96 protein-coding genes, 8 tRNA genes and 2 other RNA genes (1 of these 106 only partly in view) are annotated in these 115343 nt (G+C 47.4%); 60 read left to right on the top strand and 46 right to left on the bottom strand.

Annotation, left to right across the window (positions count from 1 at the left end; all coding sequences use genetic code 11):
• The first annotated feature begins 52 nt into the window (after nucleotides 1–52).
• From mdcC to mdcH, 6 genes are all read left to right on the top strand, one after another.
• Complete coding sequence (mdcC, locus tag CPY98_RS06160) at nucleotides 53–355, top strand: malonate decarboxylase acyl carrier protein (RefSeq protein ID WP_025800740.1); 303 nt, start codon at nucleotides 53–55, stop codon at nucleotides 353–355.
• The gene (locus CPY98_RS06165; RefSeq protein WP_043491941.1) at nucleotides 348–1214 is read left to right on the top strand and encodes a biotin-independent malonate decarboxylase subunit beta; all 867 of its coding nucleotides are present in this window, start codon (nucleotides 348–350) and stop codon (nucleotides 1212–1214) included. Before mdcC ends, CPY98_RS06165 begins: the two co-directional genes overlap by 8 nt.
• Nucleotides 1211–2026 (top strand): biotin-independent malonate decarboxylase subunit gamma, encoded by an 816-nt coding sequence (gene mdcE, locus CPY98_RS06170; protein WP_025800742.1) that lies wholly within the window; start codon nucleotides 1211–1213, stop codon nucleotides 2024–2026. Before CPY98_RS06165 ends, mdcE begins: the two co-directional genes overlap by 4 nt.
• A gap of 173 nt (nucleotides 2027–2199) precedes the next feature.
• A complete protein-coding gene (locus tag CPY98_RS06175; RefSeq protein ID WP_025800743.1) occupies nucleotides 2200–3159 on the top strand; it encodes an AEC family transporter in 960 nt (319 codons plus the stop codon).
• Between the two features lie 13 nt (nucleotides 3160–3172).
• A complete protein-coding gene (locus CPY98_RS06180; protein ID WP_061554100.1) occupies nucleotides 3173–3802 on the top strand; it encodes a malonate decarboxylase holo-ACP synthase in 630 nt (209 codons plus the stop codon).
• Nucleotides 3802–4734, top strand: coding sequence for a malonate decarboxylase subunit epsilon (gene mdcH, locus CPY98_RS06185; protein ID WP_096386789.1), 933 nt, complete (start codon nucleotides 3802–3804; stop codon nucleotides 4732–4734). The genes CPY98_RS06180 and mdcH overlap by 1 nt, the downstream gene beginning before the upstream one ends.
• Here mdcH and CPY98_RS06190 read toward each other — a convergent pair.
• Nucleotides 4731–5654 carry a LysR family transcriptional regulator gene (locus tag CPY98_RS06190; protein ID WP_096388722.1) on the bottom strand — a complete coding sequence of 308 codons (924 nt, stop codon included), beginning with the start codon at nucleotides 5652–5654 and terminating at the stop codon, nucleotides 4731–4733. The two genes, mdcH and CPY98_RS06190, sit on opposite strands and share 4 nt — an antisense overlap.
• Nucleotides 5655–5898: 244 nt before the next feature.
• Here CPY98_RS06190 and CPY98_RS06195 point away from each other — a divergent pair, with 244 nt between their 5' ends.
• On the top strand, nucleotides 5899–6489 hold the full coding sequence (locus CPY98_RS06195; RefSeq protein WP_043491956.1) for a Yip1 family protein: 591 nt from the start codon (nucleotides 5899–5901) through the stop codon (nucleotides 6487–6489).
• Nucleotides 6490–6645: 156 nt separating this feature from the next.
• On the opposite strand, the gene yajD is transcribed toward CPY98_RS06195, so the two are convergent.
• On the bottom strand, nucleotides 6646–6990 hold the full coding sequence (gene yajD, locus CPY98_RS06200; RefSeq protein ID WP_096386792.1) for an HNH nuclease YajD: 345 nt from the start codon (nucleotides 6988–6990) through the stop codon (nucleotides 6646–6648).
• 373 nt (nucleotides 6991–7363) lie between these two features.
• Between yajD and CPY98_RS06205 the strand changes: the two genes are divergently transcribed.
• From CPY98_RS06205 to CPY98_RS06230, 6 genes are all read left to right on the top strand, one after another.
• The gene (locus CPY98_RS06205) at nucleotides 7364–8449 is read left to right on the top strand and encodes a fatty acid desaturase (protein ID WP_043491959.1); all 1086 of its coding nucleotides are present in this window, start codon (nucleotides 7364–7366) and stop codon (nucleotides 8447–8449) included.
• A complete protein-coding gene (locus CPY98_RS06210) occupies nucleotides 8398–9330 on the top strand; it encodes an ABC transporter substrate-binding protein (protein ID WP_096386795.1) in 933 nt (310 codons plus the stop codon). Before CPY98_RS06205 ends, CPY98_RS06210 begins: the two co-directional genes overlap by 52 nt.
• A gap of 159 nt (nucleotides 9331–9489) precedes the next feature.
• Nucleotides 9490–10602 carry an ABC transporter permease gene (locus CPY98_RS06215; protein WP_096388723.1) on the top strand — a complete coding sequence of 371 codons (1113 nt, stop codon included), beginning with the start codon at nucleotides 9490–9492 and terminating at the stop codon, nucleotides 10600–10602.
• Nucleotides 10599–11534 (top strand): ABC transporter ATP-binding protein, encoded by a 936-nt coding sequence (locus CPY98_RS06220; RefSeq protein ID WP_043491964.1) that lies wholly within the window; start codon nucleotides 10599–10601, stop codon nucleotides 11532–11534. The genes CPY98_RS06215 and CPY98_RS06220 overlap by 4 nt, the downstream gene beginning before the upstream one ends.
• Nucleotides 11534–12313, top strand: a complete 780-nt coding sequence (locus tag CPY98_RS06225) for an ABC transporter permease (protein WP_043491967.1) — start codon at nucleotides 11534–11536, stop codon at nucleotides 12311–12313. Before CPY98_RS06220 ends, CPY98_RS06225 begins: the two co-directional genes overlap by 1 nt.
• A gap of 5 nt (nucleotides 12314–12318) precedes the next feature.
• Complete coding sequence (locus CPY98_RS06230; RefSeq protein ID WP_025800754.1) at nucleotides 12319–13110, top strand: phosphate/phosphite/phosphonate ABC transporter substrate-binding protein; 792 nt, start codon at nucleotides 12319–12321, stop codon at nucleotides 13108–13110.
• A 14-nt stretch (nucleotides 13111–13124) separates the two neighbouring features.
• Here CPY98_RS06230 and CPY98_RS06235 read toward each other — a convergent pair whose 3' ends face one another.
• The 5 genes from CPY98_RS06235 to CPY98_RS06255 all read right to left on the bottom strand — a co-directional run bounded on the left by CPY98_RS06235 (nucleotide 13125) and on the right by CPY98_RS06255 (nucleotide 16644).
• Nucleotides 13125–13580, bottom strand: coding sequence for a YaiI/YqxD family protein (locus CPY98_RS06235; protein ID WP_025800755.1), 456 nt, complete (start codon nucleotides 13578–13580; stop codon nucleotides 13125–13127).
• Complete coding sequence (gene hemF / locus CPY98_RS06240) at nucleotides 13580–14497, bottom strand: oxygen-dependent coproporphyrinogen oxidase (protein ID WP_043491970.1); 918 nt, start codon at nucleotides 14495–14497, stop codon at nucleotides 13580–13582. The genes CPY98_RS06235 and hemF overlap by 1 nt, the downstream gene beginning before the upstream one ends.
• 201 nt (nucleotides 14498–14698) lie before the next feature.
• A complete protein-coding gene (locus CPY98_RS06245; protein WP_157743839.1) occupies nucleotides 14699–15322 on the bottom strand; it encodes a helix-turn-helix transcriptional regulator in 624 nt (207 codons plus the stop codon).
• 129 nt (nucleotides 15323–15451) lie between these two features.
• A complete protein-coding gene (locus CPY98_RS20830) occupies nucleotides 15452–15928 on the bottom strand; it encodes a hypothetical protein (protein ID WP_147602427.1) in 477 nt (158 codons plus the stop codon).
• Nucleotides 15925–16644 (bottom strand): winged helix-turn-helix domain-containing protein, encoded by a 720-nt coding sequence (locus tag CPY98_RS06255; protein ID WP_231899439.1) that lies wholly within the window; start codon nucleotides 16642–16644, stop codon nucleotides 15925–15927. Before CPY98_RS06255 ends, CPY98_RS20830 begins: the two co-directional genes overlap by 4 nt.
• A 356-nt stretch (nucleotides 16645–17000) precedes the next feature.
• Between CPY98_RS06255 and CPY98_RS06260 the strand changes: the two genes are divergently transcribed.
• The 10 genes from CPY98_RS06260 (at nucleotide 17001) to CPY98_RS06305 (ending at nucleotide 30260) form a co-directional block, all read left to right on the top strand.
• A complete protein-coding gene (locus CPY98_RS06260) occupies nucleotides 17001–17669 on the top strand; it encodes a hypothetical protein (protein ID WP_096386807.1) in 669 nt (222 codons plus the stop codon).
• Between the two features lie 276 nt (nucleotides 17670–17945).
• Nucleotides 17946–18662 carry a hypothetical protein gene (locus CPY98_RS06265; RefSeq protein ID WP_096386810.1) on the top strand — a complete coding sequence of 239 codons (717 nt, stop codon included), beginning with the start codon at nucleotides 17946–17948 and terminating at the stop codon, nucleotides 18660–18662.
• A 97-nt stretch (nucleotides 18663–18759) separates the two neighbouring features.
• Nucleotides 18760–19482 (top strand): hypothetical protein, encoded by a 723-nt coding sequence (locus CPY98_RS06270; RefSeq protein ID WP_096386813.1) that lies wholly within the window; start codon nucleotides 18760–18762, stop codon nucleotides 19480–19482.
• Between the two features lie 78 nt (nucleotides 19483–19560).
• Nucleotides 19561–20346, top strand: a complete 786-nt coding sequence (locus tag CPY98_RS06275; RefSeq protein WP_096386816.1) for a molecular chaperone — start codon at nucleotides 19561–19563, stop codon at nucleotides 20344–20346.
• Nucleotides 20347–20378: 32 nt separating this feature from the next.
• Nucleotides 20379–21050, top strand: coding sequence for a hypothetical protein (locus tag CPY98_RS06280; RefSeq protein WP_096386819.1), 672 nt, complete (start codon nucleotides 20379–20381; stop codon nucleotides 21048–21050).
• Nucleotides 21050–21790 carry a molecular chaperone gene (locus CPY98_RS06285; protein WP_096386821.1) on the top strand — a complete coding sequence of 247 codons (741 nt, stop codon included), beginning with the start codon at nucleotides 21050–21052 and terminating at the stop codon, nucleotides 21788–21790. Before CPY98_RS06280 ends, CPY98_RS06285 begins: the two co-directional genes overlap by 1 nt.
• 86 nt (nucleotides 21791–21876) lie before the next feature.
• Nucleotides 21877–24492 (top strand): fimbria/pilus outer membrane usher protein, encoded by a 2616-nt coding sequence (locus CPY98_RS06290; RefSeq protein ID WP_096386824.1) that lies wholly within the window; start codon nucleotides 21877–21879, stop codon nucleotides 24490–24492.
• On the top strand, nucleotides 24482–25807 hold the full coding sequence (locus CPY98_RS06295; RefSeq protein ID WP_096386827.1) for a fimbrial protein: 1326 nt from the start codon (nucleotides 24482–24484) through the stop codon (nucleotides 25805–25807). Before CPY98_RS06290 ends, CPY98_RS06295 begins: the two co-directional genes overlap by 11 nt.
• Before the next feature lie 56 nt (nucleotides 25808–25863).
• Nucleotides 25864–29586 (top strand): autotransporter outer membrane beta-barrel domain-containing protein, encoded by a 3723-nt coding sequence (locus CPY98_RS06300; RefSeq protein ID WP_096386830.1) that lies wholly within the window; start codon nucleotides 25864–25866, stop codon nucleotides 29584–29586.
• On the top strand, nucleotides 29580–30260 hold the full coding sequence (locus CPY98_RS06305; protein ID WP_096386833.1) for a hypothetical protein: 681 nt from the start codon (nucleotides 29580–29582) through the stop codon (nucleotides 30258–30260). The genes CPY98_RS06300 and CPY98_RS06305 overlap by 7 nt, the downstream gene beginning before the upstream one ends.
• 99 nt (nucleotides 30261–30359) lie before the next feature.
• On the opposite strand, the gene CPY98_RS06310 is transcribed toward CPY98_RS06305, so the two are convergent.
• Nucleotides 30360–30833, bottom strand: coding sequence for a hypothetical protein (locus CPY98_RS06310; protein ID WP_096386836.1), 474 nt, complete (start codon nucleotides 30831–30833; stop codon nucleotides 30360–30362).
• A complete protein-coding gene (locus tag CPY98_RS06315) occupies nucleotides 30830–31600 on the bottom strand; it encodes a winged helix-turn-helix domain-containing protein (RefSeq protein WP_096386839.1) in 771 nt (256 codons plus the stop codon). The genes CPY98_RS06310 and CPY98_RS06315 overlap by 4 nt, the downstream gene beginning before the upstream one ends.
• A gap of 1062 nt (nucleotides 31601–32662) precedes the next feature.
• On the opposite strand from CPY98_RS06315, the gene CPY98_RS06320 reads away from it, so the two are divergent.
• Both CPY98_RS06320 and CPY98_RS06325 read left to right on the top strand, forming a co-directional pair.
• Complete coding sequence (locus CPY98_RS06320) at nucleotides 32663–40543, top strand: YadA-like family protein (RefSeq protein WP_172863836.1); 7881 nt, start codon at nucleotides 32663–32665, stop codon at nucleotides 40541–40543.
• Nucleotides 40544–40642: 99 nt separating this feature from the next.
• A complete protein-coding gene (locus tag CPY98_RS06325; RefSeq protein ID WP_111329204.1) occupies nucleotides 40643–41455 on the top strand; it encodes a hypothetical protein in 813 nt (270 codons plus the stop codon).
• A gap of 509 nt (nucleotides 41456–41964) precedes the next feature.
• On the opposite strand, the gene CPY98_RS06335 is transcribed toward CPY98_RS06325, so the two are convergent.
• Both CPY98_RS06335 and amiA read right to left on the bottom strand, forming a co-directional pair.
• Nucleotides 41965–43518 carry a diguanylate cyclase gene (locus CPY98_RS06335; RefSeq protein WP_332102706.1) on the bottom strand — a complete coding sequence of 518 codons (1554 nt, stop codon included), beginning with the start codon at nucleotides 43516–43518 and terminating at the stop codon, nucleotides 41965–41967.
• Nucleotides 43519–44145: 627 nt separating this feature from the next.
• Nucleotides 44146–45018: an N-acetylmuramoyl-L-alanine amidase AmiA gene (amiA, locus tag CPY98_RS06340; RefSeq protein ID WP_096386853.1), complete on the bottom strand. Its 873-nt coding sequence runs from the start codon at nucleotides 45016–45018 to the stop codon at nucleotides 44146–44148.
• Between the two features lie 203 nt (nucleotides 45019–45221).
• Between amiA and CPY98_RS06345 the strand changes: the two genes are divergently transcribed.
• The 10 genes from CPY98_RS06345 (at nucleotide 45222) to cysM (ending at nucleotide 56386) form a co-directional block, all read left to right on the top strand.
• Nucleotides 45222–48338 (top strand): beta-galactosidase, encoded by a 3117-nt coding sequence (locus CPY98_RS06345; protein ID WP_096386856.1) that lies wholly within the window; start codon nucleotides 45222–45224, stop codon nucleotides 48336–48338.
• Between the two features lie 91 nt (nucleotides 48339–48429).
• Nucleotides 48430–48855: a GNAT family acetyltransferase gene (locus CPY98_RS06350; protein ID WP_025800759.1), complete on the top strand. Its 426-nt coding sequence runs from the start codon at nucleotides 48430–48432 to the stop codon at nucleotides 48853–48855.
• An 80-nt stretch (nucleotides 48856–48935) separates the two neighbouring features.
• A complete protein-coding gene (locus CPY98_RS06355; RefSeq protein WP_046360548.1) occupies nucleotides 48936–49403 on the top strand; it encodes a DUF2919 domain-containing protein in 468 nt (155 codons plus the stop codon).
• 128 nt (nucleotides 49404–49531) lie between these two features.
• Nucleotides 49532–50116: an RpoE-regulated lipoprotein gene (locus CPY98_RS06360; RefSeq protein ID WP_096386859.1), complete on the top strand. Its 585-nt coding sequence runs from the start codon at nucleotides 49532–49534 to the stop codon at nucleotides 50114–50116.
• 338 nt (nucleotides 50117–50454) lie between these two features.
• Complete coding sequence (locus CPY98_RS06365) at nucleotides 50455–51354, top strand: Dyp-type peroxidase (RefSeq protein ID WP_043491980.1); 900 nt, start codon at nucleotides 50455–50457, stop codon at nucleotides 51352–51354.
• A gap of 220 nt (nucleotides 51355–51574) precedes the next feature.
• Nucleotides 51575–52579, top strand: coding sequence for a sulfate ABC transporter substrate-binding protein (locus CPY98_RS06370; RefSeq protein WP_046449814.1), 1005 nt, complete (start codon nucleotides 51575–51577; stop codon nucleotides 52577–52579).
• A complete protein-coding gene (cysT, locus tag CPY98_RS06375) occupies nucleotides 52579–53418 on the top strand; it encodes a sulfate/thiosulfate ABC transporter permease CysT (protein ID WP_369828294.1) in 840 nt (279 codons plus the stop codon). Before CPY98_RS06370 ends, cysT begins: the two co-directional genes overlap by 1 nt.
• Nucleotides 53418–54296, top strand: a complete 879-nt coding sequence (gene cysW / locus CPY98_RS06380; RefSeq protein WP_046449816.1) for a sulfate/thiosulfate ABC transporter permease CysW — start codon at nucleotides 53418–53420, stop codon at nucleotides 54294–54296. Before cysT ends, cysW begins: the two co-directional genes overlap by 1 nt.
• Complete coding sequence (cysA, locus tag CPY98_RS06385) at nucleotides 54293–55387, top strand: sulfate/thiosulfate ABC transporter ATP-binding protein CysA (RefSeq protein WP_025800766.1); 1095 nt, start codon at nucleotides 54293–54295, stop codon at nucleotides 55385–55387. Before cysW ends, cysA begins: the two co-directional genes overlap by 4 nt.
• 114 nt (nucleotides 55388–55501) lie before the next feature.
• A complete protein-coding gene (gene cysM, locus CPY98_RS06390; RefSeq protein WP_025800767.1) occupies nucleotides 55502–56386 on the top strand; it encodes a cysteine synthase CysM in 885 nt (294 codons plus the stop codon).
• A gap of 103 nt (nucleotides 56387–56489) precedes the next feature.
• On the opposite strand, the gene crr is transcribed toward cysM, so the two are convergent.
• The 5 genes from crr to cysZ all read right to left on the bottom strand — a co-directional run bounded on the left by crr (nucleotide 56490) and on the right by cysZ (nucleotide 61412).
• The gene (crr, locus tag CPY98_RS06395) at nucleotides 56490–56999 is read right to left on the bottom strand and encodes a PTS glucose transporter subunit IIA (protein WP_025800768.1); all 510 of its coding nucleotides are present in this window, start codon (nucleotides 56997–56999) and stop codon (nucleotides 56490–56492) included.
• 46 nt (nucleotides 57000–57045) lie between these two features.
• Nucleotides 57046–58773: a phosphoenolpyruvate-protein phosphotransferase PtsI gene (gene ptsI, locus CPY98_RS06400; RefSeq protein ID WP_025800769.1), complete on the bottom strand. Its 1728-nt coding sequence runs from the start codon at nucleotides 58771–58773 to the stop codon at nucleotides 57046–57048.
• A gap of 50 nt (nucleotides 58774–58823) precedes the next feature.
• Nucleotides 58824–59081 (bottom strand): phosphocarrier protein Hpr, encoded by a 258-nt coding sequence (gene ptsH, locus CPY98_RS06405; protein WP_002441228.1) that lies wholly within the window; start codon nucleotides 59079–59081, stop codon nucleotides 58824–58826.
• 386 nt (nucleotides 59082–59467) lie between these two features.
• Nucleotides 59468–60436 (bottom strand): cysteine synthase A, encoded by a 969-nt coding sequence (gene cysK / locus CPY98_RS06410; RefSeq protein ID WP_025800770.1) that lies wholly within the window; start codon nucleotides 60434–60436, stop codon nucleotides 59468–59470.
• 190 nt (nucleotides 60437–60626) lie between these two features.
• Nucleotides 60627–61412: a sulfate transporter CysZ gene (cysZ, locus tag CPY98_RS06415; protein ID WP_046449818.1), complete on the bottom strand. Its 786-nt coding sequence runs from the start codon at nucleotides 61410–61412 to the stop codon at nucleotides 60627–60629.
• 231 nt (nucleotides 61413–61643) lie between these two features.
• On the opposite strand from cysZ, the gene zipA reads away from it, so the two are divergent.
• The 3 genes from zipA to CPY98_RS06430 all read left to right on the top strand — a co-directional run bounded on the left by zipA (nucleotide 61644) and on the right by CPY98_RS06430 (nucleotide 65085).
• The gene (zipA, locus tag CPY98_RS06420; RefSeq protein ID WP_025800772.1) at nucleotides 61644–62663 is read left to right on the top strand and encodes a cell division protein ZipA; all 1020 of its coding nucleotides are present in this window, start codon (nucleotides 61644–61646) and stop codon (nucleotides 62661–62663) included.
• A 78-nt stretch (nucleotides 62664–62741) separates the two neighbouring features.
• A complete protein-coding gene (gene ligA / locus CPY98_RS06425) occupies nucleotides 62742–64778 on the top strand; it encodes an NAD-dependent DNA ligase LigA (RefSeq protein WP_096386862.1) in 2037 nt (678 codons plus the stop codon).
• An 85-nt stretch (nucleotides 64779–64863) separates the two neighbouring features.
• Nucleotides 64864–65085 carry a DUF3820 family protein gene (locus tag CPY98_RS06430; protein WP_096386865.1) on the top strand — a complete coding sequence of 74 codons (222 nt, stop codon included), beginning with the start codon at nucleotides 64864–64866 and terminating at the stop codon, nucleotides 65083–65085.
• Between the two features lie 44 nt (nucleotides 65086–65129).
• Here the strand turns inward: CPY98_RS06430 and CPY98_RS06435 are convergent, their stop codons facing one another.
• From CPY98_RS06435 to pgaA, 4 genes are read right to left on the bottom strand one after another with little or no spacing between them, the layout of a single operon-like run.
• On the bottom strand, nucleotides 65130–65534 hold the full coding sequence (locus CPY98_RS06435; protein ID WP_043491995.1) for a hypothetical protein: 405 nt from the start codon (nucleotides 65532–65534) through the stop codon (nucleotides 65130–65132).
• Nucleotides 65491–66792: a poly-beta-1,6-N-acetyl-D-glucosamine synthase gene (gene pgaC / locus CPY98_RS06440; protein ID WP_096386868.1), complete on the bottom strand. Its 1302-nt coding sequence runs from the start codon at nucleotides 66790–66792 to the stop codon at nucleotides 65491–65493. Before pgaC ends, CPY98_RS06435 begins: the two co-directional genes overlap by 44 nt.
• Entirely contained in the window at nucleotides 66789–68891 is a 2103-nt protein-coding gene (gene pgaB / locus CPY98_RS06445) for a poly-beta-1,6-N-acetyl-D-glucosamine N-deacetylase PgaB (protein ID WP_096386871.1), read from the bottom strand. Before pgaB ends, pgaC begins: the two co-directional genes overlap by 4 nt.
• Nucleotides 68888–70822 (bottom strand): poly-beta-1,6 N-acetyl-D-glucosamine export porin PgaA, encoded by a 1935-nt coding sequence (pgaA, locus tag CPY98_RS06450; protein ID WP_157743840.1) that lies wholly within the window; start codon nucleotides 70820–70822, stop codon nucleotides 68888–68890. Before pgaA ends, pgaB begins: the two co-directional genes overlap by 4 nt.
• A 466-nt stretch (nucleotides 70823–71288) precedes the next feature.
• On the opposite strand from pgaA, the gene CPY98_RS06455 reads away from it, so the two are divergent.
• Complete coding sequence (locus tag CPY98_RS06455; protein ID WP_025800779.1) at nucleotides 71289–72005, top strand: winged helix-turn-helix domain-containing protein; 717 nt, start codon at nucleotides 71289–71291, stop codon at nucleotides 72003–72005.
• Between the two features lie 265 nt (nucleotides 72006–72270).
• Nucleotides 72271–72936: a hypothetical protein gene (locus CPY98_RS06460; protein WP_043492008.1), complete on the top strand. Its 666-nt coding sequence runs from the start codon at nucleotides 72271–72273 to the stop codon at nucleotides 72934–72936.
• A 150-nt stretch (nucleotides 72937–73086) separates the two neighbouring features.
• Here CPY98_RS06460 and CPY98_RS06465 read toward each other — a convergent pair.
• The 8 genes from CPY98_RS06465 to CPY98_RS06500 all read right to left on the bottom strand — a co-directional run bounded on the left by CPY98_RS06465 (nucleotide 73087) and on the right by CPY98_RS06500 (nucleotide 74131).
• A non-coding RNA gene (locus tag CPY98_RS06465) (RtT sRNA) lies at nucleotides 73087–73210 on the bottom strand.
• Nucleotides 73211–73258: 48 nt separating this feature from the next.
• A non-coding RNA gene (locus CPY98_RS06470) (RtT sRNA) lies at nucleotides 73259–73382 on the bottom strand.
• 48 nt (nucleotides 73383–73430) lie between these two features.
• Nucleotides 73431–73506 (bottom strand) — tRNA-Lys (locus CPY98_RS06475).
• 7 nt (nucleotides 73507–73513) lie between these two features.
• Nucleotides 73514–73589: transfer RNA gene (locus tag CPY98_RS06480), tRNA-Val, on the bottom strand.
• 69 nt (nucleotides 73590–73658) lie between these two features.
• Nucleotides 73659–73734 (bottom strand) — tRNA-Val (locus CPY98_RS06485).
• A 47-nt stretch (nucleotides 73735–73781) separates the two neighbouring features.
• Nucleotides 73782–73857, bottom strand: a tRNA-Val gene (locus tag CPY98_RS06490).
• 67 nt (nucleotides 73858–73924) lie between these two features.
• A tRNA-Val gene (locus CPY98_RS06495) sits at nucleotides 73925–74000 on the bottom strand.
• Nucleotides 74001–74055: 55 nt separating this feature from the next.
• Nucleotides 74056–74131: transfer RNA gene (locus CPY98_RS06500), tRNA-Val, on the bottom strand.
• Between the two features lie 274 nt (nucleotides 74132–74405).
• On the opposite strand from CPY98_RS06500, the gene gltX reads away from it, so the two are divergent.
• The gene (gene gltX, locus CPY98_RS06505) at nucleotides 74406–75821 is read left to right on the top strand and encodes a glutamate--tRNA ligase (protein WP_025800781.1); all 1416 of its coding nucleotides are present in this window, start codon (nucleotides 74406–74408) and stop codon (nucleotides 75819–75821) included.
• A 141-nt stretch (nucleotides 75822–75962) separates the two neighbouring features.
• Here the strand turns inward: gltX and CPY98_RS06510 are convergent, their stop codons facing one another.
• Both CPY98_RS06510 and CPY98_RS06515 read right to left on the bottom strand, forming a co-directional pair.
• Nucleotides 75963–76151 (bottom strand): putative DNA-binding transcriptional regulator, encoded by a 189-nt coding sequence (locus tag CPY98_RS06510; RefSeq protein ID WP_025800782.1) that lies wholly within the window; start codon nucleotides 76149–76151, stop codon nucleotides 75963–75965.
• Between the two features lie 25 nt (nucleotides 76152–76176).
• Complete coding sequence (locus CPY98_RS06515) at nucleotides 76177–76575, bottom strand: DNA-binding protein (protein WP_231899442.1); 399 nt, start codon at nucleotides 76573–76575, stop codon at nucleotides 76177–76179.
• Nucleotides 76576–76839: 264 nt separating this feature from the next.
• Here CPY98_RS06515 and CPY98_RS06525 point away from each other — a divergent pair.
• Nucleotides 76840–76915 (top strand) — tRNA-Ala (locus CPY98_RS06525).
• 86 nt (nucleotides 76916–77001) lie between these two features.
• Nucleotides 77002–77077: transfer RNA gene (locus CPY98_RS06530), tRNA-Ala, on the top strand.
• Between the two features lie 236 nt (nucleotides 77078–77313).
• On the opposite strand, the gene CPY98_RS06535 is transcribed toward CPY98_RS06530, so the two are convergent.
• Nucleotides 77314–78516, bottom strand: a complete 1203-nt coding sequence (locus tag CPY98_RS06535; RefSeq protein WP_096386877.1) for a NupC/NupG family nucleoside CNT transporter — start codon at nucleotides 78514–78516, stop codon at nucleotides 77314–77316.
• Nucleotides 78517–78933: 417 nt separating this feature from the next.
• Here CPY98_RS06535 and CPY98_RS06540 point away from each other — a divergent pair, with 417 nt between their 5' ends.
• A complete protein-coding gene (locus CPY98_RS06540; protein ID WP_096386879.1) occupies nucleotides 78934–80169 on the top strand; it encodes an Nramp family divalent metal transporter in 1236 nt (411 codons plus the stop codon).
• Between the two features lie 77 nt (nucleotides 80170–80246).
• Here CPY98_RS06540 and CPY98_RS06545 read toward each other — a convergent pair whose 3' ends face one another.
• The gene (locus CPY98_RS06545) at nucleotides 80247–80663 is read right to left on the bottom strand and encodes a DUF2502 domain-containing protein (protein ID WP_096386882.1); all 417 of its coding nucleotides are present in this window, start codon (nucleotides 80661–80663) and stop codon (nucleotides 80247–80249) included.
• Between the two features lie 218 nt (nucleotides 80664–80881).
• Between CPY98_RS06545 and CPY98_RS06550 the strand changes: the two genes are divergently transcribed.
• Nucleotides 80882–81424 (top strand): sugar O-acetyltransferase, encoded by a 543-nt coding sequence (locus CPY98_RS06550; protein ID WP_197704307.1) that lies wholly within the window; start codon nucleotides 80882–80884, stop codon nucleotides 81422–81424.
• Here the strand turns inward: CPY98_RS06550 and mgrA are convergent.
• Nucleotides 81421–82410: an L-glyceraldehyde 3-phosphate reductase gene (mgrA, locus tag CPY98_RS06555; RefSeq protein ID WP_046449826.1), complete on the bottom strand. Its 990-nt coding sequence runs from the start codon at nucleotides 82408–82410 to the stop codon at nucleotides 81421–81423. The genes CPY98_RS06550 and mgrA overlap by 4 nt on opposite strands.
• Nucleotides 82411–82632: 222 nt before the next feature.
• Here mgrA and CPY98_RS06560 point away from each other — a divergent pair, with 222 nt between their 5' ends.
• Nucleotides 82633–84306: an alpha-keto acid decarboxylase family protein gene (locus tag CPY98_RS06560; RefSeq protein ID WP_096388725.1), complete on the top strand. Its 1674-nt coding sequence runs from the start codon at nucleotides 82633–82635 to the stop codon at nucleotides 84304–84306.
• A 15-nt stretch (nucleotides 84307–84321) separates the two neighbouring features.
• Here CPY98_RS06560 and CPY98_RS06565 read toward each other — a convergent pair whose 3' ends face one another.
• Nucleotides 84322–85191, bottom strand: coding sequence for a LysR family transcriptional regulator (locus CPY98_RS06565; RefSeq protein WP_025800791.1), 870 nt, complete (start codon nucleotides 85189–85191; stop codon nucleotides 84322–84324).
• A gap of 107 nt (nucleotides 85192–85298) precedes the next feature.
• Here CPY98_RS06565 and CPY98_RS06570 point away from each other — a divergent pair, with 107 nt between their 5' ends.
• From CPY98_RS06570 to glk, 3 genes are all read left to right on the top strand, one after another.
• Entirely contained in the window at nucleotides 85299–85751 is a 453-nt protein-coding gene (locus CPY98_RS06570) for a multidrug/biocide efflux PACE transporter (protein WP_025800792.1), read from the top strand.
• Nucleotides 85752–85823: 72 nt separating this feature from the next.
• Entirely contained in the window at nucleotides 85824–86528 is a 705-nt protein-coding gene (locus tag CPY98_RS06575; RefSeq protein WP_043492034.1) for an aspartate/glutamate racemase family protein, read from the top strand.
• 166 nt (nucleotides 86529–86694) lie between these two features.
• Entirely contained in the window at nucleotides 86695–87660 is a 966-nt protein-coding gene (gene glk, locus CPY98_RS06580) for a glucokinase (RefSeq protein WP_043492078.1), read from the top strand.
• Between the two features lie 86 nt (nucleotides 87661–87746).
• Here the strand turns inward: glk and CPY98_RS06585 are convergent, their stop codons facing one another.
• The 4 genes from CPY98_RS06585 to CPY98_RS06600 all read right to left on the bottom strand — a co-directional run bounded on the left by CPY98_RS06585 (nucleotide 87747) and on the right by CPY98_RS06600 (nucleotide 91474).
• Nucleotides 87747–88172: an HdeA/HdeB family chaperone gene (locus CPY98_RS06585; protein ID WP_230793668.1), complete on the bottom strand. Its 426-nt coding sequence runs from the start codon at nucleotides 88170–88172 to the stop codon at nucleotides 87747–87749.
• Nucleotides 88173–88457: 285 nt separating this feature from the next.
• Entirely contained in the window at nucleotides 88458–89192 is a 735-nt protein-coding gene (locus CPY98_RS06590) for a LytTR family DNA-binding domain-containing protein (RefSeq protein WP_043492037.1), read from the bottom strand.
• Nucleotides 89189–90880 carry a sensor histidine kinase gene (locus CPY98_RS06595; RefSeq protein WP_043492039.1) on the bottom strand — a complete coding sequence of 564 codons (1692 nt, stop codon included), beginning with the start codon at nucleotides 90878–90880 and terminating at the stop codon, nucleotides 89189–89191. Before CPY98_RS06595 ends, CPY98_RS06590 begins: the two co-directional genes overlap by 4 nt.
• A gap of 219 nt (nucleotides 90881–91099) precedes the next feature.
• On the bottom strand, nucleotides 91100–91474 hold the full coding sequence (locus CPY98_RS06600) for a MysB family protein (RefSeq protein ID WP_040045784.1): 375 nt from the start codon (nucleotides 91472–91474) through the stop codon (nucleotides 91100–91102).
• A gap of 191 nt (nucleotides 91475–91665) precedes the next feature.
• Here CPY98_RS06600 and CPY98_RS06605 point away from each other — a divergent pair, with 191 nt between their 5' ends.
• The 3 genes from CPY98_RS06605 (at nucleotide 91666) to mdoH (ending at nucleotide 96535) form a co-directional block, all read left to right on the top strand.
• On the top strand, nucleotides 91666–91998 hold the full coding sequence (locus CPY98_RS06605) for a DsrE family protein (RefSeq protein WP_226929994.1): 333 nt from the start codon (nucleotides 91666–91668) through the stop codon (nucleotides 91996–91998).
• A gap of 498 nt (nucleotides 91999–92496) precedes the next feature.
• Entirely contained in the window at nucleotides 92497–93993 is a 1497-nt protein-coding gene (locus CPY98_RS06610; RefSeq protein WP_038502720.1) for a glucan biosynthesis protein G, read from the top strand.
• A complete protein-coding gene (mdoH, locus tag CPY98_RS06615; protein ID WP_043492042.1) occupies nucleotides 93986–96535 on the top strand; it encodes a glucans biosynthesis glucosyltransferase MdoH in 2550 nt (849 codons plus the stop codon). The genes CPY98_RS06610 and mdoH overlap by 8 nt, the downstream gene beginning before the upstream one ends.
• Before the next feature lie 70 nt (nucleotides 96536–96605).
• On the opposite strand, the gene CPY98_RS06620 is transcribed toward mdoH, so the two are convergent.
• From CPY98_RS06620 to CPY98_RS06650, 7 genes are all read right to left on the bottom strand, one after another.
• Complete coding sequence (locus CPY98_RS06620; protein ID WP_052959258.1) at nucleotides 96606–97427, bottom strand: hypothetical protein; 822 nt, start codon at nucleotides 97425–97427, stop codon at nucleotides 96606–96608.
• A gap of 191 nt (nucleotides 97428–97618) precedes the next feature.
• On the bottom strand, nucleotides 97619–98005 hold the full coding sequence (locus tag CPY98_RS06625) for a VOC family protein (protein ID WP_096386888.1): 387 nt from the start codon (nucleotides 98003–98005) through the stop codon (nucleotides 97619–97621).
• Between the two features lie 137 nt (nucleotides 98006–98142).
• The gene (gene moeB / locus CPY98_RS06630; protein WP_096386891.1) at nucleotides 98143–98910 is read right to left on the bottom strand and encodes a molybdopterin-synthase adenylyltransferase MoeB; all 768 of its coding nucleotides are present in this window, start codon (nucleotides 98908–98910) and stop codon (nucleotides 98143–98145) included.
• 2 nt (nucleotides 98911–98912) lie between these two features.
• Nucleotides 98913–100151 carry a molybdopterin molybdotransferase MoeA gene (gene moeA, locus CPY98_RS06635; protein WP_096386894.1) on the bottom strand — a complete coding sequence of 413 codons (1239 nt, stop codon included), beginning with the start codon at nucleotides 100149–100151 and terminating at the stop codon, nucleotides 98913–98915.
• Between the two features lie 214 nt (nucleotides 100152–100365).
• Nucleotides 100366–101208 (bottom strand): S-formylglutathione hydrolase, encoded by an 843-nt coding sequence (gene fghA / locus CPY98_RS06640; protein WP_096386897.1) that lies wholly within the window; start codon nucleotides 101206–101208, stop codon nucleotides 100366–100368.
• A gap of 82 nt (nucleotides 101209–101290) precedes the next feature.
• Nucleotides 101291–102415: an S-(hydroxymethyl)glutathione dehydrogenase/class III alcohol dehydrogenase gene (locus tag CPY98_RS06645; RefSeq protein WP_046449830.1), complete on the bottom strand. Its 1125-nt coding sequence runs from the start codon at nucleotides 102413–102415 to the stop codon at nucleotides 101291–101293.
• On the bottom strand, nucleotides 102402–103370 hold the full coding sequence (locus CPY98_RS06650; protein WP_096386900.1) for a LysR family transcriptional regulator: 969 nt from the start codon (nucleotides 103368–103370) through the stop codon (nucleotides 102402–102404). Before CPY98_RS06650 ends, CPY98_RS06645 begins: the two co-directional genes overlap by 14 nt.
• Nucleotides 103371–103500: 130 nt before the next feature.
• Here CPY98_RS06650 and CPY98_RS06655 point away from each other — a divergent pair, with 130 nt between their 5' ends.
• The 8 genes from CPY98_RS06655 to CPY98_RS06690 all read left to right on the top strand — a co-directional run bounded on the left by CPY98_RS06655 (nucleotide 103501) and on the right by CPY98_RS06690 (nucleotide 114982).
• Nucleotides 103501–104661, top strand: coding sequence for a YbfB/YjiJ family MFS transporter (locus CPY98_RS06655; RefSeq protein ID WP_046449831.1), 1161 nt, complete (start codon nucleotides 103501–103503; stop codon nucleotides 104659–104661).
• A gap of 161 nt (nucleotides 104662–104822) precedes the next feature.
• Nucleotides 104823–105485: a GTP cyclohydrolase I FolE gene (gene folE, locus CPY98_RS06660; protein WP_025800810.1), complete on the top strand. Its 663-nt coding sequence runs from the start codon at nucleotides 104823–104825 to the stop codon at nucleotides 105483–105485.
• Nucleotides 105486–105709: 224 nt separating this feature from the next.
• Nucleotides 105710–106909, top strand: coding sequence for a DUF418 domain-containing protein YeiB (gene yeiB / locus CPY98_RS06665; RefSeq protein ID WP_096386904.1), 1200 nt, complete (start codon nucleotides 105710–105712; stop codon nucleotides 106907–106909).
• A gap of 258 nt (nucleotides 106910–107167) precedes the next feature.
• Entirely contained in the window at nucleotides 107168–108166 is a 999-nt protein-coding gene (gene galS / locus CPY98_RS06670) for an HTH-type transcriptional regulator GalS (protein ID WP_096386907.1), read from the top strand.
• 335 nt (nucleotides 108167–108501) lie between these two features.
• Nucleotides 108502–109500 carry a galactose/glucose ABC transporter substrate-binding protein MglB gene (mglB, locus tag CPY98_RS06675; RefSeq protein ID WP_043492057.1) on the top strand — a complete coding sequence of 333 codons (999 nt, stop codon included), beginning with the start codon at nucleotides 108502–108504 and terminating at the stop codon, nucleotides 109498–109500.
• A 112-nt stretch (nucleotides 109501–109612) separates the two neighbouring features.
• Complete coding sequence (gene mglA, locus CPY98_RS06680; RefSeq protein ID WP_025800812.1) at nucleotides 109613–111205, top strand: galactose/methyl galactoside ABC transporter ATP-binding protein MglA; 1593 nt, start codon at nucleotides 109613–109615, stop codon at nucleotides 111203–111205.
• Between the two features lie 46 nt (nucleotides 111206–111251).
• A complete protein-coding gene (mglC, locus tag CPY98_RS06685; protein ID WP_040045795.1) occupies nucleotides 111252–112262 on the top strand; it encodes a galactose/methyl galactoside ABC transporter permease MglC in 1011 nt (336 codons plus the stop codon).
• Between the two features lie 527 nt (nucleotides 112263–112789).
• Nucleotides 112790–114982: an EAL domain-containing protein gene (locus tag CPY98_RS06690; protein ID WP_096386910.1), complete on the top strand. Its 2193-nt coding sequence runs from the start codon at nucleotides 112790–112792 to the stop codon at nucleotides 114980–114982.
• Nucleotides 114983–114998: 16 nt separating this feature from the next.
• Here the strand turns inward: CPY98_RS06690 and sanA are convergent, their stop codons facing one another.
• On the bottom strand, nucleotides 114999–115343 hold the 3' portion of the coding sequence (gene sanA, locus CPY98_RS06695) for an outer membrane permeability protein SanA (RefSeq protein WP_025800815.1). It continues 405 nt past the right edge of the window; only the last 345 of its 750 coding nucleotides appear in the window; its start codon lies beyond the right edge, outside the window; it ends in the stop codon at nucleotides 114999–115001.

Genomic DNA, 115343 nt, shown 5'->3' on the forward strand with positions numbered 1-115343 from the left:
GTGGGGCGTCAAGATGCGCGTCGGCGGTTAGACAACGAATAAAGAGGACGTTATGGAACGTATTGAACTGAGCTATCCGGCAAGCGAAACGCTGCCGAACAAAGCATTAAGCGGCGTCGTCGGTTCCGGCGATATGGAAGTGCTGTTTGCGCCTGAACAGAGCGCAGGCACGCTGTCCGTGGTGATTAAAACATCGGTAGACGGCAGCGGTCTGCGTTGGCAACACCTGTTTGAGCGCTTAGCTAGCCTGCGTACTTTGCCTGCGGGGCGTTTAGAGATTAATGATTTCGGTGCAACGCCGGGTGTGGCTCGCCTACGTATCGAACAAGTCTTTGAGGAGGCAACTCATGCGTAACGATCTCAGTTTTATCGAACTCAGTGCTCGCGAACGTGCGCGTCGTTTACTGGATGCCGGTACTTTCCGTGAATTATTAGGCCCCTTCGAGCACATCACATCGCCGTGGTTAGAACCTCAGGGTATTGTGACGCAGGCCGACGATGGCATGGTAGTAGCTAAAGGCACCATCGAAGGGAAACCCGCGGTCGTGGTTGCGGTTGAAGGCGCTTTCCAAGGCGGCAGCATGGGCGAAGTGTCCGGCGCCAAAATGGCCTCAGCGTTAGAGCTGGCCGCAGAGGATAACCGCAACGGTATTCCAACGCAGGCTGTTTTGCTGTTAGAGACCGGCGGCGTGCGTTTGCAAGAGGCTAATCTCGGTTTGGCAGCCATTGCGGATATTCATGCGGCGATTGTCGATCTGCGTCGTTATACGCCGGTAGTGGGTATTGTTGCTGGTACCGTTGGCTGCTTCGGCGGTATGTCGATTGCGGCCGCGCTGTGCAGCTATTTGATCGTAACCCGTGAAGCGCGCTTAGGCCTTAACGGCCCGCAGGTGATTGAGCAAGAAGCGGGGATTGAAGAGTATGACTCGCGCGACCGTCCATTCATCTGGAGCATGACCGGTGGTGACGTTCGTTATCGCAATGGTTTTGTTGATGTCGAAGTCCCTGATGGTTTAAACGCGGTAAAACAGGCGATGAATCAGTGCATTGCCCGTGGCGTTCCGGAACAACATCGTTCAGATAAATTCGCCCAGTATCTGACCGCGCTGCAAGGGTTCGATACTCGCCAGCAGGCAACGGCTGAACTGGCCGCCGAACTTTTCTCTCAGAATCATCTCTCTGCTAAAGACCGTTCACAGGAGGATCGCGCATGAGCACCTCAACAGCACACACCGCCAGCCGTGGCCGCTACTGGTTTTCCTTACTGACTCAGGGCGCCACTCAGCGTCAGGGGCAATGCGAATCGGTGAAAGCCGCCGATGGTGAAATTGATGGCCAGGCCGCACGTTTTATCGCGGTGGTTCCAGACGCAAACAATCATTACCCGCGTGCGGTTAACGGCGAAGTCGGTCTGCTCGAAGGCTGGACGTTGGCACAGTTGGTGAGTGAAGTCGTTGAAGCTGACCAAGACAAGCCGCAGAAGCGCGCCATCGTGGCCGTGATTGATGTGCCAAGTCAGGCCTATGGCCGCCGCGAAGAGGCGTTTGGTATTCATCAGGCCTTAGCCGGTGCCGCAGGCGCTTACGCTAAAGCGCGTTTGGCGGGTCATCCGGTGATTGGCTTAATCGTCGGTAAAGCGATGTCCGGCGCTTTCTTAGCGCACGGCTATCAGGCTAACCGTCTGATTGCGTTCAATGACGCGGGCGTAATGATTCATGCGATGGGGAAAGAGTCTGCGGCGCGCATCACGCTGCGTTCCGTGGAATCGCTGGAGAAATTAGCCGCGACTATTCCGCCGATGGCCTATGACATTAAAAACTACAGCACGCTGGGCCTATTAGACCAGCTGCTGGACATCAACGATCCGCTTAATGCCAGCGCAGACGATCTGGCTCGCGTGAACAGCGTACTGAGTGAGGCCATTGCCGATGCTCGCCAACAGGGCGTTGATCTCAGCAACCGCTTAGGCGCCCACAATCGCCAAAGCTCTTCTCTGGTTCGCAGCCGTATGCGCGCCGAGTGGTAACGCGTTAAACACTCTAAGACCGACCGTTAGTTTTAATTATAACGCTGGGAACGATGCAAATGTATCGCACCCAGCGAGTCTTCACCTGCCCGCTAACGACTGTTTTATAAAAAGAAAATAACGTTTTAACTGAATTTTTCTGTAACGCTTTTTGTTTTTATACAAGGTGATTTATGACATACGTAATTATTCACGCCCTCGCCCCCATCTTCGTCATCATGCTGCTCGGCTTTTATGCCGGTAAAGCCAAGATGGTCGATAACAAAAATGTTTCTTTACTCAATATCTTCGTGATGGACTTTGCTTTGCCTGCGGCGCTGTTTAGCGCCACGGTGCAAACGCCGTGGAGCGGCATTGTTCAGCAGTCTCCGCTGATTGTCGTTCTGGTATTAGGCATGTGGATTACCTATGCCGCCATTTATTTTATCTGCACCAAAGTCTTTAAGAAAACCCCACAGGACGCAGCGGTTCTGACGCTAACCGTAGCGTTACCTAACTACGCCGCACTGGGCTTACCAATTTTAGGCAGCGTGCTGGGCGAAAGTTCTGCTACGTCGCTGTCGGTTGCGGTGGCTATCGCCTGTGGTTCTGTGCTGATGACGCCGTTCTGTCTGCTGATCCTCGAACGTGAAAAAGCACGTGAATCGGGTGCGATTCAGGGTTCAACGCTCACCATGCTGCCGGTTCTGATGTGGCGTTCAGTGAAAAAACCTATCGTGTGGGGGCCGTTGCTGGGGGTTGTGCTGTCAGCGATTGGTATTCATATGCCTGAAATGGTGCTGGCTTCAATTAAACCGTTGGGCCTGTCTGCCACGGCTTCGGCGCTGTTCCTGACCGGTGTGATCCTGTCTGCGCGTAAACTGCAAATCAACACCTGCGTGGTGCTGTCTAGCGTCACCAAGCTGCTGATTCAGCCCTTCATTGCGTGGGGAATCGTGTTGGCGATGGGCTTGCATGGCGATGTTGCCGTCACGGCCATTCTGATGATCGCGCTTTCTGCGGGCTTCTTCGGTATCGTATTCGGCAACCGTTTCGGTGTGCAGTCTCCTGATGCCGAAGCCACGCTGCTGATAAGCTCCGTGCTGTGTATCATCACACTGCCGCTGTTTATTACGCTGACCGCAGGAATTTAAATAAGGAATCCGTATGTTACGCCCGCATGACTTGATCTGGATTAACAACGCACAGTCACTGACCACGCAAGACACCATGCCGGAGTGGGTGACGCAGCAGTGGCGCACATCATTGCCATTGGTAGTGCGACGCGATGTTCAAGACGGCGGGCGTATTCCAGTCGGGATCCGTGGTATGAAGCGCAGCCAGCGTGCGGCGGGTTGGGTCGATGAGCAAAGCGTGGTGCGATGCGTCACGCCGGAGTCGTTAATCGCCGATCCTATCGCGTTACTGCAATCTTCTTTTGTATCCCTGCCTCCGGTTCAGGTGCTGATTATGTTGATGCAGACGCCGTGGCCGTGGGTATGGGGCGTGACAGGAAGCTGCGGTTACGCCTTAGCGACGGATATTCCGGTGATGCATACCGATAGCGATCTCGATTTAGTGGTGCGCTGTCCGCAAAAAATAACTGCGGAAGAATTGGCGCACTTTGCCGAACGCATTGCTCAGGTTCAGCTCCCGTGCCGAACCGACGTTCAAGTTGAAACCCCACTCGGGGCTTTTGCTCTGACAGAATGGCTACGCGATAAGCGCGTCATGCTGAAAACGTCAACCGGACCGGTGTTAACCCGCGATCCGTGGTTGCCGTCAGAGGAGGCATAATGAAGGTCTTATTTACTTTTCCCGGTCAAGGGCCACAGCGCCCTGCGATGCTGCATGACTTACCTGATAATGCTCTTTCACGCTCGCTCATTGAACAGGCTAATACCGCGTTAAACGAAGACGTGTTGGCGCTAGACAGCGCCTCTGCGCTGCAAAGAACGCGCGCAGTTCAGCTATGTTTACTGATCGCGGGCGTTGCCTATGCCAGAGAGCTTCAGACGGCAGGCGTTCAAGCTGATTTCGTTAGCGGCCTGTCTATTGGTGCTTTTCCCGCGGCGGTGATTGCGGGGGCGTTGGACTTTTCGGACGCCGTGCGTTTAGTCGCCCTACGCGGTGAGCTGATGGAGAAGGCCTATCCTACTGGTTTTGGCCTTTCTGCCATTGTTGGTCTGAATTTGAATCAGCTAGAACCGCTGATTGCTGAAGTGAACTCGGCGGATTTTCCGGTTTATTTAGCCAACATCAACGCGGAAGAACAGTTTGTGATTGCCGGTAGCGAAGCCGCTATGCAGCAGGTGATGACGCTGGCGCAGGCCAAAGGCGCGCATAAAACGCAGCGTCTGGCGGTTAGCGTTCCTTCGCACTGCGCGCTGTTGCTGGAGCCCGCACACCAGCTGGCGCAGGCGATGCAAAACGTGGTACTGCAACGACCGAACATAGCCTATCTCAGCGGCAGCACGGGGCGTGTGTTATGGCAACCCGAACGCATTGCCGACGATTTAGCATTCAATATGTCGCGCACCGTGCGTTGGCATGAAGCTATGGTTGCGGCCTATGAACGAGAAGTGCGTTTGGCGATTGAAATGCCGCCGGGAGCGGTACTCACAGGACTAACCCGAAAAGTGATGGAGCAGGGGGAAGCGCTTTCGCGCTGCCAGCTTGGTTTGAAATCGGTCACTGATATTGTGGCTCGCTATCAGAAACTAGCTTAATTGAGTGAAGGATGGGCGCGTGCGTACATGCGTCCTTCTGCGGTGAGTGCGAGTAGGTTAGGATCTTGTTCTCGGCTACGAGAAAATACCAACGCAATGGTCTGGCGCATTTGATATTCACTGCACAGCGGCAGCAGCTTCACGCTGCTTTCATACACGTTTTTCATTCGACCTGGGATTAGCGTATAGCCCACGCCAGCCTGAACCAGACTGAGCATCGAGAAAATATCGTTGACTCGGGTCACGATGTCCGGCTCGAAACCGGCTATTTGAAATGCCTCGCTAAAACCGTGATAGGTGGCAAATCCTTCCGCTAAGGCAACGAACTTCTCGCCTCGATAATCACGCAGATCCGCCAAACCGGGTTTCACTAGCGCTGATGAAGCCGGTGCCGCAAGAAAAATATCGTCTTGAAACAGCGGTACGGTTTCGAATAATTGTTCGTTCACTTGGCTGTCGGAAATAGAAATCAGAATGGCGTCGAGCTGCTGGTTTTCTAGCTGCTGTAATAAATCCTGATTCGAGCCCATGGTAAGGCTGATTTCCACTTCAGGGCGGCGCAGCTTAACGCCCATGATGAGCTTAGGTATGGTTTCCAGCGTTAGCGAATACATGGTGCCAATTTTCATCCGCTGCTGACCAAACCCAGCGGCAATCCGCGTTTCTTCAATGCCTTTCTGAGCAAGCTCCACCAGATCGCGAGCATATTCCGCCAGCGTATGTGCGGCTGGAAGCGGTAATAAATACCGCCCTTTATGCACAAATAGCGGGCAGCGAAAACCTTCTTCTAGCGTGTGCAACGCTCTATGCACGCTCACACTGCTTAACCCCAGAGATTCTGCCGCGCGGGTAATATTTTCTTTTTCCATGAAGGCTAAAAAGATTTCTAATTTTCGCAGAGTTATTTCGCTGTCGATCATGATGCCGCCGCATAAAATCATACCAATATTAGGGAATACTTTAGCAAAATAAGGAATTTATGTTTGGCAAAAAGACAGCTTCGAAAAATTAAAACAAATTCAGTCCAAACCCAATGAGGGCGCGGCTTATAGAGATAAAAAAATTCCTATTTTTTTCTGTACTTTTGTGGGGGCGTTCTATACTGAAAGTGAGGGGAAAATGTGAGTAAGCGTTATTCCCTCGATAGACGTCAGGGGGTGTGTCATGAGTAACCATGTTTGGGGACTGTTATCGCATCCGGCACAGGAGTTCCGGCAAATACGGCAGGAAAATGAGTCGGTATCGCATATCTATACTCACCATGTGCTGCTGATGGCTGCTATTCCTGTCATCTGCTCTTTTATCGGTACCACCCAGTTTGGCTGGGATTTCGGCGGAGACCGCGTTTTTAAAGTTATGCCGATGACGGCGTTAGCTATTGCAGTTGTGTTTTACGGCTTAATGCTCGCCGCGGTAGGTTTTGTTGGTATGGTCATTCGCTGGATGGCTCGGGAATATGAAAACTGCCCGAGTTTAAATCAATGTATTGTGTTTGCGGGCTACGTCGGTACGCCCATGTTTATTAGCAGTATCGTATCAATATATCCGATGGTATGGCTGTGCATGCTCGCTGTTATTGTTGGTGTATGTTATAGCGGGTATTTGTTGTATCGCGGTATTCCGAATTTCCTCGGTATCACTGAAGGTCAGGGGTTTATATTTTCAGGCTCCACCTTTGCAATAGGCGTTTTGGTACTCGAGCTGTTATTAGGGATAACCGTTATCATGTGGGGCTATGGTTCACATATTTTCTAGCCCTGCGGTGTTCAACGCGGTAGAAGTGAAAATCGTTTTGTTAATGTCCACCTAGCAGGCGCTGAAGTTTATCTTCAGCGCCTTTTCTTTTTCCTTTTCATATTTCAAGCCACAGAACGGCAATTTGAATTATTAAGGAAAATAGAGAGCGGTCGCTTATTTCTTATTCAGCATCGCTTTAAGATCGGCAAACGGATTATAGGTGGCTTCACCTACGTCTTTTTGCGCATCTTCACCCGCAATTATGGTTGAACCGTATTGGTCGGCTTCGGTGTATTTTGAGTGTTCATGATCGTGACAATATAAACACAGAAGCTCCCAGTTGCTGCCGTCTTCTGGGTTATTGGTGTGATCGTGATCGATATGATGCACGGTTAATTCACGCAGATTGGAGTACACAAATTCGCGCGAACAGCGACCGCACACCCAAGGATAGATTTTAAGCGCTTTTTCACGGTAGCCAGTTTCTAAACGGGCATAGTTTTTAGGGATAACTGCCATCAGGGACAAACCTTAACAAGACTGAGGGATATTTCCCTATAGTAGGCGAAGTCGCGGCTCAGGCCAATATTTAGCAGGAATTATGAGCGAACGTAGATAATAATTCCGGCCAGAATCACTCCGCCAACGCCGCCCAGTGTTAACAGTGCCATTCCGGCGATGATTGCTTTTTTCAGCATGATTATTCTCCTAAATACAATTGCGCTGATTATACCCCGCAGTAGGCTTTGCCTCTAACCATTTTGTAACATTCAAGTCACTTTTCTCATGAAACACATATTCATTATCGTAATAAAAACAAATTTTTTAGTATTTAGTGGAATTTAAGCTTTCAGGAATACTGAGCCACATCGGATGAGGGAGTGGCTTATTGATGACATCAGCAACCAGCAAAACGCGAACTTCGCACTATCTGCATGCCGAGCAGAAAAGCCGTATTCGTTTATGGCAACGTCAATGGCTGTGGCGCAGCGAGCTTCCAACGTGGTGTGTGCTGCTCGCCGTGTATGGCGGATGGGCGCTGGTGGTTTACCACTGGCAGACGCTTGGCAAAGCCGTTGGAACACCGTTGCTGATATTCATCGCTTGCTGGTATATGTCATTACAGCATGAGCTTATCCACGGGCATCCAACACGCTGGCCGCACGTGAACCAATTACTTGGCCTGCTGCCGCTGGCGGTTTGGTATCCCTATGGAATTTACCGAGACGCCCATTTAGCCCATCACAACGATGACTCTTTAACTCATCCGCTGGACGATCCTGAGTCCTACTATTTTTCCGAGTCACGCTGGCAGCATTCATCGGCGCTATGGCGCGGCGTCATTGCGTTTCGAAATACCTTTTTTGGTCGGATTTTGTTGGGTCCTGCGCTGGGCATTGGCGCACTGCTCAAAGATGAGCTACGAGAAATAATTCGCGGTAATGGCAAAAAAATTACCATGTGGTTGATTCATCTTTCATTGCTGGCGTTAGTGCTCTGGATCGCCCAACTCGCGGGGATGTCAGCGTGGTGGTACCTGCTGGCGGTGAGCTATCCGGCCTTAGGACTTGCCATGGTTCGCTCGTTTTACGAGCACCGCGCGGTGGACGAACCCTCAGCTCGTTCTATTATTAATGAAGCAGCATGGCCTTGGCGGCTGCTTTTTCTCAATTTGAACTATCACATTGTTCATCATGATTTGCCGGGATTGCCTTGGTATGGGTTACGTAAAGCCTATCTGGCAGACCGCATCGAGTATCAGCAGCGTAATCACGGGTTTGTGGTGCAGGGCTATTCGCAGTGGTGGCGAAATTATGCGTGGCGCGCTATTGAGGTGACTCAACATCCCTTAATGGGGCGAGAAGAAAAGGGCTTAATCGAGCTTTCTGATGCAAACAAACACAATAACAATGATGAGGAACCGTTATGGCAGGAAATATATTTATGGGACGTAAGATTCTGGCATCTTTGGCGTTAATGGGCGCGACGATGTGCACCGCACAGGCGGCCGATGCAGTAACGGTGGGCTCTAAAATTGATACCGAAGGTTCACTGTTGGGCAATCTCATTGTGCAAACTTTGGACGCAAACGGCATCAAAACGGTAAACAAAACCCAGCTTGGCACCACCAAAGTTTTACGGGGTGCGATCGCCGCGGGCGAAATTGATATTTACCCAGAATATACCGGCAATGGGGCTTTCTTCTTTGCCGACGAAAAAGATCCAGCATGGAAAAATGCTCAGAAAGGCTATGAAAAAGTGAAGCAGCTCGATTTGGCGAAGAACCAAATTGTCTGGTTGACGCCAGCACCGGCCAACAATACGTGGAGTATCGCGGTGCGCAACGACGTGGCGCAGCAAAACCATCTGGAATCGTTAGAAGATTTAGGTAAGTGGCTGAAGCAGGGCGGTAAATTTAAGCTGGCCGCGTCGGCTGAGTTTATCGAACGCCCTGATGCATTACCGGCGTTTGAAACGGCCTATGGTTTCAAACTGGATCAAGATCAGCTGTTGTCTCTGGCCGGTGGCGATACCGCAGTGACGATTAAAGCGGCCGCGGAGCAAACTTCAGGCGTTAACGGCGCGATGGCGTACGGCACCGATGGCCCCGTTGCCGCATTAGGTTTGAAAACGCTTAGCGATCCTAAAGGCGTGCAGCCAATCTACGCGCCAACGCCAATCGTGCGCGAGGCTACGCTGAAAGCACATCCCGAAATCGCGGCCGTGCTGAAACCGGTCTTTGAATCTCTTGATGGCCCAACGCTGCAAAAACTGAACGCTAAAATTGCCGTTGATGGGCAAGATGCGAAGAAAGTCGCAGCAAAATACCTGAAAGATAAGGGATTTGTTAAGTCTTAAGTTAATACCCCCTCCCAACCTCCCCCTTGACAGGGGGAGGAGCAGATCGTGTATCGCGCTGTTGCGGCCTCCGTTGATAAGAGGAGGATTTGGGTGGGGAAAACTATAGGGAATTCCGTTTTGGTAAAAAACAGAGTCGTTCTCACACTCTGGCTGCTGATGATGTTGGCGCTCTGGCAAATGCCGCTGCTGACTCAGGCGGCAAACCGCTTGGTGTCTGGTACTGGTATGCCGCTAAGGGACATTATTCATGGCTTTGCATGGATTCTGATCCTACCGTTTCCTGTCTTGCTCATCCTTTGCTTCTGCCCACAAAACAGCCTTGCGCTATGGCTGATTTATCTCGTCAGCGGCGCATTGTTTGCAGGTTTGCTGCTCTTGATTGCATGGCAAGCACACCTGTTAGCCGGTGATGAAGATAGCTTGGTGCGCGTTTCTTTAGGCGGCGGATTTTGGTTTATCGGTGCGTTAAGTTTGCTGAGCGGCGCCGACGCCGTTAGCCGTTTAACTCAAAGCAGCGGGATACGTATTTTGGCAGCGCTGCTGATTTTGGCTCCGATACCGATCTTATTACTCAGCGGTGCGCTGGATACGCTTTCGCTGATGAAAGAATACGCCAACCGTGACGATGTGTTTAATCAGGCGCTTGGGCAACATCTCACGTTGCTGTTTAGTACGCTCGCGGCGGCAGTGCTCATCGGTGTGCCGCTTGGCATTGTTGCTGCGCGCTGTGAAAAACTGCGTAAGCCGATGTTTTCGGTGCTCAATATTATTCAGACCATCCCCTCAATTGCGCTATTTGGCTTGTTGATTGCGCCGCTTGCGGGATTAGCTCAGGCATGGCCATGGTTGGGAACGCTGGGTATTAGCGGAATTGGCGTTGCACCGGCGCTGATCGCCTTGGTGCTGTATGCGCTGTTGCCGCTGGTACGTAGCGTGGTTGCGGGAATTGAACAGGTTCCGCAGCCGGTGATTGAAGCGGCGCGCGGCGTGGGTATGACGCAAAGCCAAATCCTACGTAAGGTTGAATTACCTTTGGCCCTGCCCGTTGTGCTCAGCGGTGTGCGAATTGTGGCGGTTCAAACCGTGGGGATGGCGGTTATCGCCGCGCTGATCGGCGCGGGAGGATTTGGTGCCATTGTCTTCCAAGGCTTACTCAGCAGCGCGTTGGATCTGGTGTTGCTGGGGGTTATTCCGGTGGTTGTGATGGCGGTGACCGTAGATACCTTATTTAAATTTTTAGTTTCTCGAATTGAAGCGACGCGACAATGATTCATTTCAAGCATGTTAATAAATACTTTGCCGGACGTCCGGCGGTAGAAGACCTCTCTTTGCATATTGCCGAGGGTGAATTTACCGTGCTGATCGGCACCTCTGGCTCGGGGAAATCGACCACGCTGAAAATGATCAATCGCTTAATCGATCATGACAGCGGTGAGCTAACCTTCGCCGGACAGGATATCAGTCATTTTAAGCCTGAGGCTTTGCGGCGGCGTATGGGATATGCCATTCAATCTATTGGATTATTTCCACATTGGACGGTTGAGCAAAATATTGCCACCGTGCCACAGCTGTTGAAGTGGCCCGCAGCCCGTATTCGCCAGCGCGTGACGGAGCTGATGAAAATGCTCAGTTTGGATGTGGCCGAGTTTCGCCATCGTTATCCGCATCAGCTTTCAGGGGGGCAGCAGCAGCGCGTGGGGGTGGCGAGAGCTTTGGCTGCCGATCCTGAAGTTTTACTGATGGATGAGCCTTTTGGCGCGCTCGATCCCGTTACTCGCACCACCTTGCAGCAGGAAATCGCCCGCATTCATACCTTGCTCGGCCGCACCATTGTTTTGGTGACTCACGATATTGATGAAGCGCTGAGTCTTGCCGACCGTATCGTGCTGATGGATGCCGGAAAAGTGGTTCAGCAGGGAACGCCGCAGGCGTTGCTGAATCAACCGATAAATGATTTTGTGCGCCAATTCTTTGGGCACAGCGACGTTGGGATCAAGCTGTTGGGATTAGACGTGGTGGCTTCCCGCGTGCGTCGCGGCGAACTTCTTCACGGTGAACCGATTCGCTGCGATCTTAATTTACGTGATGCGATGTCGGTCTTTATTTACCGTCAGGTTGACCGTTTACCCGTCATCGATGAAGCAGGGCAGCCGGTTGGCGTGCTCTATTTCGCCGACTTGGTGAAGAAAGCGGAGGCATGATGCAGGGGAAATATCATGCGATAACTCGACGCTGGTACTTCGATCCATTGCTGTGGGGGATCGTGCTGCTTATTGGGCTGAATAGCGGAATGGCGCACATGGGGCGTTTATTTAGCGCTTTATTTCCTGAGCTTTCACGGCCGGTGTATCAGCAAGACAGTTTTTGGTCGCTCACGCTGGCGCATGTTTCGCTAGTGGCGATTTCCAGTCTGATTGCCGTGGTGATTGGCGTGAGTGCAGGGCTATTGGTCACCCATCGCGGCGGACGCGAGTTTCGCTCAATGGTGGAAACTATCACGGCGGTGGGGCAAACATTTCCACCTGTGGCGGTGCTAGCGGTGGCGGTACCGCTGATGGGCTTCAGCCCTGAGCCCGCGGTGATTGCCTTGGTGCTGTATGGTTTGTTGCCGATTTTGCAGGGAACCATTAGCGGGATTGAATCGGTGCCTGCCGCGGTGCGAGAGACTGCCCGAGGGGCCGGAATGAATCCTTGGCAGATCCTGTGGCGAGCGGAAATTCCGTTAGCCGCGCCGGTGATTTTGGCCGGAGTGCGCACCTCCGTCATTATCAATATCGGCACCGCAGCTATTGCCTCAACGGTTGGGGTAAAAACGCTAGGTTCGCCTATTATTATTGGGCTAAGTGGTTTTAACACCGCTTACGTCATTCAGGGCGCATTGCTGGTGGCGCTATTGGCGATGATTACCGACGCGGCGTTTGAGCGCTGGGTAAATTATTTAACACGTTGGCGACAGGTGCCACCGTCGACAGAGGGATGATAAACATGCGGGTTTCGTTGCCGATGTATGGCATCAATCGCGATGATGTAGAGCTGCTCTGGCAGGGACTTTCTCGCTGGCTGGCGCAGGAGGGTGAAGAGGATTTGCCGCCTCATTTGTGCTGGCCGGATGATCTCTATGCACATTGGCAGCAGCCTGATTTATTGCTCAGCCAAACCTGCGGCTATCCGCTTCAGGAAACATTAAGTGCAAAAGTCGACGTCGTGGGGGTGTTTCGCTATCGCGCGCCGGGATGTGAGGGTAATGATTATCGTAGTTTTTTAGTGGCGAGAAAACAGGACGCCGGTGCCGATATTGGTTCGTTTTTAGGCCGCAAAGCGGCGTATAACAGCGAGGATTCCCAGTCCGGATACAATGCGTTGCGCTCGGTGATTGCGCCATTGGCGCACCATGGGCGCTTTTTTGCCAGCACGTTGCAGACCGGATCGCATCGTGCCTCGCTGTTGGCGATTAAACAGGGCGAAGCCGATATTGCCGCTATTGACTGCGTGACGCTGGCGCTGCTGCAAAAAGCGGAGCCGCAATGCCTGAGTGGTTTGAAAATTATCGGGGAAACGCCACCGGCGCCCGGTTTACCGTTGATTACCGCAGCGGGAAATGAAGCCCGTCTGCTGCGTTTGCGCCGTGCGCTGAAAAAAATGGTGGAAGATCCGTCAATGGCAGCGGTGCGATCGCGTTTATTGATTAGCGGTTTTAGCCCGATATCCGTGGATGAATATCAGCGTTGTAGCGATATGAAACTACGGGCAGCCGCGCTAGGCGTGACGCGGCTGTAAAGTTTTCGAGGCGCTTAGCGTTTTTGCAGCCAGCGATCGAGCTGGTTGGCAAATTCTTGTCTATCGCGCTGATGCAGCGTCGCTGGGCCGCCGGTTTGTACACCGCTGGCGCGCATGGTATCCATAAAATCACGCATGTTCAGGCGTTCTTTAATGTTGGCTTCGGTATAAAGCTCACCGCGAGGGTTTAGCGCTACGCCGCCTTTTTCCAGCACTTCGGCTGCCAACGGAATATCTGCGGTGATGACTAAATCACCGGGATTGACGCGACGCACAATTTCGTTATCCGCAACGTCAAAACCTGCTTCGACGCGCAGGCTACGAATAAAGCGCGACGGTGGAGTGCGGATGGTTTGGTTAGCGACCAAGGTGACAAATATCCCGACGCGATCGGCGGCGCGAAACAGTACCTCTTTGATCACGTTTGGGCAGGCATCGGCATCGACCCAAATTTGTTTTGCTTCTGACATTACTCTTCCTTTAGCCAGTCTTGAACCGGCAAAAAATCACGCTCAAGCGCGGCCTCGGGTGAATTGGGCTCAGGGTGGAAATCATATTCCCAGCGAACCAGCGGCGGCATCGACATTAAAATAGACTCGGTTCTTCCCCCAGTTTGCAGGCCAAACAGCGTACCGCGATCCCATACCAAATTGAATTCAACGTAGCGGCCACGACGATACAGCTGGAATTGACGTTCGCGTTCACCGAAGGGGGTGTCTTTGCGCTTGGCCACAATAGGCAGATAGGCGGCATTAAAACCGTTTCCCACGGCCTGCATGAAGTCAAAGCAGCGATCGAAATCAGGGGTATTTAAATCGTCAAAAAACAGGCCACCCACGCCGCGTGATTCCTGACGATGTTTGATAAAGAAATACTCATCGCACCACTTTTTATAGCGCGGATAAACTTCTTCGCCAAACGGCTGACACAGATCGCGCGCGGTGCGATGCCAATGCAGGACGTCTTCTTTGAAAGGATAAAACGGGGTGAGATCGAAACCGCCGCCAAACCACCACACGGGCTCTTCACCCTCTTTTTCAGCGATAAAAAAACGCACGTTGGCATGGCTGGTGGGGACATAAGGATTAAGTGGATGGATCACTAACGATACGCCCATCGCTTCGAAACTGCGTCCGGCTAATTCAGGACGGTGCGCGGTGGCCGAGGCGGGGAGTTGCCCACCGGTAACGTGGGAGAAATTGACGCCAGCCTGCTCAAACACGGCACCCTGAGTCAGCACGCGGCTGCGTCCGCCGCCACCGGCCTCGCGCTGCCAGTTATCCTCACGAAACATTGATTGCCCATCGGCGGCAGCAATTTGCTGACAAAGAGAATCCTGCAGGCTCAGCAAAAAAGCTTTTACCTGCGCAGAAGAAGGCTTGCTCATGACGTTTTCCGCTACATTGCTCAATGAAATAAAATGCATCTAATGATGCAAATAAGTGCGCCAGTATAGCGGAAAACGGGGCTTTTCTCTTTAGATCAACGTTAAAGAAATTATTAGACTGCTGAAGCCTAAAGAAGCAGGTGAGTAATCTCAGACTCCTTAATTTATGAAAAATAACCGCTAGCACCTTAGTAAAAAAAGTTATCTAATTTGTGATATAAGGTATGGGGTATTTCGCTTATGTCTTAATAATTCATATAAAGCATGATTACTTTTAACTCCCAACTTGCGCATTGCATTCTTTTTCTGTCCATGAATGGTTTTTGCACTTTTATTTAAAATATATGAAATCTCTGTAATTGTGTTTTCTTTCTGAATTAAATTGAGTACTTGATACTCACTATAAGTTAAACGAACATTGGAACAAGCTATGCAAGAAGATAAACAATATTTATCATCAATATCTGATGATCTGGATAAAGAATTTAAAATACCATCTTTTATTTTTAAAATTACAGAGTTTACTGAGTCATCTCTGTATATTATGTTAAGTTTTTCGCAGCAAGTTTTTGATTTCAGAACCGAACTGTCATTGTTATCAATAATAAAAAAATAAATAAATTTAGACTCAGTTGTTATGAGTGACAACAAACTTTTACATGTATCACTCTTAGCAGTAGAAATAAACTTTAAATTTATAGTTTTATCACCCAGTTGTATGTTGCTTTCTAATTGAAAATTGTTAGAAAGAATAGAAAATAATCCATTAAGATAAAATCTATTATCATCGTTAGTACTGATGTTAAAGTTGTAGTAATTTTTCACTTTAAGCCCTTGTGGAGTTTGAATGAGAAAATTCTACATTCGATATTTAAAATGTGTTGAATGAATAAAGTTTAATAAGGCCAATTTTTTCTTATTAAGTGAAAATGCAATCTTATTCAATTGATTTCATTAAAGTTTATTGCAGTAAAATTGAGGGATAATACTTGTTGATATGACATATCCAGAACTAAACTCTCGATCTATCTTTAAAGAAACCCAACCGTCTTTCCTAATTAAAAATCCATATAGATATTTGAAGGCAATGTCACTAGGCAAGTTATCACCGTCACGTATAATAAGTTTAGTAGTCCTTATGTGCAAAAAATCATTTTTTAGTAAGTATTCAACATCTGCCTCTCTATTGATGATGAATTGTTTACCACCCGAGTTAACTTTTGCATTATAAGTGATAACCCCCTTGTCACCGGACAGCATAAATAATAAACTCCCAGATGAAGTGTCGACAATATTTTCATATATAAATTGATACTGAATAATCGATGTACAACGAATTTCACTCCCGACCTGATAGTAGCGGAAACGAAAAGAAAAAAATGAAGCACAGATAATTAAAAAAATACAAGAAATTAATATAATTTTATTCACGGGTTAATTTCCATATTAATTATATATATAGAACGACAAAACTCTTTCTTTTCTTTAGTTTCTGAACAAATCAGCAATGATTTTCTCGCTAAAGTATTTAAATCATCGTAGTAAACTCGCTCATTTTCATTGCAAGAAATTCCTATACTCTTTATTTCATTCTCTATTTTTTCTCTTGATAAATAGGGCGCATCATTTTTTAAATAAAATAAACACCCCATGAGTTTGCCGCTCATTTTGTAATCGCTTAAAGCATCAAAAAGATACTCATTCTTACTTATAAGATGATATAATCCGGCACTAATGAAAAAAATACTTACCGCAATGAGAAAAGTCCATAGCGGAGCTTTTACTGACTTAATGCTAGGCCTTTGTTTATGAATGTCTACGACGGTATTCTTCTCAATTTTATTTTCTATAACAGGAGTATCTATAACAGGATTATCTAGATATGAAGAAATGGTTACATCACTAGAAATAGATATACCTTTTCTTGGGATCGTTACTAAGACCTCCTTTGAAACTCCTAGTTGCCTAAGTGCCTTTCTAATTAATGAGATGTTTTGATAAAATGTATTGGTGTTAATTGGAATGTTGAATTTAGTCCATACTTCGTAAAATAGCTCTTCTCTAGTCGTTATCTCATAGCCATGGCAAATAATAATAGACAGGCAATTGTTTGCAGGGGACGTAAGTAAAACTTTATTTTCAGGCATATCTAACCTGAAAAGCTCGGATCTGTAACTATTATAAATAATTTGATTGTCGATTAAAATACTATTGCTCACACGATTTATCTCAGATGAATGTATAAAATATTTAATTCAGATATTAACCGTATTGAATTTCTATAGTCAATAGAATAAATAATGTTTAGTTTTGCCGTTAGCCTTAATAATAACTCTAGGTAGTCTTATTAATATTTTTGTTCCTTATTAAGATTGTAATTAATCCCATTTTTATGAGGTTTATCGGATTTACAAGTCATCTACTACTAAATTTTTTTTTGGTATGCAATCATTGAATTAAATATTAAAACTAGTTGATTTCTAGTTTGACTATAGGAGAAGTTATGAAGAGGTTGACGCTACTGCTATTTTCATTAGCACTAATACCATTAGCAGGTATGTCGAATGATGGGGTTTTGATCGCTATCAATGGTTCAATAGTGGTTGAGAATAAAAAAACTTGCGTATTAGATGCTCCTGCCGGAGTTACGCAGGTATTATTTACGTACAGAAAAGATAAAATTCCGAATTACTATTATATTTGGAACAATGTCGTTGACTATGATGGCACAAAAAATGGTATAGCTAGTCAGTATTTTAAGCATGTCGACTACAGAGTGACATGTAGCTTTAAACCAGGCAGCGATAGCTCAATTCGAGTGAGCTATTCACTAAATGGTGATGCTAAAGTAGCAAACAGCGGGAGCCGTACGCTGTGGTATTACTTAGAATCGTCTCAGAGTGAGAATGCTGGGTTTATAGTACGAAGAAAAAATGATAATGATTGGTTAAACTTTAGAGGAGTATCTAATCAATCTGAAGTTTACAATATAATAGCGAGTGAGTTTACAAAACTGACTAATGGAAATTATGAAGCGACGATGTCTTATGCAATTGCATTCACAGGTGCAGATCTTAATTCACAAAATTATTCAGATGAGCTAATCAAAGGTAGTTTGGTTGGTGTGGGGGCTTACTCTCGCAACATTACGCTCAACGTTGAGTATGATTAATATATCCTCCATTGGCATTAAAAACCTAAAACAATCATAAATAAGACGTGATTTTATTTTTTATATTATCTTAATACAAAAATATCAGTAGATTTAATTTTATGTAAGTTGAATGTAATGAGTATATCCTGCAATCTTAGTAAAAGACAGCAGGATACCAAGAGCTGATAATTGAGTTGTATTGAGAGGGGGTTCGTAATGGTCAGCTATATGGTGGATTTTAAATTCACATTACATACTTTATCTCTAATTATAAAAAATGATAAATAAAGAAAAATGAAATATATATTTTTAGCTATTTTATCATTTAGCAATTTTTTGCACGCAGGGTCATCTTCAGGCTATGTTATTTTTAATGGCGAAGTTGCCGAGGCAATGCAACCGACTTGCGATTACTCAGCATTGAATTTAAATGTATCAATTCCTATTGCAAAAGTGAAAAGCATCCCAACAACACTGGAATTAGATAATGCGCTAAAGGGGCTAATTACATCTGGAGAAATCGTTCCAAATGGAGATGCTTCTGTTAAAAATGCATATCAAGCATTAGGCACTGGTTTTGGAAGTGTAAATATGGATGTTACCTGTAAAGGATTGACTCAATATTTTACTGTTAGCACTCAATCCATAGTCAATGACAGTACGTGTTCATCGGTTGGATGTAAATATCTAAGTGTACGGAGTTCTGATACTGATATAGGTAAGAATTTTGCACTTTCTATGTTTATCTCCGCTTCAATATATGGAACTGGAGGTATCAGTACAGGATGGGTCAATCCATCTATAAAAGGTGGGTTTAGTAGCATCCTGAGTGAGGATGGTGGCTTTCCTCTCTTTTATAGAGAAGGAGTGGAAGCCAAAAAGAAGAACATTGAGTTTAGTTTTGTATTAGTAAAAAAAGAAGGAGATGGACCCACTGAATGGGAAAAATCAAAAGATACAGGTGAATATTCCTACAATAGCTCGATTGTAATGCAATTTATTTATCAATAGTTCTGCATATCATCATTATGGTTTATTAAGTTGATAATCCATAATGATGAAAGTAAAAAATACTAGTAAATTCAATTAAATATAAAGTGAAGGGAACATGAATAAATTAACTTTAGCAATCTTACTAGCTACTGTAGGAATCAGCAGTGCGCAAGCCGCAACTACAGTTGAATTAGCAAAAGGACGACTCATTTTTACGGGGGCATTAAATCAGTCTGGCTGCACTGTAACTAATGCTGTAGATGGTGGGGGGGATATCAACATTCCTATGCCAGGTTCACTGGGTGTCACTAAAGTTAAAGCCTTGACCGCGGCTACATCAGCAGGATGGAGTTCACTGGATGAAGATGTGAAATATAGCAAAGCGAAATTACCATTTGCGTTGAATATTGAGTGTCCAACCGATGATATTTACGCATATGTAGATGGAATTACGGGAGTTAAGGATGATGCTAAAGCTAACTTCTCCACTAAGGCAAAGTTGTACTTCTATGGCCAAGATAATGGGGCATCAGGATTTATTCCGACTACAGATTCAGGGAGTGTTGTGGGGCTCTTGGCGGCAGATAAAAATTCATCTAACCGTAGCGTTGGTATAGCTGTGAAGCAAATTGACTCTAAGAAAGGGGACAAGGTTATCGATCTCGACCCAGCTAACTCAGCTGATGGTGTAGCTATTGATGTTAATTGGGTTGCGGGGACTAAGAGCATTACTGCACAGCCAACATTTGACTTCGCATATGTGCCAGCTAGCAGCAAGGCTAGTGTTGGTGGTGGTGTAACAACTGCGACAATGCCATTCAAATTTGAATATAGATAAATAAGATATTATAAAAATATTAGTTATTAAATAAAAGGGAGAACTCCTCTCCCTTTTTCTGATATTAAAGAATTGAATATGAAAAAATATATATTAACTTCGATATTATTATATCTTTATTGTATTTCTTGGTCAGCGTTTTCTGCAGTAATTCTTCAGAAAACGAGAGTTATTATAGAACCAGATTGCAAAGAGGCTGAGTTAGTTCTTGACGCACAGAAAAATGTATCTTCATTAGTGCAGTCATGGGTGACAGGGCCAGACGAGTCAGTTGCTTCGCACTTTACGATAACCCCTGCGATGAGTCTGTTAAAGGCAGGACAAAGCCAATCCCTGAGATTAATCTATCAGGGGGAAGGCGCTCCTAAGGATAGAGAAAGCTTATTATATGTTAATATTCAAGATTCAGTTGCTGTCTCTGATGATATGCAAGGAAAAAATGCTATAAACTCGTCTTTCTTACAAGTGATCAAAGGATTCTATCGACCAAAGTCTTTACCACTAGAAGGGGCTGCTGCTGCTCCACTTGCACTAAAGTGGGAAGTAAAGCGTCAAGGTACGAATAAATTCATGCTTAAGTTAACAAACCCTACACCATACCATGTGGTATTTTCAGGTATATCGTTAGTGGGTGGCAAAAAAAAATTGGATGAAAAACCACACAGTTTTGTTGATACAAAATTTGATTATATAAAACCATATTCAATATCTGAAATAAAACTATCAGGAGTGTATGAAATAAACAAAGCTGAGAAGGTTGTCTATATTATAGTGAATGACTATGGAATGGCAGAAGCTTATATAGCAGAAATAAAAGAAGGAAAATCAACGAAAGTAAAGCGCATAATTCGTGATAAAAAATGAATATGTTGCGTAGTTTTACATTGATAGTTTGTATGTCAATATTGAAACTGAGTTCAGTTTTTGCAGAACAGGTAATAGGAACGCAAACGCTCAAAATTTCAGCTGAGCTTGTAACTCCAAATTGCAGTTTAGAATTTCCATTAGGCTATACCACCGATTTCGGCAGCCTCAATATAGGAGAAATTAGCGCTGCCCCATCTGAGATAGATAGTAGTGTGCTGCGTTATATTAGGCAAAAATCTGCTTTTGGTAGTATTGCTGATGAATATAAGAATGCTACATCTCCAATTAGATTAATAATATCTTGCTTAAGTAATAGTAGTTTTGCTATGGGGGACTACTCAAAATATTATATATCTTTCGGTGATTTATCTCAGGTGTTACCTGGGAATATTCCTGGTGCGGCATCTGGAGGTTATGTTTATAAATTAAACTCTGGTGGAGATAATACAATAAAGAGTTTGGGTATTGTTCTTTTTGTTAAGGATTTACTTTCTTCTACTCACGGAGGGGTAAATGGTCTGGTAAAACCTGGAAGTAAATATAACTTTATAGAAAACTATAGTTTTGAGAAAAATAGCTCAGGTACTGCATATGAAGCTATGTTTGATATTTCCCCAGGATTATTTTGGGCTAATATAAACCATGTCTCTGATGGGGGCATTTTCTCTACTGAAATGGTTGTAACTCTAGGATTTGATTGATGAAAAAAAATACACTTAAAATTATTATACTGGCAATTACGATGGCAACTATGCCTGTACATGCTGGTTTTTCATTATCTACGACAAGAGTCGTTTTTCCATCAAATGAACATGAATATGATCTTACCGTTACGGCTGGAGATGATGATGTCGTTTTTCAAAGTTGGCTTGAAAAAGATGGGGACTCATCAGTAGACACTCCATTTTCGGTAATACCGTCATTGGGACGTATACATTCTTCACAAGCACAGATAATTAAAATTGTATATCAAGGTATTTCTATGCCTAAAGATCGTGAGTCTCTATTTTGGCTAAATGTACAAGAAATACCACGGATTTCGGCATCTATGGCTGAGGGGAAATCTTCTGGACTATCTTTTACTATCAGGCAAAGAATAAAAATGTTCTTTCGCCCTGATAGTGTAAAAACAGATCCAATTACTATGACTGAAAGGTTAGATATAGTTTTGGGTAAAGATGGAAAGGTGCTAAAAATATTTAATTCTAGTAATAATTTTATTACATTGATTGGGTTTAATCGTCATAAAGATGTTAATGATAAAGAAGTCATTTTAGATTCGATTATGATTCCTCCACTATCAGAAATAGAATCATCATTTTCTTCACCAGTACCAAGTGATTCAATAGTATATTTTTCATCTATTGGTGATTCTGGTTTTAGCAAGAACTTTAGTGCTGTCCTAACAGTGGGTAAAAAATCAAATCCAAAAAAGGTTTAGATTCTAAATTGTAACTTTTGCATATAATTACTTTATCTGAATATTTTCAGATATATTTTTGAAATTTTTTCAAGTGAATTTTAAGTATGAAACTCAATGTTATTACTTTGAGCCTTGTTTTTTTATTTCCTGCTGGATATGCAAAAGGTAAGACTTATGAAGAAAAGTCCCTGCAGGTGAATAATCATGAGGGGAGCCAACAGACTGATGAAAACTCTAATGCTCAAAAAAATATGCAAAATGAAAAACTTGTTTTCAATACAAGTTTTATTCGAGGAGACAACGCTGCGGTAGATATCGATACTTTGTTAAATAGTGGCGTTTTACCAGGGGACTATGACGTCTCTATATATTTAAACAGTAATTTAAAAACAAGGAAAAACATAAAATTTGTAAAGAATATCAGAACTAATCAGGTGGAAGCATGCTTGACACCTAATCTACTAAATAAAATAGGCATTGATGTTCATAGCTTATTAAAAAGTAATGATGCAATTAAAGATGAAAAATGCGTTGACCTGAAAAATATAATTTCAGATGCATATCAGAGTTATGATGCTGGCCGCTTTAGGTTATCGATTAGTATACCTCAAGTCTACTTAAAACAAGACTCACTTACAGTGGTAGATACGTCATTATGGGATTATGGTATTGCGGCCGCATTCACTAACTATAATTTGAATGTTGCTACAAGTAGATCTGGCCATGGTCAAGGTACCGCAAACAGTCTCTCATCTACATTGAATAGTGGAGTTAATATGTTTGGGTGGCGTTATCGTAATTCATCCTCAGTCTTGAGTAATAAACAAGAAAAATTTAATTTTTCAAGTTTTACTAATTTCGTAGAACATGATTTAGAATTTTTAAAGGCACAACTACGTATTGGTGACGTATTTGCTGTTTCAAGGCTTCTTGATGGCTTTGGAATTAGAGGAATTCAGTTGAGCGATGACCTTGCAATGCAAGCTAATGGTGACTCAACATTAAAACCTATAATTAGAGGTGTTGCTGAAACAAACGCAACTGTTGAAATCCGTCAAATGAATTTCTTGTTGTATACAGAAAAAGTTCCACCAGGTCCTTTTATGCTTACTGATATTAACCCTGCAGGTACATCAGGAGACCTTGAAGTTAAAATAATAGAAGCTGATGGGCGCGAAAAAGTAACAATTCAGCCATGGGGAAGCAATGCATACATGGTGAGGAAGAATTTTTTTACATATGATCTCTCTGCAGGGAAATATAATCAATATAGTGATTCCAACAAGTCTTTAAATGTTATAAATTTAGATTATACATATGGTCTGGCAGAAAATTTAAGTATCTTAGGCGGGGCGCAAGTAACTAAAGGTTATTATGGATTAGGCTTTGGATTAGGAACTAATACTCCTTTTGGACCCGTTGCCTTAGATATTGAACAGTCATCAAGCAAAATTAAAAATAATAATGAGCATGGAACAAGCATCAGATTTAGTTATAACAAATTGTTTGATGATTCAGGTACTAGTTTGGGATTTATCTCACAACGATTTTCAACCGAGGGATTTAGAACACTGAGTTCACATGCTCAATATATAGAAGCTGATAGTGATTCGCTCGTAGATATTACTCCAAAGCTTTCTACATCTATTAGTCTAAATCAAAATTTAAATAATTTTGGTGGTGGTTCTATCTATTTATCTCTATCTGATAATCGATATTGGAATAACAAAGGTCGCTCTAGCAGTATATCATCTGGCTATAATAATAACTGGGGGAATTTAAGTTATAGCATTTCACTTACTCATTCAAGCAATTTGGCTATGCGTGGTGTTAAGAGTCAGGATGATACCTCAATTGGCTTAAATATAAGTATGCCACTGGGATCCTCTTATCATCCTATTACGTTAAGCTCATCGGTGAATCATACAAGTGATGGCAAATACTCACAAACTGCTTCAGCTAATCAAAGCCTTATGTTGCTTGGCCAGCAGGCCTCGTATTCATTATATTCATCTGGGACTCAAGGTGATTTTAATTCTATTGGTGCAAATTTAAATTCACAGACACCTTTTGTAAGTTATAGCATGTCGGCTTCTAAAGGAGAAGATTACACTAACGCCGGTGGTAGTTTCACTGGGGGAATCATCACTCATTCTGGTGGGGTGAATTTTACACCGGGGTTAAACGAGACGGTTATTATTGCAGACGTTGCGGGTATAGAAGGTGTTGAAGTTAATTATTCTTCAAGAACAGGAACAAATGGATATGCTGTAATTCCTAGCGCATCTCCTTATACAGTCAATCAAGTTCTTATAGGGAAAAATGTCCCAGGGAATATTGAGCTAAATGAAACAACGCAAACATTGGTTCCGCGTCGTGGAGCTATTGTAGAAGCTCATTTCTTAGCAAAAAAAGGAAGACGTGTAGAGTTCTTATTTGTTAAAGATGATTCTGAAAATGTACCATTCGGTGCGACTGTCAACGATGAGGATGGCGAGTTTCTGGGTATAACAGATCCAAAGGGAAAATCATTGGTATTGTTACCAAGTAATATCGGTAGACTTAAGGTCCATTGGGATAAAGAAACGTGCTATGCAGAGTATAATCTCGGCCCTGAAGATAAGACATTATATTTTGAAAAGGTAAAATCGCGCTGCCATTCACAAGGCTCAGAGTCAATGCTAAATGCTAACTCACAAGGAATATTAAATGGGCTATAGAGCTATATTTAACAGTAGTTTGTTGCTGTCAATGATCTTATTATTATTTTCAAAATGCTTGTGGGCTGTTGTCTCACCGGCATGTATACAGACATCGTATACTCCGACATCATGGCATTTTAAAGGCGGAGATTTTACCGCGTGGTTAGCAACTAACCCAGCAGCAACAGACTATTTTGTTGTTGCTGATAGAAGTATTACGTCGAGTGATATGTCAGATATGCCATTAGTCTGTGATGTGACTTACGCAAATGGCACAGGAGGTACAACTCATGTAATCAGAGCTATAAACACTTATATTAGACCACAAATGAGTTTTTATCCTGGTAATTCCAGTTATTATCAAATGGATGGTTTTTCCGGTATTGGTTTTCAAATAGTTCTTAATTGGAACAACTCGGCTATTTTCATGTATAAATCATCTGGTGGAGGTATGAAAAAAAATAATAAAATCTCTATTTATCCTAGTGAGGCAAATAAAGCATTACTTAACTTTCCAGCATGTACTACTGAAGGTACTGGTTATGGCGCTTCTATGTGTACATGGGGAGGTGCATATGGGGGTATGAGCGCAGGTAACTATATACCTCAATATCTGAATAAAAACTGGGTTTATGAGCTGAGGGCATATAAGCTTAGCCCAAGCGTTACTCTAGGCACTTTTACATCAGATAAATTACCGAAGGTCAATGTAGATGCCAATTTCCAGTATTGGGGAGTTGGAAGTTGGGCATCAAGCTCGCCAAAAATGTATTGCCTTGGCTGTTCTGCTGCAGAGGGAGTTCCTCCGACAGTGACAGTACCAGCTAACTGCACCATCATTACTGAAAATCCAAAACTAGTCACTTTGCAGCCGTTTCCAATTAGATGGACTGACTTTACTCAATCCCAGTCTGCAGGGACTTTGATAAAAGCTAATGAACAATGGACTCCTTTTACTCTAGAACTCTCCTGCGACAAATCTGTAAAAGCGACGCTGTATGCCAGTGATGCAACTATTTCAAGAGCACCTGCTGCTGATGCTTGGGGAAAGCTAATTAATTCTGCTGATGCTGGTTCTAATGTCGGCGTTCAAATCTACTATAAGACCGAAGCTGATAAAACTTGTACTAATTCGTCTTCGGGAGTAATTAATGGATTACCTCTTGAATTAAACAGAACTAATACTAAACGTATCAGCGTGGCGGGTGCTAATAGTTCAATTAGACCCTTTCAGTCTTTTTGCGCAAGATATTACACGACAGCTACAAGTAACGATAACCTGTCAATCGGAACAGTGACGGCTACAATGGCATACACCTTCGAGTATGAATGATTTCACGCACATTTGTATTAAACTATTAGCCATTTATTCTTGATAAGGATTTACCGATGATTATTAATGAAAGATATTTTATTTCAACCATTTTGATTTTTTTATCTGTCCCTCATGCTTTTGCATCAGTTCCGTATCTGTACGATGATGGTGGTATATACCATATTGAAACTGATAACTATCCTGCAATGGATGAGCAAGCAGACAATGGAGTTGGGTATCCATTTCCTTATGTCATGGGTATCAGCAATGGTTCTTTCGTTAATTTTATCGGTAGTGATTTTTTAATTACTACTTCTGGACAGCTTAATTCAGCAATTTTTCTTGGCGGCAAGGGTAACTCTTCATTATTAAGTATAAAAGGGCTGCAAGATAAGCCAGCGCATATAAAATCAGATGGATCTGCTATTGTTATATCCAATAGTTCTTATGGACAGAATAATAAACTAATTCTTGATAACGTAAATATCTCCCAAGGCACTGTGTATTCTAACAGTGATGCTGCAATATCCACCTATGATGGGGGAGGGAATTCAGGAATACAGTTTATAGATATAAAAAATAGTATAATAAATTTTAGTCGTGGAATTGTTGCAACAAATTCAATAGTTGATTTATTTAATGTTGTGATAAATGCCTCTTCAGGTATAGGTGTCATTATCAACCAAAGTGAAGCTAAGCTAAAAGCAGATAAAGTAAATATAACCTCTATGCTTAGTGCTATCGTAGGCACGGCTACTGGCGTAGGTGATAATGCAACGTTTGGTCGAATTGATATTAGTAACAGCAAACTGGTTACGTTAGGTAATAATGCCCCAGGGATCTCTTTAAGTGCTTATACCTATCCCGGAAATCCACCAGCATCAGGTCCATGGATTAGAGATAGATTTACTTTGATGGATGTTAATATTCAGACGAAAGGTGCAGGCTCGTATGGAATTAATATGAGCAACATGAATGGAGCAGCCAAAAATGCAAGCATAAATACTGCAGGGCGATCCTCATTTGGTGTATTTATAAATAATAATGCCAAATTAGAAATGGATTCTCCTATTATTACTACTGATGGTGATAATTCCTATGGTATATACAGTTTTTTAACGCCTAAAGGTGATTCTAAAAACCTATACGGTGATGTCGCTGTAGCCGCAAGCAATGCGAAAATTTTCACTCATGGGTTTTCTTCCTATGGGGTTGTTATCAATGGTTATAATATTAATAATGGCGCAAATGTAGCAAATGTTGCATTGGATAGTTCAAGTATTTCAACTTCTGGTGATTTGTCTCATATTGTCTATTCACTTAATGGAGGTGTTTTTGATGGGAGCAATTTGACCCTCTCAACGCAAGGTAACGGCTCGTACGTGGCATATGCATACGGCATAGCTCCGACTGGGTCCACTCAAATTAATTTATCAGACTCCAAGATCGAAACGAAAGGTATTAATTCCTCTTTGCTGCTTGTTAATCAAGGTGGAAATTTAGTTGCTGAAAGCATTGATGGTAAAACTTATGGTAATGAAGCTTATGGGCTTTATAGTAATTCAGAACGGTCGGTCATACACATAAAAAATTCGGTTCTTAGTACGTTTGGTGAGAAATCAGGAGTTTTTTTGGGAATGAATGGCGGTTCACTATATGCATCTGGTCTTATTGCGAATAGTAATGGTGATCAGGCCGCTGGTCTAATTTTTTCTGGTTCAAGCAATATTACTACCAACGATGAAACAAAAAAATATAGCGATTACACAAATTATGCAAGAGTAAGAGATTCGACGTTCAATCTAAAACAAGGTTCTGGTATCAATATTTATGGTGGGGACCACACTGATATTGAATTAAATAAAAGTCATTTTTTTTCTGGTACAAACCTTCCTGATTCAGAACGTTATTCTGTGATTATATCTGCGTTGCCCATCAGCCTTAATGGAAATCTGAATTACAATCAGGCTCAAGATGTAAAGTTAAATATTAAAAATTCATCCTCGCTCAATGGCAGTATTCTCGTTAAAGATGAAAGTTACGTGGAGAACATTACCCTCGACCATTCTCAGTTAATTGGGGATGTATTTTTATATGATGCCAGTCAACTTAATGAATTTACACTAAAAAACAACAGTGACTGGACCGGAAGTGCGAAAACGGAACAAAGTGAACATAGTATCTCGCGTCTTACGATAGATGATAGTAGCTCTTGGCTAATTTCGGGAGGAGATTCAAAAGTTAATGAACTAGTTAACTTAGGTGAAATAAAATTTTCGAAACCAACCGATACTCTTTCAAACCAAAACTTGACTGTTGATGGTAACTACACTGGCGGTGGAGTTTTGGTGATGAATGGTTTTCTGCGCTCTGATAATTCGGATTCAATAGTCGATTCATTCAAGATACGTGGTGATGTATTGGGAGAACCTACGCGAGTTAAATTTCTAGCGGCTGATGATTTGGGCATGGCTACTAAAGGGGATGGGATTAAAATTATTCAAGCTATGCAGGCTTCTAATCCAACTAATTTTATACAAGATGGAAAAATTAGTGCTGGTGCTTATGATTACACTTTGGTAGCTCATGATCAAAGCGGTGATTTTAAGGGGAGTTGGTACCTTACTTCACAGAAAAACCCAGTAGTCATCCCCCCAGATCCTGATAAACCAACGAATCCTATTGGACCGAGCAAACCATTAGATCCATCTAAACCGGTTTTACCTCCTCCTCCAGTGAAACCTTTGGATCCAAAGGAGCCTGAGATTCCTATTTTACCTAAGCCCCCAGTCGCTCAAAACTTCAGACCATTGGTAGTTGCAGCTAGTATTGTTCCATCACTGGCAAACAGCGTTGCTTTAACATCTTTAGGCAACTATCAGGATCGTGTTGCTGGCACAGATAAAAGTAAGATTGCCAACGGTGCATGGGGGCGTATTTATAATAGCGAGATGGATGTAAGACACCATTACGGAAATGATATGTCGAGTAGATCATTAAACTTTGCTAAAAATGGAGCAAACTATTCTCGCTATGTGGCAGGTCTACAAATAGGACAAGAATTAGGCCAATTGCATAGTCAAGATGGCTCCCATCATTTTGGGGTATCTTTCGGAGAAAACCGAACTAAAGCAAACGTTGATGGTATATATAACGGCGATAGCCAAGCCGGAAAAGTTAGGGTGAATAATACCTCATTTGGCGGGTACTGGACGTATTTACTTAACAATGGGCTATATATTGACACACAGCTCCAAGCCGATTTTCTTAGCAATATTGACATATCAACGTCTGAGGGACAACACCTGCATACGCACGGTTGGGCGAGTGATATTTCGCTTGAAGCGGGGTATAAATTATTTTTGAATAAAAATTTTTTTATAGAATCGCAATTGCAAACCATATTTCAGCATGCTGATATTAATAGCACCTCGAGTAAAAACTCTAATCTAAGAGTTGATTATGAAGTTACTAATGTTATCTATAACCGTTTCGGTATTAGAGCAGGTATTTATATTGATAATGACTCAGATACAGTTGTTTACTCTAGGTTTAACTACTGGAATACAGAAAATAATCATACAAGTACATACTATTCTAATTATAAAGGGAAAAAACAGTCTCGAGTGAAACTACATTCCGAGTTAGGAGGCGATTGGTATCAGACTGGAATTGGAGTTAGCCACATGTTTGATAAAAATTCCGCCTTATATGCTTCATTTGACTACGAACAACGCTTAAAATCAAACTCAGGACATGGGGTTTCAGGTATTGCTGGAGTAAAAATAGAATGGTAATTTTATATAAAAATAACCTTGCTTTATTTCTCAGCATTATCCTATCTGTATTTTTTTATTCAGTTAGTGCAGATGTTAGTGCAATACCGCAAGATATGCAGTTACGTGCATTAGTAGAAGAATCATCTATAGCTTGTAAGGTTGGATTTGATGGTGATAAAGGTGATTATGTGAATTTTGGTAAAATCACTCCGTCACAGATAAATGATGCTCCAACTGGGGGGGCATTGTCTATTAATGACGTTTTTATTACTTCAAATTTTAATAATATTTATGATTCAAAGGATCCCCTTGCTGTATTAACGGTATCATGCAGTGGGGAGCAGGATATAAATCCTGAAGCAGTAAAAATACAGTATGGAACCAGTGGGCAAAAGGCAATCCTTTCATCACAAGTTAATGGTTATCAGTTAGATTCTGGGCCTAACCAGCCTTTTCTTGCTTTTGCTTTATACGCACGAGATAAGAACTCAACCTCGCAGGGAAAATTAGACCAGTACATTTTACCAGGTCAATTTTCATCTTTAGAAACTGATAGTTTTATTACAAATGGCGATGTGAGTAGTGCATCAATTCTGCTTTATCCTGCATTATATTGGCGTGATAACACAGGAAAAAATACCGCACCAGGAATAATAACAACATCAATTGACTTTGTTGTGACTATCGCTTAGTTAGCTATTTTGGCAGCTCTAATCAAGAGCTGCATATTTTCTAATGAAAACATTTACTCATTCACTAATCATCGAAAATAGTTATATGTAGAATGAAGTTCAATGCATTTTATTACAATATAGTGCTGGAATTCCGTCGCTTAAATAAACGATGTCTCCATTTATAGTTTGATAGTTATCTAATACAATTCCTCTGTTTTCTCGCATTAAGAAATCGGCAAAAAATAAACCTAACCAAGTATTATCCATCGTGTCATTTGGTTTTATTGAGACACTTTCTGAAGTTGCGATGAGTTTGTTATTGATTTCTTCATAGTTAAATGACACTTGGCGGGAGATATATAAATTTAGACCATTTTCATCCTGGTAATTTCCAGATACGTTAAGTTTTCCTGTTTTATTTTTTTGTAAAAACTCTAATGTTATTAGAACAGCTAATTTTTTTTTACCATAATTTTGTGTCAACTGACCATAACAATCAGATGGAACATTATTTTTACTTACTGATAGCCTCAAGATAATACCTGAGAATATAAATATTGTTAGATAAATAAATATGTATTTTTTTTTCATTTTTTCACTCCTGTATAATAGATTACTTCGCATTGTGTATTTTCTTTGTTACATTTAACCCATGACCAGTAATCATTTATTTCAGAAAGTGTGAGGTAATAGTTTTCATCGCTCAGGCAAGAGCTTTTTTCATGATTTATTTTATCTAAAATATACTGATAATGTTTTTTAATATCTTTATTTTTTCCATAGTACTTACATGCGTCAATCATAGTGACAAAATGGTAATCATCGAAAAATAATGTATTTTTTCTTCCTTCCGATAACCAGGTTTTTTCAAAAATAAATATCGAGAATATAATGAAAATAAATAATAATATCATTATTTTCTTAAACTCTAATATGGCGCGAACATTCTTATTTGGATGGTTTTTATTCGCACTATCCACAACTTCATCCTTTTCTAGTAAGGATGTCTGATCTATTACTTCAATTTCCTCTATAATAGTAGCTGGCTGTAACAAAATTCCTTGTCTTGGTACAGTTTTTACAATGTCTTCTTTTAAGCCAGCTGCTTTTAGGCCTTTCCTTAGTAAGGAAATATTTTGATAAAGGGTGTTTGGCAAAACGTATGCGCTTTTCTCTCCCCACACCAGACTCATCAAACCTTCTTGAGATATGATTTCTGGTCTTTGTTGAATTAAGATGAACAGAATACTTGCTACAGGTGCGTATAGTTTAATCGATGTATCGTTATTAGCTGGAATTAAAATATTTTTACTTGGAATGAAGTATACTGATTTATTTATAAGGTACTGATTTTTCATAATATTCCTCAGGATATCTATTGTGTCCTAGCTACAGTAATAACCCTTTTTTTCGAATGGTTTATATTGAGTGCATCCATAAATAGCCTTATTGTGACTCTATAAATGATTTAATTTTGCTATTTTACCTTTCTTGTTGGTTTTATCCTATTATTTTAATGTTAATTGATTGAGAAAAATCCCAAGGTTGTTGTTTTTTTACACAGATGGAATTATTAGGTTGTATAATCTTTATGATACTTTGTAGTATATGATGCTATCGAGCTATTCATATTTATAACTAGATTGTTATTGTTTATGAATTTCTTTTACTATCTCATGAGGAATTAATAAATTGGTTTTTAAAAAGTATACGTATATATCTGAAGTTTTTACAAAATAGATACAATGTATATTAAATCTTATTAGCCAATATTTTCCAATTTATACTAGCCTAGTCTTCGCAGTTCATACTATGCGTATGACCTGATGTTTTTTATATTAAATTGTTATCTATTTGTTGATATTTTGTTTTTTTGTATTATACCCCATGAGCGCTTTACATTTAAATTAAGAATACCCCCATAATATATCACTTGATATTTAAATTAATATATTGATTTGTTACGTGTTCTGTTTGATGGCTGTTTTTTGAGAATTACCTCATGATTTAGATTTTTCTGCTTATAATTCAACTTTTATAAAATGAAAATACTTAAAAGTGTTTTTTTAAAATTATTCTGTGGGTTTTTATGTTGATTGTTTTTTTTGTGTTTAATCTGGTGTTAGGGCGGCTAGCTACGGCGGGTTCTCTACAAATTGACGTCCGAAAATAATAATGTAGCATTTGGGTTGTAAATTCTTTGGCTATTTTTTTTGATAATGGTTATTAGCTCTGAAAATATATTCACTTTCCTATTTTTACTAATTGCTTTCTAAGTGTGCCTTTCTAAGTGTGCATGCCTTTTTAAACGTATCCCTTATAGGGAAGGTTTAATGATTTGTTATTTATTTATGTTTGTAATATTAATGTTTTTAATTAAAAGCTCAAAAATAATTATCTAATTGAATGGAGTCGCTGCCTTGAACAAGATCTATCGCGTCATTTGGAATCATTCATTGCGTTGTTTTGTTGCTGTCTCGGAACTATGTATGAATAAGAAAAAGGCTGCCGGCACCGTAGTTTCGGCTGCTATTGTTAGCTCATTAGTTTTTTCTGTAAATGCTAAAACCATTGGTTATGATAGCAGTGAATTAAGTTCAGAAGATCTACAAAATTTGAAATTAGAACTCGACGATTTAATAACAAAAATTAATTTTGTTGTCGAAGATAATAATCTCACTGCAACGCCAACGAATCCTGAGCCAGCATATAATAATTTCAGCGTACCTAACTTGGGTCGAGCTGTTGCAACTAATGATGCTGTCACTATCGTTGTGAATGGAACAGTTGCGGCTAACGGTATCGGAACCTGGGGAACAGGGTCAGGAAGTGAACATCGAACTGACGGTATCGGCGTGCCAGGAACTTCATTAGGTATCACCTATGCCACTGCAATTGGTAATGCTAGCTATGCTAACTCGGGTGGGACATCAGTGGGCTCTTCTGCTTCAGCTGCTGTTGGGGCCGTAGCCATGGGGGCATATGCTAATGCAGCTGGGCGAGCTTCAGTGGGTATTGGGTCTGCTGCATATAGTGGCCAGCATGCAGTAAGTATAGGTTCTTGGAGTGCGGCGGCAGGAGTCAGAAGTAATGCTATTGGTAGCTTATCTGGTGCCACTGGGATGGATTCTACAGCTATTGGTACATCCTCTATGGCAAGTGGTGATCGCGCTATTGCTTTAGGTTCGAGCCCAAGTATGGGGGACACGCTTGACCCTGTGCAAGATACAACCATGAATACTAAGGCTTCGGGGATTGATTCCATTGCCATAGGAACAAATGCAAAATCCGCATCAGATGGTGCCATTGCTATTGGATTAAATAGTGCTGCCAACATAGCTAATGTTTTAGCCATTGGTACAAATGCGGTGGCTAGCGCTGTCAATTCTATAGCTCTTGGTGCTGATTCAGTAGCGGACAGAATAAACAGCGTGTCAATAGGGAAGGTTGATTCTACCCGCCAGCTAGTCAATGTTTCCGCTGGAACCGCTGAGCATGATGCCACTACAGTCGCGCAGTTAAAGCCAGTCATCAGTGCTTTAGGCGGCGGTGCCAGCATTGATGCCACAACAGGTGCTGTTACTGGCCCGCAGTACACCCTGACAAAAATTAATCCAATTACAGGAGGCAGCCAGACTGTATCAACAGCATTCACATCTATAGGTGATGCTCTTGGCAATCTGAATTCGAGCATTTCGAATCTCTCGAATTCTGCCTTACGCTACGTTGATTCCACCTCTAAGTCTATGCTAATGCTCGGAGGTGATGATGGGACTACGATAACAAATCTGAAAGCAGGCGAGATCAGTGTGGCTAGTAGTGATGCGGTCAACGGCAGCCAGCTATTTGCCACCAATACGGCGGTGGCGGGCAATAGCGCAGGTATTGCGCTAAACGCCAGCGGGTTGAAGGCCACGGCGGCGGCGCTGGGCGGCGGGGCGGCTATCGGTGAGAGCGGGGCGTTTACAGCACCGCGCTATGCGGTGCAGGGCAAGAGCGTACAGACGGTCGGCGATGCGCTGAGCGTGCTGGACGGGGGGATCGCCAAAAACAGCGGCGATATCACCAGCCTGACCGACAGCCTGACGAGCATCAGCCAAGACATCAGCGCGGGCACCACGGGTCTGGTACAGCAAGACAGCGATACGCTGGGGGTAACCGTGGCGGCGTCGACCGGCGGCGGCACGGTGAGTATTGCCGGCCGCGACGGTGAACGCGTACTGAGCGGGGTAAAAGCGGGTCGCTTAGCCACGGACAGTCGTGAGGCGGTCAACGGCAGCCAGCTATTTGCCACCAATACGGCGGTGGCGGGCAATAGCGCAGGTATTGCGCTAAACGCCAGCGGGTTGAAGGCCACGGCGGCGGCGCTGGGCGGCGGGGCGGCTATCGGTGAGAGCGGGGCGTTTACAGCACCGCGCTATGCGGTGCAGGGCAAGAGCGTACAGACGGTCGGCGATGCGCTGAGCGTGCTGGACGGGGGGATCGCCAAAAACAGCGGCGATATCACCAGCCTGACCGACAGCCTGACGAGCATCAGCCAAGACATCAGCGCGGGCACCACGGGTCTGGTACAGCAAGACAGCGATACGCTGGGGGTAACCGTGGCGGCGTCGACCGGCGGCGGCACGGTGAGTATTGCCGGCCGCGACGGTGAACGCGTACTGAGCGGGGTAAAAGCGGGTCGCTTAGCCACGGACAGTCGTGAGGCGGTCAACGGCAGCCAGCTATTTGCCACCAATACGGCGGTGGCGGGCAATAGCGCAGGTATTGCGCTAAACGCCAGCGGGTTGAAGGCCACGGCGGCAGCGCTGGGCGGCGGGGCGGCTATCGGTGAGAGCGGGGCGTTTACAGCGCCGCGCTATGCGGTGCAGGGCAAGAGCGTACAGACGGTCGGCGATGCGCTGAGCGTGCTGGACGGGGGGATCGCCAAAAACAGCGGCGATATCACCAGCCTGACCGACAGCCTGACGAGCATCAGCCAAGACATCAGCGCCGGCACCACGGGTCTGGTACAGCAAGACAGCGATACGCTGGGGGTAACCGTGGCGGCGTCGACCGGCGGCGGCACGGTGAGTATTGCCGGCCGCGACGGTGAACGCGTACTGAGCGGGGTAAAAGCGGGTCGCTTAGCCACGGACAGTCGTGAGGCGGTCAACGGCAGCCAGCTATTTGCCACCAATACGGCGGTGGCGGGCAATAGCGCAAATATTGCGCTAAACGCCAGCGGGTTGAAGGCCACGGCGGCAGCGCTGGGCGGCGGGGCGGCTATTGGTGAGAGCGGGGCGTTTACAGCACCGCGCTATGCGGTGCAGGGCAAGAGCGTACAGACGGTCGGCGATGCGCTGAGCGTGCTGGACGGGGGGATCGCCAAAAACAGCGGCGATATCACCAGCCTGACCGACAGCCTGACGAGCATCAGCCAAGACATCAGCGCCGGCACCACGGGTCTGGTACAGCAAGACAGCGATACGCTGGGGGTAACCGTGGCGGCGTCGACCGGCGGTGGCACGGTGAGTATTGCCGGCCGCGACGGTGAACGCGTACTGAGCGGGGTAAAAGCGGGTCGCTTAGCCACGGACAGTCGTGAGGCGGTCAACGGCAGCCAGCTATTTGCCACCAATACGGCGGTGGCGGGCAATAGCGCAAATATTGCGCTAAACGCCAGCGGGTTGAAGGCCACGGCGGCAGCGCTGGGCGGCGGGGCGGCTATCGGTGAGAGCGGGGCGTTTACAGCGCCGCGCTATGCGGTGCAGGGCAAGAGCGTACAGACGGTCGGCGATGCGCTGAGCGTGCTGGACGGGGGGATCGCCAAAAACAGCGGCGATATCACCAGCCTGACCGACAGCCTGACGAGCATCAGCCAAGACATCAGCGCCGGCACCACGGGTCTGGTACAGCAAGACAGCGATACGCTGGGGGTAACCGTGGCGGCGTCGACCGGCGGCGGCACGGTGAGTATTGCCGGCCGCGACGGTGAACGCGTACTGAGCGGGGTAAAAGCGGGTCGCTTAGCCACGGACAGTCGTGAGGCGGTCAACGGCAGCCAGCTATTTGCCACCAATACGGCGGTGGCGGGCAATAGCGCAGGTATTGCGCTAAACGCCAGCGGGTTGAAGGCCACGGCGGCAGCGCTGGGCGGCGGGGCGGCTATCGGTGAGAGCGGGGCGTTTACAGCGCCGCGCTATGCGGTGCAGGGCAAGAGCGTACAGACGGTCGGCGATGCGCTGAGCGTGCTGGACGGGGGGATCGCCAAAAACAGCGGCGATATCACCAGCCTGACCGACAGCCTGACGAGCATCAGCCAAGACATCAGCGCCGGCACCACGGGTCTGGTACAGCAAGACAGCGATACGCTGGGGGTAACCGTGGCGGCGTCGACCGGCGGCGGCACGGTGAGTATTGCCGGCCGCGACGGTGAACGCGTACTGAGCGGGGTAAAAGCGGGTCGCTTAGCCACGGACAGTCGTGAGGCGGTCAACGGCAGCCAGCTATTTGCCACCAATACGGCGGTGGCGGGCAATAGCGCAGGTATTGCGCTAAACGCCAGCGGGTTGAAGGCCACGGCGGCGGCGCTGGGCGGCGGGGCGGCTATCGGTGAGAGCGGGGCGTTTACAGCACCGCGCTATGCGGTGCAGGGCAAGAGCGTACAGACGGTCGGCGATGCGCTGAGCGTGCTGGACGGGGGGATCGCCAAAAACAGCGGCGATATCACCAGCCTGACCGACAGCCTGACGAGCATCAGCCAAGACATCAGCGCCGGCACCACGGGTCTGGTACAGCAAGACAGCGATACGCTAGGGGTAACCGTGGCGGCGTCGACCGGCGGCGGCACGGTGAGTATTGCCGGCCGCGACGGTGAACGCGTACTGAGCGGGGTAAAAGCGGGTCGCTTAGCCACGGACAGTCGTGAGGCGGTCAACGGCAGCCAGCTATTTGCCACCAATACGGCGGTGGCGGGCAATAGCGCAAATATTGCGCTAAACGCCAGCGGGTTGAAGGCCACGGCGGCGGCGCTGGGCGGCGGGGCGGCTATCGGTGAGAGCGGGGCGTTTACAGCGCCGCGCTATGCGGTGCAGGGCAAGAGCGTACAGACGGTCGGCGATGCGCTGAGCGTGCTGGACGGGGGGATCGCCAAAAACAGCGGCGATATCACCAGCCTGACCGACAGCCTGACGAGCATCAGCCAAGACATCAGCGCCGGCACCACGGGTCTGGTACAGCAAGACAGCGATACGCTAGGGGTAACCGTGGCGGCGTCGACCGGCGGCGGCACGGTGAGTATTGCCGGCCGCGACGGTGAACGCGTACTGAGCGGGGTAAAAGCGGGTCGCTTAGCCACGGACAGTCGTGAGGCGGTCAACGGCAGCCAGCTATTTGCCACCAATACGGCGGTGGCGGGCAATAGCGCAAATATTGCGCTAAACGCCAGCGGGTTGAAGGCCACGGCGGCAGCGCTGGGCGGCGGGGCGGCTATCGGTGAGAGCGGGGCGTTTACAGCGCCGCGCTATGCGGTGCAGGGCAAGAGCGTACAGACGATCGGCGATGCGCTGAGCGTGCTGGACGGGGGGATCGCCAAAAACAGCGGCGATATCACCAGCCTGACCGACAGCCTGACGAGCATCAGCCAAGACATCAGCGCCGGCACCACGGGTCTGGTACAGCAAGACAGCGATACGCTGGGGGTAACCGTGGCGGCGTCGACCGGCGGCGGCACGGTGAGTATTGCCGGCCGCGACGGTGAACGCGTACTGAGCGGGGTAAAAGCGGGTCGCTTAGCCACGGACAGTCGTGAGGCGGTCAACGGCAGCCAGCTATTTGCCACCAATACGGCGGTGGCGGGCAATAGCGCAGGTATTGCGCTAAACGCCAGCGGGTTGAAGGCCACGGCGGCAGCGCTGGGCGGCGGGGCGGCTATCGGTGAGAGCGGGGCGTTTACAGCGCCGCGCTATGCGGTGCAGGGCAAGAGCGTACAGACGGTCGGCGATGCGCTGAGCGTGCTGGACGGGGGGATCGCCAAAAACAGCGGCGATATCACCAGCCTGACCGACAGCCTGACGAGCATCAGCCAAGACATCAGCGCCGGCACCACGGGTCTGGTACAGCAAGACAGCGATACGCTGGGGGTAACCGTGGCGGCGTCGACCGGCGGCGGCACGGTGAGTATTGCCGGCCGCGACGGTGAACGCGTACTGAGCGGGGTAAAAGCGGGTCGCTTAGCCACGGACAGTCGTGAGGCGGTCAACGGCAGCCAGCTATTTGCCACCAATACGGCGGTGGCGGGCAATAGCGCAAATATTGCGCTAAACGCCAGCGGGTTGAAGGCCACGGCGGCAGCGCTGGGCGGCGGGGCGGCTATCGGTGAGAGCGGGGCGTTTACAGCGCCGCGCTATGCGGTGCAGGGCAAGAGCGTACAGACGGTCGGCGATGCGCTGAGCGTGCTGGACGGGGGGATCGCCAAAAACAGCGGCGATATCACCAGCCTGACCGACAGCCTGACGAGCATCAGCCAAGACATCAGCGCCGGCACCACGGGTCTGGTACAGCAAGACAGCGATACGCTAGGGGTAACCGTGGCGGCGTCGACCGGCGGCGGCACGGTGAGTATTGCCGGCCGCGACGGTGAACGCGTACTGAGCGGGGTAAAAGCGGGTCGCTTAGCCACGGACAGTCGTGAGGCGGTCAACGGCAGCCAGCTATTTGCCACCAATACGGCGGTGGCGGGCAATAGCGCAGGTATTGCGCTAAACGCCAGCGGGTTGAAGGCCACGGCGGCGGCGCTGGGCGGCGGGGCGGCTATCGGTGAGAGCGGGGCGTTTACAGCACCGCGCTATGCGGTGCAGGGCAAGAGCGTACAGACGGTCGGCGATGCGCTGAGCGTGCTGGACGGGGGGATCGCCAAAAACAGCGGCGATATCACCAGCCTGACCGACAGCCTGACGAGCATCAGCCAAGACATCAGCGCCGGCACCACGGGTTTGGTACAGCAAGACAGCGATACGCTAGGGGTAACCGTGGCGGCGTCGACCGGCGGCGGCACGGTGAGTATTGCCGGCCGAAATGGTAGCCGCGTACTGAGTGGAGTGAAAGCCGGTAAAAACAATGAAGATGCGCTTAATGTTGGCCAAATGAGTGATTTTTTAGGTGAGTTAGGCGGTACAGGTGCCTTCATTGACTCAACGACAGGAAGGATCAATGGGCCGCGTTTTAGCATCCAAGGCGTTTCCTATAATCTCGGTGATTCGCTTGCTGCTTTAGACAGTAGCATTGGAAATATTAAGGCCAGTTCAACTAACAATGTAAGTTATGACATTAATGATTCTAATAAGATTACACTGGGAAAAAACGATGAAAAACTCGGTGGTTCAGGTGCTCCTGTAGTTATTGCAAATTTAGCCGATGGAAAAGTTGAGGCCAAAAGTAAAGAAGCAGTCAATGGTGGGCAATTATATGAAGTTAAGAATCAGGTAGATAAAAACACTGCTGATATTAGTGATATGAAAAATAATGTTGATGGTATTTCAAACGGTACTGTAGGTCTTGTTCAACAAGATCCAAGTTCTAAAGAAATAAGTATTGGCAAGGATAAGAAAGGTGGTTCAATTTCTATTGCTGGAACAAGTGGTGATAGATTACTGACAGGTCTTGCTGATGGTGTCGCTGATAATGATGCCGTAACTGTTGGGCAAGTAAAAGACATTACTGCACAGTCGAGCACTGTGGTTACAAATAATAGTAGCAATAGAGTTAAAGCGATTGCTAGTGGACAAAATAGTACAGCAATGGGAGGTGGAGCTAGCGCTTCATCCAAGGACTCACTCGCTTTAGGAAGTATGGCTAAGGCAACCGGCAATAATTCTATCGCTTTAGGCAACGGTTCAACAGCTGATCGCGCTAATACACTGTCTATTGGTTCTGTTGGTGGAGAGCGTCAAATAACGAATGTTGCTCGAGGTACTGCGTCCACTGATGCAGTGAATGTTGCTCAATTGAATGAAGGATTGGAATCTATCAGCAGTTCCACTAATCAAAATTTCCGCAAGTTGGGCCGCAAAATGGATGCCATGAAAGACAAATTGAGTGGTGGAATTGCATCCGCGATGGCGATGGGGGCTTTACCTCAGCCTTTTGAGGCCGGAGCTGGGATGATGTCTATGGGCGGTGGTAGCTATAATGGTGAATCTGCTATTGCTCTCGGAGCATCTAAAGTTTCAGAAAATGGTAAATGGGTCACTAAACTTCAGGGGAGTTCGAATACTCAAGGAGATTATGGCGTATCCGTTGGAATTGGTTATCAGTGGTAAATATTAATATGAAGCGCCCTTTGTAGGGCGCTTAACTCAAGAAATTGCGAAGATATATTTTTTTATTACTTAGTTGTTTAATATTTTCGGGTTAAAGTTATGAATACTAAATATGTAATTGTTTTTTTATCCTCATTGTTAATTTATGGCTGTGATGGCAGTAGAACTGAAGTTGATCTTTCGTCTAAAAAACTAGATAAAATAATTGAAATCTCATCTCTACCAATAATCCAAAGTACACTCAATGACATATCACCATCTTTTGGTGGAAAGCGAAATGACACTATAATGAGCCATGTATGCGCATTATCTCAAGGCACTGAAAATCAGACTGATTTTGATAGTTTCTTTACTAGTAAGGGTATTGAGCTATCAAAGTTAGCTAAGGAAGATGAAGGCTTTGCACTTCTTTCAGATCGAGATATGAGAAAAAAACATACTGCATGTATAGCGTATATGGTTTCGTCATTGGTTGAACCATTGCAGAAGGATTATTACTTCAAGAAATCAGATAACTCTCCGTTGAAGAATAATGAGTTATCTTTAGAGTTAACAACCGTGTTAAGAGATAAGTTAAAAGTAGCTACTGCTACAGCGGAATTTTTTGCTCTAATCTCAACTAGACTTGAGCACAGCGATACGAAAAGTATTAAGGAGAGAAAGAAGGAGATCGCTGAACTAATCAGTCAATCTTACAGCGATTATTATCAGTTAATACATAATACTCATGCGCATGATAATAACTCACGTTATTACATCGATAGTTGGACTGACTCAGGTATTGTATTTTCTTCATCAGATGGTTATTTATTTGAATTAAATAATGATATTCTGACAGTTAAGTTATTTGGTGTTGATTGGTATGGGAATGGAAAACTTCTTGGGAAAACCTATTTTATGAAATCTAGTTGAGACTGTAATTATAATTGTTTAATTGCCTGTTTTTGATATGTTCACTCCATTAACGGAGACAGGCAAATTAAGGACAAGAAGAAAGTTTCCCCGCCCGGAACTGAACTGACCAAAGTTTCTACAACTGTATTCGATCTCAATGTATTTTTCAGCATGCTGACTAGAACTGTGCTCAATGCAGAACTTGCTCACTAGCTCGATCAAGAGAGAAATACCTCAAATCAGGATGAATACCCGCATCGCTATTCATCCCAAATACTCATAAAAATGGAGTATGCTGATCCACAGTTAACGGCTGATTATGAGCCGTTTTTACTATCGAGTTTGGTTACTGGCTGAGAGGTCATCTTTAATACTGTCGCAGTTACAAAGAATTAGAGGAAGATTCATCTAGTTTCCTCAATGGTGGCATGTCTTATAATTAATATATTAACACGATCTGTGAGTATTTTATTTCCTGAATATATAATCCTCCTAAGCATGATTGCATAGGAGGATTTGGATCTTAATTATCCTTGCGAACAAACCTTATTCCGACCGCTATCTTTGGCTATATATAGTCTTTTATCTGATATTGCCTGTAGTTCTTTTATATTATAACTTTTTATTTCTGAACTACATGCAACACCAAATGATGCAGATATATTGATTGAAACACCTTCCATTACTTCAATATTGTAGGTGCTGATCGCTTCACGAACTCTCTCAGCAAGAGATGTGCTATCTTCTAAACTCAGATATGGGCAAAAAATGCAAAACTCCTCACCACCTAGTCGACCAAGAATATCATTTTTACGAATATATTTTTTGATTATACTAGTTGTCTGTATTAGCACGGTGTCACCACCAAAATGCCCATAGGTATCATTGATAGTTTTAAATTTATCTAAATCTACTTGAATAATAGATATGGGCAATTTCAACTCTTTAAGTTTAGACAGTGAGGTATCAAGTTCATTATAGAATCCATTTCTGTTCAGAACACCAGTCAAAGTATCATGGCTCGCTTTCCATTCCAATGAAGATTGTAAAATATGCATTTCTTGTATTAGCTTTCTTATTAGCATATAGGAAAAAAGTAGTGCAAAGGTGAAGCTAGACCAAAGTAATATAGCAAAGACGAGTTGGGTTCCATACTCACTTTTAAGAACCTGCAAGGGCGAGTGAGTAACAAAAATAGCACCGTGCTCACCCTTTATTTTTTTATATGTAATAAAGTCAAAACCACTATAAAACCGACCAGTTGAATTTTTCTTGGTAAGTGTTAAAACTTTTTTTGCAATGTTACGATCTCCACCAGATGTGCTAGATGCAATAATATTTGCGTTCCCATCGATCCAAAAGTAATCTCCAGACTTTTTATTTTCGATAGAATCATTTAGCAGTACGCTCAGTTTTCTAACTTCGAAGTCAAAGCATATGACGCCAACAGTGATGTCATCAATAATAACGGGAACGTACATAGTTATAAGTTTACCTTCTTTATTCGGACCTAAGTATGCAGTTGTAAAGATATTTTCTTTAGAGGATTTTGATAGCTTCATTGCGTTTATAAAATATGAGCTATTTATCATGCGTTCGTACGTCTCTTCTATAGAATGAGAATTTGCATGTTTGCTAGGCGTTGTTGTTGAAAATAAACCAGACTTTGATACATAATAAATTCTACTTTCTACATTAAAATTATTGTTTGTTAATGGCAAAAGAGAAAATAGATGCTGTATTGCATTTATTTCATTTTCTAACATCTTTGAACTTACTGTTAAATGTAAATTTTGAAACTGTGATAGAAAATTATCACTAATTACATTAATATAAACACTATGATTGTTATCACTTTTTAAAATATACCTAAAGCTACCCGATGTTTTTGATTTTTGTATGATTTTTAGATATTCTTCATTCATGTCTTTCGATGGTTTTTTTTTGAATATATAACTAAAATAGTCTTCTAAGAATATAATTTTATTAACCTGATTAGCTTTATTTTCCATGATTATTTCATGAGTCCTAGTCATCTCATCAATAGTCGAGTTCATATAACTGCTTAACAGTGTATGCATTTGAGATATAAGAACAGCACCTATAAATAAAATAAAAATAGCAAAGATACTATCTATTATTTTAACTGGGTGTTTTTTCTTTAGAATATTTCCAATTGAAATCAATTTTTTGTCTCAGATACGTATTTTTATAGAATTGCATAGAATGCTAGCAAACGGGTGAATATTCAAATAAACTATTGATAGAGTACATGAGTTTTTTGAATGACGCAAGAATCCTATAAGGGGGGCTTATGTATACTTATATCCATACCTTTTGGTTCTTGATTTCTTATGGTTAATTGCTATAAAAAATAATTTTTAATGTCTTTTTTGAATGACTTAAAGCTACGATTTTTTATTTATGTCTTTAATGTTAAATGTTATTAACTTATTTTTTTTTGTATTTATTTTGGTAGTCTAGTTTAAAATTAAAAGCACGCCTACCAGAAAATCATACTGTAATTCAAGAGTAATTGATTCTTTATGAAGACACCAGAGGCAAACTATCAATAAATTCATGTAGCAGTTTTTCAGTGAAATGATTCTGGAGGTTATTGTTTTCTGAATATGTCTTCAAGATATAAGATAAGCGTGGAACTTGCATAGTTGTGCAGATTCCACTTACTAAAGTATGTAATTAATCTTTTAACTCGGACGCCGACGCTCGTGGGCATCGAAATAGTCGAGGTATTTGACGATGCCGTTCGCGATAGCCTGCGAGATCTGCTGGCGGAAGGCCACTGAGGTTAACAACTGTTCTTCCTGATGATTGGTGATAAACGAGGTTTCAACCAACACCGAGGGAATCGACGGTGATTTTAAAACCGCAAACGCGGCTTGTTCGGTATGCTGGCTGTGCAGATGATGCACCGGTTTAATATGGTCTAACAGGTGTCGGCCTAGCGTGAGGCTATTTTTGATGGTGTCGGTTTGCACCAAATCGAACAGCACCTGCTGAAGATAATTATTATCCTCATCGGCGTATTTCGCCCCAGCCACTTTGTCGGCATCGTTTTCGCGCTGCGACATATATTTTGCCATCGTGCTGCTCGCGCCGCGGTTGGAGAGGGCAAACACCGATGCGCCTGATGCGGTTGGGCTGGTAAATCCATCGGCGTGGATAGAAACGAACAGGTCGGCCTGATGCTGATGGGCAATTTCTACCCGCTTATACAGTGGGATAAAGAAATCATCTTCACGCGTCATTTTCACGTCAATATTGCCGTGTTCGCGCAGGTGATCGCGCACGTAGTGGGCAATCTCTAACACCACATGTTTCTCTTTGGCTCCTTGATGACCCACAGCCCCTGGATCGATGCCGCCGTGACCCGGATCGAGCATGATGACCTTGCGAGCACCCGGTGCTTTTTTTGCCGGTTTTGCCGTTAAGGCGGTGCTGCTGGCGGAGGCCGCGTCGATTTTACTTCCCGCCAGCGCCATCGCCGCCAATCCAAACAGGAGGAACTGACGACGGGAAGTGTATTTAGGCAATAAACGGAAGTGGGAGAAATTCTTCATGTGATGAATGATTCATTAGCCATTGATAACAAACAGAGGCTGAATAGTAGCGCGTCGCTACCGCAATGATCGAGTTGAGAACTATTTCGAACTGTTACCTTGTTTGAGTCTGTTCATAGAACGGGACTTTACTGCTTTACAGCGCTGGGTTTGTTATTCATTTTGATGTTCTATTCGATATTGAAGATGCATAGGCCATCGCGATGAAATCTAATTCTGCTGATAACGCTGTTAATTCGCTGTCTGTTGTCCTTTCTCGTCGTGACTGGGAAAATCCTATTTGCACGCAATATCAACGCTTACCGGCTCATCCGCCTTTTAATAGCTGGCGTAATACGCAGGATGCGCAAAACGATCGGCCTTCGTTGCAGCGGATTTCACTGAATGGCGTTTGGGCATTTAGCTATTTTAGCCAACCTGAACAGGTGCCAGAATCTTGGCGGCATGCGGACTTAGACGATGCCGATGCCTTACAGGTGCCGTCTAACTGGCAAATGGCGGGCTATGATGCACCTATCTATACCAACATCACCTATCCGATTCCGGTCAATCCTCCGTTTGTGCCACAGCAAAACCCCACGGGATGTTATTCGCTGGCGTTTAGCGTGGATGATGCGTGGCTGGCGCAGGGGCAGACGCGGGTTATTTTTGACGGCGTAAATTCTGCTTTTTATCTGTGGTGTAATGGTCAGTGGATTGGTTATTCGCAGGATAGTCGGCTGCCCGCCGAGTTTGATCTCACCCATGCGCTGCATTCAGGGGAAAACCGGCTGGCGGTGCTGGTGCTACGCTGGAGCGACGGCACCTATCTTGAAGATCAGGATATGTGGCGCATGAGCGGCATTTTTCGTGATGTAACGTTGCTGCATAAACCCGCCACTCACCTGTGCGATGTTCAGATTAGAACGCATCTGGGAGCCGGCTTTTATCACGCCGATCTTGAGGTTTTGGTGCGGCTGAATCGTCCTGAACCGAGCTATTATGCCCGTGTGGATCTGTGGCGAAACGATCGCTGCGTTGCCGAACATCAGCAGGCTATCGTCAGTGATATTGTGGATGAGCGCGGCACCTATGACGATCGCACTACGCTGCGTTTGCGGGTGGATAAGCCTCTGTTGTGGAGTGCGGAAGAACCCCATCTCTATCGTGCGGTGGTTTCACTCTGTGACGAGCAGGGCGGTATTGTTGAGGTTGAAGCCTATGACGTTGGATTTCGTCAGATAGAAATCAGCCATGGGCAGCTCCAACTGAACGGAAAACCCTTATTGATACGCGGCGCCAATCGTCATGAGCACCACCCTGAACATGGGCAGGTGATGGACGAAGAAACCATGCGCCGCGATATTATTTTACTCAAGCAGCACAATTTTAATGCGGTGCGCTGTTCCCATTATCCCAACCATCCACTGTGGTATCGGCTGTGTGATCAATACGGTTTGTACGTGGTGGATGAGGCCAATATCGAAACGCACGGCATGATCCCCATGAATCGCTTAAGTGACGATCCGGTTTGGTTCAACGCCATGAGCGAACGCGTGACGCGTATGGTGCAGCGCGATCGTAACCATCCGTCGATTATTATCTGGTCGCTGGGGAACGAGTCTGGCCACGGCTGTCATCATGATGCGCTTTATCGCTGGGTAAAAACTAACGATCCGACTCGACCTGTTCAATATGAAGGGGGGGGCGCGAATACTGCCGCCACTGATATCCTTTGCCCGATGTATGCGCGCGTAGATCAAGATCAGCCGCACCCAACGGTGCCCAAATGGTCAATTAAAAAGTGGGTCGGTCTGCCGGACGAAGCGCGTCCGCTGATCCTGTGTGAATATGCTCACGCGATGGGTAACAGCTTGGGTGGTTTTGATCGCTATTGGCAGGCATTCCGCAAGTATCCGCGTTTACAGGGCGGTTTTGTGTGGGATTGGGTCGATCAGGCGTTGACTAAAGTGGATGAACAGGGCGAAGCGTATTGGGCATACGGAGGAGATTTTGGCGACACGCCAAACGATCGCCAGTTTTGCCTGAATGGTTTAGTGTTCCCCGATAGAACACCGCATCCGGCGTTGTTTGAAGCTCAGCGTGCCCAGCAGTTCTTCCAGTTCCGTTTGGTCGAACAAAACCCGCTCAGCGTAGAAATCACCAGTGAATATCTGTTTCGAACCAGCGATAACGAGCAGCTATTTTGGAACGTCGCGCAGGATGGAGATATTCTGGCTGCGGGATGTATTGACCTCAATCTGCTGGCGGAAACCTCGCAGCATATCGTGTTGGGCGATATGCCTGAGAGTATTTCTTCAGGTGAACGGTGGCTTAACGTCGAAGTTCGCCAGCGTGAAGCGACGCCGTGGTCGGATGAACATCACCGCTGCGCGTGGGATCAGTGGCGATTGGCTCAGCCGCTTGCTCTAACGATGGCTAGTGAAGCGTGCGGCACAATGCCGCGTTTGGAAACGTCTGGTGATGAGCATTGCGTCATTTGGCAAGATCAGCGCTGGCAGTTTAGCCGCCAAACTGGCCTGCTCGAACAGTGGTGGCAGGGTGACAAAGCCACGCTGTTAACACCGCTGCAAGACAACTTTACGCGTGCGCCGCTCGATAATGATATTGGCGTGAGTGAAGTGGCGCGCATCGATCCCAACGCGTGGGTTGAGCGCTGGAAAAAGGCAGGCATGTACGCGCTGGACGTTCAGTTGTTGCAATGTGCTGCTGATGTGGTTTCTCAAGGTATTCAAATCACGACAGAGCATGCTTACCATAACCAGCAAGCGGTGTTGTTTATCAGCCGGAAAACCTATCTGGTCGATCATCAGGGCAAGCTACATATCACCGTGGCGGTGGATGTGGGCCACGGGATGCCTACGCCTGCTCGCATTGGCTTAAGCTGTCAGGTGGCTGAAGTGACTTCTGATGTCACATGGCTGGGGCTTGGCCCACATGAAAACTATCCTGACCGACAGCTCGCCGCGCAGTATGGGCGCTGGACGTTGCCACTTTCTGAGTTGCATACCCCTTATATTTTCCCAAGCGAAAATGGACTGCGCTGTCATACGCGACAGCTGGAATTTGGGCGCTGGAAATGGCAGGGGAATTTCCATTTTGGCTTAAGCCGATTCAGCCAGAGACAGCTGATGAATACCTCTCACCAGCATCGATTACATGAAGAACAGGGCGTGTGGGTTAACATTGATGGCTTTCATATGGGCGTCGGCGGGGACGATTCATGGAGCCCCAGCGTGAGCCCCGATTTCCTGCTCAGCGATACGCATTATCGCTATTCCCTGGTTTGGTTTGCCGACCGGCCAGCGTCTTTCGGATAAGCCCATGGAAACAGTAAGATAACTTTTTCGTTGCGTATCGAAGGATTCCGGCGATAATTAGGTATTAATACAAATAATTACGGTTAGAACCATGGAAATCCGCGTTTTTAAACAAGCTGATTTTGAAGAAGTTACTACGCTATGGGAGCGTTGCGACCTGCTGCGCCCGTGGAACGATCCGGAGACGGATATTGAGCGTAAGCTCAATCACGACGCGGATTTATTTCTTGTCGCGGAAGTCGGCGGTGAGGTGGTGGGGACCGTCATGGGCGGCTACGACGGTCACCGTGGCACGGCGTATTATCTGGGGGTTCACCCTGATTTTCGCGGTCGTGGCATTGCCAATGCATTGATCAGTCGCCTCGAGAAAAAGCTGATCGCCCGCGGCTGCCCAAAAATTCAAATCTTGGTCAGTGAAGAAAATGATGCGGTCATCGGCATGTATGAGAAGCTGGACTACGAAACGCAGGACACCTTGTGTCTGAGCAAAAGGCTGATTGAAGATCACGAATACTGATCGCGCTTTTATGTTGGGCTCGTTATTGTGCAAAGCAGGATAACGAGCTGAAACGTCTGGTTTATTTCCTATGAGTGGCTATGCTCCATCGCACCTATTCCCCCGATGATTTTAATACCCACGGCATGTTGCGCTTACCGTGGGTATTTTGGCTGGTTTTGATATTACAGGCTAAAACCTGGTTTTTATTTGTGGTGGCGGGCTCGTCGCGCCAGCAAGGTGCCGATCTGCTGGCGCTGTTTTATCCCGATCGCGGGTTATTTTGGAGCGGAATGCTTGTCGGTCTTCCGGCGGCTTTGGGCTTTTTATTGAGCGGTCGCCGCCATTTATGGAAAGGTCTTTGGAAAAGCTGGCGTTGGGTATTAATTCTCACCACGCTGGCACAAATGGGGCTACAGGCCGTACCTTTTTGGACCAACAGCAATGATGTCACGCTGCTCTCTTTAGTCATTCTGTTGTTGGATTTGCTGGCGGTAGCCTATTTGCTGTTTAACTCCCGGCTGATTGATAGCTTCAAGATAAGCGAATCATTTAACACTGAGGCCTAAGTGCGAATGACGCGTTAAGGTGAAATTAGGAAAAAGTTTTCGGCACTTTTTCCCAGATGTGCACTCCAACCAGCCAGATAAACTTTCTCGGGCGTGCTGACCACGACTCGATACCAAGGAGCATTCGCATGAATTTTCGTCCTCTGTTGTTAGTGGTTCCGCTGTTATTAACGGGCTGCTCTACGATGAGTCATATGTCATGGTCCAGCTTGTCACCGCTAAACTGGTTTGGTAGCTCGGTAGAAGTGAGCGATATGGGTGTTGCCGGTATCAATACCAATACGCCGCTAAACGAAGCCGCTATCAATAAGGCGCTGGATGATGATTATCGCCTACGTTCTGGTATGGGCACGCGTAACGGAACCGTCACCTCGTTTTATCAGGCGCTGGACGGTGACACGCTGGTGATGACCATCAGCGGCGATGACAAAGGCACCGTGAAACGCGTTAACGTTGAGAGCGATGCGATTAAAACGGCATGGGGCGTAAAAATAGGCACGCCGTTTAGCGATCTCTATGAAAAAGCCTATGGCGTGTGCCAGAAAGGTCAGGGCGATAACGCCAACGACGTTGAATGCGTAGCGAAAGAGAGCCGCCATGTGAGCTATCTGTTCAGCGGTGAATGGCATGGGCCAGAAGGCTTAATGCCGTCTGACGATACGCTGAAAAACTGGAAGATTACGCAGATTGTTTGGCACGCCAACGCGATCTAAATTCTTTCACTCAGCGCGACAGCCTACCTTTTGAAGCGCCGATTTGAATGTTTAAATTCGGCGCTTTTCCTCACTAAATACCTCTTTTTTGTTCTGAATTCTTGCTTTTTAGCAAGGCAACGCCCTCGGCATAGCGTAAACTACGCGCAATTAAATCGCGCTTTGAGCGTTACGCCGTTCGTTTAAGAGATCGAGATACACGGGTCTACCACACTGCGAGGCGCTCCGGCGGCTTACGCCGCTACGACCCCATCGGTGTGCTCTCCCTAAAATCGAGCTGAAGTGAACGATGTTAGCTTTGAGCGCGGCAAATCAGTCAAAAAGGGAGATGAGGTTTAATGTCTCAGCCACAAAGCGGTATTTTATTAGAGCATTGTCGTTTTGGTATTTTTATTGAAGCCATGGTGCAAGGCGATCTTGATGCAGTACGTCAGGGATGCAAAGCCTTCGTCAAAAGCTTGGAAGAACTGCAAGCACAATATCCTCAGGAACGTTTAGGCGCGGTTATCGCTTTCGGTAACGATGTTTGGCGCGATCTTTCCGCAGGCGTTGGTGCGCCAGATCTGAAACCTTTTACCCCACTTGGCAAAGGTTTAGCACCGGCAACGCAGCGTGACCTGCTGATCCACATTCAGTCTTTACGCCACGATATCAACTTCTCTTTAGCTCAGGCCGCGCTGGCCGCCTTTGGTAACAGCATTCACGTTGAAGAAGAAGTGCACGGTTTCCGCTGGGTCGAAGAGCGCGATTTGAGCGGCTTCATTGACGGCACCGAAAACCCGAAAGATGAGCAGCGTCCTATCGTGGGTGTGATCGGCAATGACGACGCCGATGCAGGCGGTAGCTACGTATTTGTGCAGCGCTGGGAGCACAACCTTAAGCAATGGGGTCGTTTCAGCACTGAGCAACAAGAGCAGATTATCGGTCGTACTAAGCACGACAGCGAAGAGCTCGATCCAGAATCACGCCCAGATACCTCACACGTTAGCCGTGTTGACCTGAGCGAAGATGGCAAAGGCCTGAAAATTCTGCGTCAAAGCCTGCCGTATGGCACCGCTAGCGGCGCACATGGTCTGATGTTTATTGCGTATTGTGGCCGTTTGCACAATATCGAAAAACAGCTGCTAAGCATGTTTGGTGACTTAGACGGCAAGCGCGATCAGCTATTGCGCTTCAGTAAAGCGGTAACCGGCAGCTACTACTTTGCGCCGTCGTTAGATCGCTTATTGTCACTGTAATTCGCACCTAACCGCTTGCTTCTGCGGGCGGTTATTTCTCTCACATTCACCCTCAATTTCTCCCTCACATCTCTATTCTAAAATGCCTTATAGCATTTGATGCTTTCTGAGTCCCAAACGATATATAAAACCGTTACAGGTTAGCCTCCAGTTATAAATACACTAACAGTCATAAAGACGACATGCGTGGTCGTTTTCACAGACTGACTGAAGGTGAACGATGAAACTGAATAAGCTCAAAGGATGGACGCTGGCGACGTTGCTGATTTCTGGCGGAGCGTCGGCGGCTGAACTGCTGAACAGCTCTTATGACGTTTCTCGCGAGCTGTTCACCGCACTTAACCCGGCCTTTGAAACCCAATGGCAGAAAGAGGGGAACGCGGCGCTGACCATCAAGCAGTCTCATGCGGGTTCCTCTAAACAGGCTTTGGCCATCTTGCAGGGGCTGCGTGCGGACGTTGTGACCTACAATCAGGTCACCGACGTGCAGATCCTGCACGATCGCGGCAATCTGATCCCCGCAGACTGGCAGGCTCGCCTGCCGAATAACAGCTCACCATTCTATTCCACCATGGCGTTTTTAGTGCGTAAGGGAAACCCGAAGCAGATCCATGATTGGAACGATCTGGTGCGCAGCGATGTGAAGCTGATCTTCCCTAATCCAAAAACCTCAGGCAACGGGCGTTATACCTATCTTGCCGCATGGGGCGCGGCGAATTTAAGCGATGGTGGCGATCAGGCTAAAAGCCGCGAGTGGATGAAACGCTTTCTTGGCAACGTAGAAGTGTTTGATACCGGCGGCCGTGGTGCCACGACGACGTTTGTGGAACGTAATTTAGGCGACGTGCTGATTAGCTTTGAATCTGAAGTAAAAAACATTCAAAAACAGTACGGTGACGCGGGCTATGAGGTGATCGTTCCTCCGGTGGATATTCTGGCTGAATTCCCCGTTGCGTGGGTAGACAAAAACGTTGAGCGCAACGGCACAGAAAAAGCCGCCAAGGCCTATTTGAACTACCTCTATTCGCCGGAGGCACAAAAAATTATCACCAGCTTTAACTACCGCGTGTATGACAAACAGGCGATGGCCGCGGCCAAAGGGCAGTTCCCTGAAACCAAGCTGTTCCGCGTTGAAGATCAGTTTGGTAGCTGGCCGAAGGTGATGCAAACGCACTTCGCCACCGGCGGTGAGCTTGACCAACTGTTAGCAGAAGGGCACCGGTAATGTTGTTGTCTCGCGCTGCACCTAAAAGGGTTTTGCCCGGCTTTACCCTGAGTCTGGGCAGTAGCCTGCTGTATACCTGTTTAATTTTGTTGTTGCCGTTAAGCGCGCTGGTCATGCAGCTCTCGCAAATGACGTGGCAGCAGTATTGGGACGTGATCACCAACCCACAGGTGGTGGCCGCCTATAAAGTGACGTTGCTGGCGGCGGGTGTTGCCAGCATATTCAACGCGATATTTGGCATGCTGATGGCGTGGATCCTAACTCGCTATGAGTTTCCTGGGAAAACCCTGTTGGATGGGCTGATGGATCTGCCGTTTGCTCTGCCAACGGCGGTAGCAGGGCTAACGCTGGCGGGGCTTTTTTCGACCACGGGCTGGTATGGACAATGGCTGGCGATGATAGATATCAAAGTCGCTTTCACGTGGCTTGGTATTGCCGTCGCGATGGCGTTTACCAGTATTCCGTTTGTGGTTCGCACCGTGCAGCCGGTGCTGGAAGAACTCGGCCCTGAGTATGAAGAGGCCGCGCAGACGCTAGGCGCTTCACGCTGGCAGAGCTTCCGCAAAGTGGTGTTTCCCGAAGTTGCGCCTGCGCTGTTAGCGGGAACCGCGCTGTCGTTCACCCGTAGCCTCGGTGAGTTTGGCGCGGTGATTTTTATTGCGGGCAATATTGCATGGAAGACGGAAGTGACGTCGCTGATGATTTTTATCCGTCTGCAAGAATTTGATTATCCAGCGGCGAGTGCGATTGCCTCGGTGATCTTGGCGGCATCGTTGCTGCTGTTGTTTAGCATTAACACGTTGCAAAGCCGCTTCGGCAAACGTATTGGGGGGCATTAATGGCTGACTTATCTGCATGGCAAGGCAACAGCCAACAACTTCGCCCCAAGATCGACTGGCTGAAATGGTTTTTGATCGGCAGCGGCGTGCTGCTTTCGGTGCTGTTGTTGCTGGTGCCGATGATTTCGATTTTTGCTTTGGCGTTTTCTGAAGGCGCTGGCGTGGTGTGGAAGAACCTTAGCGATCCCGACATGCTGCATGCGATTTGGCTCACGGTGCTGGTGGCGTTGATTACGGTTCCGGTCAATCTGGTGTTTGGTACGTTGCTGGCATGGCTGTGCACGCGCTTTGTGTTCCCCGGTCGCCAGCTGTTGCTGACGCTGATTGATATTCCTTTTGCGGTGTCGCCGGTGGTGGCAGGGCTGCTCTATCTGCTGTTTTACGGATCGAACGGCCCGCTGGGCGGTTGGTTGGATGCGCATGATATTCAACTGATGTTCTCGTGGCCGGGCATGGTGTTAGTTACGGTATTTGTGACCTGTCCGTTTGTGGTTCGCGAACTGGTGCCGGTGATGATGAGTCAAGGGAGTCACGAAGATGAAGCAGCGGTGCTGCTGGGTGCTTCTGGCTGGCAGATGTTTCGTCGCGTGACGCTGCCGAATATCCGTTGGGCGCTGTTATATGGCGTGGTGCTGACGAACGCGCGTGCGATTGGTGAATTTGGCGCGGTGTCGGTGGTTTCCGGTTCGATACGGGGTGAAACCTACACGTTGCCGCTACAGGTTGAATTGCTGCATCAGGATTACAACACCGCCGGAGCGTTTACCGCCGCCGCGCTGTTGACGCTGATGGCGATTGTAACGTTGTTCTTGAAAAATATGCTGCAATGGCGCTTGAACCGACAGGTGGTTCACGCTGCGCGGGAGGACGTGAAATGAGCATTGAAATTAAACAGGTCAACAAATACTTTGGCCGCACCAAAGTTCTGAACGACATTTCTCTGACCATTCCGTCTGGCCAGATGGTGGCGCTGCTTGGCCCATCCGGATCGGGTAAAACCACGCTGTTGCGAATTATTGCCGGTTTAGAAGGGCAGAGCGGCGGTCAGCTCAGCTTTAACGGTAATGACGTGAGTCGCCTGCATGCGCGCGATCGTCGCGTGGGTTTTGTCTTCCAGCATTACGCCCTGTTTCGCCATATGAGCGTGTTCGATAACGTGGCCTTTGGCTTAACGGTGCTGCCGCGTCGCGAGCGTCCATCAACGGCGGCGATTAAACAGAAAGTGGAACAGTTGTTGGAAATGGTTCAGCTTGCCCATCTGGCCGATCGTTTTCCTTCCCAGCTCTCCGGTGGACAAAAGCAGCGTGTTGCTCTGGCACGCGCGTTAGCCGTTGAGCCTGAAATTTTGCTGTTGGATGAACCTTTTGGCGCGTTGGATGCACAGGTGCGTAAAGAGCTGCGCCGCTGGTTACGCCAGTTACATGAAGAGCTGAAATTCACCAGCGTGTTCGTGACTCACGATCAGGAAGAAGCCATGGAAGTGGCGGATCAGATCGTGGTGATGAGCCAAGGGAATATCGAGCAGATTGGCTCGCCTGATGATGTGTGGCGTGAGCCTGCCAGCCGGTTTGTGCTGGAGTTCTTGGGCGAAGTGAATAAAGTCGGTGGCGAAATTCGTGGCTCGCAGATTTACATCGGTGAGCATCATTGGCCTTTGGCATTCTCGCCGTTGCATCAAGGCAAAGTTGATATGTTCCTGCGTCCGTGGGAAATGGAGGTCAGCTTACAGGCTAATGCGCGCTGTCCGTTGCCCGTTCAGGTCTTGGAAGTGAGCCCACGCGGACACTATTGGCAGCTTACCGTGCAGCCGCAGGGTTGGCATCCTGAGCCTATCAGCGTGGTGATGCTGGAAGGCAATGGTACACAGGCTCCTAAACGCGGCGGTCGATATTTTGTGGGTGGTCTGAATGCGCGCTTGTATGCGGGCGATACGCCCTTGCAGCCGGTAGCGCTGGCTAAAAGTGCTTAGATCCTTTCCCCGTCTTTTGCTTCGAAGGGCGGGGATTTAGATTGTGCCTCTTCAACATCTCCGCTTTTGCATTACACTAAACTTCTCATCTTTTGTCTAAATAGGTAACCGCTCGTGAGTTCTCTGGAATCTTGTATTGGAAACACGCCTTTAGTGCAGCTGCAGCGCATGGCTGCGGGCACGGGGAGTGAGGTCTGGGTCAAACTGGAAGGGAATAATCCGGCTGGCTCGGTTAAGGATCGCGCAGCGCTGTCGATGATTCAGCAGGCTGAACTGCGTGGCGAGATTAAACCAGGTGATACCTTGATTGAGGCAACCAGCGGCAATACCGGTATTGCATTAGCGATGATCGCGGCGCTGAAAGGTTACCGCATGAAATTACTGATGCCGGAAAATATGAGCCAAGAGCGTCAGGCTTCCATGCGTGCATACGGTGCCGAGCTGATTTTAGTCAGCCGTGAACAGGGCATTGAGGGCGCTCGCGATCTCGCACAGCAAATGGCCGACCGTGGTGAAGGGATGATCCTCGATCAGTTTAATAATGCGGATAACCCGCTAGCGCATTTCACCACCACAGGGCCGGAGATTTGGCAACAGACGCAGGGCAAGGTGACGCATTTCGTGTCCAGTATGGGCACCACGGGCACGATTACCGGCGTTGGCCGTTTCTTAAAGCAGCAGAGTGATACGGTAAAGATTGTCGGTCTACAGCCCTCTGAAGGCTCTAGTATTCCGGGGATCCGCCGTTGGCCGCAGGAATACTTGCCGGGAATTTATCGCCCAGAACTGGTGGATGAGGTAATGGATATGTCACAACAGTTGGCAGAAGAAACCATGAAACGCTTGGCGCGTGAAGAAGGGCTGTTCTGCGGCGTGAGTTCCGGTGGTGCTGTTGCTGGGGCACTGCGTGTGGCGCAGGAGAATCCGGGAAGCACAGTGGTGGCGATAATATGTGACCGAGGCGATCGCTATTTATCGACCGGCGTGTTCAACGAATGAGATTCGTTGAATAGCTCTTGCTGTTTGCGGGCGAAGGTTAAATCTCCGCGCGCAGCCAATAAAAAACGGAGCCTTAGGCTCCGTTTTTTCATGCTAAATCACATTATTTTTTAATGCGAATAACTGGGGTTTCGCCAACAACGACGGTACCAGAAAGCTTAGTCAGCTCTTTGATTTCGTCCATGTTAGAGATAACAACCGGAGTCAGGGTAGACTTGGCTTTTTCTTCCAGCAGCGCCAGATCGAACTCGATCACAACGTCGCCTTTCTTAACACGCTGGCCTTCTTCAGCGATGCGTTTGAAGCCTTCGCCTTTCAGTTCAACGGTGTCGATACCAAAGTGAACAAACAGCTCAATGCCACTGTCTGACTCGATTGAGAATGCATGGTTTGTTTCAAAGATTTTGCCAATGGTTCCATCAACGGGAGCAACCATTTTGTTGCCTGTTGGTTTGATAGCGATGCCATCACCAACGATCTTCTCTGCAAATACAACGTCCGGCACATCTTCAATGTTGACAATTTCACCAGACAACGGAGCAAAAATTTCAATGCTGCTCGTGTCTTTCTTGTCGTCTGAAACCAGAGATTTCAGTTTATCAAACAAACCCATGATCTTCTCCTAAGCAAGTAATGTTGGGCGGCGCCCAGCGCATGAATTAGCAGATAGTTTTTTCTTCAATGAACTTGTTGACCACGTTCATTAAATCTTCTGCTGTTGGCTGGTTCAGAGCTTCATCTGCCAGTGCCTTCACATCTTCAAAATTCGAATTACGAATGATTTTTTTGATGCGAGGGATAGAGATAGAACTCATGCTGAACTCATCCAGCCCCATGCCCAAAAGAAGCAGTGTAGCACGTTCATCACCAGCAAGCTCGCCGCACATACCGGTCCACTTACCTTCCGCGTGAGACGCGTCGATGACCTGTTTGATTAGGGTCAACACTGACGGAGACATAGGGTTGTAGAGATGAGAAATCAGCTCGTTTCCGCGATCTACCGCTAGAGTATACTGGGTTAAGTCATTTGTCCCAATACTAAAGAAGTCAACTTCCTTCGCTAAATGACGTGCGATGGTTGCCGCTGCTGGAGTTTCAACCATAACGCCGACTTCGATGGTTTCGTCGAAGGCTTTACCTTCTTCGCGCAGTTGGGTTTTCAGCATTTCCAACTCAGCTTTCAGCTCACGCACTTCCTCAACGGAAATGACCATTGGGAACATGATGCGCAGTTTGCCGAATGCAGAAGCACGCAGGATAGCGCGCAGCTGAGCATGCAGGATCTCTTTACGATCTAAACAGATACGAATTGCACGCCAGCCCAGGAATGGGTTTTCTTCTTTTGGCAGATCCATGTACGGCAGATCTTTGTCGCCGCCGATGTCCATCGTACGCACGATGACGGCCTGAGAACCCATACCTTCAGCTACAGCTTTATAAGCTTGGAACTGTTCTTCTTCTGTTGGGAACGCATCGCGATCCATGAATAGGAATTCAGTACGGTATAAACCAACGCCTTCAGCGCCGTTACGTTCAGCACCGGCGATATCGCGCACGGTACCGATGTTGGCACAGACTTCAACCTGATGTCCGTCCAGCGTGATAGCTGGCAGATCTTTCAGTTTCACCAGTTCGTTCTTTTCAGACACATACTGGTTCTGTACCGCTTTCAATTCTTCAACGATTTCTGCCGTCGGGTTGACGTAGATTTTGTTGTTAACGGCGTCGAGGATCAGGAAATCGCCGTTTTTGACTTGTTTGGTCACGTCAGAGGTGCCCACAATCGCTGGCAGTTCCAGAGAACGCGCCATGATAGAGGTGTGGGAAGTACGGCCGCCCAGATCGGTGATGAAGCCGAGAACCTTGTTCAGATTCAGCTGTGCGGTTTCTGACGGAGTCAGGTCGGTGGCAACCAGAATAACTTCGTCCTGAATTGCGCTTAAATCAACGATGGTCATGCCGAGAATGTTCATCAGCAGACGTTTACCGATGTCACGCACGTCAGCCGCGCGCTCTTTCAGGTATTCGTCGTCCAGCTCTTCCAGAGCCTTCGCTTGACCTTCGACAACTTCGTGAGCCGCAGCGTCCGCGGTCATTTTGCTGTCTTTAATGAGGGCTATGATTTCCTGCTCAAGCTCTTCGTCTTCCAACAACATGATGTGGCCTTCGAAGATGGCGGCTTTCTCTTCGCCAAAGGTCTCGCTTGCTTTCACTCTGATGGCTTCAAGCTGTACAGATGCTTTATCACGACCAGATTTAAAACGAGCGATCTCTTGCTCCACTTCTTCAGCAGCGATTTTTTTCCGGTTGATGATAATCTCATCTTCTTTCAGTAAGAGTGCCTTACCAAAAGCAATGCCCGGCGATACTAAGATACCTGAAATCATAACCCTACCTTACTGTTGACTGGTTAAACTAAACGGATTGGACTTGAGGATTACTCAAGTTCTGCCATCAGTTTTACCAAATGTTCAACGGCTTTCTGCTCATCTTCACCTTCAGCGGCGATAGTCACTACGGTGCCTTGGGTCAGACCCAGAGTCTGCAGTTTAAACAGGCTCTTAGCGCTTGCGCTTTTACCGTTAGAGGTCACGGTGATGTCAGAAGTGAAGCCTTTTGCTTCTTTAACGAACTGAGCAGCAGGGCGGGTGTGCAGACCATTCGGAGCGGTAATCGTAACTTCTTGCTGGAACATAGGTTTCCCCAACTATTTTTGAATTAATGTTGTGGGGCTAAAGTTTAGCTTAAATACTGAACTTCAGCCTGTTTTCAGTTAGCGCCTAACTCGTGGAGCAGTAGCAGCCTGAGCGTTGTAGAAAATGTGTTCAAGATAGAAACTATCGTGAATACGTTCGCTAATAACATCCGTATTATGCCGCTATCGTGATGCTCAGGACAAATCAGTAAATCGATTCAGCTGACTTGACGCAACACTCCGCTTTATTTCGCGCTTCAAAATAATTGCTTGGTTAAATACTAGACCCGGGCAGGAAAAGCAAGTTTGGGCAGGTAAAAACTTTGAACTGCGCCACAAAAAAGCACCCATTTGGGTGCTTTTTTAGCATGATTAGAACATCAGCATCACTGTTGCAATTCTTGTTCTGTGAACAGATCTGCGAACAATGCCGTGCTTAAATAGCGTTCACCCGAGGAAGGCAGAATAACCACAATTGTTTTGTCAGTAAAGTCTGGATCGTTAGCAAGTTTTTCCGCTGCAACAACTGCCGCACCCGAAGATATTCCGGCCAAGATGCCTTCTTCTTCCATCAGACGGCGAGCCATCGCAATGGCTTCGTCGTTGCCAACCAGCGCCACGCGGTCAACCAGATTTAAATCGAGGTTTTCAGGAATGAAGCCAGCGCCGATACCTTGAATTTTGTGTGGGCCTGGTTTGATTTCTTCTCCGGCCAGCGCCTGAGTGATAACCGGTGAGCTTTCAGGTTCAACGGCAACGGTGATGACTTTTTTGCCTTTGGTGTTTTTCAGGTAACGGCTGGTGCCGGTTAGAGTACCGCCGGTACCGACGCCAGAAATCAGCACGTCGACTTGACCATCGGTGTCTTCCCAAATCTCTGGGCCGGTGGTTTTTTCATGAATTTCTGGGTTAGCGGGGTTGCTAAACTGCTGGAGCAGAACGAAACGTTTTGGATCGCTCGCCACAATTTCTTCGGCTTTGGCAATGGCGCCTTTCATGCCTTTGGCACCTTCGGTCAGTACCAGATTCGCGCCTAAGGCCTTGAGGAGTTTACGGCGTTCAAGGCTCATGGTTTCTGGCATGGTGAGCGTCAGCTTGTAACCACGCGCGGCGGCCACAAAGGCCAATGCAATACCGGTGTTACCGCTGGTTGGTTCAACCAGCTCAATGCCCGGTTTTAAAATGCCGCGTTTTTCGGCATCCCAGATCATATTGGCGCCGATGCGGTCTTTGACGCTAAAACTTGGGTTACGAGATTCCACTTTCGCCAAAATACGACCATTGCCGATACGATTCAGACGAACAAGCGGCGAATGACCGATTGTCAGGGAGTTGTCTTCAAAAATCTTGCTCATAGCACGTCCTTTAACTCTATGAAATACAGGGAACATTAATTGAGCATACGCGAATACAACCCGTTGGGAAGTAAAGAAATCATATATGCTTATTTCAATATGCGATTAGGTTTCATGAAGCGGAAGTTTAGCTGAGACAGGAATCGAGCAGAGCAGCCGGAGCTGCTCTTGGAAGGAGTACGGGGGAGGGTTACGGCTGAATGCGAGAATACTCTGCGCGGTAACGATCAACCCACATGGCAGTCGCGCCACAAACGGCAACCGGCATGATCACCAGATTTAAAATCGGGATCATGGTAAACAGGCTGGTCAATGCGCCAAACTGTAGGTTATCGACTTTATTGCGGCGCAGGGCATCGCGCATGTCTGGGAAACTCACCTTGTGGTTATCAAACGGATAATCACAGTACTGAATAGACATCATCCATGCGCTGAACAGGAACCACAGCACAGGCGCAACGGTTTGTCCCACGCCCGGAATAAAATACAAAATCAGCAAGACGATGGCGCGTGGCAGATAGTAGGCCAGCTTTTTCCATTCACGCGCCATAATTCTCGGCACGTCTTTGACCACGCTCCAAATGCCCGTATCCGGCAGCGGTTTACCGGTTAATACGCCTTCTAACTGCTCAGCCAGCAGGCCGTTAAACGGCGCGGCTATCCAGTTGGCTATGGTGCTGAATAAATAACTGAAGACCAAAACGATCGAAATAACGGCCAGCGGCCAGAGTAAATAGCTAAGCCACTGTAGCCAGTCAGGCACGTGACTCATCAAACTTGGGATCCAAGCGCCTAGCTGATTGAATAGCCACCAGAACGCTAAGCCCATTAAAACGATGTTCACCAACAATGGCATAACCACATAACGTTTAATTCCCGGCAGGCGAACTAAACGCCAACCTTCAGAAAAGTAGTGAACGCCATTGGTTTTTGTTGGGATATTTCTTTCATTTGACCCGATAGGGGTGTTTTTCATAACTGCTCTTTTAGCTGTGTTAGTTATAATAAAAAAAATCTCAGCTATCATAACTATGAGTTAAATCGCTTTCCAGTTCAGAATCGACCGAAAAATCAGCAAAAAAGTGCGAAAAGTCATCTTTCTTAAGGTAAATTTCAGTCCAGACTTGCACTTGTACCGACAGCCAAATAGAGTTATGCGTTAAGGGTTTGCCATTATGGCAATAGTATTAAAACAACAGAGATTGCGATGATGCAGGATTTGCGTCTGATATTAATTGTTGTTGGTGCGGTCGCCATTATAGCGTTGTTACTGCACGGCTTGTGGACCAGTCGTAAAGAACGTTCTTCGCTATTTCGCGATCGTCCAGCAAAAAAAACAAAGAAACAGCGTGACGAACAGCCTCTGGCTGATCTAGATGAAGGCGTGGGCGAAGTTCGGGTGCAGCGTTCTAGCAACCCGGTACAGAAACCTGTTGAGCCAGCATTTGGGCAGTTCAGCGCGTCACAGGATGAACGTCCGGATCCATTGGATACGGCTCGTGCACCTTCACGCCCTGCAGCGCAACCAAGCTCTGTCGTTCCAGAACAGCGTGAACATAGCGATCCGTTACTGGGTGATGCCTTGTTCGGTGACGATGATGAAGATGATTACCGTCGTCCGAGTAAGCCGGTTCGCCATTCTCAGCCTGCTGAGCCTGTTATTCAGCCGAAGCAGCAGCCCGCTCATTACGCTGAAGAAGAAAATGAGCCTGAAGCTCCTCACGTAACATCTTCTTATGATGATGAATACGAGGAAGAAGCGCCGCAGGCTGTACCTGACGTTGCGCCTGAGCCTGAGAAAATTACCGAAACGGTGTTAGTGCTGCATGTTGCTGCGCATCACGGCAGCGTGATTGGCGGTGAAGTGCTGCTGCAAAGCGTTTTGCAGTCAGGCTTCCAGTTCGGTGCGATGAATATTTTCCATCGTCATCTGAACCCAGCGGGCAGTGGCCCTGTGCTATTTAGCATGGCGAATATGGTTAAGCCGGGTAACTTCGATCCTGACAATATGTCTGATTTCACCACGCCGGGGATCTCCTTCTTTATGATGGTGCCTTCTTATGGCGATGCGAATCAGAACTTTAAGCTGATGCTGCAATCTGCTCAGCGAATCGCTGATGATGTTGGTGGTGTGGTGCTGGATGATGAGCGCCGTATGATGACGCCACAGAAGCTAGAGATTTACAAAGCGCGTATTCGTGAAGTTTTGGATAACACCGCGAAATAGCGCAACGGCGATAGAATCGAATAAAATGAAACCCCCGTATATCGGGGGTTTTTTATCATTAATCAATCATGGTGGATTATGACCTCAACGACTGGATCCCAACTCCAACAACAACTCGAACATCTTAGAGCCGCGTTGCGCCATCATGAGTATCAGTATCACGTACTTGATGCCCCTGAAGTTCCAGACGCCGAATACGATCGCCTGATGCGCGAGCTGCGAGCGCTCGAAGAGCAACACCCCGAACTTATCACGCCAGATTCACCGACCCAGCGCGTGGGAGCGGCTCCGCTCTCGGCGTTTAGTCAGGTTCGCCATGAAGTGCCGATGCTCTCTCTGGATAACGTCTTTGATGATGAAAGCTATTTAGCTTTCGACAAGCGCGTTCATGATCGTTTGAAAACCGCAGAGCCATTAACTTTTTGCTGTGAGCTTAAACTGGATGGTTTGGCCGTTAGCCTTCTGTATGAAGATGGCGTATTGGTTCGCGGCGCGACTCGCGGTGATGGTACGACCGGCGAAGATATTACGGCTAACGTAAAAACGATCCGCGCGATCCCTCTTCGTTTGCAGGGCGATAATATTCCACGTCGCGTTGAAGTGCGCGGCGAAGTGTTCATGCCGCTCGCTGGTTTTGAAGCTATGAACGAAGAAGCGCGCCGTAAAGATGGCAAAGTTTTTGCCAACCCGCGTAACGCCGCAGCGGGGTCGCTGCGTCAGCTCGATCCACGCATCACCGCGAAACGTCCGCTGACGTTCTTCTGCTATGGCGTTGGGCTGATGGACGGCGGTGAGCTACCAGCGAGTCATTATGGTCGCTTACAGCAGTTTAAAGCGTGGGGCTTGCCGGTCAGCGATCGCGTGAAATTGTGTACCGGTAGTGAAGAGGTGTTGAAATTTTACCGTCAGGTTGAGCAGGATCGACCAACGCTCGGTTTTGATATCGATGGCGTGGTGATTAAAGTTGATAGTATCGCGATCCAAGAACAGCTTGGTTTTGTGGCGCGTGCACCTCGTTGGGCCACGGCGTTTAAATTCCCCGCGCAAGAGCAGATGACCACGGTAAACGGCGTTGAGTTTCAGGTTGGGCGCACTGGGGCAATTACGCCTGTGGCGCGCTTAGAACCGGTGTTGGTTGCCGGTGTTATTGTGAGCAATGCAACGTTGCATAACGCTGATGAAATCGATCGTCTGGGTCTGCGCATCGGCGATACCGTGATTGTGCGCCGCGCCGGTGATGTTATTCCGCAGGTGGTGGGCGTGGTGGAGGCTGAACGCCCTGAGAATGCGCAGGAGATTGTGTTCCCGCTGCACTGTCCGGTCTGTGGTTCCGACGTTGAGCGCGTGGAAGGTGAAGCCGTGGCGCGCTGCACCGGTGGATTAATCTGCGGCGCACAGCGTAAAGAGTCGCTTAAGCACTTTGTTTCCCGCCGTGCGATGGACGTTGACGGCATGGGCGATAAGATTATCGAACAACTGGTCGAAAAAGAGTATGTGAAAACGCCAGCCGATCTTTATCGCCTGAGCGCCGGTATCTTAACCGGACTTGATCGCATGGGGCCAAAATCTGCGACGAACTTGGTCAATGCGTTAAACAAATCTAAAGAGACTACGCTGGCTCGATTCCTGTATGCACTCGGCATTCGTGAAGTGGGCGAAGCAACCGCGGCGAATCTGGCAGCGCATTTTGGCTCATTGGATGCTTTGCGCGAGGCCGACGTTGAGGCGTTGAAAGCGGTGCAGGACGTGGGTGAAGTGGTGGCGAAACATGTGCGTCATTTCCTGAGCGAAGAGCATAACCAGAAAGTGATCGAGGAACTCATCAGCCCAGAGATTGGCATCAACTGGCCTGCGCCGCAGGTGGTGGTGGCTGAAGAGATCGACAGTCCGTTTGCCGGTAAAACCGTCGTTCTGACCGGATCGCTGAGCTTGATGCCGCGTGATGAAGCGAAAGATCGCCTTGCGGCGTTGGGCGCTAAAGTCAGCGGCAGCGTTTCTAAGAAAACCGATATGGTTATCGCGGGCGAAGCCGCAGGCTCTAAACTGGCTAAGGCGCAGGAGTTGGGTATTCCTGTGATTGATGAAGCCGAGATGATCCGGCTGCTAGGCCTGTAAGCGTATTGGCTGCGATAACGTTCAATGACAACAGCGCGATCGGCTCCTCTCAATCGAGGGGAGCTAGATGACGGACAGAAATGTAATGGAAAAAGAAAACCTGATTGAAATTGCCAATATGGTGATGCCGTTTGGCAAGTACAAAGGTCGCGTGTTGATTGATTTACCGGAAGAGTATCTTTTGTGGTTTGCCCGCAAAGATCAGTTCCCGCAGGGGAAACTGGGTGAGCTGATGCAGATCACCCTCGCCATCAAAATTGAAGGTCTTGAAGGCTTAGTTAAGCCGCTCAAGCGTCAACGTAGTTAAATGCAGCGGCGATAAGGGCAGTAAAATACTGCCCTTATGTTTATTTACTGCGGCTGAATATGCGTGATGTTGCCCGCTTCATCATGGATCACTTTGACAATTCGGTGCGCCTGCTCGGGATGGGTTTCCGCCATGCGTTGATGCAGTTCATGTTTACGCATTAGCATCAATACCCGCCATAGATAACGTAGTGCAAACCATAGCGCCAGAATGATCCCCATCGATATTATTATCAGGCTGTAATCACCCAGCCGGTTTAGATTGCTTAGCAAATCATGGCTGTTGAGCATGTAGCGATAAAGGAAAAAGACAATCGCGAGCCATACCCCGATAATCAATAACGGTTGCCCGAAGCCAAACCAAATGTAGAGCAGCATGCGCTGGCGCTTATTCACCGTGGAGGCCTTAAGGAAGCTTTTTGCTGATATTTCGATGATCGGATTTTCCATGTTGAATACCCCTGTCAGGACTAACCCATACCGCTCGTGCGCCTTGTCGGCGAAGCAATACGGACGGAACGGCAACCAAACTGGTTACCACGTTGATTAACCAAAACATCAATGGATACCAAATCGTCCAGAGATAGCATTTCATAATCCCTCGGTCATAGCGTCGGTCGATAAGACAGCTGACTAAGAGCTGCAATAGACAGGTCACGCCGAGCACCATGCCATTCCAGACCGGAACGACCGAGATTTGCCACTTGATGGGCAGCGTGAAAAAGAGATCGGCAAACATCAATACGAAGGCAAAGGCCATGCAGTAGGCCCAAAAAATACTCACCACGTATTCACAAAACAGAGGCAGCATCATGCGGTTGCGCGGAGTGAACATCGCAGGAAAATATTTGAATACGGTTTGCACCCCGCCTTTAGACCAGCGCAGCCGTTGGCGATAAAGTCCAACCAATGTTTCCGGTGTTAATATCCACGTGAGTGCGCGTGGTTCGTAGCGTATTTCCCAGCCGTGAGTCTGTAATTTCCAACTGATATCAATATCTTCGGTTAGCATATCGACGCTCCAATAACCCACTTCTTCGAGCGCGCTTTTACGAAATAGGGCGATAACGCCGGATACGGTAAATAGCCGACCAAAAACCTGCTGGCAGCGTTTAATGAGCCCCACCGTGGAGGAAAATTCTCCCACCTGCATGCGTCCAAGTAAGGAAGTGCGATTGCGGATGCGCGGATTGCCGGTTACCGCGGCGATCTGCGGATTATCAATAAAATGGCTAACCAAAAAATGCAGCGCGTTAGGATCGAGAAGTGCGTCACCGTCCATGCAAAGAATAAAATCGCCGGTGGCTAACTGTGCAGCGGTATTTAATCCCACGGCTTTGCCTTGGTTTTTATCCTGATGAATGGCCATCAGGCTGGGATATTGCTCAACCAGTTCATTAAGAATTTCGCCAGTGCGATCGTGACTGCCATCGTTAACGGCGAGCACTTCATAGTTGGGGTAATTCAGATTTTGCAAATGAGCGATCACTTCGCGCACGTTAGGCTCTTCGTTATAGCAGGGCACGATAATGGAAATGCGCGGCGTTTCTGCCTGCGTGAAATCAGGATGGGTGAAATCATCGTGGCGCTCGTAGGCGACAAAATAGATAAGCCCTCCGAGCATCCATAGCCAAGCCATAAAGAACGGATAGTAGAAGACAAAACCAAACAGCAGCGTCGGAATATCGGTGCTCAAAATGTGGTTCATTGTTGATTGCTCCACTGCTTAGGCTTTTCGCGCACCATGCGGCTATCGCATTTAGGTAACGGTTTCCGCTCGATAACGTTGCTTTGCGCCGACATGAGCGGGCGGATCACTTCGGTATCCGGCTGGTTGGTGATGAAGTCGTCTGGGTAATAGCCCAAATGGCGGGCACCGAGCGCGCGCAGCAACGTCAGTTGGTGTAGCAAAACGTCGTTGCCGACGGGGCGCTTTTTCGCCCAATCGTAGCTTTGGAGTTCAAAGACGGTTTTTTGAATGCCTAATGGCTGCGCGGCCACCTTTTCATACAGCTCGGTGAGCCAACGATCGGGCATGGTGGCCGATTCCATAAAGGGCATCGCCATCAGCGCGGTGTAATCATAGTTTGCCAAGAATTTAGGCAGGCTTTGCGCGTACCACCGCTCGGCCTGCGGATCCATAACGGGCTGGGCGTAAAGATTACGGGCAGTCATTTGCGTTGCGGAGGCAAACTGATTTTTCTGCACTTCAGCGGCCAATTGATGGGTGAAGTTAATCAGAAAATCGATTTTTTTATCTGTCCACCTGCGTAATAACGCAGGGTTTGTACGAATTTTATCCACATCACCCGGCAATCCCCATGCTTGGTATTGGGCTAAGGCGGCGGGGCGAGTGTCTTCGTCGTCGCTCAGCGCGGCATCATCATGAAATAGAACGCCCTGAAACGGCGTGTAGCGTGAGAGATCGTGATAAAGCTGAGTGATGGCCGCCCGAACATCGGGTTCAAAAGGGCTGAGGCGAGGGTAGGGGAACGTGCTGGGCTGTGTGCCGCTGTGGGTTGAGGTGATCCACTTATTCGCCGCCGGATTATCCTTGGGCAGAGCGATGCTGAGCACCGGCATCCATGCGAATACGTTCACGCCGGTGCGGGTTTGTAATTGCCATGAGACACGGCTGAAAAGGTCAGCACGCATCGGTAATACGCTGTTGGGAAAATAGACTTCTTTGACTAGGCCGCTGCCGTCGGGATCGGCAAAGGCCTGTAAGTAAATGGTGGTTGGGGAAAGATCTTTGATGCGATCTAACAGGCAAGATAAATTCTTGTCCTGCTGCTGAGGATCGGCGTCATAAACGTAATCTAAATCGACCTGAACCACGCGTTCAACAGGATAGATATCGCCGTTGTAGTTGGCTGGCGCTCTGAGTTCCTGCTTGAGCACGCTGGTCGTGGTGTCGTAGCCGATCAGGATACGGGTGATTTTTGAAAGCGGTTGCGAGGGCGGATTTGAACCTGAATCCAGCGTCAGCATGATAGGCATACCAAGCTGACGGGCAATTTCTTGCACGGGTTGATGGTATGCGCCATAAGGCCACACCATAATTCGCGGGGCGTGACCAGTATATTGCTGAATGAGCAGCGAACTGTGAGCCAAATCCTCTTTAACTCTGGTTTGATATTCGGCCTCGGTTTCATAGCGCTTTTTATCTGCCAAATACTGTAATGCGGTGGCCGCAGGAAACTCGCTGCCCTGTGGGTTCGCTAATATTCCACGATGTAAATTGTGGGTATGAGACGCAAATTCGACTAAACCAGAACGCTGCATTTCGGCAACGTCATTCCAATTCAGGAAATAATCACCAGGCAACTCCACCGTGGCGCTAATTTTTATTTTTTCATTAGCCGGGTGATTGACCCAATCGGTGATCAGCGCTTGCACTGCGGGATAGCCGTAGGCTTTAAGTAGCGGGAAGACACGGGTATAAAAACTGCGATATCCATCGTCGAAGCTTAACAGCACCGAACGCGGTGGCAGCTTTTTGCCGCCTTGGCGTGCAGCAATAATTTGATCGACAGATACCATGTGATAATCATTTTCCTTCAGCCAAGCAAACAGCGACGCCAGCGTTTTCGTATCAATGGCGGTGGCATCAGGATAAGTGGCAAAGCTAGCACGCAGATCGTCGCGCACATCGTGGAAAGCCAATACGCGGAAAGTAAGGCCATCTTCGGGATCGGCAGGAGGCTGGATATCAATAGGCGGTAACGACTGCTCGGCAGCGAATGCTCCTTGAAGCAACAGTAGGCTCAAAGCAAAAATTAAGATTGAACGAAAAAGAGACGTCATAGCGTGCTTCCTAGAGGCAAAGTCAGTGACAGATAAAAGAGAGTCCGGTTTTCGCGTGATTCGTCGTAGCGATGGCTATTCAGTCCAATACCGTAAATAAATTCCGAGTGGGCACTCAGCGCCCATTGGTGCTCGAGTCTCAGCTCAGCAAATAGGCTTGAGCCAAAATGGCGCTGTTGGTATTCGCCTGCGGTGAGATAGGTTCGCTGGGTGAAGTGACGCCGCGCTGATTGCCATGGTGTCCACTGATGCAACAGGGTGACACCTGCCGAATAGTCGCGTTCAGGGCTGAAATACTCCGCATCGGGCAAGCTATTGCTGCTGGTGGAAAGCGCTAGCGTGCCATCAAGTTGTTGGCGTGGATGTGTCCATAGCAGTTTTGTAGTCGAGGCTTGCCATATCTGGCTAAGGTTTCCATCGCTCAGCCGTTGGTTTTGATAGGCCAGTTCTGCGGAGGCGGTGCTATCGGTTTGATAGCGCAGCGCGGCACTCGTCTGCTTTGCGCTGATGCCGCTGTCATAGGCTTTCCAAGCAAGTTCGTTGCTGCTGTTATCGTAGCCTAGGTCGAACTGCCAATGGTCTGAAGGAAGATAGCTAACCTGCGCCGCTAGGCCTGTTTTCGCCGCATTGCCATTGCTGCGGTTGATCTCCATCGAACCGAGCCACTCAACGGCACGATAATCGACGCCAGCGCCGTTACGTATCCGTTTTGCTGTACCTTCTTCAGTTTTCCCTTGACCAGTAAATTGGTGCGCAAACAGCCGCCAATTCTGGTTAATCGGTGACGAATAAAGTTGGCTATCGATTTGCCAATCATAATCACTGAGCGTGCCGTTACCGCGACCGCCGCTGGCATCGGTGGTGAAATAAGGCAGCTGCTCATAGCGATAATTATCCACGAATTGCGTAATAGAGTTGTCGTCTTCAAACCCTTGAGAGACTTGCTGATAAATCTCTTGGCTAAGGGCAAAATCTCGTTTGGCAAGCGACGCTTGGGCAAGGCCTGCGCGAGCCTCAAGGCTGTCGGGTGCTTGATTTAAGGCGATTCGGTAGGTCTGAGCAGAACGCGTCGGTAAATCGCGCAGCAAATAGGCCTGAGCCTGAGTGGTTAGCAGGTCATCATTCATAGGAGCCGTATGGACCAAAGTGTCTATCTGCCGCTGGCCCAGTGTGACATTTCCACTATACAGCGTGTACTGCGCGCGCATTTTTTTTACCGTGGCGTAATCCTGATTCACCAGTCCTGGTGCGGCACTGAGCCTGACCCACTGTGGTGTATCGGGTTCTAATTTTGCCAGTAAAGCTTCGGCTTGCTCATAGCGCCCGCAGTCTAAAAGGGCATAGAACAGCATTTCCTGCGTGGGGATCGGTTCAATTTCCCCAGGTGCTGCGTGTGCCAACGCATATTCATAGCTGGTTACGGCGTTTTCTGGCTGCTCTAGCTGCATAAATGCGTCGCCACGTGCTGCGCTCACATAGGCAGGAAGGGGGGCGAGTTGTTCTAGCTGATGGGCGCGAATGATCGCGTTTTTCGCGTCACCTTTTGCGCTAAGTGTGACTATTTGATCGCCGAGAACCTGTTGCTGCACGCGATTGGCGCTGTTTGGCTGCCCAAGCGTGGCCAACAATCGTTGTTCTTCGACTAATGCCTTGTTTAATGGAGCAAGACGCAGGGAGCCGTTATCGTTTCGGCTTTCGTCTATGCCCCAGCGTAGTAAAAGGTTGAGCCGGTGTTGAGCAATCGTGGCTGCTTGTAATGTATTTTCATGGGATTGGACCATGGAGATCTTTTCCCAAGCGAGAGTCGGTGCGCCTAATGACATCAATGTGTCAGCCGATATTTCTTCCGTGTCGGCCGTACACAGGGAAGGCGTTAATATGAGATAGGCTGCAAACATCGTGTATTCCCAACGAGGTCTTAAATAAATCACAAACGACACCTTTTCGGTTGTTACTGGATAACGGTGCGATGGAGGCAGAAATAAAGTAAGCACTTCATCATTAAGCTATTTATAGATAAATAAAATCTTAGGTAAGTGAATTGGGTAAGTAACGAAAATGCTCATTTAGGAATATTCTCTAAACTTTGTCTGTAGCTAATTGTTCTATAACGAGGGAATGGATGTAATGATTCCATGCAATGAATTAATAGTAGAGTGAAAAAAAGTATAATCATGTGATGTTAATGTTTAGCGACCATTTGCTCTCTTGTTATAAAACGTTATCTGCGTAAAATAATAATGGAAATTTGAATGCTTTAATGAGAATGGTCAGTGATGTGGTTTTATTTTTATATGGTGAGTTCAATAAAATAATCACAAAATTTCCTTCATCAGAAATAGGAATTATCTTGCATGTATAGATATTGAAAATGCGAGGGGTTTTCGGGAGCTTTATATGGCACAAGGGAAAATAACCATCAGTACGATAACACACAAAATTGTTACCGTTGATGGCGAGGAACACACGCTACGTAGCAAAGAATATCAGATGCTATGCCTGCTTTTAGAGCGTGCGCCGTTATGTGTGACGCGGCGTGAAATCATTTCACATGTGTGGAGTGGGACGTACAGCGCAGATGCAACGATCAACCAAACAATGAAATCCATACGGCGCAAACTAGGAGATAAAGATTTCACACTAATACAAACTATACCTAGGATGGGGTATCAAATAGAGCATCCCGAGCTCTTTTCCTTAGAACCGGCGGTTAATCATGAGCCGATAATTCAGGATAGTAGCGGTGAAGATAAGCAATTAAACACACAATCTCACTATGAGGGTAAAAGGCAAAATGTACAAAATATTCTGCCAGTTATTAATGAGAATCAAAGGATAAAACGCTGGGGGATGATGGTGGCTATTGGCATAGTCTGTTTTATTTGTGGGGTAGTTTGGCATGGTGTTGCCCCTTCATTTCCTTTACTGACAAAAATCAAAGGGCGTGATGAAATGTCTAATTCATTAATCTCCACCGTGGCTTCTGGCAAAGATAGTACGCTGCTCTATGATAATTATAGATTTGTTTGTAAGTATTCATGGCATGATGAATCGCAATTTGCTTTAGTTTGTACCAAGGTTGAATTACCAGAATCTAATACCTCTTCAAGGTAGCTATTATTATGTAAGTGATGTTATTTGTTTATTTCTTTGCAATAAGATTCATCCCAATATATGTGAAATTACACTTTCAAAGTGGATGAAAAATTATATTTTTATTCTCCTGAGTGAAATTAAATTTAATGATAGAGAATATGATTAAAGTTATGTCCACATTTTGCCGTATATGTATATAAAGCAGTGCGATGGTTGTTGTAAAATCGTCTCGGGAGACTTCTTTGAGGTCTAAACAAACCCTAGAAAAGCTCAAGCAGGCATAATGAACATACCTCCGGTGAATGCACGGTCTGACGCCTTACCTACTCTGCGAGGAGAAAAACTCACCGCGGAGATGCTGTCGGTTAAAATCGATCAGCTTCTTAATTTGCTTGAGCGTAAAGACATATCGCCTCAGCAGCGTGAGACGCTGATTCGAACATTAACCGCGCTACAGCAGGAACGAACACTGCTCAGCCAGCTGGCTTCTGGCGCAAAAAATACGCCGCCAGCAACTCAGGTGCAAAATGCGCGTCCGGATGTGGCAACGGCTGCGCGGGCAACGACGGCCATGCAAAGCAATCAACCGGTTGTGATTGGTGATACGGCCAAAGCATTAATGAGTAAAAGTGAAATCCAGCATGCGATACAGGTCAATCAAGTCTTGGATAAAGCTTTAGGGAATTTGGCTCCAGCGTCTCAAACATCCGATGTGGTACGTTCTCCGCTGGAGAACTATTTGGCCGTGGCCGCGCAAAATCCGGTTGTGAATGTGAAGCCTGACGAGTCTGATAACAAAATAACCTCGGTCATCGATCCTAAGCCGCTGTTTGGCATTATCCCGCAAGATTGGTTGCCTACGGGAATGCGCACGCCTGCACGCTCCTCAGGCTGGATTATGTTTGTGGGGATTTTAGTCTTGTTGGGCGTGATGGTATGGATCTGGTGATATGAAGTTATGAAATGGAGAATTTAGGAAGGAGAGGGGATAAGTATCTTCGTTCGACTCGAACCTGCGGCAGGTTCTCACCCCATACGAATTTTATGCGGAGTACAAAAACAAAAAAACGCCTCTCGGCGCTTAATGTTTTATCTGAAATGGTGGGTCGTGCGGGATTACTCGGCTTTGCCTCGCCCTTCGGGCCGTTGCTTGCGCAACGTTGTCTCACTTCGTTCGACTCGAACCTGCGGCAGGTTCTCATCCCACACGAATTTTATGCGGAGTACAAAAACAAAAAAACGCCTCTCGGCGCTTATTGTTTTATCTGAAATGGTGGGTCGTGCGGGATTACTCGGCTTTGCCTCGCCCTTCGGGCCGTTGCTTACGCAACGTTGTCTCACTTCGTTCGACTCGAACCTGCGGCAGGTTCTCACCCCACACGAATTTTATGCGGAGTACAAAAACAAAAAAACGCCTCTCGGCGCTTATTGTTTTATCTGAAATGGTGGGTCGTGCGGGATTCGAACCTGCGACCAATTGATTAAAAGTCAACTGCTCTACCAACTGAGCTAACGACCCGCAGAAGTGGTGGGTGATGACGGGATCGAACCGCCGACCCCCTCCTTGTAAGGGAGGTGCTCTCCCAGCTGAGCTAATCACCCACTTCTGAACTACTATTTTCTGCGCTACTTCAGATACTCATTGTTAATTCGGTACCAGCTGGTTAGAAGTGGTGGGTGATGACGGGATCGAACCGCCGACCCCCTCCTTGTAAGGGAGGTGCTCTCCCAGCTGAGCTAATCACCCACTTCTAAATACCGAATTTCACGACAGCCCAATTGACTCTTAAAGAGTGGTGGGTGATGACGGGATCGAACCGCCGACCCCCTCCTTGTAAGGGAGGTGCTCTCCCAGCTGAGCTAATCACCCAATCGGAAATCTGTCGTTTTACTGCAGTACATCAATCACTTCAGGTTCACTGGTCACTCTAAATGAGTGGTGGGTGATGACGGGATCGAACCGCCGACCCCCTCCTTGTAAGGGAGGTGCTCTCCCAGCTGAGCTAATCACCCAGTCTGAAACCTGTCGTTACTCATGTACTTCACACTGCGGGAACACTCTAAAGAGTGGTGGGTGATGACGGGATCGAACCGCCGACCCCCTCCTTGTAAGGGAGGTGCTCTCCCAGCTGAGCTAATCACCCCCGCTGTGTGGAGTCGCATTATAGGGAGCGCCCGAAAATGGTCAACGCTTTTTTCAAGAAAAAATGCTGTTCGTTGGAAAAATAGTCAAGATGTCTTATACATAGACAGCAATGAGAACTTTTTAAGCACATTTTGCAATAAGCTCTCTAACTATAGACGTAACGGCGTTGAGGAATCGGGGCGTAATGGTAGAATGCTGCCTACTTATTAGTAATAGAAAGCAGGCCACATTCCTCTAATGTGGGTCATTGCGTAATAAAGGCCACGTTTCACATGAAAATCAAAACTCGTTTTGCACCTAGCCCAACGGGCTACCTGCACGTAGGTGGTGCGCGTACCGCACTTTATTCTTGGTTGTTCGCCCGCCACGCCGGCGGTGAATTTGTTCTTCGTATTGAAGATACCGATCTTGAGCGTTCAACTCAGGAAGCCATCGACGCCATCATGGATGGTATGAACTGGCTGAATCTCGATTGGGATGAGGGTCCGTACTACCAGACCAAACGTTTTGATCGTTATAACCATGTGATCGATCAGATGTTAGAGCAGGGCACCGCCTATAAATGCTACTGCTCTAAAGAACGTCTGGAAGAGCTGCGTGAAACGCAAATGGCTAACGGTGAGAAGCCTCGTTACGATGGCCGTTGCCGTCATAGCCATGAACATCACGCTGACGACGAGCCGCACGTCGTGCGTTTCCTGAACCCTCAGGAAGGCTCCGTTATCTTTGATGATAAAATTCGTGGCCCAATTGAATTCAGTAACCAAGAACTGGACGATCTGATTATCCGTCGTACCGATGGTTCTCCGACCTATAACTTCTGCGTTGTGATCGATGACTGGGATATGGAAATCACTCACGTTATCCGTGGTGAAGACCATATCAATAACACGCCGCGTCAGATCAACATTCTGAAAGCGTTAGGTGCTCCGGTTCCTGAATACGCACACGTGTCGATGATTCTAGGCGATGACGGTAAAAAATTGTCTAAGCGTCATGGTGCGGTTGGTGTAATGCAGTATCGCGATGACGGCTATCTGCCAGAAGCGTTGCTGAACTATTTAGTGCGCTTGGGCTGGTCTCACGGCGACCAAGAAATCTTCAGCATCGATGAAATGAAAGAGTTCTTCACGCTTGATGACATCAGCAAGTCAGCAAGTGCGTTCAACACTGAAAAACTACAGTGGCTGAATCATCACTACATCAACACGATGGCGCCAGAATATGTGGCTATTCATCTGGCATGGCATATCCATGAAGCGGGTTATGAAACGCGCAATGGTCCACAGCTGGTTGAAATTGTTAAGTTGCTGGCTGAGCGCTGCAAAACTCTGAAAGAAATGGCCGCTCAGGCGCGTTATTTCTACGAAGATTTTGCTGAGTTTGATGCTGATGCGGCGAAAAAACACCTGCGCCCTGTCGCGCGTCAGCCGTTAGAACTGGTACGTTCTAAGCTGGCGGCAATTACTGACTGGACCGCTGAAAATATCCACCATGCTATCCAAGGCACTGCGGATGAGTTGGAAGTAGGCATGGGCAAGGTTGGTATGCCACTGCGTGTGGCTGTTACCGGCGCAGGCCAATCACCTGGCGTGGATGTGACCGTACATGCGATTGGTCAGCAGCGTTCACTGAAGCGTATTGACATGGCTCTGGCATTTATTGCCGAGCGTGAAGCGCAGCAATAAGCCTATTAGCTTATTCTTATACAAGAAAAACCGGCTTTTGCCGGTTTTTCTTTATCTAGAACAAGCTCTTTGTCATTCACATCTTTTTCTATACCTCGAACTATAAGAGCAATTTCGATTTCTAAATCGCTTTTCTATATTTTAGCTGTCGTTGGCATGTAAGCATTGCAGCAGGGTATTTATCCCCTCGCGCATAGTAAAATCGGTGAGGAATATCTGTTCGTCTTGGCTCATCTGATGAAAGATATTTATCCAAGCTTTATCTGGTGAGGAGGTAATTGCGGTACTCTTAAGCACTTCTTTGGCGGTAAACCAGTCCTTTTTTTTCATTATGATATCCTATCTTTCGAGAGCGTTATGAGACTGAATTTATGGTGTTATTTTGATCGTAAAGACTGGTCTGTGACTGCAGAGGCTCTAAGCAGCCCAAGAGTGCGTTAATGCCTCGGCGCATGATAAAACGCGTTAGCTGCTCGCGCTCGTCTTCCGTCAACTGATAATAGATTGCACTCCATGCTTTTTCTGCTTTAGGAAGATCAGTCAAATAAAACGATGACTCTTCGTTTGCTAGCAGCGCAGACACAACTTCATCAGGAAAACTGCTGATATGGTATTCGAGTGCTTTACCTTGCACGCCACTACGCTTCTGTTTGCGCCATCCTTCCGATTTTGCTCTTTGGTTTATGGCTTGTGGCGTAGTGGGAAAACCAGCGATTCCAACCAACTCTTTTGCTGCATACCATTCCTTGTTCATATTTCTTCCTTTGCTTACTAAAAAACACTGTCGTATGTATTACCCAAAATAGTTACATATCTAGCTAATAGAATACAGTGAGTGAAGCTATAAAATAGCTTTAGCATTCCTAAAGATTGGATTGTTTTCAGCTTCAATTTGTCGATAAATTTCGCTGAGTTGGCGGCTTTTTCAGCGTTTAGATTAAGAAAAACATTTAGCCGTTGACAGTATTTGTGAGGTTTCATATCATGCGCCCCGTTAACGCGATTTAGCGTCAGCGTTGGGGCTATAGCTCAGCTGGGAGAGCGCTTGCATGGCATGCAAGAGGTCAGCGGTTCGATCCCGCTTAGCTCCACCAACCTTTTCTCAGACTGGTTGGTCGTTATTATAAGCTTTAGAAATAAGCTTGAAAGAAGCACAACCACTTCTCGTAGTTTACGTTGTGGGGCTATAGCTCAGCTGGGAGAGCGCTTGCATGGCATGCAAGAGGTCAGCGGTTCGATCCCGCTTAGCTCCACCAAAATTTGAAAAGCCGACAGAAATGTCGGCTTTTTGCTTTTCAGCATTTCGTACTGAAATTCTTTTCTCTTTCCGTTCGCTGGTTTCAACTCTTTCACTATCGATTCAATAAACGCCCTACATAATAGCCCTGTAAGCACCGCTACGGACTTTTCTGTAAAAAGAGATGTCATTGGGTAACGGGCAATAAAAAAGGCGCCTAAGCGCCTTTTAGCCAATCAGAATTAACCTAACGTATTACAGGAACAGACCTGCAATTGACGCAGACAAAATACTGACCAGTGTAGAACCGTAAACTAGTTTCAGACCGAAGCGAGCAACCACGTTTCCTTGGTGTTCGTTCAGGCCTTTGATGGCGCCTGCGACGATACCGATAGAAGAGAAGTTAGCGAAGGAAACCAAGAACACAGACAGAATGCCCAGTGAACGAGGAGACAGTTCGGTTGCAATCTTCTGCAGGTCAATCATGGCAACGAATTCGTTAGAAACCAGCTTGGTTGCCATGATGCTACCAACGTTCAGCGCTTCGTGGCTTGGTACGCCCATTACCCATGCAAATGGATAGAAGACATAGCCCAGCAGTCTCTGGAAAGTCATGCCGTCAACGTGGAACAGCGCGAAGACCCATTCGGTCAGGCCGTTCAACGCAGCAATCAGCGCGATGAAACCAATCAGCATAGCGGAAACGATAATCGCAACTTTGAAACCAGCCAGAATATATTCACCTAGCATTTCAAAGAAGCTCTGACCTTCGTGGGTGTTTTTCAGCTGGATGTCAGCCTCACCTTCCACAGAATAAGGGTTAATCAGGGACAGTACGATAAAGGTACTGAACATGTTTAACACCAATGCGGCTACCACAAATTTGGCATCCAGCATGGTCATGTATGCACCAACGATGGACATAGAAACGGTAGACATCGCCGTTGCTGCCATGGTGTACATACGTTTTTCAGACATTTTGCCCAGAACATCTTTGTACGCAATGAAGTTCTCAGACTGACCCAGAATCAGCGAGCTCACGGCATTGAAAGATTCCAGCTTACCCATGCCGTTGATTTTAGACAGCACGGTACCAATTGCGCGGATGATAACCGGCAATATGCGAATGTGCTGAAGAATACCAATCAGAGCAGAGATAAAGACGATTGGGCACAGTACGTTCAGGAAGAAGAAGGCCAGACCTTTGTCACTCATGTTACCGAAGACGAAGTTGGTACCTTCTGCCGCATATTTGAGCAGCGTTTCGAAGAACCCAGAGAAACCCTTCACGAAGCCCAAACCAATGTTGGAGTTCAGGAAGAAGTAAGCCAGCAGGATTTCAACGACTAACAACTGAACAATGAAGCGCACGCGAATGCTTTTGCGATCGCGGCTAACGAGCAGGGCAAGTACCGCTACCACCGCAAGGGCTAAAACAAAATGCAAAATAGGGGACATACAGTGCTCCAAATTATGAGGCAGGCTAAATTTCGCAGCACATTCTATGTAACGGCACAGGTAAAAACGAGACTTAGGTTGCAAATATTGAAATTGTTATAACGTAAATCAAGAAAAAAGTTAGAAAAGTAACAAAAAGCCCCCAAGGACCATGTTGATGAAAGTTTGAGAAGTTGTGATATTATTATTAAACACCATAGTTCGCTTATTGGGAAGAAATGCCAGAAGCGGTGATGGTCGCGTGTTTAAGTGCTGAAAGCGCCTTGTCAGACTCCACAAGCAAACGGCCTATCGAACGGATAGGCAGTATCGTTCAAGTTGATATTGATAATCATTATCACTTATACAATAATGGAGTTAATCACGAAGTTTAGGTCACAAATTGTTAGTGTGACTATAGGTGTTAAGGTGGCTGGTATGCTTGATTCACGTGTTGCAGAAACAACTCCTCCTGCGTCGCGGAAGATAAAACTTTCGCTGATGGGACCCGCCTTTATCGCCGCCATCGGCTATATCGATCCCGGTAACTTTGCGACTAATATTCAGGCCGGTGCGTCATACGGCTACAAGCTGCTGTGGGTCGTTGTATGGGCCAACTTCATGGCCATGCTTATCCAGCTGCTTTCCGCAAAACTTGGCATCGCTACCGGTAAAAATCTAGCGGAACATATTCGCGATCGCTTTCCACGTCCGGCGGTTTGGGCTTATTGGGTTCAGGCTGAAATCATTGCCATGGCGACCGACTTGGCTGAGTTTATCGGGGCCGCGATTGGCTTCAAGTTATTGCTGGGTTGTACGTTGTTGGAAGGGGCGGTTTTAACCGGTATTGCCACTTTCTTGATCCTGACGCTACAACGCCGTGGACAGAAACCGCTTGAGCTGGTTATCGGTGGCTTGCTGCTTTTTGTTGCTGCGGCCTATATCGTGGAGCTGGTATTTTCTCAGCCAAGCGTTGCTCAGCTCGCGCACGGAATGTTGGTTCCGGATTTACCCACTCACGAAGCGGTATTTTTGGCAGCCGGTGTGTTAGGCGCAACGATCATGCCGCATGTGATTTACCTGCATTCGTCTCTGACACAAACGTCTGCATCGTTGGGGACCAAGGCCGAACGTTACTCTTCCACTAAACTCGACGTTGCCATTGCAATGACCATTGCCGGCTTTGTTAACCTTGCGATGATGGCAACCGCAGCGGCAGCGTTTCATTTTAGCGGTCACAGTGGAATTGCAGAGCTGGACCAAGCTTATTTAACGCTAAAACCGCTGCTAGGTAATGCTGCCGCCACTATTTTTGGTTTGAGCCTAGTCGCTGCCGGTTTGTCTTCTACCGTGGTGGGAACCTTGGCGGGTCAGGTGGTTATGCAGGGCTTTGTGCGCTTTTACATTCCGCTCTGGGTGCGCCGAGTGGTGACCATGCTGCCTTCTTTCATCGTGATTATGGCCGGGCTGGATGCGACCCGTATTCTATTGTTAAGTCAGGTGCTGTTGAGCTTTGGTATTGCTTTGGCATTGGTGCCGCTGCTGCGCTTCACCGGCAATAAAGAACTGATGGGCGAGATGGTGAACGGACGTACCGTTCAGGCGCTGGGTAAAGTGATTGTGGTCGTGGTCGTCGGACTCAACTTCTACCTGCTGGTGAGTATGTTGTTTTAGGGCTTAGAAGATTTGTTTTTAGAATATTTATAGAAAAGCAGGTTCATTTTCGTGAACCTGCTTTTTTTATTCAGTCATTAGTGATGGCCATGCCCGTGGCCACGATCGTCGTGGTCATGGCGGTCGTGTTTTTTATAGTGACCATAATGGTTGCCACGGTCATGATGCTTATATTTGTTTTTATGGTCATAGCGGTAATACTTCCCGCCGCGTGAATAGTAGTTTTTCTGCCACCAGTTGTGGTCACGCCAGCGGCCACCATCCCAGTAATAGCCGCGAGGACTGCGGTCACCAACCCAATGGCCTTGATGATTGCGCCACCAGTTTTGATCGCGCCAGTCATAGCCATCCCAGTAATTCCCTCGCTGATCGCGGTCACCAAGGTGCAAGCTCACGCCGGGAAGTAAATCAATATCAGCGGACGTAGCCTGTGCAACGCCCAGAGGCATCAGGCTACAAAAAGCAAAAATAACTGCAGCGATACGCAGGTTCATGTTTTTCTCCTTTACGGGGAAGGACGTTGGTTGGCATCATCTTCAATGAACAACACATAACGCCGTCATTCCTTTATGTGAGCTGATATTAGCATTGTGAATGTGATGACAATGTGGAGAAATGGGGTAATCCGCTGTTAATCGCGACGTTTGAGATTATTCTGGCGACCTCGCCAAGTTAAGGAGCAGTAGACGTGAGCAAAAGTGAAAAACAGAAGATGATTGAGGGTGAAAACTACTACTCGTCAGATCCTGAGTTAGTGGCCGATCGACTACGCGCGATTGATTTATGTTTCCACTTTAACCATACCTTGCCGTCGCAGCAGCAGATGCGCAAAGAGCTGCTGGAAGCGCTGTTGCCGAATGTGGATAAGCTGGCTGAGATCACCGGGCCGTTCTTTTGCGACTACGGCTACAACATTAAAATTGGGCAGCGATTTTACGCCAATACGGATCTGACCATTTTGGACATCGCACCTGTGACTATCGGCGATGACGTGATGTTCGCCCCCCATGTGCAACTCTATACCGCGGCACATCCTACCCATCCTGAACAGCGAATTTCAGGCATTGAGTTTGGTAAGCCGATTACGATTGGCAACAAAGTGTGGATTGGCGGCGGGGTGATTGTATGTCCGGGCGTTACCATCGGTGACGGTTCTGTGATTGGTGCCGGAAGCGTGGTCACGAAAGATATCCCGCCGCGCGTTGTTGCAGCGGGAAATCCATGTCGTGTACTGCGTTCGGTTGATGAAGATTAACTGGCCAGAATCATTTCGATAGCGCTGAGCTCTTCGGCGCTAAAATGTCGGTTTTCTAGCATGCCGACGGCATCTTCAATTTGGCTGATACGGCTTGCGCCAATCAGTACCGATGTCACGCGATCGCCACGTAGCACCCAGGCCAGCGCCATTTGCGACAGTTTTTGCCCTCGCGCCAACGCCATCTCATTAAGCTGCTTAATTTTCTCCAGCTTCTGCTCAGTAATGGCTTCAGGTTTTAAAAATTGGCTGTGTGCTGCGCGTGAATCTTCTGGTATTCCATGCAGATATCGATCTGTCAGTAGGCCTCCCGCCAGAGGAGAAAATGCAATCGAACCCACCCCTTCCTCTTGCAAGACATCTAACAAACCGCCTTCAACCCAACGTTCAAACATTGAATATTTAGGTTGATGGATCAAGCAAGGCGTCCCGAGATCGCGCAGGATCGCAATTGCTTGACGAGCCGTTTCAGCAGGATAGTTAGATAGCCCAACGTACAAGGCCTTACCCTGACGCACGATGAGGTCGAGAGCGCCCATGGTTTCTTCGAGCGGGGTATTAGGATCGGGACGGTGATGATAGAAAATATCGACATAGTCTAGCCCCATGCGTTTCAGACTTTGGTTAAGGCTAGCCACTAAGTATTTTTTGCTGCCCCAGTCACCGTAAGGCCCTTCCCACATGGTGTATCCCGCTTTGCTGGAAATCACCATTTCATCGCGATAAGGCAGGAGATCGTGTTGTAGAACACGGCCAAAATTGATTTCTGCCGAGCCGGGAGGGGGGCCATAGTTGTTCGCGAGATCAAAATGAGTGATGCCTAAATCGAAAGCGCGCAGCAGCATATCGCGGCTGTTATCGAAAAGGGTGGTATCACCAAAGTTATGCCACAACCCCAGCGAGATAGCCGGTAGCTGTAAACCGCTGTTACCGCAACGTCGGTATTCCATCGATTGATAGCGTTCGGGATTTGCCAGATAACTCATTGATCTTCCTTACACGATGACATGAAAAAAGACGATAAACACACAGTACGCCGCCTGATGCTAATCGGTGGCATGGGTGTTCACAGCGTAAATCTAGCTTTCCATCATGCTCCAGAGCCGGTTTCAACGCCATCAAAAAGAGCCCCCTATACTTTTAAACGTGATCTAAATTCTCGTTTTTTCAGCGCTTACTGCCCTGAAATGTCCATTGGGAGCATCGCAATGAGCAAGACTTCAAATAGCACGGTGTATAGCGTATCCGACTATCTACTCGACCGACTTTCACAGGCGGGTATCCAGCACGTGTTTGGCGTTCCCGGAGACTACAATCTACGTTTTCTCGATTTTGTTACGGCTCACGCCGATCTTGAATGGGTGGGATGCGCCAATGAGCTCAACGCCGCCTATGCCGCCGATGGATATGCGCGCTGTGCACCCGCAGCGGCGCTGGTGACCACGTTCGGGGTGGGGGAATTGAGTGCAATTAATGGCACCGCAGGCAGCTATGCTGAATATTTACCGGTCATTCATATTGTGGGGGCTCCGAATAGGCGTTCTCAGCAGAAAGGAGAGCTACTACACCATACGTTAGGCGATGGCGATTATGGCCACTTCTATCGCATGGCGGCGGAAGTCACCTGTTCGCAGGCCATATTGACCCCAGAAAATGCGGCGGTTGAAATCGATCGTGTTCTCAGCGATGTGCTCTATCACCGTCGACCAGGTTATTTCTTATTGCCAAGCGATGTGTGTGATGAGCCGATTCGAACCGAACTCTATCCTTTCGCCGCACGGCAAGATGAGATCATCGGGCTAAATGAATTTGTTCAGGCGGCGCGTGAGCTGCTTAAACCGGTTCGTAAGGTCGCATTATTGGCCGATTTTCTGGCCGACCGTTTTGGTCAAAAACAGGCCGTTCAACAGTTGGCTGATTTACCCGGCGTTGCCAGCGCAACGCTGCTCATGGGGAAAGGTGTTCTCGATGAAAGTCAGCCAAACTTTGTTGGTACCTATGCCGGAGGCGCTAGCCAGCCCTGCGTGAAGGCCGCGATTGAAAATGCAGATGCGTTGATAAGCGTGGGGGTGAGGTTAACCGACAGCGTAACGGCGGGCTTCACCCATCAGCTTGCGTTAAATAAAACCATCGATATTCAGCCATTTTCAGCCAGCGTGGCAGGGCGCGTGTTTAGTCAATTACCGATGAATAACGCATTGGCCGCATTAATTGATCTGGCGCGTGAGCTTTGCGTAGAGTGGCAATCCCCTGATGCCCAGCGAGATAGCTTACCTGAGGGGCAGGGTAACCATCTTGATCAGCATACGTTTTGGCAGCAGGTACAGCGGTTTTTACGCGCAGGCGATATCGTGATTGCCGATCAGGGCACTTCGAGCTTTGGCTCTGCGACGCTGCGTTTGCCTAAAGATGCCAGCCTTATCGTTCAGCCGCTGTGGGGATCGATTGGCTATACGCTGCCCGCGGTGTTGGGAGCCCAACTGGCGCAGCCACAGCGCCGCGTAGTGCTGTTGATCGGCGACGGCTCGGCGCAGCTTACCATTCAAGAATTAGGTACGCTGCTGCGTCACGGTTTAAAGCCGGTGATTATTTTAGTGAACAACGATGGCTATACCGTAGAGCGAGCGATCCACGGCCCGGAAGAAGTCTACAACGATATTGCCGCATGGAATTGGACTCAAATTCCGGCCGCACTTTCGGTGAACGGCAACGCAGTCACCTATCATGCCGACAGCGTGCAATCTCTGCAAAAGGCCTTTGACGCCAGCAAAACGCCAAAAGCGCTGACGCTGATTGAAGTTATGCTGCCGAAAATGGATGTGCCGGAATATCTGGCGACGCTGAGCAAAGCGATTGCCGAACGTAATGCATCGCATCAATAGTCGGCTGAATCAGTCTTAAGCGGGCATATCCAGTAAATAGTCTTTAATCCAGCTCCCTGCCGGCCCCGGCGGGGAGTTTTTTGACCACACTACGTCGACAGAAATGGATTTTGGCCAGCCGGGCACTGACAGCGGCACCAATTCTTGTTGATGGCAAAACTCCTCCACCAATGCGCACGGTAGTACACTCCAACCAAATCCTTGAACCGCCATGCTGAGCAACAGCAAATAGTTTGGTGCAGACCAAATCAACCCATGCATTTGGGTTTGATCGCGCTCGAGATAGGTACTTAAACGTAGTTCGCGCACGGCGTTGAGTTCTTCTGGACGAATGCGTTCGCGTAGCGCAAGCGGATGTGACGGGGCAGTATAAATTGCCATCTGGGTTTGCTTGCTTAACCGTGCCACGCCGATGTCTGGTGGATAGTGCTTGCGCGATTCAATCAGTCCAATGTGGGCGCGATTTTTTTGCAGCAGATCGATAACGTCTTCATCTTCACCAATCAGGCATTCAAATTCGGTATCGGGGTAGCGCTGGTCGAATTGCTTTAACAAGGCTTCTAACGCGCTGGGGTGGAAGGTGTCGGAAAGCACAAACGTCAGGCGCGGCTCAACGTTATCCATCAAACGCACGGCTAGCTGATCTAGACGCTCGCTGGCAGCCAAAATTTCTTTCACGTGAATCAAAACCCGCTGCCCTTGCTCGGTTAGAACCGGATGACGAGCCGAACGATCGAATAGCGTCACGCCCAAATCATCTTCTAAATTGGCAATCGCGGTGCTGACGGTGGACTGACTTTTATGCAAACGGCGTGCGGCGGCGGAGAATGAACCGGCGGAAACGGTTTCGACAAAGGCATTGAGTGCTTCGGGAGAGTAACGCATAAAGTATCTATTTTATCGATGGAACCTAATTTTAATATAGCGATAAACCTGAGGATAATCACCTTCTCTGACATAACTCAGAGCATTAATTTGAGGTTTTATTCCGTATGCAACGTAAATCTTTGATGGAACGCGTGTTCCACGCCGTTACTTTTGAGGCCATTGCGACGCTTATCTGTGCGCCCGTTGGCGCGTATTTGATGCAGCGCTCAGTATGGGAGATGGGCGGCCTGACGATTATTCTGGCTACTGCTGCGATGATCTGGAATATCATCTACAACGCGATATTCGATCGTTTATGGCCGGTTAGCCGCGTGGTGCGTAATGTAAAAGTCCGTATTCTTCACGCGCTTGGCTTTGAGTGCGGGTTTATCGTGATCGGCGTTAATATTGCCGCGTATGTGTTAGGCATCTCGATGCTACAGGCGTTTATGCTGGAATTGGGCATTATCCTGTTCTTCTTGCCATACACCATGGCCTACAACTGGGTGTATGACACGCTGCGTGAGCGCATTGTTGCACGCCGAGCGGCGCGCAATATGGCGTCAACGCTACGCTAATGCTGTACTCATTCTGCCTGCCTGCGTTATGTTAACCCCTATAGATAATAGCGGGTTAACAGGAGCAACAGCATGAAAACGCTAGGCTTACTTGGCGGAATGAGTTGGGAATCCACGGTTCCTTACTATCGAATTATTAACGAAACCGTAAAAAACCAGCTGGGTGGACTACATTCCGCTCGGCTGGTTTTGTATAGCGTCGATTTTGCCGAAGTCGAACACCTTCAGATGCAGGGCGAATGGCAACAGGCCGGTGAACTTTTGGCGGATGCCGCACAACGTCTACAGGCTGCTGGCGCAGATGGTATTGTGGTGTGCACTAACACCATGCACAAAGTGGCCGAGCAGATCCAAGCACGTAGCGGTTTGCCGCTGCTGCATATTGCCGACGCCACTGCGGCACGCATTCAGGCTAAAGGCTTAACGCGCATTGGCCTGCTGGGTACGCGTTTCACGATGGAGCAAGATTTCTACCGTGGCCGACTCACTGACACCTTTGGCATCGAGGTCATCGTTCCCAACGAATCCGACCGTGAAATTATCCACCGCATTATTTATCAGGAACTGTGCTTAGGCCAAATCCGTCCTGAATCACGCCAACAATACCGCGAGATTATGCAGCGTTTGGCTGAGCAAGGTGCGCAGGGCATTATTCTGGGATGTACCGAGATTGCATTGCTGGTCGACCAAACCGATGCTGACGTTCCGCTGTTTGATACGGCGCAAATTCATGCGGAATACGCTGCGCATTGGGCGTTAGGCAACGAAAGCGTTTAGTGTAAAAAAGGGTTTAGCCCCTCTTTGCTGAAACGATTTTTGTGATCGGTTTCACTATTGCGCGCCGTAGTGCGGAGTGCCCGTTGTGGGGGCTGATACGGCTGTGTTTAGATACGGCCAGTACTTTTTTCGGTGGTTCAGGCAGCATTTTTTGGGAGAAGGCAGTATGACAACGCACGCACTGGTCGGGGATGTGGGGGGTACTAACGCGCGATTGGCTCTTTGCTCGCTGGAAAACGGTGAAATCTCGCAGGCAAAAACCTATTCAGGACTGGAGTTTGACAGTTTAGAAGCCACGATTCGCACCTATCTGCGAGAGCATAACGTTTCCGTTAAAGAAGCCTGTATTGCCATCGCTTGCCCCGTGACAGATGACTGGGTGGCGATGACCAACCATACGTGGGCGTTCTCTATTGCTGAGATGAAAAAAAATCTGGCGCTGGAAAAGCTGGAAGTGATTAACGATTTCACCGCGGTTTCCATGGCGGTTCCTATGCTCAAGCCCGAGCATCTGATGCAGTTTGGCGGCAAAGCACCGCTAAAGGATAAGCCGATTGCTATCTACGGCGCAGGGACGGGATTAGGCGTAGCGCATCTTATCCATGCGGCCGATCGCTGGATCAGCCTGCCGGGCGAAGGCGGGCACGTTGATTTTGCCGCCAACAGTGAAGAAGAAGATCTGATCCTTGAAGTGTTGCGTCCAGAACTTGGGCACGTTTCTGCCGAGCGTATTTTATCCGGTCCAGGGCTGGTTAACCTGTACCACGCCATTGTGAAATCGGATAATCGTCTGCCGGAAAACTTGGCGCCTAAAGACGTTACCGAGCGAGCATTAGCCGATTCTTGCACCGATTGCCGTCGTGCGCTCTCGCTGTTTTGCGTGATTATGGGCCGCTTTGGCGGCAACTTGGCGCTAAATATGGCAACCTTCGGCGGCGTGTATATTGCCGGGGGCATTGTGCCGCGTTTTCTTGAATTCTTTAAAGCATCGGGTTTTCGTGCGGCGTTTGAAGATAAAGGGCGCTTTAAGGAGTATGTGCATGATATTCCGGTTTATCTTATCGTGCATGACTTCCCCGGATTACTGGGCGCGGGTGCACATCTGCGCCAAGAGCTAGGCATGAAAATCTAGCTCGATTCTCAGCAGCGCTGAAAATAAAAGTAAAAAGCCTGCGCAGGACACTGAGCAGGCTTTTTTGTGAGCATCAGCAAAATACATTAGAAATGCTTTTTGACGTATTGCTCCATTTTACTCTTCAAATCAATCAGTTTGGTCGCCGGTGCTTTATTGCATTCTTCAATCACCATCGGCGTGACAAACTCGTCGACCTGCTGCTCATCAACATAGTCGCCGCCTTTATAGTGGGTATCTAAATTACTTACCCAAAATACAACTGGTGTTTGTGCCTGTGTATCAAGCGCCAAAAAATCTTCACAGGACATGTGAATGGGTGTGGTTTTAGATTCTTTGGATTTTGAACCCGCGGCGCTCGTTGTCGTGGTCGGGGCGTCTAACGTTAAGACCGCGTTGTTCTGCGCATTATTGCTTTGTGAATCACTGTTTTGAACCGATGCTGCGTAGGTGCAGGTGGTCGCCAGAAGTGTGGTTAAAAGCGCTATTGAAAAGGTTTTGTAATTCATCATCGCTATTCTCTCTTCGATCCAACAGAGCAAACCGCTCATAAATACATCATAAAAGTGCCATTTCCGTTGATATCTGTCATAACGAGCGGAAGTTTTTTTGTAACACAAATAGTATATAGCACTTTTTAAAATGTTGGATTTAGATATTAGCTCTATAAATATAGTTATTTGGTCTGTTTGCTATGTGTTGAACAGCGTTTTTAACATGAGGTTGATCGAAATGGATCTCGCAATGAGATCCATCAGAAGGCAGTTGGCTAAATATAGATTTGAATTGATTCGATCCTATAACCGCATAAGTTGGCGGAATGCTTTTACTTTTCCACGGCTTACCGGGACTTCAAACTCAAGATCGGTGAGGCGCAGTACATAGGTGTTATTAAACCACGGTACGATCTCTCGTATTTTAGACAGATTGACGCAGTACGAGCGATGGCAGCGGAAAAACTTCTCTTCAGGCAATCGGTTACAGAATTCAGTAATGTTCATAGGCATCACAAACTCTTCGCGACGGGTATAGACTCGGGTGACCTTTTCATCCGCCGCTGCATAATAAATATCGTTGCACTCGGTGACGATGATGCGTTCGTCTTTTATCAGGTTAATCGTTTTGGGGGCTGGACGCGCTACGGTGTTGTTATGGGTCAACTCTTGTTCGCGCTGGTGGCTGGCCTCTAGTTTTTGCAGCATGGTGATGATGCGTGACTCATGATAGGGCTTGAGAATGTAATCAAAGGCCTCTAACTCAAAGGCTTCTACCGCATGCTCTTTGTAGGCGGTAATAAAAATAATCTGTGGCTTACGCGCAAATTTGCTGAGATTTTGCGCCAGCAGAACGCCGTCCAACGAAGGGATATTGATGTCGAGAAAAATAGCGTCCACTTCGTTGTGCTGCAGGTATTTAAGTACATCCAGACCATCCTCGAAGGTACCCACAATCTGAATTTTGCTGTGGGTTCGGATCAGGTAGCTTAACTCTTCCTGCGCTAAAAATTCGTCTTCTACAATGATCGCTTTCATAGCGTATTAACCTCCTTGGGTTCTCGCACCGTCAGTTCGTTGTGCGTAGGAACGCTTGGGGTAATGTAAAAATAGATCTCGGTGCCGGGCTCAAGGCGGCGGATATGCAGCCCCTCGCCATACAGCAGTTTGACGCGCTGGTGTACGTTGAGCAGGCCAATTTTATTATTTGGCATGTCGCCGTGCGTCACTCGGTCAATGGTTTCCTGGCTGATCCCGTTGCCGGTGTCTTTGATAGAGATTCTTATCCGGTTATCTTTCTTTTTAACCGCAATCGCCACCACGCCTTTGCCGCGACATGGCTGTATTCCGTGCACAATTGCGTTTTCAACTAACGGCTGGATGAGCAAGCTAGGAATGGTTAAATCAACGTCGTCGATGTCAAAAATAACCGTCAACTTACTGCCGAAACGCGCTTTTTCAATCGCCACATAGTCTTGGATTTGGTGTAGCTCGCGCTTGATGTCGATGTGTTCATCGTTGAGCTCCAGATTAAAGCGCAGGTAGCTGGCCAAATTAATGATCAGCTGTCGAGCGGTATCAGGATTGGTGCGAATAGAAGAAGAAATCGCGTTGAGCGCATTGAAGAGGAAATGGGGGTTAATCTTGCTTTGCAATGCGCGTAGCTCGGCCTTATCTGCCATTTCGCGTAGCTGTTCAATGCGAGAAACTTCGATTTGCGTTGAGATAATCTGCGATAGACCAACGGCCATGACCTTTAATGAATAGGTAATTTTGTGCGCATGGCAGTAATAGATTTTTAGCGTACCGGTGACTTCGCCTTTTTCACGCAGCGGGATAATAATCTGTGAATGGATCTGCGGCGTGCGATGGGCTTCATCGTTGTTATTGATCGTGATGTCACCGCGCTGAATGGTTTGGCGCGTCACATCGCTAATCAGCTCTTCGCCAATATTGTATTGCTCTTCGCCCACGCCCACGTAGGCGAGAATATTTTCGGTATTAGTGATGGCGACGGCATCGGCGTTGATATCTTCGCGGATGATCCGGCAAATAGTCATCAGTGATTCACTGTTGATATTGCGGAAGTAGGGCAGCGTTTTATTGGCGATATCGAGAGCCAGCTTCGCCTGACGCGCCGCAATGACCTCTTTTTCATCTTCAACGCTTTGTACCAACAGCACGATCAAACCGATGCAGCCCGCACCCAGAATCATCGGTAAACCGATGTGCTCAACGATATCGATCCCCAACGGTTTTGAATCGATAAAGGCGATAATCAACACCATCGTCAGGCTTTCGCACAACATGCCCGCTAAGATACCCGCGCTCCAGCGTTTTTCTTTCGCAATCCGTTGATGGATCCACGCTGAAATAATCCCGGCGATGATGCTGCTGATTAAGCATGGGATCGCGGTTACGCCATCCATATCGATCAAATAGCGATGTACGCCCGCGATGACGCCGGTTGTTATCCCCACCCAGGGACCAAAAAGTATCCCGCCGGAAATAACCGCAATGATACGCACGTTGATTAATGCGCCTTCAACGCTGATACCGTTATAGGTACTAAACAGGGCGAAGGTGGTAAAAATCGCGGTGACGGCGGCCAGCTCAACCCGCGTATGCTGCTCTTTTTGCAGCAGTTGGCGGAACAGGCGAATGCGTGTCAGAAAAAAGATGCAGATCAGCATCAAAGCGGCGCGTTCAAACACCGCCAGCAGCATATTGAAGTTTTCTTGCAAAATATTATAAACCGAATAATTCAGTGTGTAGATGTATGGCGATTATAGCCATAAAGCCCCCGTGATGATAACCAACCAGAGCGATGGCGCAGATTGCCGTAATCAGGGAAGGGGAGGGCGTTGTTTCTAGGCGAAAATCAATCTATCGCAGATGAGCTCTGCGATAGCATGAGGAAGTGTTTTACCGAAAATGCACCGCGACTAATTTTGTTCTTCCCACTCGTCTGAGGCGGCTTCACCTTCTTCGGTATCTAACGGTGGTTCGTACTGGAAGTCATCTTCATCCCATTCGTAGAGCGTGTTCTCAGTGATCCACTCTTCGCGAATTTCTACCTCATCATAGTCATTATCAAAAATTGCCTGAGCTGCTTCACCGCTAAATAGCGGTACGCCATCACCACCTTCATCTTCGGTAGCGTGGAATTCCGCGAGCCACATGATTTCCCCATCCTGCATGACATATTTTTGCAGATTGAATTGGGCGACCTGTGAGGCGTCATCGCTGTTTTCATGATCGGCTAAATAGGCTTCTCTGGCGGCCTCTATAGCTTCATCTAAGGTCAGATACATGTCCATGATGTTTCTCGCTATTGGTTGTGGTTATGAAGTTTGAGTTCAAATATCAATTGTTGATAATTTCTGCAAAGGTGCAAGAAAACGACAAGATTTTTTTGTGCGCTATCTTGGCAAGATATCTGCTCAATCATGACTTTGACTTCTCCTACTGTTATGGTTCAAGCCTCCTTTTGTAGAAAATGATGACTAAAATGAAAGTTGTATTCCATGTTTCAGAATCAACGCACTGCATTCCCGCATTTAACAGCGCCACTAATCTATTGAAAGCGCGCAATGGTAAATATACCGATATTCATATTGTGTTTACCGGCTCAGCCATCAGCACGCTGATTGCCGACAGTGACGAATCGCCAAACTGGGAGACGTTGCAGCAGGCCAACGTCATTTTGCTGGCATGTGAGAATGCAATGCGGGCGAATAGCATTACGCTGGATCGGCTATTGATGGGGGTGAACTCAGTTCCTGCGGGCATATTGGCACTGGTTGAACACCAGCAAGACGGTTATTTTTACATCAAACCTTAGCGGACACTTCAATTCGATGGCTATATTCGGTGGCCCGCTATACGCAGTCTCACTTAAACAATTGTGATGTTATCGCTTTTACTTTCCTTATTAATGAATTGGTCAATCGGAACTATGGATAAAAAAGCAGCTTTTTTCTATTAAGGACCACGTTATGGCTGGCTGGTTTAAATTTATTCAGTGAAATTTTTTATCTTGCACAATCAGGCATTTATTAGGGATCTTCCTAAAAAACACTTAATGTAACATTTTGATTTTAAATGCTAATTTAATTCTAATTGACGTTGAGTATAATTAAATTCAATCCTATTGGGTTGCAACCCTTATTAGGTTGTTGTCGACGGGGTGAGTAATCAATTACTATGCTTCCAACAAACCAATTTATTACTGAGTTCTTCGTTTCGTAGAGCACCATCAGGGGGGTATGTGCTAACACATTTATTAACCACCCGGCCCAAGTTTCGCGCTTTAACAGGGCTGGCTGCATCAGTATTTCTGATGCTCGCAACAACACAGGCATGGGCGTTTTCGCTAGATGATGTTGCAAAAAAAGCACAATCTCTGGCAGGGGAGTCTTTCAAGGCACCTAAAAGCAACCTGCCTTCAGAGTTTCGTGAGATGAAGTTTGCTGACTATCAGCAGATCCAATTCAATCATGACAAACCCTACTGGAATAACCTTAAAACTCCATTCAAATTAGAGTTCTACCATCAGGGTATGTATTTTGATACGCCGGTTAAGATCAATGAAGTGACGGCAACGTCGGTTCGTCAGATCAAATATAACCCGGACTACTTTAATTTTGGCTCAGTGAAACACGACCCAGAGGCCGTGAAAGACTTGGGCTTTGCGGGTTTCAAAGTGGTTTATCCGATCAATCAGGCGGGTAAAAACGATGAAATCATGAGCATGCTGGGCGCAAGCTATTTCCGCGTTGTGGGTAAAGGCCAAGTCTATGGTCTTTCTGCACGTGGTTTGGCTATTGATACCGCACTGCCGTCTGGCGAAGAATTCCCGCGCTTCCGCGAATTCTGGATTGAACGTCCAAAAGCAAAAGATAAACACTTGGTGATTTACGCGCTGCTGGATTCTCCACGCGCAACCGGCGCATATCGCATGATTGTGACTCCGGGTACTGACACCGTGGTTGATGTGCAGTCACGTGTATATCTGCGCGACAAAGTGGGCGTGCTGGGTATGGCACCGTTAACCAGCATGTATTTGTTTGGTTCAAACCAGCCATCTACTAACGTGAACTATCGTCCACAGCTGCATGATTCTGAAGGTCTATCGATTCATGCTGGCAACGGCGAATGGATCTGGCGTCCACTGAACAATCCTAAACATCTATCCGTAAGCACCTTCAGCGTTGAAAATCCGAAAGGTTTTGGCCTGCTGCAGCGTACTCGTGACTTCTCTCAATACGAAGACCTAGACGATCGTTACGATCTGCGTCCGGGCGCTTGGGTTGAACCACGTGGTGTTTGGGGCAAAGGTAAAGTTCAGCTGGTGGAAATTCCAACGGCCGATGAAACCAACGATAACATCGTGGCATTCTGGATCCCGGCAAGTCTGCCAGAGGTCGGAAAACCTATTAATCTGGATTACCGTCTACACTTCACTCGTGATGAAGCAAAACTGCATGACCCTGCGTTAGCGTGGGTGAAGCAGACTATGCGTTCAACCGGTGATGTGAAACAGTCTAACCTGATCCGCGAACCAGACGGCACAACCGCGCTGATTGTTGATTTTGTTGGCCCAGCGCTAAAAGCGTTGACGCCTGATGCACCTGTAACCACTCAGGTGACAACGGATGACAACACTAAACTGGTGCAGAACGATTTACGTTACAACCCGGTAACCGGCGGCTGGCGTCTGACGCTGCGCTTTAACGTTATCGACAACAAAAAACCGGTTGAGATGCGTGCTTATCTGATCAAAGAAGATAAACCGCTGAGTGAAATCTGGAGCTATCAGTTACCTGCCAATGAATAAGTCTACTGAGAATGCCGATGCCTATCTAAAGGCATTGGCGATGAGCGCGGAGCAAGAAGCCGCGCTCAGGCAGCAAATGACCGCATCACAGGATGTTTCTGTGGATGCGGTGCATAGGTCGCTGGCCTCAGACGATGTTCAACTGTCGGATTTAGAGGCGCTCGATGCGCCTCTTTGTTCAGTTGAATCACGTCTTGAGATGGGCTGGTCGGATACGCTGGAAGAGAAAGCATTGCTGACAAAAGATGCGGCAGGACGAACTGCGATCAAAGCAATGCCCACCATTAAGCGTACGTCGATGTTTCCTGAAAAGTGGCGCACCAATCCGGTTGGCCGCCTGTGGGATGGCCTGCTAGGCAGAACGCAGCCGCCGAAACACCAGTTTAAAACCGCGGCAGAAGCCGAGGCCGATAAACGCTGGCGTAAAGTGGGCTCAATGCGCCGCTGGGTTTTGCTTATCCTGATGCTGACGCAGACGGTCATCGCCACCTGGTACATGAAAACCATTCTGCCGTATCAAGGTTGGGAATGGATCGATCCAGCTTCAATGCTAGAGAAACCGATCATGCAGTCGGTGATGGAGTTGCTGCCCTATGTTCTTCAGTTTGGAATATTAGTGCTGTTTGCCATTCTCTTCTGCTGGGTATCGGCCGGTTTCTGGACAGCGCTGATGGGCTTCCTTCAGCTCTTGATAGGCCGCGATAAATACAGCATTTCCGCTACAACGGTTGGGGACGAAGCGCTCAATCCAAAACATCGCACCGCGCTTATCATGCCGATTTGTAATGAAGACGTATCCCGTGTATTTGCAGGGCTACGAGCAACTTATGAATCGGTGGTGGCGACAGGGCAAATCGAACACTTTGATATCTTTGTGCTGAGCGATAGCTACGATCCCGATATTTGCGTGGCAGAGCAAAAAGCATGGATGGAGATCTGCAAAGAAGTCGGCGGTGAAGGGCGTATCTTCTATCGTCGTCGTCGTCGTCGTGTGAAACGCAAATCCGGTAACATCGATGACTTCTGCCGTCGCTGGGGCGGAGAATACAGCTACATGGTTATTCTTGACGCCGATAGCGTGATGAGCGGCGACTGTTTAACCAATCTGGTTCGTCTAATGGAAGCCAACCCAAGCGCGGGGATTATTCAATCTGCGCCGAAGGCGACCGGCATGGACACCATGTATGCGCGTATTCAGCAGTTTGCAACGCGTGTATATGGGCCATTGTTCACCGCAGGTTTGCATTTCTGGCAGTTAGGTGAATCGCATTATTGGGGCCACAACGCCATTATTCGTGTGAAGCCGTTTATCGAACACTGCGCGCTGGCACCGCTGCCGGGCAGCGGCACCTTTGCCGGTTCCATTTTGTCACATGACTTTGTGGAAGCCGCATTGATGCGTCGCGCTGGCTGGGGGGTGTGGATTGCCTATGACCTGCCGGGCTCCTACGAGGAATTACCCCCGAACCTGCTGGATGAGCTGAAGCGTGACCGTCGCTGGTGCCAAGGTAACCTGATGAACTTCCGCCTATTTTTGGTGAAAGGGATGCATCCGGTTCACCGTGCGGTATTCCTGACGGGCGTGATGTCGTATCTGTCGGCACCGTTATGGTTTATGTTCTTGGTGCTCTCAACGGCGCTACAGGTGGTGCATACGCTGATGGAGCCGCAGTACTTCCTGCAGCCGCGACAGCTATTCCCAGTTTGGCCACAGTGGCGTCCTGAACTGGCGATTGCGCTGTTCTCAACCACGTTGGTGCTGTTGTTCCTGCCAAAACTGCTGTCTGTGGTGCTGATTTGGGCCAAAGGTGCTAAAGAGTACGGTGGTTCATTCCGCCTGCTGATTTCCATGCTGCTGGAGATGTTGTTCTCCGTATTGCTGGCACCGGTACGTATGATTTTCCATACCGTATTTGTGGTGAGCGCGTTCCTTGGCTGGTCAATCACCTGGCAGTCTCCGCAGCGTGATGATGATGCTACGCCGTGGAGTGAAGCTTTCCGTCGTCATGGTTCGCAGTGCTTACTCGGCCTTATCTGGGCGGGTGGCGTGGCGGTGCTAGATCTGCGTTTCCTCTGGTGGCTGTCACCGATCGTGGTGTCGTTGATCCTTTCACCAGTGGTTTCGGTGATTACGAGCCGTCGCACGCTGGGCGTGAAGTGCAAACGTGCTAAGATCTTCTTGATCCCCGAGGAATACTCTCCTCCGGTTGAGATGGTGGCGACCGAGCGCTACGTTGAGCTCAACAACAAGCGTGAACTCGATCATGGCTTCCTGCGTGCGGTGTTTGATCCTGCGTACAATGCGTTGGCGACCGCAATGGCCACTTCTCGCCATCATGCGCATGCTGCTATTGCTAAAGCACGTGAAGAGCGCGTAGAGAAAGCCTTGAGCACCGGGCCTCAGGAGCTTAGCCGAGACGAACGCTTGGCGCTGCTGAGCGATCCTGTTACGTTGGCACGCCTTCATCAGTTACTGTGGAGCACGCCAGAGCGCTATCCTCAGTGGACTCAGGCTTATCAGGCACTGAAGCCTGCGGCCTAACCGCTTAGCTGAGCTAAAATGCGGAAAAGGGTGTTTGCCGAAAAGCAAACACCCTTTTTTTATCTCGCGATTAAGGATGGGCAGCGCGGTGGGGCGGGTAGTACAAGATGTCTTGTTGCAGCATAAAGCGTGACGTGATGCTTTTTAGCTCGCCTTGATAGTCAAAGCTGATGATTTCCTGCTTCTCAGACAGTATGCAGTTCCCGCTGTTATCCCATTTTTGACACTCGGTGATATAGGTAACATGAGGCGTTTTGGTGGTAGAGCTGAGATCTTTTCCGTTATCGGTAAAGGTTGAAAGGGTGTCATTATCGTTTTTCACCACTTTCTCTAATCGCCCATCAGGACGATACAGATACATACCAAATCCCGGATTACGGCCAACGGCAACGTAAAAGCGTACCTGATCGTCAGGCGTATAAAAATAGTACTGATTAGTAATGCCAATCGTGTTGTCGCCAGCTTCGACTTCGGTCACTTTTACAATTCGGCCACGCTCATCCGTTTTATAGGCGCTGATGAGCTGTGAAATATCTTGCTCATGGCCGGTTTGAACGGCTACCACGCTGCGGCTCATCCAACCGATATCATCCAGCACTAAGCGACTTTCCCAAACAGGGTTGGGGCCGTAGCTTTGACCGGCAGCCTCGATTTGCCCATTACGAGCAAACTCGATGCTGATATCACGCAGCGTATCTTGGCTTTCAGGTCCGATAACATACTGATGATAGCTTTTGGCTGGGCCAACGATATCGCCTTCCATCAAGATAATATTGTTGGAGCGCACAATGTGTGAATTACCGATAATCGGTGGAGCCGCTATCGCGCCGGAAGGCAATAACACAACGGCGAGTAGCGTTGCAGCAGCGAGTAAAGTCTCTGGAGGCCGCATTCATGCTCCTTGTTGCGGTATGATTTAGCCAAAATACGCCTAGCGTTAATTGTTAACAGGCATAATTCTATCGTGACGAGCAGTGATGCAAACGTGTCTTAATTGATAATACACCAGGCTAGAAAGAGAAGGAGGACTGAATGGGCTATGCGGTAGGAATTCACAGCCCTGAGCGGTCATTATTGAGTCGCTTAAAGACGATTGGCGATTTCAATCAGATTGCCGTCGGGGTCACGCAAATAAATAGAGCTAATTTTTCCGCTGGCACCCGTGCGAGTTACCGGCCCTTCAATAATCTCGACGCCGCAGCCAATCACCCATAAAACAACCTCTTGCAGCGGCTGAACCGTGATAAAGCAGAGATCGGCGCTGCCTGGTGTTGGATGTTTAGCATAAGGGCGAAAAGGCGATTTGGCCGCGTGAAGATTGATTTTTTGCTCACCAAACGTAAGCGCCGTACGGCCTTCGCTGCCAAAGGTTTCAACCCCCATCCCCAGAACCTGCTGATAAAACTGGACGGATTTGTCGATATTAGCCACGGTGAGAACTAAATGATCCAGCGCGGAGAGTTTAAGCATGGGCAGGCGGCTCCAAAAGATGATGTAAATATGAGTGAAAACGAATTCGAAGAGTAAAACGTTATTCAGCCACCATAACGTTTTACTCTGATGTTATTCAACATTTACGCAACAGATAGGAGCACAGACCAGAGCGATTATGGGTGACTGCACACTTCGCAGGAAGGATTTTTAGCCAGCGTCATTGAACGCCACTGCGAACTCATTGCGTCGTACATCATCAGCCGCCCACGGGGAACCGTGCCGAAATGTGCCAATAACTTAATGGCTTCCATCGCTTGCATGGCACCGATAATTCCGACCAACGGTGACATAACACCCGCTTCCACGCAGGTGAGGGCGTTAGCGCCAAATAAGCGGCTTAAACAACGATAGCAAGGCTCGTCTTCTTGATAGGTAAATACGCTAACTTGCCCTTCCATGCGGATAGCGGCACCGGACACTAAAGGCGTATGCAGATTGAAGCATAAGCGATTAAGACGATCGCGAATATCGACGTTATCCGTGCAGTCGAGAACCACGTCAGCCTGCTCGATAAGCGTGGTGAGCTCGGCGTCCTCTAGCACGGCATTTACGGTATGCAACTGGGTGTGAGGGTTAATCTCTTGGAGCGATAAACGCGCAGACTCGACTTTTGCCATCCCGATGCGCGCATCGCAGTGCAAGATTTGGCGCTGTAAATTAGAAAGAGATACCGTATCAAAGTCGACAAGCGTCAAGGTTCCTACCCCTGCCGCAGCGAGATATTGGCTGGCTGGGCAGCCTAAACCACCCAACCCAATAATCAGCGCATGCGAGGCTTTTAGCTTTTCCTGACCGTCGAAATCAAAACCGCGCAGCACGATCTGGCGGTTATATCGCATCATCTCAGCATCGCTAAGCTCTTCGGGTATCTCTTTGCTCATGTTTAAAATCTCAACAGCGGATTAAACAATTCTACATCGACTAACTCACCGGCTTTAACCGAGCCGCGCTCGCGCTCTAAAACAATAAAAGCATTGCCGAGGGTAAATGAGCTGAAGACGTGTGAACCTTGATGGCCTGTGGTGCGCACTTCTAGTTCGCCCTGAGCATTCGCACTCACGATGCCGCGCTGGAAATCTAAACGACCCGGTGATTTTTTCAGCGGAGTCATCGCCTTGGCTTTTAAACGTGCCGGTGGCTGCCAGTGGGTATCGCCAGAAAGATGGGCAATCAGCGGTTGCACCAGCTGATAGAACGTCACCACGGCTGAAACAGGGTTGCCCGGCAGGCCGCAGAACAACGCGCGATTAAGCTGACCAAAAGCGAATGGTTTACCCGGCTTCATGGCCAGTTTCCAGAAACTGATTTTCCCAACTTCATCTAAAATTTGTTTGGTGAAATCGGCTTCGCCAACGGAAACGCCGCCGCTGCTAATCAATAGATCAGCATGCAGATCGCCTGCCTTAAAGGCCTCGCGCAGCGCCTGTGGATCGTCGCGGATAATGCCTAAATCAATAATCTCGCAGTGCATTTGCTCAAGCATTAAACGTACGGCAAAACGGTTCGTGTCGTAAATCTGCCCTTCTTGCAAAGGCGTGCCTACCGGCTGTAGCTCATCGCCGGTTGAAAACAGAGCGACTTTCAATTTGCGCACAACTTTAATTTGAGCAATGCCTAAAGACGCTAACAGAGGAAGTTCCGCCGTGCCTAAACGAACCCCTGCGGCTAATACTTCAGCGCCTTGGCGAATATCTTCACCGGCCAAACGGATATTTTGTCCTTGCGCTGGCATCGCCGTAAAACGCACGCCTTGTTCGCTGAGTTCAGCCTGCTCTTGCATGATAACCGCATCGGTTCCTGCTGGTACGGACGCGCCGGTCATAATACGAATGACGCTGCCTGCTGGCCATTCACCGCTGAACGGGCTGCCTGCAAATGCTTTGCCAGCAACAGGAAGTACGGCGTCTGGTGTGATGTCTTGCAAACGAACGGCGTATCCGTCCATGGCTGAGTTAGCAAATGGAGGAACATTTAACGGAGAAATAACGGGAAGAGCAGTGATACGGCCAGCGGCATCGGTCAGCGCAACGTCTTCCACATCGGAAATGGCTGATGTTTGTGAAAGTAATTTTTCCAGCGCTTGCTCAATAGAAATCAAATCAGATGTGTTGTAACAATCCATCGGTTGGCTCCGTACAGGGTTCCCGACAGCCGATCTCAGCTCAGGAGGGAATAAATAATGCGGCTATTATGGCAGAAATCGGAGAAGGGGAGAATGCTTGCGTAACCCGCTTATTGCCCATGTGCGCAGGTTCAGAGGGTGAGTTCGATAGGCATCATAAAAAATGGCCGCAGGTGCGGCCATGAAATTCAGCGTGAATGAAATCTCATCGATATTACGCTAAGCCAAGGTGTTCGGCATGGAAGCGCAGGTGATCTTCAATAAATGTCGCGATAGTAAAGTAGCTATGATCATAACCCGGCTGGATACGTAAGCGCAGTGACCATTCGTTCTGACGAGCCAACTCGGCAAGTTTGGCGGGTTGTAATTGATCCGCTAAAAACTGATCGTCATCGCCCTGATCGATGAGGATCGGGAACGTAGGCTTTTGCTGCGCAATCAGACAACAGCTGTCATAGCTCTGCCAAAGAGAGCGATCGTCGCCCAAATAGGCCGCGAAGGCTTTGCGCCCCCAAGGTACCTGCGTTGGGTTAACGATAGGCGCAAAGGCAGACACCGATAAATACTGATGTGGATTACGTAATGCCAGCGTTAGCGCACCATGTCCCCCCATCGAATGACCACTGATGGACTGCTTTTCACTGACGTTGAAATGCTCGCGAATAAGCGCTGGCAGCTCCTGCGTGATGTAATCATCCATTCGATAATGGCTATTCCACGGAGCCTGCGTGGCGTTCAGATAAAAACCGGCGCCTTGTCCCAGATCGTAGCCCGCATCATTGGGCACTGTATCGCCGCGCGGGCTGGTATCTGGGATCACTAACGCTAAACCTAGCTCGGACGCAACGCGCTGCGCGCCAGCCTTGGTGGAGAAATTTTCGTCATTGCAGGTTAAGCCTGACAGCCAATAGAGTACCGGCGGCGGTGCATCGTCGGCTGTGGGAGGCAAATAGATGCTAAATGTCATCAGACAGTTGAGTGCATCAGATGCGTGGCGGTAGCGCTGCTGCCAGCCAGTGAACAGACGATGCTCTTCTAACAGTTCCAGTGAATCCACGACGTTCTCCTATCCGAGATAATAGGCGCGATGATTAAATCTTCTGCGCCCATTATTTAGGTATGTTCGTTATTCGTTTTGACTAGCGGTCAAAGTGAATAACGGTACGAATCGACTTACCTTCATGCATAAGATCAAAGGCTTCGTTAATTTCATCCAAGCTCATAGTGTGGGTAATGAAATCGTTGAGGGCAAACTCGCCGTCCATGTAGCGCTGTACGATACCCGGCAATTGGGTGCGGCCTTTAACGCCACCGAATGCGGAACCGCGCCATACGCGACCGGTCACCAGTTGGAATGGACGGGTGGAGATCTCTTCGCCCGCGCCAGCCACGCCGATAATAACCGACTCGCCCCAGCCTTTATGGCAGCATTCAAGCGCTGAGCGCATCACGTCTACGTTGCCGATACATTCAAAGGAAAAATCGACGCCGCCATCGGTCAGTTCGACGATAACTTGCTGAATTGGCTTATCGTAATCTTTTGGATTAATGACATCGGTTGCGCCTAACTTGCGCGCCAGTTCAAATTTGTCAGTATTGATATCGACACCGATGATACGTCCCGCGCCCGCCATTTTGGCACCAATAATGGCAGACAGACCGATACCGCCCAGACCAAAAATCGCTACGCTGTCGCCCGGCTTAACTTTAGCGGTGTTGACCACGGCGCCCATACCGGTGGTTACGCCACAGCCCAGCAGGCAAACTTCTTCCAGCGGGGCTTCCTTGCTGATTTTCGCTAAGGAAATTTCTGGCACAACGGTGTATTCAGAGAACGTAGATGTACCCATGTAGTGGAAAATTGGCTTACCGTCTTTAGAGAAACGCGTTGTGCCGTCTGGCATCAAGCCTTTGCCCTGGGTTTCACGAATGGCTTGGCACAGATTGGTTTTGCCTGACAGACAGAACTTACATTTGCCACATTCTGGCGTATATAGCGGGATCACATGATCGCCCACGGCGACGGTGGTCACGCCTTCACCCACGGCCTCAACGATGCCCGCGCCTTCGTGGCCCAAGATCGCTGGGAATACGCCTTCAGGATCTTTCCCTGACAGGGTATATGCGTCGGTGTGGCACACCCCGCTGGCGACAATGCGAACCAAAACCTCGCCTTTTTGTGGCGGCATCAAATCAACTTCTTCGATGGTTAATGGTTGATTTGGCCCCCAAGCGACGGCGGCGCGAGTTTTAATCATTTGCATGGTGTGCTCCTGGTTCTTTTTGATGTAAGACGATGGCGTGCTCTGACGCGGGAATATCGATAGTATCTGGCTGTTCTTCTATGCGCTCTTGTGCGCGCTCTTGCTCAATGATTTGCATTTTAAGCGCACGAATATTGGGATTAAACGCATCGCGTCGCCAGATAAGCCACGTTGCAGTTTGGGCGATATCGTCAGGCAATGCGTGTACGGCCACACGTTCATGACCGGGTAAAAGAGATAACACCGAGCGCGGGATCATCGCAATACCGGCACCGCTGGCGGCGCAGGCTAACATGGCGTGATAAGACTGAATTTCCATAATCGCGCCGGGAACGGCACCATCTTGCTGAAACCACGATTCAAAACGCAGCCGATACGAGCAGCTAGGTCGAAAGGCAAACAGTGTTTGATTAGCGGCGTCTTTAGCGCGGGTAATCGGTGGATGCTCAAGGCTAGAAATCACCACCATCTCTTCACGAAAAGCGATACAGCCATTCAGCTCATCATGATTGAGTGGCCCGTCGACTAACCCCGCAGCCAGCGTTCCCGCGCGTACTTTTTCGGTTATCTCTCCCGAAGTCCCCGTCACCAACGAGAGTGCCACCTGAGGATAACTTTGGTGATAGGCCGCCAATAACACCGGCAAACGCGTTGCGGCGGTGCTTTCCATTGAGCCTAACGCAAAGCTGCCTGCCGGTTCTCCGGCATGCGTGATGCTCATTGCTTCGTCGCTGAGCGCCAGAATTCGTTTGGCATAGTTGAGGAAGTTATGTCCCATCGGTGAAAGGCGTAAGCGCTGTTTTTCTCGAATGAACAGATCGGTGCCCAGCTCCTGCTCTAGCTGACGCAAACGGGTGGTCAGGTTGGAAGGAACGCGATGAAGTAGCTCCGCTGCACGAGCAACCGAGCCAGTTTCAGCTACGCTACAGAACATGCGCAGTTGGGTAAGATCCATATTCATTCTCTTAACGTGAATAACTTGATTATCATTATTCACTTTTTGAGAGTTGTTTGGCAAGGCAATATAACAACAAATTATTTAACAATTATCTATCATCAAGCGTGATAGGGATGGAGATCCTGCAATGGCAGTGCGTATCGCATTAAGCGGCTTTTTAGCCTTAGTTGTGGCAATGGGAATTGGGCGGTTTGCGTTCACGCCTCAGGTTCCGTTGATGATTGCAGAGCATCAGTTTTCACTGACCGGCGCGGGGATTGTGGCCGCGCTGAACTATTTGGGCTATTTGGCCGGTGCTTTTGACGCGATGCGGGCGAGCAGACAGGTTGAGCGGCGATTGCAGCTTGGACTTTGGGGAGCGGTGTTTTTAACTCTGCTTTCAGCCTGTGTCAGCGGTTTTTGGTGGCATAGCTTAATCCGCTTTATGGTTGGCTGGGCGAGCGGATGGGCAATGGTGCTGGTGGCCGCATGGACGAATGAACGTTTGGCTCATTTCGGAAAACCCAATCTTGCTGCCGCGGTGTTTGCCGGTCCTGGGGCCGGTATTTTTATCAGTGGGATGCTATCGGTCGGAATTAGCGCGCTTAATCTCGATGCGGCTCAGGCGTGGCTGGTTTACGGTGTGCTAGCGCTGGTGCTGATTGGTTTTATCGCCCGCTTCTTACCAAGAGCAGGGGAGCTTCATCGCCCTGACGTGCCTGCCCAGCCTTTGGTATTAACGCCCGCACTCAAACGATTGGTGTGGAGCTACAGTCTGGCCGGATTCGGCTATATCTTACCTGCGACGTTTTTATCACAAATGGCTCATGCCCGTTTTCCCGATAGCCTCTTTGCCCAGTTTGTTTGGCCCGTATTTGGTTTTGCCGCGGTGGTGGGGATTGGTTTGGGGATTCTGACGCGCCGCTGGCTGCTGACTCAGCAACGCTTAGCGATCGTACTGTGGATCCAAGCATTAGGCATTGTGTTCACGGAAACGATCCCTGGAGTCAGCGGATTGGTATTCGGTGCATTGCTCACCGGCGGTGGGTTCTTATGTGTTGTTCAACTTTCGCTGCAATATGGCCGCGAGTTAGCGCCTTCGCACATTCGTTATATGGCAGGGTTGCTGACCACCGGTTACGCCGTTGGCCAATTAGTTGGCCCTATGCTTTCGGCTATTTCAACGGCGCTAACGCATCGTTTAGAGCCCGCGTTGTATATTGCTGCAATAGGTTTGCTCGTTGCCGGTGGTTTGGTTTTTCGCACGCAGCCCGTGCTCAGCCCACAAACAGAGCGCTCTGATGGATAACCGCACATTTTATATGCATTAAACAAATGACGGTTTTTCATGTATAGCTGAAAGAGTATCACTGGATAAAGCGTCCGCACTCCACTAAAGTGATGACAAAATTCTGATGTGATCACCATCAAGTTGTGCTCAGAATTAAGATTACCTGCAGGAGAGAATTGATGTCATCGCTAAGCAAAGAAGCAGTTTTGGTTCATACGGCGCTAGAGGCTCGTGGCCTAGAAACTCCCCTGCGAGGGGAAGTGTTAGATCGTGAAATACGTAAACAGCGCATCAAAGAGCACATGACGGAAATCATGCAGTTGCTCAATCTTGATTTATCTGACGATAGCTTGGCGGAAACGCCGCACCGTATTGCCAAAATGTACGTTGATGAGATTTTCTCGGGCTTGGATTATGCGAATTTTCCAAAAATTACCGTCATTGAAAATAAGATGAAGGTTGATGAGATGGTCACGGTGCGAGATATCACGCTAACCAGCACCTGTGAGCACCATTTTGTGACCATCGATGGCAAAGCCACGGTGGCCTATATTCCTAAAGACTGTGTGATTGGCCTGTCGAAAATTAATCGCATCGTGCAATTCTTTGCGCAGCGTCCGCAGGTACAAGAGCGTTTGACCCAGCAAATTTTGGTTGCGCTGCAAACTCTATTGGGAACCAACAACGTTGCGGTATCTATCGATGCCACGCATTACTGCGTGAAAGCCCGCGGTGTGCGTGATGCGACCAGTGCGACGACCACAACCTCGCTCGGCGGGTTGTTTAAATCGAGCCAAAATACTCGTCAGGAGTTTTTGCGCGCGGTACGCCATCACGGCTAGTTGAGCGTGAATAATCGGGTGATTGACTCGAAGTGATACAGCGCCGGCCATGTGCCGGCGTTTTTGTATATCCCCGTCATACTTCAAGCTGCTTACGCGTTGGCTGCACCCGCTCACCCCAGTCACTTACTGGAGTAAGCTGCTGGGGTGAGCAGGGTTGCCGCCTTCAAGCAACTTGAATTATTTTGGGTATAGTTAAAGTACTGTCTATAGGGATCGCCGTTATGCTGCAGCGTTTGCCAAACTCTCAACCGGAAGCGGTGACAAAACCTGCCATGCTGAAAACGCGCATTGGTACACTGGATTTTGTACGCGGGCTGGCGATTCTTTGTATTCTTTTAATGAACATCACCGGTTTTGGTTTACCCAAAGCGGCCTATCTCAATCCTGCCTATAACGGACTACCTGATGGCGCAGATACGCTGACGTGGGGTCTGTTACATGTCTTCGTACAAGGCAAATTTTTAGCCATGTTTGCGCTGCTGTTTGGGGCAGGGCTTCAGCTATTGTTGCCCAAAGGTAAACACTGGCTGCGTGCGCGTTTATCTTGGCTGGTTTTATTCGGACTCATCCATGCCATTTTCTTTTGGGACGGTGACATTTTATTGGCCTACGGCCTGATTGGATTAATCAGTTGGCGAATGATCCGCGATGCTTCTTCAACGCTACAGCTGTTGCGCACCGGTCTGGTGCTGTATGTCATTGGATTAGGGCTGCTGCTACTGCTGGGGTTGATTGCAGGGCCAGAGCCGAGTGCATTTTGGCTGCCGGGATATGCCGCCATTCAGTACGAAGGCATTTGGAAAATACACGGTGGTTGGGAAGCATGGCGTAATCGCAGTGATTTGCTCAGCGCAAATCTGATGGCGCTCGCGGTGCAGTATGGCTGGCAGCTCGCAGGGCTGATGCTGACCGGCGCTGCGTTAATGCGCAGCGGCTGGCTAAGCGGTAGTTTCAGCCAGCGACATTATCGGCGAACCGCGCTTTGGTCGCTGGTGGTGGGATTAGGCATTCAGGTGCCGACCACCTTAGCGCAGTGGCAAAACGGTTGGGAATATCACGTTAGTGGCTATTTGCTTCAGGTGCCTGCCGAACTGACTGCGCCACTCATGATGATCGGTTATGTTTCGCTGATCTATGCATTCTGGCCACAAATCTCACGGCTTAAACTTGCCTTCGCTCTGCGGCAGGTTGGGCGCATGGCGTTGACGAACTATTTGCTGCAAACGCTGCTGTGCACCACGCTGTTTTATCAATTTGCCATGTTTAATCACTGGTCAAGAACGGCATTGCTCTGGGTTGTTCCGGTAGTATGGCTGATTAATGTTCTTTTCTCGATACTTTGGCTGCGTCACTTTAAGCAAGGGCCGGTTGAGTGGTTATGGCGTAAATTAACGGCGCTGGGTACTCAAACAAGAAGTTGAGCAATGACGCCTCACGCGAATATTGACGCGAGAAACACAAATTAAAAGCGTGAGCTGAAGTGAAAGGTTAACGAAATGTATGAAAACGTTTTCTTTCCTGTGACATATTTCACGCAGCAATGATGAAAAACTGGGTAGCATAGCGCGGTCATATCACGTACGTGCTTTCGACTCAGGGATCTCTATGAATGCCATTTGCTGTCCTGCACCATTCCGTGTTTATTTTTATGCTTTTCTTTGCCGTCATGAGCGTTGCGCATGATCACTATTCGTGATGTTGCACGGCTGGCGGGTGTTTCCGTTGCTACCGTATCCCGTGTTTTGAACAATACGGCGATCACCACGCCGGAAACGAAAGCCGTGGTGCAGAGCGCCGTGGCTGAACTCGGCTACCGCCCGAACGCCAACGCGCAGGCGTTAGCAACGCAAAGTAGCGACATGTTGGGTGTGGTGGTGATGGATGTTTCTGACCCGTTCTTTGGTGCGTTAGTTAAAGGCGTTGATGAAGTTGCCCAGCGCGAGCGCAAAAATCTGCTGATTGCCAACAGTTATCACGATGCAGATAAAGAGCGAAAGGCGATAGAAATGCTGATACGCCAGCGCTGCAATGCGTTGATTGTGCATGCAAAGATGTTATCAGACGATGAGCTGGTGGCGTTTATGCAGCAGGTGCCGGGTATGGTGTTGATCAACCGTATCGTTCCAGGCTATGAGCACCGCTGTGTGGGCCTGAATAACTTGGCGGGTGGGCAAATGGCCACGCAGTTGTTGCTGGACAAAGGCCATCGTCGGATTGGCTTTTTGGGTTCAAATCATCAGATTGAAGACCAAATGATGCGGCAGAAAGGGTATGAAACCGCCATGCAATTAGCGGGGATCGAAATCGGTAAAGCGTGGTGCGCCTATGCTTCGCCCGATCTACAAGGTGGGGAAGCCGCAATGGTGGAACTTCTTGGCCGCAATCAGCAGTTGAGTGCCGTGTTTGCCTATAACGACGCTATGGCTGCGGGTGCTTTAGCCGTGTTGAAAGAAAACGGTATTTCTATTCCAGAACAATTTTCTATCGTGGGTTTTGACGATATCCCTATTGCACGCTATACCAGCCCTAAACTGACCACCGTCCGTTATCCTATTGTTTCTATGGCTACTTTAGCCTCTGAGCTGGCGCTTAAGTCCGTTCATCAAACGCCTCTTTCTCCCAACGGTCACTGTTTTATGCCTACCTTAGTGCAGCGCTGGAGCGTGGGTTCTCGATAATTGTGGTGTAGCTCACTTTGTCAGCAGATTGGCCCATGTAACCGTTTTCAATCTGTGAGTTCATTCACAGAATATTAACATAATCGTGTCTATTCTTGTGGCGTTTTCGCTATCACAAATATCAGTCATACGTGCAAATCGCCCTGATACTCTAGGTTTTTCGGGCGTCAAACCTAGAGTGGCTGGGATATTCTAAATGTAAACGATATGTGTATTTTAAACGGTTCGCGTTGGTATTTGTTTTCTTGCCGCAGCGATAGTGGAAACGATAAACAAGGGCGTCTGAAAAATCGGACATCCATGCTGAAATACCCTACATCCAATCGGAGCTTCACATGAATAAGAAGACGTTTACCTTAGCAACTTTGGCGGCCAGCATGATGTTTGGCGTCGCGGCACAGGCGGCAACCACCAATATCGGGGTCACCATCTATAAGTACGACGACAACTTTATGTCCGTGGTACGTAAGGCGTTAGAAAACGATGCTAAGGCTGATCCCAGCGTTAAATTGTTGATGAATGACTCACAAAACGATCAGTCCAAGCAAAACGATCAGGTTGACGTGCTGATGGCGCGTGGCGTGAAAGGATTGGCAATTAACCTCGTCGATCCTGCTGCTGCTCCAACGATTATTGATAAAGCGAAGGCAAACGATGTTCCGGTCGTGTTCTTCAACAAAGAACCCTCTCGTAAGGCGCTGGATAGCTACGACAAAGCGTATTACGTGGGCACCGACTCCAAAGAGTCTGGCATCATTCAGGGTCAGCTGATCGGTAAACACTGGAAAGCCAATCCTAACTGGGATCTGAACAAAGATGGCGTGATTCAGTTCGTCCTGCTGAAAGGCGAGCCGGGCCACCCAGATGCTGAAGCACGTACAACTTACGTGGTGAAAAGCCTGAACGACCAAGGTATTAAAACTCAGCAATTGCAGTTAGATACCGCAATGTGGGATACCGCGCAGGCTAAAGATAAAATGGATGCATGGTTGTCTGGCCCAAATGCGAACAAGATTGAAGTGGTTATCGCCAACAACGATGCTATGGCGATGGGCGCCGTCGAAGCCCTGAAAGCGCATAACAAAACCGCTATTCCAGTGTTTGGCGTCGATGCCCTGCCAGAAGCGCTGGCGTTAGTTAAATCAGGCGCAATGGCCGGTACCGTATTGAACGATGCCAGCAACCAAGCGAAAGCCACCTTCGATTTGACCAAAAATCTCGCCGAAGGCAAGCCAGCGGGTGAAGGCACCAACTGGAAAATTGAAAATAAAATTGTTCGCGTTCCGTATGTCGGCGTCGATCAGGACAATCTGTCTCAGTTTATTAAAAAATAAGCGTCACCTAAGCCTATATAACAATAACTTTTAAGTTTTAAGCCCGATATTGATTGATGGTTCAACCAGAGGCTATCGGGCTTATTCTTTATGTCATTTTCAGGTGGATGTTATGCCAGATAACTCTTTGATGGGTAACTCGTTGACCGACAGCTCTTTGGCAAAAGATCAGATTTCTAATCAAGAGAACGCATCGATAAAACAGGACGATGACGCGTTTTTATTGGAAATGGATAATATCAATAAGTCATTTCCTGGCGTCAAAGCGCTGGATAATGTCAATCTGCGTGTACGACCACACTCCATCCATGCATTAATGGGGGAGAACGGTGCGGGTAAATCCACACTATTAAAATGTTTGTTTGGCATTTACCAGAAAGATTCAGGACGTATTCTTTTTCAGGGAAAAGAGATCAATTTTAAGAGCGCCAAAGAAGCATTGGAACACGGCGTTTCGATGGTGCATCAAGAGCTAAACTTAGTTCTGCAGCGTAACGTGATGGATAATATGTGGCTTGGTCGTTACCCGATGAAAGGGATTTTTGTCGATCAAGATAAGATGTATCAAGATACTAAAGCGATATTCGATGAGCTCGATATTGATATCGATCCGCGCGAAAAAGTGGCCGGATTATCTGTATCCCAAATGCAGATGATTGAAATTGCTAAGGCATTTTCATATAACGCCAAAATTGTGATTATGGATGAGCCCACTTCTTCTTTAACAGAAAAAGAAGTTAATCATCTTTTTACGATTATCCGTAAATTAAAAGATCGCGGATGCGGCATTGTTTATATCTCCCATAAAATGGAAGAGATCTTTAAGCTCTGCGATGAAATAACGATTCTGCGTGATGGTCAGTGGATTGCGACTCAAACCTTAGATGGTATGGGTATGGACCAAATCATTTCCATGATGGTGGGGCGCTCACTAACCCAGCGTTTTCCCGATCGGGTTAATACGCCGGGTAAGGTTATCTTAGAAGTGCGCGAGCTGACGTCGCTTCGCCAGCCTTCAATCCGTGATGTTTCATTTGATTTGCACGAAGGTGAGATCTTAGGTATTGCGGGGCTAGTCGGTGCGAAGCGAACGGATATTGTGGAAACTCTGTTTGGCATACGTGAAAAAGTAAAAGGCACGATCCGCTTGCATGGCAAAGCGATTAATAACCATAGCGCGAACGAAGCGATAAACCATGGTTTTGCTTTAGTGACTGAAGAACGCCGCTCTACCGGTATTTATGCTTATCTTGATATTGGTTTTAACTCGCTTATTTCAAATATTCGTAAGTATAAAAATAAAGTGGGCTTGCTGGATAATCGACGAATGAAAAGCGATACCCAGTGGGTTATTGATGCAATGCGGGTAAAAACGCCAGGGCATCATACGTCTATTGGTTCCCTGTCTGGGGGGAATCAGCAAAAGGTGATTATTGGTCGTTGGTTGTTAACTCAGCCCGAAATACTGATGCTGGATGAACCCACTCGGGGTATTGATGTGGGAGCCAAATTTGAAATTTATCAATTGATGACTGAGCTGGCGAAAAAAGGCAAGGGCATCATTATTATTTCATCAGAAATGCCTGAACTGCTAGGTATTACCGATCGCATATTAGTCATGAGTAATGGCCAAGTTGCCGGTATCGTTGAAACTAAAAGAACATCTCAGAATGAAATTCTGCGATTGGCTTCTTTGCATCTATAAATCCTGCATCGGTAATGTTGCACCTGATATTTTAAGGGTTTCGAATATGAGCGTATTAAATAAAAAAAGCCTGTTTACTTATTTTAAAGAAGGCGGGATTTATGTTGTTTTGTTAGTGCTGCTAGCGATTATTATTTTTCAGGATCCAACATTTTTAAGCCTAATGAACCTGAGTAATATTCTGACTCAGTCATCGGTGCGTATAATTATTGCGCTTGGTGTGGCAGGGCTGATTGTGACGCAGGGTACGGATTTATCTGCTGGGCGTCAGGTTGGTTTGGCTGCCGTGGTTGCGGCAACGCTGTTGCAGTCTATGGATAACGTTAATAAGGTGTTTCCAAATTTAGATACTGTGCCTATTCCATTAGTTATTCTTGTGGTGTGTGCTGTGGGTGCGGTGATTGGTTTAGTAAACGGTTTAATTATCGCCTATCTCAACGTTACGCCGTTTATTACCACCCTTGGTACCATGATTATCGTGTACGGTATTAACTCACTGTATTACGATTATGTAGGGGCTTCTCCTGTAGCGGGTTTTGCGCCGAATTTCTCTAATTTTGCGCAAGGCTTTTTACGCTTCGGGGATTTCAAACTTTCTTATATCACCTTCTATGCGCTGATCGCGGTTGCTTTCGTCTGGGTACTGTGGAACAAAACGCGGTTTGGTAAAAATATCTTTGCTATTGGTGGTAACCCTGAAGCGGCGAAAGTTTCTGGGGTAAACGTACCGCTAAATTTGATTATGGTGTATGCACTGTCTGGCGTGTTCTACGCATTTGGCGGGATGCTCGAAGCTGGGCGTATCGGGAGTGCAACGAATAACCTTGGCTTTATGTATGAGTTGGATGCTATCGCAGCCTGCGTCGTTGGTGGCGTATCCTTCAGCGGCGGTGTAGGAACCGTTATCGGCGTGGTGACTGGGGTTATTATTTTTACTGTAATCAACTATGGTCTGACCTACATTGGTGTTAACCCCTACTGGCAGTATATTATTAAGGGGTCAATTATTATCTTTGCGGTAGCGCTTGATTCTCTGAAGTATGCGAAGAAAAAATAATCTTTTTTTAAAAGCCGAACTTAGGTTCGGCTTTTTGTATTCTGTAAGATATTTCTCGTTTAAATATTGTTTGGAATAAATACCATGATGATAAACGCTATAAGGTTTTTAATTAAATCTTAATAAAAACAATCCACAATCGTTAACATCTTTTCATTTCAAAAAATAATGTCATAGTTGTTAAATATAATTACATTATTAACCTGGCAATAAAAAAAGGATGAACTTGGCTAATTTAAGTCTAGGAACATTCTTGATTGCAATAATAACCCTACATCTTCTAGCTCTTGATATGTAATAATCATTCGTCAGGTTTAACACTTGAATTATTGAGCTAGTAACATAAAGAAACTATGTCTCTTGCTAACTACAGATCAAGGATGTGAGCAGCGCTAAACGGATTTTTCTACGAGAATAGACATTTCTTAAATTATAAACTCATAACTTACGAAATGAACAAGCGTGAGGTTTCATTGTTTGTTTTCTATCTCTGATATTTTTTCTTTCGAAAGAAGCATATCGATACAATGAGAAACACCATTATCAGGCTGCAAGAAATGATTGTTCCGATGCTTATTTGCATCGTATTGCTGCCTTTATCGCGTGAATTGTCGCCTATGGCGAACATTCAAGGGAACGCAATCTTTTTACTTTATCTTCCGTTGGCTTTAGCGATTTCAGTCGTCATGTTATTTGGCATGAAAGGGTTTGCCCCACTGTTTATCGTTTATACTTTTTATTATTCAACTTTAAACATCATGAGCTTGACTGAGGCAGTGGTGCTTTCACTGTGTTACGGACTGCCGCTATGGGGCAGTTTTTGCGTCATGGATCGCATGGTGGGCGTTCGTTGGCGTTATGATATTGATAGTATGACCAGTCGTGCACTAGGCATTCGTATGTTTGTCTTTGGGTTACTGTATCCACTGGCCTGTAAGGGCATGATGCTTGCGTTTGGTTCCGTGCTTGATATGTCACCCGTCATGGAGCGCTATTTTTCATATAAGCTAGATATGTTCGCGGTAGTTAACGTTGAGGCGCTGGTTTTATCTTCAATCGCCATTTCGCCTGCCTATTATTACACTTTGCGAATGTTGCTTAACCGAAACTATGCAAAGAAATTTTTTAACCAGTGTTTACGTGATGCTTTTTCAAGAGAAAAACATTGTGTCACGTTCATTTGGCTAGGGATTTTATTAGGGGCGTTATTTGCCATTTGTTTCCCCGCGCAGCAAAATTTTAACGTAAGTTATTTCATTCCATTATTGTTTATTTTATTTACTTACGGAATATTTAGGTTTGGCCATCGGGTTATTTTACTTATGTGGTCATTCACGTCTCTATGCTTATTTATCTTTAACTCAAATTTCTCTGTTGAACTCAATAGTAGTTATCAGATTGCATTTTTATCGGCTTCATTGATTGCGTTTACGGTTTCCATTTTTTATATGGCCGTGATGTTTAAACGCAGCGAAGTGATGAAACGGGTTTATATGCATCTTGCTCGTATTGATCCGATGGTGGGATTAGCAAATATTCGTTCCTTGAGCGAGTATATCGAAAGCCATCCCAAAGGAACGCTCTGTTTTCTCCGTTTAACAAATTTAGAAGCCTTGAGCCGCTATCATGGGATGATGATGCGGGTTGATACTAAAAGGCGCATTGCGGCGGTGATTAAGCCGCTGCTGAAACCGGGTGAAGATATCTATCAACTGCCTGGCTGTGAGCTACTGCTTTATCTTGATACGACGGATAACGTAAACCGCATTCATCTTATTCGCCAGTGCTTGTGTGATGCAGAGCTAAGCTGGAATGATAATCCCGTCATATTGCGCTATGGCATCGCTTATACCCAGTTTGATGCCACAAAAGAGTCACTGTATACCCGCGTGGGAAAGCTTCATCATCTTTCTGAACGTGCTAGCCTCGAAAATGAGGTTATCAGCTTAGAGGAAAATACGGAATCAATTCGGGAAGAAGTCAGCGAGCGAGTGGTGTGGTTACGGAAAATTACGACGGCGTTGCTTGAAAACCGCCTCGAACTCTATGCACAGCCTATCGTTCATTCCGGAGGAAAGAGTTATTACGAGATTTTGGCTCGTCTTCTCGATAACGGTGAAGTCATCCCGCCGAGTAAATTTATTCCTCTGATTTCTGAGTTTAATTTATGCGCGCAGTTTGATTTGCTGATGGTTGAAAATGTGGTTAAGCATATTAGCGAAGCGAAATTAGACACGAGCAATACCTGTTTCTCAGTTAATTTAATGCCGCTTACATTGATGCAGCGTGATACTGCGCCACGGATTATTGAAATCTTTGAGCATTACCACGTTCGGCCGGAAGCTATTATTTTTGAAATCACCGAAGAACAGCATCTTGTTAACGAGAATATTGAACATTCAACGATCAAAGCGTTACGTGACTACCATTTCAAAATTGCTATTGATGACTTTGGCACGGGATTTTCTAACTATCAGCGTCTGAAATCCTTAAATGCAGACGTCGTGAAAATTGATGGCGTATTTGTCAAAGATATTGTCAATAATTCGCTCGACCAGCTGATTATTAAGTCGATTTGCGATATTGCTCGAGAAAAGAAACTGCAGGTCGTTGCTGAGTATGTTGAGTCTCAAGAACAGCTTGAGATGCTCCAGCAATTAGGCGTGCAGTATTTGCAGGGTTTTTTACTCGGAGAACCTAAGCCGCTAATTTCTTTCTAACCGTTTAATTTTCTAACTATTTAGCCGCTGGTTTCTCAGCGGCTTTTTCTTGCTTTAAAACTTGCTCAAGTTCTTGCAACTGCTCAGGGGAGACCGCTGGATAGCTTTGTGCATCGGCCGATACTTTATGTACTGCGGGAATAGGGATCATTGGGCCAAGAAAACGCGGTTCACGTTTAAGGATATAGAGATCGGTTAACGCACCCAATCGTGCGCCAATTTCCCTTACCCTTATCATCATCATATTTTTCGGAGAGGGTACGGCAAGACACTGAGCCTGTATGCCCATGTGAAGTGCAATAAACAGAGCACGCTCGCAGTGGAAACGTTGCGTGATAATGGTGAAGTCGTTGGTGTCGAA

The organism is Hafnia sp. CBA7124 (genome assembly GCF_002355555.1).
Lineage (GTDB): Bacteria > Pseudomonadota > Gammaproteobacteria > Enterobacterales > Enterobacteriaceae > Hafnia > Hafnia alvei.

Bases quoted from the DNA above. Each gene is read 5' to 3' on its own strand.
- mdcC (WP_025800740.1), top strand. From the start codon at position 53: ATGGAACGTATTGAACTGAGCTATCCGGCAAGCGAAACGCTGCCGAAC.
- CPY98_RS06165 (WP_043491941.1), top strand. From the start codon at position 348: ATGCGTAACGATCTCAGTTTTATCGAACTCAGTGCTCGCGAACGTGCG.
- mdcE (WP_025800742.1), top strand. From the start codon at position 1,211: ATGAGCACCTCAACAGCACACACCGCCAGCCGTGGCCGCTACTGGTTT.
- CPY98_RS06175 (WP_025800743.1), top strand. From the start codon at position 2,200: ATGACATACGTAATTATTCACGCCCTCGCCCCCATCTTCGTCATCATG.
- CPY98_RS06180 (WP_061554100.1), top strand. From the start codon at position 3,173: ATGTTACGCCCGCATGACTTGATCTGGATTAACAACGCACAGTCACTG.
- mdcH (WP_096386789.1), top strand. From the start codon at position 3,802: ATGAAGGTCTTATTTACTTTTCCCGGTCAAGGGCCACAGCGCCCTGCG.
- CPY98_RS06190 (WP_096388722.1), bottom strand. From the start codon at position 5,654: ATGATCGACAGCGAAATAACTCTGCGAAAATTAGAAATCTTTTTAGCC.
- CPY98_RS06195 (WP_043491956.1), top strand. From the start codon at position 5,899: ATGAGTAACCATGTTTGGGGACTGTTATCGCATCCGGCACAGGAGTTC.
- yajD (WP_096386792.1), bottom strand. From the start codon at position 6,990: ATGGCAGTTATCCCTAAAAACTATGCCCGTTTAGAAACTGGCTACCGT.
- CPY98_RS06205 (WP_043491959.1), top strand. From the start codon at position 7,364: ATGACATCAGCAACCAGCAAAACGCGAACTTCGCACTATCTGCATGCC.
- CPY98_RS06210 (WP_096386795.1), top strand. From the start codon at position 8,398: ATGGCAGGAAATATATTTATGGGACGTAAGATTCTGGCATCTTTGGCG.
- CPY98_RS06215 (WP_096388723.1), top strand. From the start codon at position 9,490: ATGATGTTGGCGCTCTGGCAAATGCCGCTGCTGACTCAGGCGGCAAAC.
- CPY98_RS06220 (WP_043491964.1), top strand. From the start codon at position 10,599: ATGATTCATTTCAAGCATGTTAATAAATACTTTGCCGGACGTCCGGCG.
- CPY98_RS06225 (WP_043491967.1), top strand. From the start codon at position 11,534: ATGCAGGGGAAATATCATGCGATAACTCGACGCTGGTACTTCGATCCA.
- CPY98_RS06230 (WP_025800754.1), top strand. From the start codon at position 12,319: ATGCGGGTTTCGTTGCCGATGTATGGCATCAATCGCGATGATGTAGAG.
- CPY98_RS06235 (WP_025800755.1), bottom strand. From the start codon at position 13,580: ATGTCAGAAGCAAAACAAATTTGGGTCGATGCCGATGCCTGCCCAAAC.
- hemF (WP_043491970.1), bottom strand. From the start codon at position 14,497: ATGAGCAAGCCTTCTTCTGCGCAGGTAAAAGCTTTTTTGCTGAGCCTG.
- CPY98_RS06255 (WP_231899439.1), bottom strand. From the start codon at position 16,644: ATGCCTGAAAATAAAGTTTTACTTACGTCCCCTGCAAACAATTGCCTG.
- CPY98_RS06260 (WP_096386807.1), top strand. From the start codon at position 17,001: ATGAAGAGGTTGACGCTACTGCTATTTTCATTAGCACTAATACCATTA.
- CPY98_RS06265 (WP_096386810.1), top strand. From the start codon at position 17,946: ATGAAATATATATTTTTAGCTATTTTATCATTTAGCAATTTTTTGCAC.
- CPY98_RS06270 (WP_096386813.1), top strand. From the start codon at position 18,760: ATGAATAAATTAACTTTAGCAATCTTACTAGCTACTGTAGGAATCAGC.
- CPY98_RS06275 (WP_096386816.1), top strand. From the start codon at position 19,561: ATGAAAAAATATATATTAACTTCGATATTATTATATCTTTATTGTATT.
- CPY98_RS06280 (WP_096386819.1), top strand. From the start codon at position 20,379: ATGTCAATATTGAAACTGAGTTCAGTTTTTGCAGAACAGGTAATAGGA.
- CPY98_RS06285 (WP_096386821.1), top strand. From the start codon at position 21,050: ATGAAAAAAAATACACTTAAAATTATTATACTGGCAATTACGATGGCA.
- CPY98_RS06290 (WP_096386824.1), top strand. From the start codon at position 21,877: ATGAAACTCAATGTTATTACTTTGAGCCTTGTTTTTTTATTTCCTGCT.
- CPY98_RS06295 (WP_096386827.1), top strand. From the start codon at position 24,482: ATGGGCTATAGAGCTATATTTAACAGTAGTTTGTTGCTGTCAATGATC.
- CPY98_RS06300 (WP_096386830.1), top strand. From the start codon at position 25,864: ATGATTATTAATGAAAGATATTTTATTTCAACCATTTTGATTTTTTTA.
- CPY98_RS06305 (WP_096386833.1), top strand. From the start codon at position 29,580: ATGGTAATTTTATATAAAAATAACCTTGCTTTATTTCTCAGCATTATC.
- CPY98_RS06310 (WP_096386836.1), bottom strand. From the start codon at position 30,833: ATGAAAAAAAAATACATATTTATTTATCTAACAATATTTATATTCTCA.
- CPY98_RS06315 (WP_096386839.1), bottom strand. From the start codon at position 31,600: ATGAAAAATCAGTACCTTATAAATAAATCAGTATACTTCATTCCAAGT.
- CPY98_RS06325 (WP_111329204.1), top strand. From the start codon at position 40,643: ATGAATACTAAATATGTAATTGTTTTTTTATCCTCATTGTTAATTTAT.
- CPY98_RS06335 (WP_332102706.1), bottom strand. From the start codon at position 43,518: ATGCATACACTGTTAAGCAGTTATATGAACTCGACTATTGATGAGATG.
- amiA (WP_096386853.1), bottom strand. From the start codon at position 45,018: ATGAAGAATTTCTCCCACTTCCGTTTATTGCCTAAATACACTTCCCGT.
- CPY98_RS06345 (WP_096386856.1), top strand. From the start codon at position 45,222: ATGAAATCTAATTCTGCTGATAACGCTGTTAATTCGCTGTCTGTTGTC.
- CPY98_RS06350 (WP_025800759.1), top strand. From the start codon at position 48,430: ATGGAAATCCGCGTTTTTAAACAAGCTGATTTTGAAGAAGTTACTACG.
- CPY98_RS06355 (WP_046360548.1), top strand. From the start codon at position 48,936: ATGCTCCATCGCACCTATTCCCCCGATGATTTTAATACCCACGGCATG.
- CPY98_RS06360 (WP_096386859.1), top strand. From the start codon at position 49,532: ATGAATTTTCGTCCTCTGTTGTTAGTGGTTCCGCTGTTATTAACGGGC.
- CPY98_RS06365 (WP_043491980.1), top strand. From the start codon at position 50,455: ATGTCTCAGCCACAAAGCGGTATTTTATTAGAGCATTGTCGTTTTGGT.
- CPY98_RS06370 (WP_046449814.1), top strand. From the start codon at position 51,575: ATGAAACTGAATAAGCTCAAAGGATGGACGCTGGCGACGTTGCTGATT.
- cysT (WP_369828294.1), top strand. From the start codon at position 52,579: ATGTTGTTGTCTCGCGCTGCACCTAAAAGGGTTTTGCCCGGCTTTACC.
- cysW (WP_046449816.1), top strand. From the start codon at position 53,418: ATGGCTGACTTATCTGCATGGCAAGGCAACAGCCAACAACTTCGCCCC.
- cysA (WP_025800766.1), top strand. From the start codon at position 54,293: ATGAGCATTGAAATTAAACAGGTCAACAAATACTTTGGCCGCACCAAA.
- crr (WP_025800768.1), bottom strand. From the start codon at position 56,999: ATGGGTTTGTTTGATAAACTGAAATCTCTGGTTTCAGACGACAAGAAA.
- ptsI (WP_025800769.1), bottom strand. From the start codon at position 58,773: ATGATTTCAGGTATCTTAGTATCGCCGGGCATTGCTTTTGGTAAGGCA.
- ptsH (WP_002441228.1), bottom strand. From the start codon at position 59,081: ATGTTCCAGCAAGAAGTTACGATTACCGCTCCGAATGGTCTGCACACC.
- cysK (WP_025800770.1), bottom strand. From the start codon at position 60,436: ATGAGCAAGATTTTTGAAGACAACTCCCTGACAATCGGTCATTCGCCG.
- cysZ (WP_046449818.1), bottom strand. From the start codon at position 61,412: ATGAAAAACACCCCTATCGGGTCAAATGAAAGAAATATCCCAACAAAA.
- zipA (WP_025800772.1), top strand. From the start codon at position 61,644: ATGATGCAGGATTTGCGTCTGATATTAATTGTTGTTGGTGCGGTCGCC.
- ligA (WP_096386862.1), top strand. From the start codon at position 62,742: ATGACCTCAACGACTGGATCCCAACTCCAACAACAACTCGAACATCTT.
- CPY98_RS06430 (WP_096386865.1), top strand. From the start codon at position 64,864: ATGGAAAAAGAAAACCTGATTGAAATTGCCAATATGGTGATGCCGTTT.
- CPY98_RS06435 (WP_043491995.1), bottom strand. From the start codon at position 65,534: ATGGAAAATCCGATCATCGAAATATCAGCAAAAAGCTTCCTTAAGGCC.
- pgaC (WP_096386868.1), bottom strand. From the start codon at position 66,792: ATGAACCACATTTTGAGCACCGATATTCCGACGCTGCTGTTTGGTTTT.
- pgaB (WP_096386871.1), bottom strand. From the start codon at position 68,891: ATGACGTCTCTTTTTCGTTCAATCTTAATTTTTGCTTTGAGCCTACTG.
- CPY98_RS06455 (WP_025800779.1), top strand. From the start codon at position 71,289: ATGGCACAAGGGAAAATAACCATCAGTACGATAACACACAAAATTGTT.
- CPY98_RS06460 (WP_043492008.1), top strand. From the start codon at position 72,271: ATGAACATACCTCCGGTGAATGCACGGTCTGACGCCTTACCTACTCTG.
- gltX (WP_025800781.1), top strand. From the start codon at position 74,406: ATGAAAATCAAAACTCGTTTTGCACCTAGCCCAACGGGCTACCTGCAC.
- CPY98_RS06510 (WP_025800782.1), bottom strand. From the start codon at position 76,151: ATGAAAAAAAAGGACTGGTTTACCGCCAAAGAAGTGCTTAAGAGTACC.
- CPY98_RS06515 (WP_231899442.1), bottom strand. From the start codon at position 76,575: ATGAACAAGGAATGGTATGCAGCAAAAGAGTTGGTTGGAATCGCTGGT.
- CPY98_RS06535 (WP_096386877.1), bottom strand. From the start codon at position 78,516: ATGTCCCCTATTTTGCATTTTGTTTTAGCCCTTGCGGTGGTAGCGGTA.
- CPY98_RS06540 (WP_096386879.1), top strand. From the start codon at position 78,934: ATGCTTGATTCACGTGTTGCAGAAACAACTCCTCCTGCGTCGCGGAAG.
- CPY98_RS06545 (WP_096386882.1), bottom strand. From the start codon at position 80,663: ATGAACCTGCGTATCGCTGCAGTTATTTTTGCTTTTTGTAGCCTGATG.
- CPY98_RS06550 (WP_197704307.1), top strand. From the start codon at position 80,882: ATGATTGAGGGTGAAAACTACTACTCGTCAGATCCTGAGTTAGTGGCC.
- mgrA (WP_046449826.1), bottom strand. From the start codon at position 82,410: ATGAGTTATCTGGCAAATCCCGAACGCTATCAATCGATGGAATACCGA.
- CPY98_RS06560 (WP_096388725.1), top strand. From the start codon at position 82,633: ATGAGCAAGACTTCAAATAGCACGGTGTATAGCGTATCCGACTATCTA.
- CPY98_RS06565 (WP_025800791.1), bottom strand. From the start codon at position 85,191: ATGCGTTACTCTCCCGAAGCACTCAATGCCTTTGTCGAAACCGTTTCC.
- CPY98_RS06570 (WP_025800792.1), top strand. From the start codon at position 85,299: ATGCAACGTAAATCTTTGATGGAACGCGTGTTCCACGCCGTTACTTTT.
- CPY98_RS06575 (WP_043492034.1), top strand. From the start codon at position 85,824: ATGAAAACGCTAGGCTTACTTGGCGGAATGAGTTGGGAATCCACGGTT.
- glk (WP_043492078.1), top strand. From the start codon at position 86,695: ATGACAACGCACGCACTGGTCGGGGATGTGGGGGGTACTAACGCGCGA.
- CPY98_RS06585 (WP_230793668.1), bottom strand. From the start codon at position 88,172: ATGATGAATTACAAAACCTTTTCAATAGCGCTTTTAACCACACTTCTG.
- CPY98_RS06590 (WP_043492037.1), bottom strand. From the start codon at position 89,192: ATGAAAGCGATCATTGTAGAAGACGAATTTTTAGCGCAGGAAGAGTTA.
- CPY98_RS06595 (WP_043492039.1), bottom strand. From the start codon at position 90,880: ATGCTGCTGGCGGTGTTTGAACGCGCCGCTTTGATGCTGATCTGCATC.
- CPY98_RS06600 (WP_040045784.1), bottom strand. From the start codon at position 91,474: ATGGACATGTATCTGACCTTAGATGAAGCTATAGAGGCCGCCAGAGAA.
- CPY98_RS06605 (WP_226929994.1), top strand. From the start codon at position 91,666: ATGAAAGTTGTATTCCATGTTTCAGAATCAACGCACTGCATTCCCGCA.
- CPY98_RS06610 (WP_038502720.1), top strand. From the start codon at position 92,497: ATGCTCGCAACAACACAGGCATGGGCGTTTTCGCTAGATGATGTTGCA.
- mdoH (WP_043492042.1), top strand. From the start codon at position 93,986: ATGAATAAGTCTACTGAGAATGCCGATGCCTATCTAAAGGCATTGGCG.
- CPY98_RS06620 (WP_052959258.1), bottom strand. From the start codon at position 97,427: ATGCGGCCTCCAGAGACTTTACTCGCTGCTGCAACGCTACTCGCCGTT.
- CPY98_RS06625 (WP_096386888.1), bottom strand. From the start codon at position 98,005: ATGCTTAAACTCTCCGCGCTGGATCATTTAGTTCTCACCGTGGCTAAT.
- moeB (WP_096386891.1), bottom strand. From the start codon at position 98,910: ATGAGCAAAGAGATACCCGAAGAGCTTAGCGATGCTGAGATGATGCGA.
- moeA (WP_096386894.1), bottom strand. From the start codon at position 100,151: ATGGATTGTTACAACACATCTGATTTGATTTCTATTGAGCAAGCGCTG.
- CPY98_RS06645 (WP_046449830.1), bottom strand. From the start codon at position 102,415: ATGCAAATGATTAAAACTCGCGCCGCCGTCGCTTGGGGGCCAAATCAA.
- CPY98_RS06650 (WP_096386900.1), bottom strand. From the start codon at position 103,370: ATGGATCTTACCCAACTGCGCATGTTCTGTAGCGTAGCTGAAACTGGC.
- CPY98_RS06655 (WP_046449831.1), top strand. From the start codon at position 103,501: ATGGCAGTGCGTATCGCATTAAGCGGCTTTTTAGCCTTAGTTGTGGCA.
- folE (WP_025800810.1), top strand. From the start codon at position 104,823: ATGTCATCGCTAAGCAAAGAAGCAGTTTTGGTTCATACGGCGCTAGAG.
- yeiB (WP_096386904.1), top strand. From the start codon at position 105,710: ATGCTGCAGCGTTTGCCAAACTCTCAACCGGAAGCGGTGACAAAACCT.
- galS (WP_096386907.1), top strand. From the start codon at position 107,168: ATGATCACTATTCGTGATGTTGCACGGCTGGCGGGTGTTTCCGTTGCT.
- mglB (WP_043492057.1), top strand. From the start codon at position 108,502: ATGAATAAGAAGACGTTTACCTTAGCAACTTTGGCGGCCAGCATGATG.
- mglA (WP_025800812.1), top strand. From the start codon at position 109,613: ATGCCAGATAACTCTTTGATGGGTAACTCGTTGACCGACAGCTCTTTG.
- mglC (WP_040045795.1), top strand. From the start codon at position 111,252: ATGAGCGTATTAAATAAAAAAAGCCTGTTTACTTATTTTAAAGAAGGC.
- CPY98_RS06690 (WP_096386910.1), top strand. From the start codon at position 112,790: ATGAGAAACACCATTATCAGGCTGCAAGAAATGATTGTTCCGATGCTT.